Here is a 102,464-nt window from a genome sequence, read left to right on the forward strand (position 1 = left end):
TAGCCGGCGGCGGCGAGAGCCGGGAGCTGGCGGCGCCAGGAGTACCAGGACTCGGGGAAGCCGTGCACGAGCAGGACCAGCGGGCCGGTGCCCTGTTCGACCAGGTGCAGGCGCCCGGCCGGGGTCTCGATGGTGCGGTGGCTGAGTTCGGCGGTCGGCTCGGGCTGCACGGGGTTCTCCTCGGTTCGCGGGCGGAGGCGGGTACCCGTCGATCATGCGGCGCGGCGGCCGCCCGACGCGATCGGCGTTGCCATTCTGGCAAGCTCGCAGGACAGGGCGATGGAACGGTGCGGCTGGAGGGAGCGGGAACGGTGGCAGGCGACGACCTCGACGGCACGCTGGCGGCGATGGGGCCCAGGCTGCGAGCAGCGCGCGAGCAGCACGGCGCCAGCCTCGCCGGCATCAGCTGTGCGACGGGCATCTCGCCGAGCACGCTGTCGCGGATGGAGACCGGCCGGCGCAAGCCCACCCTGGAGGTGGTGCTGCAGCTGGCGAAGGAGTACGGCGTCTCCCTGGACGAGCTGGCCGGTACCGCACCCGCCCCTGTGGCCGAGCCGCGCACCTCGGCGCCGCGGAGCTTCGGCGACGACAAGGCGGTGCTGCCGCTCACCCGGTACGTCGGCGGCTTGCACGCCCACAAGCACGTACTGCCCGCCGTCGAGGATCCGCCCACGCGGCCCCGGCAGGTCTCCCACCAGGGCTACGAGTGGCTGTGCGTTCTGTACGGGCGGCTGTGGCTCGCGCTGGGCAACCAGGATCTCGTCCTGGCCGCCGGGGACGTCGCCGAGTTCGACACCCGCACTCCGCACGGGGTGGCGAACGCCGGCCCCGGCGGGCCGGTCGAGTACCTGATTTTGTTCGGGCCACAGGGCGAACGACTGCGGCCGCGGACCAAGCCGGCCCCCGGTCGCAGGGCCCGGTAGCCCGCAGCCCCCGTGACCGACCCAGACCCGGTGCCGCTCGGCGTCGCGCAGCGGCCGCAGGCCACGAAGCCCCGATCCGCCAGCACCGAAGCAGGAGCCGCGGCCGCAGCCGCGCAGCAGGTGCTCGATGGCGCAGCCCGCCTCGACTCCACCCTCGTGGCCTCCCCGGCGCCCGGTCCCTCTCCGGAATCCCCGTTCCGATCGCCTGATCACCGAAAACGCGGGCAGACGGGCAGGCGGGGCGGAAGGAGGTCCGGAGATGTCCGGAATCCGCGACCTGCTGGGCCGCGCGAAGGACACCGCGACCGCGCTCGGTGAGCGGCGCGCACGGGCACTGGCCCTCCGCGACGCCGAGGAGGCGGCCGAGCGGGAGCGTGCGGTGCGGGTCCGCCTGGACCGGGCCCGCGCTCCGGACCCGGCCCGTGCGGTGCCCTGGGGCATGCGGGTCGCGGCCGAGGTCGCCTGGCGATTCCTGGTGCTCGCCGCCGCCGTGTGGGTGGTCATGCGGGTGATCGGTTCCGTCCGGCTGGTCGCGCTCGCCTTCGTCGCCGCGCTGCTGATCACCGCGCTGCTCCAGCCCACGGTCGCCCGGTTGCACCGCCGAGGCCTGCCCCAGGGGCTCGCCACCGTCGTCACGGCGCTCTGCGGATTCCTCGCCCTCGGCCTGATCGGCTGGTTCGTCGTATGGCAGGTGCTCGACAATCTGGACAGCCTGTCCGAACGCCTCCAGGAAGGCATCGCGGAGCTGAAACGGTGGCTCCTCGACAGCCCGTTCCATGTGACCGAGCAGCAGATCAACGACGTCACCGAGCGCCTGAGCGACGCGATCGGCACCAGCACCAGCGAGATCACCTCGACCGGTCTCCAGGGAGTGACCGTCCTGATCGAGGTCATCACCGGCATGCTCCTGGCGATGTTCGTCACGATCTTCCTGCTGTACGACGGCAGACGAGTCTGGGAATGGACGCTGAGGCTGCTGCCGGTCGCCGTGCGACCCGGAATAGCCGGAGCCGGCCCGCCCGCCTGGCGGACGCTCACCGCATACATCCGCGGAACGCTGATCGTCGCCCTGATCGACGCCGTGTTCATCGGGGTGGGCATCTACTTCCTCGGGGTGCCGCTCGCCGTCCCCATCGCCGTGGTGATCTTCCTGGCCTCGTTCGTGCCGCTGATCGGCGCCATCGCCTCCGGGGCGCTCGCCGTGATCGTCGCGCTGGTGACCCGGGGCGTCTTCACCGCGCTGATGACCCTGCTGGTGGTACTCCTCGTCCAACAGATCGAGGGCCACATCCTGCAACCGTTCATCCTGGGACGGGCCGTCCGGATCCATCCGCTGGCCGTGGCCCTGTCCGTCGCCACCGGCGGGCTGATCGCCGGTATCGGCGGAGCAGTCGTCGCCGTCCCACTGGTGGCCGTCACGAACACTGTGATCGTGCACCTCCGCGCCCACGCGGGCGAGGACGAGGGGCCGGCGCCGGAACCGGTCGCCGACCGGCAGGCCGAGGGAGGGCCGACACAGGACCCGGGAGCGGACCTCGGGCCTCCCTTGGCGCCGGTGGGGCCCGCAGCTCCCGTGGCTCCCCCAGAGTCCGTGAAGCCCGTGGAGCCCGGCTCCCCGGTCGTCGACGAGGAACCCGCCGAGCGAGCCGAGTCCCCGGAGCGACCGCCCGATGCCGTGGGGTAGTCCCGGGTCGGGAACGGGGGGCCGGTACCCGCGCATACCCGGTCCGGGCATGGCCCCCAGCTCATCACCCCCGGCAACACACAGACCGCCGTCCCGCGATCAGCGGCGAGAAGTGCGATGCGGCGATCAAGTCGGGCGCGTGGTCGTCGGCGTCGCAGGCGTGCCGCCAGGCGCCCATATCCCTGTCGTAGGACAGCGGAGGCCGTACGGGAGTCACAACCTGGCGGAGCGGGGCATGCTCAGGGAGAGGACGTCACTCGCATAGAGGTCATCATGATCATCCTCGGAGTGATGGGATCGTCCTCTGGGTGCTGGGCGCCGTGGGGCACACCGTGGGCGGCCGGAGCCACTCTCGGTGAGCCGCGGCGCTCTGCGGCGAAAAACGGCTTGTCCGTCACCACGAAGCGCCGACGGACGCCGGCTGCTCGGGCGCCTGGCCCGGCCCTCCACCCGGGCGCAATGTTCCGGCAGGACACGACTTCGCACGCAGGCGTGAGGAGGCCGAGGGTGTCCGCCGTGCGCCGACGCGGTCCGCGCCTACGCCGCCAAGACCTGCGAGAACGCCGACCGGCTCGCCGCCTTCGGTGGCATCGGGTGGGGCAACGTCGCGCCGACCGCCGGCAACGGGCGTTCTCCTTGGGGAGCCCGATCGCCGTGCAGGGTGGAGTGCGGGTGCTGGATCGGTGCGGGGCGGGGCCCGTCGATCGTCTCCGTGCCGGCTCTGCGGGTGGCCCTGCGCGAGGAGCCCCCGGCCCCGGCCGGTGAGGCCGCGCGGACCCGGCTGGCGCTGGGACCCGTCCGGTCCCGATCGCCCCCGATCACCGCCACTGCAACCGAGACACGGCCCGGACGGGCGCCCATCGAACCAAGATCCGGACCGTTTCCGGACCAGGCCCCGCCAGAGAACCGCACATACTGCCATTTTCCCAGGTCAGTGTGGGTGCAGCTGCTGTACCACCAGGAGACGAAGAACATGCTGGTCTCCTACTCCCCGAAGAAGCTCGGCTTGTTCTAGGAGGACGAAGGACGGGGCCTGACCTGGGCTCTTGCCCGTCAGGCGCCGTTGGCGCGACCCACTCGACACGGGTGTCAATCCTTTCGGTTCCTCCCGCCCCTCTCCCGCTCCAGACCGGCTGCTCCGGACCAGTCGCGGCCCAGGCCCGGCTCTCCGGGCGGGTGGCACGCCCTGGCTGACGCGGTCTCGCGGACTCGGTCGCGGACGGTCGAAGCACACGTCATCTGGCTCGAAGACCGACCGCCAGCGTCAGCTCGAGGACCCGGTGTGGCGATGCGAGATCCGGAAAAAGCTCCCGCAGCTGCGACATCCGGTACCGGACGGTCTGGGGATGGACGAACAACGCCGCCGCCACCTCGTCCCGCCTGCCTTGGTGAAGCAGCCACGCCCGCAACGTCTCCTCCAGCCGCTGTGCGGTCGCGACAGGCAAGGTCCGCAACGGTGCGAGGGCTCGGGCCCGCAGGTCTGCGAACGCGTCCACGTCGGCGCTCAGCACCAGCTCGGGCAGGTGGTCCTCGGTGTCGCGGATATCGGAGGAGAGGGAACGCGCGCGTGCGGCTCGTGCGTACGAGGCGGACGCACGAGTCCATGGCCGGGCCGGGCCGACCACGGCGGTGCGGTCGGTCAGCTGCCGCAAGAGATGTGCCCGGTCGGCATCGGGGACGAGCAGCACACCGAGGGCGTCCGGCACATCGTCGAGGACGAGGGTGCTCGGGTCTAGCGCGCGGTAGGCAGGCCGGGCCTGTGCGGCGGGCAGCAAGACGGCGGTCAGCGAAACCGGAGGCTGCCACCCCGCCCGTTGAACAGAGGCCAGCAGCACATCCGGGCTCGCGCCGGCGAGGAGGTCGCGGGCCAGGTGCTCCAGGTGGCGCTCGTGGTCCCGGCCCCGGGCGGCCAGTTCGTCGGCGTGGCCCGCGGCGCTCGCGGCGGAGAGCTCGTCGATGTAGGCGAAGGTCAGCTCGGCGAACTTGGCGACCTCGGCGGCGGGCAGACCTGCGGGTACGGCACCCGCTGCCAGGCATCGCCAGGCCACGCGGGCGCCGACGCGGTAGGCGCTGAGCAGGGCGTCCATCGAACGCCCGTCGCGCACCTCGCCGCGGCCCAGCTCGTAGGCTGCGTCACCGGCGTCGCCGCCCGTGGCGTTCCCGCTCGCGAGGTCCAGGTAGTGCCCCAGGGCGGTGCGGACCGCTCGGCGGATGGTGACGCCCATGCGGCCCGAAAGGGCGTTGGCGTAGGGAGGGACCTCGTCGATGATCGCCTGGACGACCTCGTCGGCGGTGGTCGTCAGCCCGGCCCGGATGGCGGTGACCGTCGCCTGCTCCAGGACCAGTTCGGTGACCCTCCGGATTGGATGGCTCATGTTTTATTCCCTGCGAACAATCCAGCTGACCAAATTTACGTCTTGCGGTCAGGACTTTACGCCCTGAGGCGCATCAAGCTGGGGTCATGACGAGTACAACCCTCCGCAGTGGGGCGTGGAAACTGCTGGAGATGATCACGACGCCGCTGCTGCCGTCGGACTACCTCGACCTGGTCAGCCCGCTGCGCGCGGGCGCTGACCTGCGTGGGCGCATCGAGGCCGTGCACCCCGAGACGGCTGACGCCGCGACCATCGTGATCAGGCCGGGAAGGGGCTGGCGCGGTCACACGGCCGGTCAGTACGTGCGGATCGGGGTCGACGTCGACGGGAGGCGCCTGTGGCGCGCCTACTCCATCACCTCGCCGACGAACCGCCAGGACGGCCGCGTCACGATCACCGTGAAGGCGATCCCGGACGGCAAGGTCAGCAACCACTTGGTCCGCAGGGCGAAGCCCGGCACGCTGGTCCAGCTCGACCAGCCGGCCGGCGACTTCGTACTGCCGAAGGCCCAGCCCGCCAAGGTGCTCTACCTGACGGCCGGCAGCGGCATCACGCCCGTGATGGGCATGCTGCGTGACATCGACTTCGACGACGTCGTCATGGTCCATTGCGCGCCACGGCCACAAGACGTGATCTTCCGCAAAGAACTGCACGGCCTGGTCGCGGACAAGAAGCTGCGGCTCACCGAGGTGCACACCGACACGGACGGCGTGCTCGACATCGCCCGACTCGACGAACTGGTACCGGACTGGGCCGAGCGCGAGACCTGGGCCTGCGGGCCCGCGGGCCTGCTCGACGCCGCCGAAGGGTTCTGGGGCGAACACGGCGTCGAAGAGCGCCTGCACACCGAACGCTTCCGCCCCGGCATCGTCGTCGCCGGTGACGGCGGCGAGGTCACGTTCAGCACCACCGGCAGGACCGTCGACGCGGACGGCGCCACGCCGTTGCTGGACATCGGCGAGGAGGCCGGCGTGCTCATGCCGTCCGGGTGCCGTATGGGCATCTGCTTCGGCTGCGTCACGCCGCTCAAGGCGGGCGCCGTCCGCGACCTGCGCACCGGCGAGATCACCGAGGCCGAGCCGGGCGTTCTCATCCAGACCTGTGTGTCCGCCGCGGCGGGCCCCTGCGATATCGAACGGTAGGAGCACCTTGACCGCCATCGACCCCACCGCCCACCTGACCGCGGAGCAGATCGAGGAGCTCGGCCGCGAGCTGGACGCGATCCGCGATGAGGTGATCGCCAGCCGGGGCGAGAAGGACGCCGCCTACATCCGGAAGGTCATCTCGGCGCAGCGCAAGCTCGAGCTGGTCAGCAGGGGCGTGCTGCTGTTCTCGTTCTTCCCGCCCGCTTGGCTGATCGGCACCGCCGGGCTGTCCGTGGCGAAGATCATGGACAACATGGAGATCGGCCACAACGTCCTGCACGGCCAGTGGGACTGGATGCGGGACCCGAAGATCCATTCCACCACCTGGGAGTGGGATCACGTCTCGCCGTCCGATCAGTGGAGGCATTCGCACAACGAGCTGCACCACACGTACACCAATGTGATCGGCAAGGACAACGACCTCGGCTACGGCATCATGCGCGTCGACGAGGACCAGAAGTGGCACCCGTTCCACCTCGGCCAGCCGCTGTGGAACTTCATCAACGCCTGCTTCTTCGAGTACGGCATCGCAGCGTACGACCTGGAGCTCGGCAAGAACCTGCACAAGCGGCGCCGCAAGAACCCGGAGTTCCGCGCGCGGGCCAGGGCCGTGGGCCGCAAGATCCGCAAGCAGGTGCTCAAGGACTACGTGATCCACCCACTGCTGTCGGGCCCGTCGTTCCTCACCACGCTCGCCGCCACGTTCACCGCGAACCTGGTCCGCAACATCTGGTCCCACTCGGTGATCATGTGCGGGCACTTCCCCGAAGGCGTGCAGGTCTTCGAGCGCCGGTCGATCAAGGGCGAGACCCGCGGCCAGTGGTACCTGCGCCAGATGATGGGCTCGGCGAACATCAGCGGCAGCAGGGCCATGCACTTCATGACCGGCAACCTGTCGCACCAGATCGAGCACCACCTGTTCCCGGACCTGCCGAGCAACCGGTACGCCGAGGTCGCGGTGAAGGTGCGCGCGCTGTTCGAGAAGTACGAGCTGGAGTACGTCACCGGGCCGCTGCCCAAGCAGGTGTTCTCCGCGTGGCACAAGGTCTTCCGGCTCTCGCTGCCGAACAAGAAGCCCAAGGTCAAAACGCCGGACCGCGAGCAGGAGCTCGTCGCTGCCTGATTCCCGGTAGCGGTTCAGATCTTTCCGCCGTACCGGCGTGGTCTCGTACTCCCCGAACAAGCTCGGCTACTTCTGGAGGCATGAAGGAAGGCGGCGCGATAGTCGGCACCCAGGCAGGTTTGTTGTCACCGGTGCCTGCGCGGGTGCTGCGACCGGCGTGTCCGCCACCGGTCAGGATGGCGCTGACGACGTCTGCCACGTCCACCTCGGTCACCCGGGCGGTGCGCCGGTCCCCGTAAGGCTCACGGACCCGGCCCTCGGCACGGATGGTGTCGGCCCATCCCAAGGTGTTGGCCATCAGGTCGACCGGCCGGATGAACGTCCACTCCAGACCGCTGCGACGCACGACCCGGTCCAAGTCCTGCCCGTTGCCGGGCGACAGGACGGTGATCCGTCGCACGCCCGCCTCGGCGGCCAGTGTCAGGATCTCGCCCCCGGTCCACAGGGGTGCGTGGCAGTGCGCGGACCGTCCGGCCCGAGCGGAGCAACCGCTGGACGATGTGACGGCAGCTCCGGCGGGGCGGGTTCGCGGCCTGCCCTTCGGTCTCGTCACCCGGATTGCGGCCATGACCCGGGTGAATTCCGGTGCGTCCCCCGCCTGGCCCGGAGTGAGGATGTGCGGTCGAGCAGCCGGATGCGGTTTCCTCAAGCAGGCGCTCATGACGGGGCCGAATCAGCCGCACGAGCGCTGGTGCGGGAGGTGCGGGAAGAGTGCCCGCCACTGGTCCTTTTCGACACTGAGCGGGTACCTGCTGCAGAGGCGCTCGTAAAGCGCGTCGGTGTCACGGTCGAGAAGGAAGGTGTACTTGGGCTGTGTGGTCGCGGCGTCCCTCAGCCCAGCCCCTTGTACCAGCATGAATCCGGGCAGTGAGGCGGGCATGGTGACCTCGCTCCGGGGGTCGAGCGTGACTGCCGCCGGGGTACGCCATTCGCCGTCCGGCCCTAAGTCCCATATGCGATACGGCGGATCGCCGCCGCTTATGGTCACAACCTGCTTGCCATCGGGGCTGAACTGCACTTCCTCTATTTCCAGGTCGAAGCGCATCGCCTTGTGCTTCTTCGGGTGCTGAGCGTCGCTCACGTCCCAAACCTGCAGCGATCCGTCCTGCAGAGCTGTGACCAGCCGGTCCCGCCCGGCCGACCAGTACCTGTGGGGCGCGGCAGGCAGGCGCTCCCCCTCCCGGGGGTGGGTGGGGTCGCTGACGTCCCAGAGTTTCGCAGTTTCGGTCGGCTCCTGGACAACGACCAACTCGCTCTCCGGCAGGTGCTCGAAGTCGAAGGTGCCGCTGCCGAGCGTGATCCGCCCTTCCGTCTCGCGGGGGCGGCGTGGGTCACTGAGGTCCCACACCTTCAGGTCGTATCCGTCGGGGTCCCCGGTTCGTTTGTCCGGCGTCAACAGAGTTCTGTCGCCCATGAACCAGGTATCACGGTTGCGCGCGTCCGCGAGAACGGGCATGTCCGACAGTTTCACCGGCCGTCGCACGTCCCGGACGTCCCAGACCTGCGCCGTGGCATGGTCAGGCGAACTGAGCACGAGCAGATTGCCGTCGGACGACACGGCAGGCGTCACGCCGTGTCTTGCGGCGTAGGTGATCTCGCCTCCTTCTTCGGGCGGCCCGTTGTCGTCGTCGAATGTCCAGAAGCGGAAGACGCTTTCGTCTCCGTCGCCGAAGCGGTGCGCCAGCACGATCGGGCGGTCCCTGCCGGGCAGGAACTGCCTCGAGGTCCAAGGGTGCGGAAGCGTGAATAGCCGACGCGGTTCGGCGTCCTTCGTGGTGCGCGCCGGCAACAGGTCCCATACGACCGAGCTTTCCGGGTTCGTGACCTGCGTGAGCAGGAAGCGGCCGTCGGGGCTGACGGGATCCGTGTCGGCTTCGAGGTCCTGCACCACTCCTTCGATTGATTCGTTCGGTTTCGTGGCCGGCCAGATCCGGACCCGTCCCCCGACGTCGCCCACGGCGAGGTGACGGCCGTCCGGGCTGTAGGCCACACTCTGGACGGGTTCGGTCCCCGGCAGGGTTCCGGCGGCGGCTTTCTCGTCGTAGAGGTTCCCCTTTGCCGGCACCGCACGGAGACGGACACCTGCCGTCTTGTAGGGGTCGGCGGCAGCCGCCATCCCGCCGTCGGGGTGGAAGCTCATCGACCTGATGTTCTCGGATCCGTACGGCCACGTGGTCTGCTCTTCTTCCGGGGGCACGGCTGCGAGATGGCCGCCCGCTTCCACCGTCCACCAAGCCGTCTCCGCCCGTGCGCCCGCCGCCAGCAGAAGGTTGCGGCGGGGATGGAAGGCGATGGCCATGACGGTCTTCGGGTTGGCCGTGTCCAGAACGCGCGGACTGGACGGATCCGCGACATCCCACAACTGGACCGTCGCCCTGTCGTTCTCCGCACCGGCATCGCTACCCGTTGCCAGCAGCCCGTCGCTGTTGAATGACAGGGCGACCAGGTCCTCGCGAGCCGTCGTGCGTTCCGCCCGCAACCGTGGCTCCGACGGCTCGGACACGTCCCACAGCCGCAGCTTCCCCGCCGCGCTCCCGGCGGCGAGCGTGCGGCCGTCCGGACTGAACGCTGCCGTGAAGGTTGCGCCTTCGGCGATTGCGTGGCGGGCCAGCCGTTTCGGCTTCGCCGGGTCGGCCACGTCCCACAGGAGGAGTTCCGTTGCGGTCTGCGCCGCCAGCAGCCGCTGTTTCGGATGGAAGGCGATGGCCGCGCTGCTCGTGAGCTCCAGGGCCGTCGCCTCGTAGGGGGTGTTCGCCCTGGAGACGTCCCACAGCGCAACCCGTCCACCCCGCTGGCTCGTCGCCAGCAGCTTCCCGTCACTGCTGAAGGCGACGAAGAGCACGGGCTCACGCTCGTGCGCAGGCAAATCCAGCGGTGTCAGAGTCAGATGGGCGGAGTAGAGGCTCGAACGGGTCGCGGGCGTGTCCGCCAGCCGGTACGCGGCCAGGCTCAGCCGGAGCGCCGTCTGGGGGTCGCGCTCGCGCATCGTGTCGGCCTGCGAGGCCAGCTGGTCGGCCATGAGCACGGTCGCCCGGTTCTCGGCCTCCTGCTGTGCCCCCCGCGCCACCACCGCCAGCACGCTCGCCAGCACCGCCAGCACCGTGACCACCGCGACCGCCGCACGACGCACAGCCCCGCGGCGGCGCTGGGCCCGGTCGGACGCCTGGAGGAAGTCCTGCTCCACCGGCCGGATCGGCAGCGTGCCGCCGCCCTGACCGAGCCGGGCCCGAGCCGCAGCAAGCTGGTCGCCGCGGTACAGGCCACTGTCCGGACGGCCCGCTTCATGCCAGCCCTCGGCCGCCTCGCCCAGCCTCCGGCGCTCCAGCAGTCCGGACCGATCCTCGAGGATCCAGTCCCGCAGCCGCGGCCAGGCGTACAGCAGCGAGTCGTGGCAGAGCTGCGCCTCCCCCTCATCGACAACGACCAGCCGGTCCGCCGCCAACCGGTCGACCAGCGTGGATACCCCGGAGAGGTCCTGCGACGGCACCCGGCGACGCACCGCACGGCCACCACCATCCACCAGCAGCACCATGCGCAGCATCAGTTCACGCAGGGTGCGCTGTCCGGCCGCGTCCAGCGAGTCGTACAGCTCGTCGGCCGTACGCGCGACGGAGCTGCGGATCCCACCGGCGGCCTGATACCCGGCGTAGGTCAGCCGACCACCGTGACGGCGCGCCCAGGTCTGCCGCAGGGCGTGAGCCAGGAACGGGAGCGCCACGGCGTCGCCCTCGACATCACGTTCCTGTCGCAGCTCGCGCAGGACGTGGTCGGCAAGTCCCTCCTCCAGGCTCAGTCCGGCCTGCTCGGCGGGCCGTTCGACAGCGGCGCGCAGTTCCTCGTCGGACATGGCCGCGACGGTGAACTGCCCCTTCCGCACGATCCGGGCGAGACGCGCATCGTTCAGACACTGCCCGTAGAAGTCGGCGCGCAGCCCCAGCACGATCCGGGGGCCTCTGTCGCCCGATGGGCCGGAGATCGCCCGGACGAAGAGCTCGCGCTCCTCCACGTCCTGGCACTGAGTGAAGATCTCCTCCAACTGGTCGACGACCAGAACTTCGGGCCCGCCCGTCCCGAAACGCCCCGATCCCAGCTCGCGTTCCACCTCGGCGAACGGCCTGCTGACGGCCGCCGCCCACGTCTCGGCGAGCGTACGGAACGGTCGCGGCCCCGCACCAGGGACGAGCAGCACCCGCTCAGTGGTCAGGGCCGCCACCAGCCCCGCTCTGAGCAACGAGGACTTGCCGGTACCGGAAGGCCCGACGAGGACGACGGGCCCCGCGTGTTCCCGGCTCCTCACCCGGTCCGCCAGCGACCGGGTCAGCTCCTCCCGCCCGAAGAACAGATGGTGCTGCTCGGGCAGGAAAGGCCTCATGCCCGGATACGGGCACGGCCCCTCGCTCTGTGGCTCGACGGCTTCCGTCTCCGCACCCACCACCCGTCCCGGATTGCGGGCGACGCGCAGGTCGGCGGCCCGTCCCACACCATCCGAGTGGGGGCGCACGGGACCGCCCTGGAACCGTTGGTCGAGGCTCCGGTACAGGTCGAGAAGCGTGAACCAGGCCGGCCCGCCGGCATCGCCCTCGGTCAGCAGCCGCAGCAGCTCGCCGCTGAAGAGCGTGTGCGGTGCTCCCTCGGGGGCGAAGGACGCCGCGTAATGTGTGGCGGAGGTGAGCAGGAAGCTGCCCGCAGGACGGGCGGAGGCGAGCAGCTCGCGGTACGAGTCCTGGGGCACGGGATCCGCGAGCCCCGAGAAGCAGCAGTCCAGGACGACGACCGGACTGGCCGTCGCGTCCCCGAGCCGTTTGCTGATCTGGTCGTACGACACGGCGTGTACGGTGTCGCCGGGCAAGGCGGTACCGGAGGTGGCGAGGTACAGCTGCCTCCCCGGGCCGAGCAGTCCGTGCCCGACGAAGCAGAAGAGCACCACGCCGCCTTCGGAAGCGTCGATGGCGGCCTGCACGGCGGCCAGCACCTCTGTCGGCCCCTCCGGGTCGATGACCTCGGTGACGCGCCCCTCCATGCCGCAGTGCCGACGCAGCACGTCCGCGATGTCCCGCGCGGAGCGGGCGGCGCTGGGCAGGTCAGCGAGCCCCGCAGTCCCCTCGGGGCCGTACCTGCCGGTGCCAACGACGACGGCATGGCAGTTCGCCGCTGCCAGGTCCCCCCGCTCGCCCGGCATCGTCAGACGCTCTCCGCGCCCTCGGCGGCGGCAGGTTGCGTTCGTTGCTGTTGCGGTTGCGGTTGCGGTTCCTGTTGCTGGGGCGTCGCCTGGTGGAGCGCTGCCGCGACCTGCTGCGCAAGGTCCCCGGGATTCTGCGCGGCCCGCCCGTCGATTCCCTCCGACGTGACCGTGACCTGGGTGCCGTCGGGCCGGGTGATGGTCACGGTCTGGTTGACCTTGCGGCTCTGGAGCCAGGCGACGACTGCCGCGGCGACGGCCGCGGTCAGCCCGCCCGGCGCGAGCAGCAACGGCACGATCTCCGTGGCTCCACCGCTCATGCTCCCGGAATCCGGTGCTGCGGGAACCGGCGTACCCACGTGACTGCGCAGCTGCGGATTCCGCCGCAACCACTCCCGCAGATCGTCCGTCTCGGCCGGTCCGCCGGCGTCCAGGGTGATCCTCATGCGCCCTCCGGAAGATGGGTGATGCCCAGACCTCCTGAAGCTAACCGCGTACCGCTGGCGACCACCAGGCCATATCCGTACGGGAGTTGGCCTGAAACAGGACAACTCTGTCACAGACAGCGAGTCGTGATCACCACCGAGCCGGTGAAGCGTCCACATCCAGCACCATGCTCCTGCGATCGTCAGGGGCGCAACCAGATCGGGTTGGTCAGGGCGGCCGGCGGCCCGGGGAGGGGCGGCGCCTGGGGTGGATGCCGGACTTCCGCGCGGACGTAGGCGGTGCGGGCGGGTGTCGTGCGCCATTCGAGGGCCGTCGCCGCGGGCACGGTGAGGGCCAGGCCCTGGTCCGTCACCAGCCGCAGCTCGCAGCCCTCCACACCGGTCACCGACAGCCGTACGAGGACCTCCGTGCCCGGACCGGCCACGGCCAGCGCCTCCCCGATGCCCGCGTGGGCCCCCCTCGGGGTGACCGCGGTGAAGTCCACGGAGACGGCGGAGGATTCGGCGGCGTAGGCCCGTCCGGCGCGCAGCCCCGCCAGTATCGACTCGCGGGACAGGTCGTCGGCCAGGACGACGGTCTGGGGTCCGCCGATGCGGTCCGGGTCGCGGTGGTAGTCGCTGTGCGCCAGAGCGGGCAGCCAGCGGTCACCGTCCGCCCCGCACAAGGTGGCGTCCCAGGAGGCCAGGGACACCTCGTCGTCAGCCGTCCAGGGGCCGTTCCACACTTCCACGGCGTCGGCCTCCCCGAGGCCGAACTTCCAGGCGCAGCCAAGGCAGGTGGCGTGTGGATGGGCGGGTACGACCAGGCCGCCCGCCTGCCGGACGGCGCGGGCGAATCGCGCGAAGCGGCCGTCACGGGCCCGGTAGCGCCAGTCGATGAAGGTGCCCGGGTCCGTGCCCACGGCGAGGACGTGTCCGGTCCGTGTGGTGATCTCCTCGCCGGTGAGGACGAGGAGCCCGCTGTCTGCGGCGCCCGCCCAGGCGGTGTGGGAGCTGTGGGTGTTGTGCTCGGAGGTGTTGACGAAGTCCAGGCCGGCGGCGCGCGCGAGGGCGATGATCTCGGTCGGGGTGCGGCGGCCGTCGGAGTGCACGGAGTGGACGTGACAGTCCCCGCGGTACCACGCCCGGCCGCGGCCCGGAATGCGCTCGGGCGGGTAGGCCACGGGGACGGCGGGTGCCGGTGCGCCGTGGACGAACGTGACGTCGATCTCGTAGGGCAAGCCCTGCGGTGCCACGGTGTAGGGGCCGAGGGCTATCTGCCAGCGGCCGCGCTCCAGCGGTCCCGGCAGATAGCCGGGGGTGGCTTCGTCCGCACGGAGGAAGAACTCGCTGCGGGCACCCCCGGACCAACCGCGGAAGCCGCGGCCCCCGAGCGCGGTGCCCCGTTGGTCGAACAGGCCTATGTCGAGGGCGTTTCCCGGTGTGCCCGGCGGGGTGGGCGGCTTGTCGTAGCGGTAGGAGACGCGCAATTCGCGCACGCCAGAGGGGACGTCCAGCGGCACGTACACGAAGTCCGGTGCGCCGGGCGGGATCGTGCCGCGCAAGGTCGTGGTCGTGATCGTGGTCGGTGCGGATCCCCCGCCCGCGCTGACGGTGGGCGAGGGGGCGGCGACGGCGGTGGCCGAAGCGGCTGCCTGTGCCAGTAGTGCTCGTCTACTGAGGGCCATGGAGCCCAGGATCACGGGAACAAGTGAATCCGACGTGAACACGTGAACGCCCCGGGCCGGAGTGGCTGCGACCCGTGTGGGCGCCCACCGGACCAAGATCCGGATCATTTCCGGACCAGCCCCCGCCCGAGAGCTACTCCCCGAAGAGACGTTGGATTCTTCTAGAGCAGCAACTCGGGTCCCTGGAGGGGCGATTGCCCTCCTCGGGGTGCGGGGCGATTTCAGGCCGTTGCTGGGGGCGTCCGTACCTCCGCATGGGTTGTCGGGGGATTGCGCCACCGAGTCGCTCACCATCGCCGCGGTTTTGCCGTAGGTACGGGTGACCTTCCAGCCCAGCGCGGCTGCGTAGAAGTCGGCGAGCGCCCTGCCGTCGTGGCCCCAGGACGCCGCACGCTTCACGCGCACTGTGCACTGCGTCGCGCTTCTGCTTCTGGGCGGCGGCGATGACGTACCCGTCGGGGTCCGCGAAGTAGAAGAGCTTCTGCCCCCCGTGCTCCATGACGTCCTTCTGGACGGTGACCAGAGGGCGGATGCGCTCGACGTAGGAGCCAAAGTCTTCGACGGCCAGGCAGAACATGCCGAACGCGCCGACGGGGGTGTCCTTGAGGTACGGCAGCCACGCCCGCAAGTGATCGTCGCGGTAGACCATCAGGGCGAACTCGCCCCCGAAGAGGAGGATGCGCCGGTCGCCATCGGGGTCGCCGCCGGCCGGGAGGGCCGTGAAACCGATCTTCTCGCAGAACTCGACGGCAGCCTGAGTGTCGGGAACACCGAGACAGGGAGAGAGGGCCGGCGCCGGGCCGAACCGTGGGCTCTGGTCGCCGCCGCACCCGTCTGGCACCTCGTCGCCTACGACACCGACCACGACGAATGGCGCCTCTTCCGCGTCGACCGCCTCACGTAAGCGACCCCCAACGGCGACCGCGTCGCCCCCGCGAACCGCCAGCCGACGCCGCCACGGTCCGCGCCCGCACCTACTCCCTCCCCGCCCGCATCGTGCAAGTGCGCGACCAAGATACGGACTGTTTCCGGACCACGACGCCAACCGCGTGGCCCTAATGCAGGCAAGCCACATGGGTCGGCGTGGGGACGCAGGCCGGATCCACTGCCTCGCTGCACCGGTCCCGGTCCGCCAGCGTGGCCCGTCGATCGACTGCCGACGCGTCCACGCCGGCCTCCGCCCCGGCTTCCTGCTCAGGGGTAGCAAAGGCTCCGACCGAACCGACTGGCGATTCGTCAGATCTCCGCGCTCCACGGCGCTTGACCACCACGACCTTGATCAACTTTCGCCACAAACCCCAGTCGCGCGTACACATGTCCCGTCGCGAGGCCTCCGTCGACTACGGCGCTCGTGGCCGACCCGGCGGGGCGCCTGCCAAGGCCCGCCCTCGGGCCTTTCGTCGGCACCGGTCGCCCGATCGGTCGCCGACCGGACCAGTGAGGCGAACGGGCCGTCCCGGCCCCCACCGGGCCGGTGGCCGGCTCCGGAACACCGTCCGACCTGCACGGATGTGCCGTGCGTCCGCCGAGGCTTACATGACGCGCGCGGAGGGCTGTCGAGTGACTGTCGGTGCAACGGCAACCTACCTTGTGCGTGCTGCGAAAGCAGGGGCGCATGGGCCTCTTGTCACCCGCCATGAGGCCGTTTTTTCATGCCACTCCAGGAGAGGCTGGGTTCTATGCAGAAGATCCCCTTCCAGATAAATGGCGGCGGCATCGTCGCGCTCCTACCGAACGGCCACGTCGAGTTCCTGTCCAAATCCGCAGAGAAGAGAATTCGCCTACACAACTCGGGAACGCCCACCTCTGTCGACGAGTTGATGGCATACGCGATTTCGGACCCACTTGTGGAACTGGAACGGTTCCACCTTTCTGCGCCGGCGATCGCCTTCGTCGAGACGACGAACCTCTGCAATCTTCGCTGCCGCCACTGCTACGCCGACTCCGCGCTCAAGCGACCCAACGAGATCTCCACCAGGGCCCTCAAGGACCTACTGGACGACTTCGCCGAAATGGGCGTACTCCAGGTTTTCCTGACCGGTGGCGAGATCTTTTCGCATCGTGATGCGGTGGAAATCATCCAGCACGCGCGCACCAAACCCTTCAGCACCCAGGTCTTCACCAACGGCCTGCTGATCACCGAAGAGAAGCTGGCGAAGATCCCGCCCGGCCAGTCGTTCTTCATCAGCTTCGACACCGCAGATCCCGAGCGCACCGTCCGCGGCCGGATGGACTTCCCCAAGCTGCGCAACGCCTTCGAGATGATGCGGAAACACGGGCACGTCTTCCGTACCGCGATCTCCGTCCACCGCAACAACATCCACGACGCGGAGGAAATCTTCGACTGGTGCGCCGACCACGGCTACCCACGCCCGCAGTGGGTGGAGACGCACCCTGTCGGCCGCGCACTGCTCCACCCGGACATCCTGCTCCGCCCGGAGGACGTGGACGAGGTCTTCGAGGTCTTCAAGCGTTGCATGGACCGCTATTCCTCGGACCCGAGCGCCTTGCCTCCCGCAGCGGGTACGCAGGACGGCAGGGCCCCGCGCCGCGCCGCGGACGAGATCCGCGGCGTCGACACCATCCAGTTCTGCCAGCGACTGGAGCATGCCGTCGGCCAGGAGAAATGCGGCCGCTCCGTCGTCTACGTCAACAGCCGCGGCGACGTCTACCCGTGCAGCAACTGCATGTCGGGCCAGCTCTACCGGGCCGGGAACATCACCGAGCGACCCTTCGCGGCCATCTGGGAGAACGGCTTCGACGAATTCCGCGACATCCGATTCGACCAACACACCGTCTGCGGCACATGTCCGGTGGCACGGGAAGGCAACTGGTGCCAGTTCCGCTGCCCGCCGCTGGCCCGCAATCTGACCGGTGACCCCAAGGGCTGCGGCGCCACCGAGTACCTACAGGAGTTCATGCTCCGGTCCGGCCGGTACTGGCGCCGACGCCGCGAGCAGAACATCCGGCTCACACTGTCCCCGCGCTGAAGCGCCCTTTCCGACTCCCGCTTGCCGTCGATGTGAGCGGGTGACCCTATCCGGCGGATCCACGTCCGCCCTTCCCGAGGGAGAAAGCCATGGCCGACGAGCAGAAGAAGATCATCAAAATCCACCTCGAGCCCTCACAGGACGGCGTGACCCTGTGCGCCGTCGGCGCAGCCTCGGCCACCGCGCCGGACGACTGCAGCCGAGTGCTGGAGCAAACCACCATCACAGAGCCCACCGTCATCGAGATCCAGGTCTGATCCGCAAGCCTGTCAGCAGTTTCCGAGTCGGTGAAACCGCTTTCCCGGCCGGCCCGCCCACCGGACGGGCCGGGAAAGCCCCGCCGACGGACATGACCGGCAAGGAGACGAGGTCGCGATGAGCACTGTGACGGCTGCTGGTTCAGAGGAAACCACCGAACTCCGTCCCGGATTGGGGCTTGAGCAGCTGCTCCTGGAGAATCCCGCCCTGCGGATCGACCAGGACGAATACAACATCAATGTGACTGCCAACTACGGTGAGCAGCTGTCGAGTGCTCAGGTGGCACAAGCGATCCAGGAACACCCTGGGGCCGGCCTGCCTGCCCACCTGTACTTCCACGTGCCGCTCTGCGCCTACATCTGCCACTTCTGCAATTACGTGAAGCGGAAGATTCCGCAGGGCGCCGCAAGGGAATCGACGCTCCAGTCCTGGACCGACATACTGCTGGAGGAGTCCTCCCGCAGGCTGGTGCACGCCCCGTGGATCGCCGAGGCCAAGATCGAGTCCGTCTACCTGGGTGGTGGCACCGCCTCGCTGCTCGGCACGGGGCACCTGAGCCGCCTGCTCGACCACGTGCGCGGACATTACAGCCTGTCCGAGGGATGCGAGATCACCCTCGAAGGCAACCCCGACAACTTCCAGCGGAACGAGCTCGCTGAGGCCTGTGCGATCGGTTTCAACCGGTTCAGCGTAGGGGTGCAGTCCCTGCAGAGCGAGGTCAACAGCTTTGCCGGGCGCGGCCACGACGCGGCGATGTCCCTGCACGCCATCGACCGGCTGCGGGCCACCGGCAAGCCGTTCAACGTCGACATGATGTTCGGCCTGCCGTACCAGACCGTCGAGACCGTCACGGACGACATCCGCCGCCTCATTGAGCTCGAGGTGCCCACCATCACCATCTACCGGCTGCGCAACGCCGACCGGGCGAAGATGAACATCGGCAACCGGGCTCTGTGGAACATCGAGGATGTGAAGGCCCGCCTGCACGGGCAGGGACTCTTCCCCGGACTCGTCGAGACCTACCGCATGCGCGAAGCCATCGTGGAGCTCCTGCTCGACGGCGACTACCACCCCAGCCCGTGCGGCTGGTGGAACCGCCCGGGGACGTACCCAGGCGGGAACATCCCCCAGGTCTCGCGGAACAAGTGGCAACGCCACGACACCATGATCGCCTACGGCCCGGGTGCGTACGGCTGGCTCACCGGCGAGGGCGACAGCGTGGTGCAGACCCACAACATCGCCGACATCCCCGAGTACACCCGTCCTCTCCGAGAAGGGACGGGTCTGCCCCTCGCCTCGGGGCGGCGGTTGACGGGCTACCAGGCGATCGGCATGGTGCTCGGCTTCGCGTTCAAGGCGAACCAGCCCATCGACGCCGCGCGGTTCCGGCGGCGGTTCGGCGTCGAGCTCTTCTCCGACGATCCGTTCGCCGGGGCCTTCGCCGAGCTCACCGAGCGGGGGCTGCTGAAGCAGGTAGCCGGGTCCGCGGAGAGCGTCGTACCCACCCTGGACGGAGAGGCTCTGCACGAGGAGATCATCAGCGTCTACTTCCATCAGCGGATCGGCGGCTTCAGCGAAGCGGTGTGCCGTCGGTGATCCGGTGACAGTGCGGCGAGGGGGCGGGAGCAGCTCGGCCTACCGGCTACGGCGCTCCTCCCCCACCGGCCCTGCCAACGCCACCGTCGTGCTCGCAGGGCCCGGCACCGTGTCCGCGTACGACGGCGTGGGCCGCGACGACCTGCTGCTCGCCGGCCTGACGCGCCACCTGGTCTCCGGTGGTGCCCAGGTACTCCAGTGCGACATGCCTGCCCGGCACACGGGCGTCCCCTCGGAGGAGGCGGACGTGGCCGCCCGCGCGGAGCGGCTGGAGCACCTGCTCCGCACGTACGCTCATCCGGCCTCGGGCCCGGTCAGCCTGCTGGGGTTCTCTCTGGGCGGGCACGCCGTGCTGCGGCTGCTCGGCAGCACCCGGTCCCGGCTGGTGGACCGGGCGGTGCTGGTGGGCACCGTGGTGGACGAGAAGACGTTCGTCAACGTGCCGATCACCTCGCTCGACCTCGTCTACGGCAGCCGCGACCTGATCGGCTACCAGGCTGCGGATGCCCCCGCCAATGAGCTCCCGCCCCTCACCTACGGCCCCGACGTGTACGGCAAGTGGTGCGCGAGTCGCCTGATCTGCCGCAACGAGCCGACGATCCGCATCCACGTACTCAAAGGCCTCGGCCACACCCTCCACCCCTGTGTCGCAGGGCCGGTCATGGACCCGGTCCCCTTCCTCGCCGCCCTCACCGGTGCACAGGTGGTCCCCCGACGTCCGAAGCCGCACCGGCCCTCGGCGCCCAGCCGTTCAGGCGGCTGAGGAAAGATCCCCCGAAAGGCGTTCACATGCTCTCCAGCCAGCGATTCGACAAGATCGCCAGCAACTTCGCCACCAGCGAGGTACACCGCTCCAGCCCGACGATCGACGCGCTCCACGAAACGCTGGGCCCGCAGACCGGCCGAGCCCTGTGCGACGTTGCCTGCGGGGCGGGCCATCTCGCGCTCTCCTTCGCCGCTCAGGGGCCGGCCCGTCTGGTCGGCGTCGATCCCGCACCCAGCATGCTGGAGGAGTTCCGTGCACTGGCCGACGACCGCGGAGCGAAGGTCGAGGCAGTGGAGGCCTTCGCCGGAGAACTCCCTTTCCCTGACGGGTCATTCGACCTCGTCATGTCCCGGCTCGCACCCCACCACTTCCCCGACCTGGCAGCGGCGGTGGCCGATATGGCGCGTCTGCTCCGCCCCGGCGGCCAGCTCGCCGTCATCGACCTGGAGGGCCATGAGGACCCGGAGATCGACGCGCTCAACCACGAGCTGGAGATGCTCCACGACCCGACGCACCAGCGCAGCTACACCCTCGACGAGTGGATCCAGTGCCTCTACGACGCCGGGCTGAACGTGCCGGTCGCCCGCGGATCCCAGGCGGAGAGCCCCACCGGGGTTCCGGTCAAGCGGTGGTGCGAGATCGCCTCGTCCGGCACCGAGGCCGAGCAGGCCATCCGCCAGCGGCTCACCGAGGCGCCTCCGGGACACCTGGACGCCCTGGGCATCCGCCGCTCCGGCAGAGAATTCCTCATCCCCGTGCGCACCTGCATGGTGATCGGTGTCAAGCCGCTGGCGGAGACGCGCTGACATGCCGGTGATCACGCTCTACACGCCGGCGCCGAGCCCCGGTGTCGCGGCGTTGCAGGAGGTGTCCGACGCCGTAACCGGACTGCTCGACCTACCTTCCGGGCACTGCTGGATCCTCTGGCAACAGCTGGAGCCCGGCAGTTTCCACCGCCCCGAGTGGGAGAAGGACAGCGACGCCCCGGCCCCCGTCGGGTTCGTGGTCTGTAAGCAGAGCTACACCCGGGCCCAGATCGGCGCGTTGCTGAGGCTTCTCCAAGCGCGCCTCGGCGACTTGCTCGGCGTGGCCGGGGAGGAGATCTACCTGACGGTGCAGCGGGCCACCGCTGGCGAGTTGCTGGTGCGGGGCGAGGTCTGGCAGGGAGACGAAATAGTCGGGACGGAGACGGGGCAGAAGATCAAAGCAGTGACGGACCTCGTCCCGGTCGGGTTCGTGCACAACGATCGTCGCGATCTCACCGACGACAACTGGGGGCCGGTACCCTCGGTGATCAACCTGGACAGCAACCAGTTCACCTCGGACGCCCTGCTCCGCCTCGACAGCTTCTCCCACGTCGAGGTCGTCTTCCACCTCCACCGCGTTCCGGTGTCGAAGATCCAGAGTGGTGCCCGGCACCCGCGCGGCAACGTTGACTGGCCGCTGGTCGGCATCTTCGCCCAGCGCGGCAAGAACCGCCCGAACCGGATCGGGGTCTCCCGTTGCCGGTTGCTGCGGGTGGACGGTCTGGACATCCACGTGGAGGGCCTCGACGCGGTGGACGGCACGCCGGTGCTGGACATCAAGCCCTGCATGACCCAGTTCGCGCCTCGCGGAAAGGTCGTCCAGCCGACCTGGGTGGACGAACTGATGCGCGACTACTACTGAACTGCCCACGGGAAGGCCGACGTGACATGTCGGATGGCGGGTCGAAGCACTCCGACTCGGTATTGGTCATGTTCGTTGGCCCCCTCGCCTTCTGTCGCCCGACGCCCGACGCCAGACGCCAGACGCCAGACGCCAGGAGGACGCTGGCCGACCGGGCCGGATGGTCTTCCACCAGGGCAGCAGCCTGCGATCGACGCGGACCTCGGCACAAATTTCGGCGCGCCCTACCCCGGCGGCGTCGACTCAGCCTCCGGCAAAGACATGACCAACGGCTCTCCCGGGACCAACATCCACACCACCGACCCGGATGACATCGAGGACGACTGCCCGTAGAGACAGACTCCGAGGGCCGTGTCGGCGGGCCGCTCTCTTCGGGCACCCACGCAATTCGCCGGCTGAGTGGGAGAGCGGGCTCCCGAGGACCAAGATCCGGACCGTTCCCGGACCACATCACTGGTCAGAAGCCTCAGGACCATCCCTTCCGCTGGCCAACCATGACGCGTTTCCTGAACAACCAGCAGACGAAGAATGTTTTGGTCAGCTGCTCCCCCAAGAAGCTGGGCCTTTTCTAGAGCCTCAACCCGGCCGCGCTGACCGTCTCCGGCACCGGTACCGCCTGCGACGCGAACCACGCCCTGACCGCCCGTAGAGGCGCACTCGGTGTCGACGTGGTCGACCTCGGCGCCTGCGGGGTCACGAAGGAAGACCAGTTGTCCAAGCTCGCTGTCGAGTACGCGGCGAGGTTGGGCACGGGCAGTACCGAAGCCGCCGTGCAGCTCGAGGGCGTCGAGCTCGCGATCGTGTTCCGCGCCCCGTCCATCAAGGCCCTGTCCGGCTGCCTCACGGCGGACAGCCGTTGCGCGGTGCTGAAGTCGACCGACGACGCCGACACGACCACTCATCACAGCCGCCTGGTGATCAACGGCACCGTCTACGCGCCGATCGCTGCCGTCGACCTGTCGATGAGCCGGGTCAGCTCGCAGGTCGTCACCCGCGGCGTCATCGCCCGGACCATCGCTCTCGGCATCAGCCCGGCCACCGGAAACCTCCGCCCGGTGATCGGAATCCCGCCGGAGCCGGTGCTGTTCACGACCTATCCGGCCGTGATCGCGAAACCGGCTTCGGTCACCGCGATCACCGGGTTCACGCCCCCGGCTCCCGGCGCGCCCGTCGACGTCACGGACGCCACCGTCCCCGGCGGTGGCCAGGCGTCCCTCACGTTCGGCGGCTACGCCCCGCCGGCACCAGCCACGACCGGACCGCTCGACCACGCCGTCCTGCAGGTGGCGCACCACGAGGACGGCGACGTGCAGTCGGTCAAGATGTCGGTGGGCTTCCCCGGCAGCACCTGCACCGGCGTCGACAACGCACTGGACGTGCCGGTCCGTCCCGGCTCCAGCGGCCCGGTGACCGACCAGGTCGACCTGGCACGGTGTGGCCTGACCAAAGCCTCCCAGTTGGCCGGGCTGACCATGGCCCACACCGTCACCGCCGGGAGCGGCGGCGCGACCGAGCACCTCGGCGGCACCCGGATCGACCTGCTGTCCGGGCCGCTCGTCAAGGCCGCCGTGTCCTTCGACGGCCACACCAGCACCGTCAAGCAGTGGACGGTCCTGCCATGAGCAAGCACACCACCTTGGAGACCACCATGCCCGGGCCGAGTTCCGCGATCATCGACCACCTGCTCGGTGAGCTGTGGGAGCGGGGCGGCAGCGACCTCCTGCTCACCACCGGATCGGCGCCGTTCCTCCGCGTCGACGGCACCCTGCGACCGCTCGAGGGGGCCGCGCTGACCGAGCCGGAGGTCGATCGCCTGGTGACCGGGGTGCTGGGCGAGGAACTCACGGAACGGTTCCGCCGGGAGAAGCAGGTCGATTTCGCGTTCAGCTGGGAGGAGAAGGCCAGGCTGCGCGGGAACGCCTTCGTGCAGCGCGGCGCGTCGGCGCTGGCGCTGCGGATCATCCCGTTCGACGTGCCGTCGTCCGACCAGCTCGGGCTCCCCCCGGTCGCCGTCGGGTGGGCGGGCATGCCGCGCGGCTTCGTGCTCGTCACCGGGCCGACCGGGTCGGGGAAGTCGACGAGCCTGGCGGCGCTCCCGACCACGTCAACACGCACCGGTCGGTGCACATCCTCACCATCGAGGACCCGATCGAGTACCTGCACCACCACAAGCGTTCGGCGGTCAACCAGCGCGAGGTCGGCACCGACACCGACTCCATCCCCGCCGCGCTGCGCCCGGCATCGCCGAGACCGGGCACCTGGTGTTCGCCACCCTGCACACCAACGACACGTCGCAGACGCTGGACCGCATCGTCGACGTGTTCCCGGCCGAGCAACAGCCGCAGATCCGGCTGCAGTTGGCGCACACCCTGGTCGGCATCCTCAACCAGACGCTCATCCCCCGGACCGGCGGGGGCCGGGGGCCGCCTTCGAGGTACTGGTGGGCACGTCGGCGATCCGCAACCTGATCCACGAGGGCAAGACCCGCCAGCTCCGCAACATGATCACGACCGGCCACAGTGACGGCATGCAGACTCTCGAGGCCAGCGTCAACGCCCTCGTCGCGGCCGGCATCGCCTACGAGGACGCCGTGCTGCACACGGCCTACCCGGAGGACACCAAGCGGCCCCAGGTCCCGGTCGGCCGCGCCTGACCGTCCGATGGGCGCCCTTCCTTCTCCGCCGCGGCGTCCAGTGGTCCGCATGCGGACCCACCAGGGCATGCCAAAGCCCCTGGGGCCCGACGGGCCCGGCAGGGGCTGATCAACTGCATTCGGCTTCGCCGCGTGAACCGGTACCGGCACGGGGAGCTACGTCACGGGGTTCCCGCTTCAGCCGGAAGCGCCCGGGCCTGCTTCCGCAGGGGCCTCACCGGTCTCCATGGCCGGGATCTCCGTCTCCTGAGCCGGGGTTTCCGTCTCAGTGGCCGGGGTCTCCGTCTTGGGGGTTTCCGTGGTCGGGGTTTCCGTGGTCGGGGCGGGCTTTTCGGGCTTGTGCTCGCAGTACACGGTGCCCTGGTAGAACTTGCAGCCCGGCATGTTCTTGACGTCCTTGATCTTGCCGTGCTTCTTGCCCTTGCCCTGGTCCTTCTTGCCGTGCTTCTTGCCCTTGTGGCCCCGGCTGTCCTTCTTTCCCTTGCTCTCATGACCGCTCTTCGCGTGGTCGACATGACCGGCGACCAGCGTGGCCGCCTCACCGACCTGCGGCGCGGCCGGCGCAGCGAAGGCACTGGTGGGCAGCAGCACGCCTCCCCCGACCATCACGGCCGAGACGGCGAACATCGAAAAACGCTGCTTCCGAGAAGTGCGAGCCATGAGAATTACTCCAGTAAAGGGGGGGTGGGGGGATTCGAAGAACAGTGCCGAAATGTCCGCTTTGTCCTTCTGCTAAAAGACTGACTCCCGGACTTCACGACACTGTCCGCCGACTGTCACAGGCGCGTGACAGGCCCCCCACACCGACGGCGCCACGCCTACGACCCGGCCCGTCCGCGCGCTCCATGGTGTCCCGGCAGCGGATACGTACCTCCGTTTCGTCCGGGTGCATCCGAAGTGGTCGGGGCGGACGCTGGGAGAGGGCCCGGGAGCGGCGACCGAGCCGTCCGTCAGCGAGCACCTCATGGGAAGTGATCGGTATGACACACCGCCCCCGGACACAGCGCCTTGTGATGCTTACGGCCTCCGCGGTCCTGATCGCAGGAGGTGTACCGACTTCCGCCGCCGCGCTGGCCGCCCCCTCCACCGCTGCGCTGCTGCACGTCTCGGCCCCGTCCGCCACGCCCGCCGTGGACTGGGCGGAGACCACCGATCCGCCCAGTGGCATCACCGCAGAGCTTCCCGGGAAGGCCACCGTCCGGAAGGCGACCGTCTCCATCGAAGGCAAGGAGGTCGACGCGCGCGTGTACATCGCGGAGACCCCGGACGGAGCGGTCGGCTTCGCCGTCCACGACATGCCGGGCGACCAGTACCCGCTCAAGGACAACCTCCAGCGCGTCCTCGAGTCGTACATGCAGAACACCGCCGAGCCCCTGACCAGCAGCAACGTGCACAAGACGACGTTCGACGGCCGTCCCGCCCTCGACGCACGCCTGACCTCCGAGACAGAAGACGAGACCCTGACCGGCTTCATCCGCCTCATAGCGGACGACAAGCACCTCGTGCAGGCCCTGGCCCTCGGCCCCGAAGCAAACGAGAAGGCCCTGAAGGCCATGCACGAACGGCTCCTCGCCACCCTCCGCATCCCCTGACCCCGGCCTCGGCGGGGCGCCCGGGGCCGCCCGGGTCGGCGCTCACGCCACGGCCACCCACGTACGGGCCCTGGCGCGGCGACGGAGCTCAACCCGGACCGCCCGGGAGCGGCCCGGGACGGCCCAGAAAGGGTGCGCCTCGATGCGGCACGAGAGGGCGATCAGCCGACGTCGGAGTGTCGTGGTGCCGGTCTGCGCGGACTGGCGGGCCAGGTCGGCGTAGGTGCGCAGCCATGCGGCCTGGAGGTCGATCAGGTCGTCGGGGAAGTGGACGGACGTCATCCATTAATTCAATCAGATGTTCGAATATAGGCGCGAATGGCGGCGCCGGCCCGCAGGGTAGCGGGCGGAGCACACGTGTTGCTGCACTGAGCGCATTAGTTGGCGCCGGCTTTGGCTACGTCGCGTTCTGCCGGTGTGACGCACTGCGTGTCACCGTCGAAGCTTTCGCGCCATACGTAGCCCTGCAGGCAGGTGTCCGGTCCGTAGGCGCCGCCGGCGGGGTCACGGTAGGGGTTATCCCCGCCCTTGCCGCCATCACCCCCACCGCCGCCGAGGATGCCGCTGCCGCCGCGGCCGCCGTCACCGCCGCGGCCGAGGATGCTGCCACCGATGAAGTCGCCGTATTCCTCGCTGTAGATGCCGCCGCTGTCGCGCTGGCCGACGGTACCGCCGTAGTCGACGGTGTCGTCGTTGGGTGCGGGTACGTCGGAGAGGACGCCTGCGACCAGGGGCCGGGCTGCGGGTGCCGTTGCCGCTGAGGCCGGCAGGGCGACGGCGCCGGAGATGAAGGCGGCCGAGGCGAAGGCCAGCAGGTAGCGGGACGTTCGTCGCGCGGTCCGGGCGTGGCGGGGGCGGTGCGTGGTGTGGGACATGAGCGTTCCTCGCAGGTGGGGCCGGTGGAAGGTGCCGTCTTTCGCTCTTCCAGTAGGCGCCAGGCTGACGAGCTGGTCATGTCACAGGAAGCCGTGGCTTGACACCTGCGGGAAGGTTCCGTAGACCCGCCGAGCCCTGCTCGCGGAGGTCGTGCGCAGGGGGGCCGATCTCGGTCGCCCATGGAGCAGGCCGTGTGGGAGTGCCCCCGGGCCGGGGCCCGGGAAGGAGACGGGGCATTCCAGGCCGGCCGGTGTGAGCGTCGAAGTCGGCTGCAGGGTGCTGCGCCACCTCGAACAGGGCCTCCGGGGCGGCACCAGCCAGCTCACGGAGGGCGCCAGGATGGCTGGTGCGCTCGGTCCCCGGGCAGCGGCCCTTGCGCCTGCCCTGCGAGAGGCGCTCAGCGGCACGGACGGCGACACCACGCCCGCGCTGGATACGGACACGGCCCGCGCAGAGGCTCTGTGGCGTGTCACGGGGGACGCGGTCCGGGTGGTTGCCGTTCTGGACCTCACGGCCGTGGCCGAGCCCGGCTCGCTCGACCGTACCTCGCTCGCCGAGGCGCCTTGGAGTCGGCCGAATCGGACGCCGGTCCGACGGGTGCCCGCCACACCCTGGAAGCACTCGGCCCCGACGCATGGACCGGCGACCACGCGCTGACTGCCCGCTCTCGCCGACGACGACGCCCGGGTGGTCCGCTCGGGAGTCGAAGGTCGCGTCATCCGCCAGGACGAGCCCCTCCGAAACCGCGCTCGGATACTCCTCGCCGCCTGCGCCGACCCCGCGCCACCCTGACCTGCCGGCCATCGTCGGCCGCCTCGGCATCCGAACCAGGCCGCGCTAATCGCAGGTGTGGAACGTGCACAAGCGCAGATCGACGACCTCTGGTAGCTGCAGGATCTGCTCCTTGAGCCTGTCCTGGCTCTGCCCCTCCGCGAAGGCGTCGGGTATCCCCACGTCGAGTACGAACTGACCAGTCCTACGCTCATAGACCGAGACCCTCGTGGCGCCGAAGTCTCGCAGCCGTTCCCTGCGCTGATGGAAGTCCCTGTTGAAGTCCCGATCGTGAACCCGGGTGCCGATGTCGAGTGTCGCGTTGAACCACGGTGGCGGTTCGTTGTCCGGGTCCGGGGGCTGGAGGTAGAACGCTGCCACGACCGCCGCAGCCACGATGGGCGCGGTCACCGCCAGCCATGCGCCCGGGCGGTTGCCGGCCCCCGCGAAGGCCGCGACGAGCAGCAACAGGGCCGCCGGAATGAACAGGATCATGCCGATGACGGCGCCGATCATCGCCCAGGCCAGCAGGCCCACCCCGACGACGAGACAAGCCCGGGCGAACAGCTTCGGCTGGTCTCGCATCAAGAGCGGGACTGCGACCGCAGCCGCGCTGATGATGAAGAACGCGGCCAGGTAGGGGCCCATCACGAGCCCGAGGGCCGCCACCACGACCGCCACCACGACCGCCGCCACCGCCCACCCCCATTGCCGGGCAGACACCCTCTGAGATTCCCCCACCACAAGCCCCCCACTTGAACGCGTTCAATTGAACGCGTTCAAGATATGTGCGGCCGGGGCGGCCTGGCAAGGCGCCAAGCGAGGTGACTTCGGGGGCCGTGCCCTGGCTACCCGACGGCAGCACGACCCCTCCGAGGAGCGGCCTGTGGCATGGCCTCGGTTCCAGCGGGCCCCTACTGGTTGGAGTGACCCTGCGGTCTTCGCCGCGAAGACGGCGATCATCCGCGACGGGGCCCGTGTCCCCATGACGCCATAGACCCACGGGTGGCGACCCGAACCTGGCCACCCCACACGCCGATGAGCTGCTGCTCTTGTCTAAATCGAGCGGCCCGGATGCCGCGGGCGCTTGGTTGGCGCCGTTTCCGAGAGCACCGCCACGCGGAAGTCGTCCCGGCATGGACCCTTTGCTGGGGGCGGAGTTCATCGCCTGCTCCGGCGGCGACATGGACGCCTTCGGCAGCGCGGGCCGGCTCGCCGGCGTCGCCGGTCTCGCACCGGTCCCACGGGACTCCGGTCGCATCAGCGGCAACATGCGCCGGCCACACCGCTACCACCGCCGACTCCTGCGCGTCTTCTACCCCTCCGCCCAGATCGCCGCCCGCTTCTGCCCCACCTCGAAGACCTTCTACGACCGCAAGCGCGCCGAAGGCAAGAGCCACAAACAGGCAGTCCCTGCCCTCGCTCGCCGCCGCCTCGACGCTCTGTGGGCGCTCATCCGCGACCAACGCCACTGGACAGCCCGGCCACCGCAACCGGGCTGACCAGCGCCGCATAACGTTGGTTCCGACCCGGTGAAGGTAGGTTGATCACCAATTGGACGGAGGCCGTGGGAAGGAGTTGCTGTGACTGAGATCGAGGTCCCGGGGCCTGAGCCCGACTGGCAGCCGGCTACGTAGCCGCCCTACGACACCGGCAGGAATCCCGCCTACCAGTACAGCGTCTGGGAGCACTCCGCCCCGCTGTTCCAGATGATCGGAGTGCTGGCGCTACCGGTGCGGCCCGTGGCCCAGCGGCTACGTCTGCACGTGGAGCGGTCGTGGGACGGGCTGGACGAACTCGACGTCGTTCTGTTCCGGCTGAAGGGTTTCAGCTTCGCGATCAGCAAGCACGACGGCAATCCGGTCGGCGTCTCGTATGTCTGGCTCACCCAGCCGCACGAGCAAGCCGACAAGGCTCTGGACGCCCTCCTGGAGGTAGTCGGGATCGGGGAGGACGCCGTCGCATTCCGCGGAGACGCTCACGAGGACCCGGCAGAGCGGACCACCACGGCACAGGATGCCGGCTCTCCTGATGAAGTCACTGACGTCACCCTGCCGACCTCCCTGTGGGCAAGGTTCCGGCGTGCCATCGTCAGGACCCGGTAAGCGCCTTCCACGCTTGACCACGGTCATGGGGAATCAGTCACACGCACGGTCGAAGGCGAGCGTGCGGGTGGGGCGGCTCGCGGGCCTGACGGCAGGCGATGCCGCGCGGCCAGAACGGCATCCGCGCCATCGAGGAGGAGTGGGCCGCGTCCCTCCCCGTCCGCATCGCCGGGCGGGTGCGGCAGGAGCCGGCCGAGGTGCTGGACCGGGCGCAGGCGCGGCGCCTGGACCGCTGCGAGCAGCTCGCGCTGGTGGCCGCCCGCGGGGCGTGGGCGGACGCGGGGCGTGGGCGGACGCGGGGCGGACGCAGGTGGATCCGGAGCGGCTCGCCGTGGTCGTCGGCACCGGGACCGGCGGGGCGCTGACCCTGCTCGGGCAGGACGACGTCCTGGAGGCATCCGGCGTGCGCAAGGTCTCCCCGCACACCGTTCCGATGCGGATGGCCAACGGTCCGGCGGCCTGGGTGTCCATCGAGCTCGGCGCGCGCGGCGGCGCGCACACCCCGGTCAGCGCCTGCGCCTCCGGCGGGGAAGCCCTGTCGCTCGCCCTGGACCTGATCCGGCTCGGACGGGCCGACGTGGTGGTGGCCGGCGGTACGGAGGCCTGCGTGCACCCGCTGCCGCTGGCCGGGTTCGCTCAGGCCAAGGCCCACTCGACGCGCAACGACGACCCGGCAGCGGCCTCCCGCCCCTTCGACACCGGCCGCGACGGCTTCGTCATCGGCGAGGGCGCGGGCCTGGTGGTCCTGGAGCGGGCGGAGTTCGCAGCCGCGCGCGGGGCGCGGGTGTACGCGCGGCTGGCGGGGGCGGGGGTGACCTCGGACGCTCACCACGTCACCGCCGCCCACGCGCCGGGACAGGTACGCGCGATATGGACGGCGCTGGCCTCGGCCGGGCTCGCCCCTTCCGACGTCACGCTCGTGCACGCGCATGCGACGTCGACGCAGGCCGGAGACCTGGTGGAGGCGCGGTCGATCGCCGAGGCGGTGGGCACCCACGCCGCGGTGACGGCGACCAGGTCCATGACGGGACACCCGTTCGGGGCGGCGGGCGCGGTGGGGGCCATCGCGGCGGTGCGGGCGGTGTACGAGGGGTGGTCCCGGCGACGCGCAATCTTGAGTCCCCGGACCCGGAGGTCGGCCTGGACGTGGTCGCGGGCGGCCCCCGCCGGATGCCGGTGCCCGCCGCACTGGCGAACGCCTTCGGCTTCGGCGGCCACGACGCCGTCCTGCTCCTCACCTCCGCCTGACCGTATCCCCGACCCGGCCCCGGGCGGCCGGGGTCAGGCCCGGCAGCCCCTTCGTGGTGCAGTGGCTACGAGAACCGCGTCAAGCCCTTCGCGGGCGACCCTCCCTGGCGAGCCGTCCGGCTCCAAGATCATCCCGTGGCGGGTCTCTGGCGTATCCGGGTCATGCCACTCACCCGCCACCCGGGCGTCACCGCCCGCACCGTCACCCTGGTCGTACTCGCGCGGTGGCGAGTCGAGACCGTCTGTCCCTCAACAGCCGTGATCACCCGTTCGGCCGTGCCCACATCGCCCGGCACGCGGGCACGGCCCAGGCTGGGGCCCGTGCGGAGTCCGACGACTTTCGGCGGTTGTCCATGAATGCGAATACGCCAGCTCCCGACGAGCAGGCCGAGACAAGTGCCCCGCGGCCGCCGCCGTGGAAGCGGGTGAGAGTCTGGCTGGTGGGCCTCGTTCTCGCGTCTGTCACCGCGGCCGTATCGAGTCTGGTGACGGATGCTCTCACCGGCGCCGGGCAGTCACTGCGCCGCATCATCTCTGGTGACAACCGCGAGGTCATCATCAAGGACGAGCAGGGGCCGATCCTGGGCGTGCACGTCGAGCAGGGCGACGGGGACGGCTGCAACGCTCCCGGCTGGGTGTACCCGGAATCCCCCGCCGCCCCGATCATGAACAGGCCCCCCGGCACGGGGATCCGCAAAGACGGTAAGACCTGGGACCAGGACCCGCCCGCCTTCGGGGCCGCCCCCGCCGGGCCGGTCACCCTCTACATCAGCGCCCGCGCCAGGGACGAGCGCGCCATCATCATCCACGACATCCGCTTCCGGGTCGTGGAGCGCCGTCCGCCGATCCACGGCACCCGCATCAGCCTGGCCGGAGGCTGCGGCGACAGCCCCACGTACCACGTCGGACGCGTCAATTTCGCTGCCAGGCCGCCCTACTGGGTGCCGGCAGGCGACTTCATGGAAGGTTTCCGCAAGGACGAACTGAAGTTCCCCTACACGGCCACTGAATCCGACCCGGCCACGCTGCTCATCGATGTGACTCCCGGAAACTGCCATTGCGCGTGGAAGGTGGAGCTGCGCTGGACCGACGGAAAGCTGTCGGGCACGACAGTGATCGACGACAACGGAAAGCCGTTCCAGATCACCGACTCCAGCGGCCTGCCCGTCTTCACTTGGCAGGAAGGAAAGCGGGTGCCCGATGACCGCTGGTGACCAACAGGACCGTATGCGCGTGGTCTGCTTCATCGGCGCCCTGGCTGTCCTGGGGGCATTCCTGGGATGGGTTGTCGGCACGTGGCCGCAGGACCGGTGGCCACGCCGCGCACCGTACCCGGCGGTGGTGGTACGCGATGTGGTGGTGATGGTCAACGGGCGATGGGTGGTGCCGACTTCCGCAGAGGAGACAGGCATCCCTCCAGCGCGCGATCCCTGCCTGCCGGCGGTACGCACGTGGCTGCGCCGGCTGGGAGCAGCACCGACCGGCCTGCAGATCAGGTTCTTCCTTGTGTCGGAACGCGCCCAGAGCCTGACGATCAGCGGTGTTCGCGCGCGCCCCCACGCCCACCCTCCGACCGTGACGCGTACCCGGATCAGCGCGGAATGCCCCCGGGAGTACGTCGACGTCAGCGACCACGAATTGCAGTGGCTCGGCGTCGCCCTGGGTGCCCGGGGCGCCACCACCCGTTTCGGGGAGGCCAGCACGACCGACCGTCTGGAACTGGACCTCGGCCGCGGCGACACGCTCGAAATGCGCCTGGTGCTGGATGCCAAGCCGCCGGGTCCGGCGCGGCGCTGGTCCCTGGACCTCGAGTTCACCGTCGACGGCCGGAAGTGGTACCTGCCCATCGCGGGGCCTCCGGGCTCGTTCGTCCTGGCCCCGCCCCTCCCTGAGGGTGCTCCGACCATCCACGTCGGCGAGGGCCTACCAGGCACGACAACATCGCCATGACAGCGGGGATGCCTGCCGGGTCTGGCCGTCATCAGTGGTGATCACCTCGGCGGGCGGCCGCCGGGTAGTGACCGGGCCACCCAGCCGAAGACCGAACAGACCCACAAGCCGAGACCACCGGAAGGAATTGCGCAGTATCGGATTACTGCCTCTTCACCAGTACGGGGGCGGGCGCGGGGGCGAGCCGACCGAGTATGGCACGCGGGTCACCGCCGAGCAGCTGCGCCCACAGCCCGGGGTCGATCTCGGCCCCCTCCCCGCCGACTGACCACAGGGCAGTGACTGTTGGGGCCGGACGCCCCCGACACGGGCGTTGGAGAGGGCTGGTACCTCCTTGCCGGGCGGGAGCCCGCTCCAAGCCCGTACCGCTCAGTCCTCCCAGTCCTCCCAGTCCTCGTCGCCTCCGCCGTGCATGGTGCGCCACCCCTTGAGGTTTTCCAGCGCCTCTCGCGCCAATTGGGCGTACTGCACCGGGCACTCCCACAGCTCGCGGGCCGAGAACTCGGCGGGCACGGGGTGTCGGGGTGATCGTCCGGCGCGTACAGGTGGACCCCGCGCGGTACCGGGACCGCACGGTGGAATCGGCGGAGGACCAGGGGTGCTGCGGATGCTCGCAGGAAACGTCCAGGTCGTTGGTGGCGAGCGCGGCGGCCAGGTCGCGGGCGTACGAGGGCGGCAGACCCCCGTACGTCTGGGCCATGCCCATCCACAGGCACAGGAACAGGCCGATCCGCTCCTCGTCCCGCACCTGCCCGGTGAGCCAACGGCGGGCGGACCACAGGGCGACCGGGCCGGTGTTGTCCTCCCAGCTACGGCTGATCGCCTCCTGCATGGCGACGACGTCGAGGCGGCCGTCGTCCCGGACGAACCGCGGGTCCAGAGGGGAGACGTCAATGCCGCCGAAGAGCTCCCGGTGCGCCTCGTGCAAGCGGTCCAGGGCCTCGTCGGCGAGGTCCGCGAGAAACCCCTCGCAGTCGAACGCCGCCAGCTCCTCCTCGTCGAGACCGTAGTCCTCGGCGAATGCTGCCCGGCCGGCCTCGGTCAGCATGCTCACCCCGGCCTCGACCTGGTACTCCGAGTCCAGGTCCGCGGGGTGGGCGCCGGCCGGGCAGGTGCAGGAGGCCCGGTCCAACTGCGCACGGAGCCCGTCCAGGGCCCGTGTGTACGACGCGAACAAGGACTTGCTGAAGATGCGTGCGGAGACGTACCAGCAGGTGGCGTGCAGGGACCGTCTACCCGGTCCGCTCCCACCGGCCCTCCGGGGTGGCCTCGCGGCCAAGCGCCTCCGTCGTGTCGTCGGCAAGGGCGGCGAGGGTCGATTCGGGATCTGCGCAGGGGTGGTCGCTGACGATCCCGGACAGGTCGGAGATCAGTTCACGGTGGTCGGCAGGCAGCGTGGGCGTCTCTTCCATCACATCCGTAACCGACGATTGCGCAGGTCGGACGGTTCCCCGGCGCGGAACGGTGCCGCGCGCTCCTCGAGAGCGCGCGGCATCAGAGCGGTGCCCTGCGGTGGTCAGCGGCTGTCGCCGAGTTCCTGGTGCATCTGGGGCTGGTCGTCCTGCTCGTGGGTCAGGGCGAACTTCTGGATCTCGTTGAAGCCCTTCGAGGCGATACCGACGTTCTCCTTGTACGGGTTGACGCCGGTGGCCTTCTTCGCACCACCGGCCAGCAGTCCGCCACCGATGCCGCTGATCACGTCGTTGCCGGCGGCGATCGGCTTCGCGGCGGTGTCGAGGACGCTCCGGGGCAGGCCGGCCATGTCGGCGTACTTGTCGGTCAGGGCGTGACGCACCATCGCGACGAACGCGTCGTAGGCGCCCGGCGGGTAGAACTTCTTGTAGAAGTCGATGGCCTGCTTGGCCATGAAGACGCCGTCGTCGGTCTTCTTCCACTCCTTGTCCCGCTGGCTGTTCCAGAGGGCCTCGACCAGGTCGGAGTCCTTGGGCAGCATCCTTGAACAGCCGCGAGGACTGCGACAGGCGCCGGCCCGGGCCGTCGACGCCGCCGAGGCGGCCGGTGGAGCGCAGGGTGAAGGCGCCCGTCGGGGAGAGGTAGGTGCCGATCAGTCCTACGGTGCCCTGGAGCACGGAGACTTCGCCGTGGTGGTGGGCGAAGAAGCTCTCAGCCGCCTTGACGTCGGTCTTGGACCAGTCCGGCGGCGGAGCCGCGGCCTCCTTGAGGAACGTGGCCAGCCGGGGCGGCAGTGCGGACATGTCCATGCCGGGCTTGAGGGTACCGATGGTGCGGAACAGGGAGTTCACACCGTCGATTTCCTTGTTGACGATCAGGTCCGACACGAGCTCGTCGGCCTTCGGGTCACCGACCTTGCTCGCCGCTTCCAGTTCGGCGGCGATCGTCGCAGTCGTCAAAGCCACGGGTGAACCTCTCTCACCGAGGGGATTCGGGCAGCGGCCACCGCACGTACGCGTCGGCTGGCAGCCGGGGCACCGGCCCGGCGATCACGCCGGGCAGCGGCATTTGCTCCCGTCGCCCGCGATGCCTCCAGAACCCCTCGGCGGTGCGGGATCGTTTGCTCCTCACCCAGGTAGCCCAAACGCGCCGCACGTCTCCCTCTTCTGCCCCGGCGGCCGACGACCGGCCGCCGGGGCGGACATGGCTCAGACCAGGGCGTTCTTGTAGAAGATGCTGGAGCGCCGGTCGCCCTCCAGGCCGGTTGCGAAGCCGATGAAGAGGCGGGCCTCGCCGGCGTCGGTGCGGTAGATCGCCAGGCCCTCGGGCTCGCGGTGGTGGAGGGTGGAGCCGGCCTTGGTGAGGACGGGGCCCTGCTTCACGGTGCCCGTGTTGATGTCGACGCTGGTGACGTAGGAGTTGCCGTCGCCCGTGGGGGTGCCGTCGCCGGGGTACGCGTCACCCGTCAGGTAGTACATGTACGAGCCGTAGAGGGTGTAGCCCTGCGGAGTGCCGGAGATCGTCGGCTGCTTGAAGTCGACCAGCGGCGCGCCGAAGCTGCGCGTCTCGAACGCGGAGAGCGGGTACACGGCGATGCGCTTCCCGGCGCTGGTGTGGTAGCGCACGATCATCCGCCGGTAGACCGGGTCGACGGAGCAGGTGTACTCGGTGGCCCCGGAGATCGGCCGGTAGGCGGCCGCGGCGGCCGGCGAGTTCAGGGTGGTGTTTGCGGTGTAGCGGATGGGGGCGAGCGCGGTGCCGTACCCGCTGGTGTTCGCGTCGCACTCGATCCACAGTTCGGTGCCGGAACCGCTCGGCAGCGCGGCGAAGGCGACGCCGTGGCCGAAGCCGTTGAGGTGCATGTACGAGATGTAGTTCCCGTCGAAGTCCATCTTGTTGATGCACAGGTCACCGGCGGACTCGTCGCTTCCACTCCGCTTGGTCGCCACGAACAGGAACTTGTTCTCCCAGTCGAAGGCGAAGCTCTGCTGGACCCGCGCACCGTGCGTGTCCTTGGAGCGGAACAGGTCGTACGACGGCTCCGCGAGATCGAACCGCTTGGTCGCGGTCACATCGGCCGAAGCGGTCTGCGCGCCGGCGCCGAGCCCGAGCACGGCGAGCGAGGCGCCCACGCCGGTGCGTATGAGGCCGCGGCGGGAGAGGGGGTAGCCGGGGGTGCTGTTCATGGGGGGACTCCATTGAGAAGGGGGGAGGGCAGTGCCACGTGATGCCAGCGATCACGGTGGTGGTGTGATCTGTCGGGCCCCGGTGGGCAGTTGGGTGTCCGGCTACCCGGGAACCAGCCCATCACGCGCTCGCCGGTCTCCTGGACTTCGCCGACGGGAGCCGCGTAACCGATGGCGCGTCACGCCGCGCCGCGCAGTGCTCCGTGGGGTCTGATGTACTTCGGTCGATCAGCGTGCTCGGTAGCGTGATCGTCTACTGCATGGAGTGACCATGCGCCCGGCTGGTCCGTACGAGGGATTTCGGCGGAGAGTAAGCGGAGAGTAATGAGGCTGCGATGAGTGAACTGACGAAGCCCGAGATCGAACTTCCGGGGGGTGATGCTCCCGAGGAGCTGACCATCCGGGACCTCGTCGTCGGGGACGGGCCTGAAGCGAAGCCGGGCAGGGTGATCCGGGTTCACTACGTCGGGGTCACCTTCGAGTCCGGAGTGGAGTTCGACGCCTCCTGGGACCGGGGCCAGCCGTTCAAGTTCGCCGTCGGTGGTGGCAGGGTGATCAAGGGCTGGGACCGGGGAATCAGGGGGATGAAGGTCGGCGGTCGGCGCGAGATCATCATCCCCCCGCGCCTCGGCTACCGCGACCAGTCCCCCTCGCCGTTGATCCCGGCGGGTTCCACGCTCGTCTTCGTGGTGGACCTGCTCTCCGTGGTCTGAGGAAGGCCCTCTCCGCCGGAACGAAGGCCTGGCAGCCCTTGCCCGACCGGCCGCGACCAACTACCCAAGCGGGCCCGGCGGTCCGGGGCGGGGGGCCGGGGATTGGGTACGCTCTCGGTTGACTTCGGGGCGCCGGCAGGTGCTGAACCGCCGCAAGCAGAGACGGATCCCATGGGCAGCGCACCTTCCGCCGACTTCTTCCAGCCGCTGAAGCCGGACGACCCGGCCGTCGTGGGCGGCTACCGTCTGGTGGCCGTGCTGGGCGCGGGCGGAATGGGCAAGGTCTACCTCTCCTACACGCCGGGCGGCCGGCCCCTCGCCATCAAGGTGATCCGGCCCGAGTTCAGCGAGGACCCCGAGTTCCGGCGGCGCTTCCAACAGGAGGTGCGGGCCGCGGAACGGGTCCAGGGGCTCTACACCGCACCGGTCATCGACTCGGACACCGAGGGGCCCCGGCCCTGGCTGGCCACGGCCTACGTACCCGGCCCCTCGCTCGCCCACGCCGTCGCCCGGCACGGCGCGCTGCCGGTGCGCAGCGTACTGCTGTTGACCGTCGGGGTCGCCGAGGCGCTGCACGTCATCCACGGCGCGGGCATCGTCCACCGGGACCTGAAGCCCGCGAACGTGCTGCTCGCCGCCGACGGCCCGCGCGTCATCGACTTCGGCATCGCCCGGGCCGCCGACTCCACCGCCCTGACCAGTACCGGCGTCAGCGTCGGCACCCCGGCGTTCATGGCGCCCGAACAGGCCTCGGCCGGCACGGTGACCCCGGCCACCGACGTCTTCGCCCTCGGGCAGATCGCCGCCTTCACCGCGATCGGGGCCTCCGTCTTCGGCGACGGGCCCTCGCACGCGGTGCTCTACCGGATCGTGCACGAGGATCCCGATCTCAGCGCCCTGCCCGAGGAGTTGCGGCCGGTGGTGACCCGCTGCCTCCGTCGCGATCCGGCCGACCGTCCGACCCTGACCGAGGTCATCGCGCTGTGCAACGCGGCCTCGGAGGCCCCGCTGCGCCAGGGCGAGGACTGGCTGCCGCAGGCCGTCGCCGGTTCCCTCACCGAGCGGCTGCGGCTGCCCGCGCCGGCGCCCACCCCACCGCCGCAGCCGCCGACGGCCGCGCCGACTCCGGCTCCGACCCCGGCTCCGACTCCGACTCCGACCGAGGTCTCGCCGCAGTCGCCGGCCCCGGGTATGCCTGCGGCACCCGCCGCCGCGCCCGGGTACACGCCGACCGGTGTGGCCGCTGCGCCGACGCAGGCAGCTCCGGCTCCGGGGGCCGTGCCGCCGGGCTACCCGACGCCGCCCCCGTACGCGCAGGCTTCGTACCCACGGCCGCAGTACAACCAGCCGCAGCACAGCCCACCCCCTTACACGCAGCCCTCGTACGCCCCGGGCCACAGCACACCGGCGCCGTTCCACCCCCAGGGCTTCGTTCCCGGTCCGCCCGCTCCCCCGCGCCCCAAGCGGACGGGGCTGATCGTCATCGGGGCGGTGGCGGCGGCGGTCATCGGGCTCGCGGTCATCGGGTCCCTGCTGCCGGACGGCTCCGGCAAGGAAGGGGGCGACAAGGCGTCGGGCGGCGGCAGCGCCTCGCAGCAGCGGCCCGACCCGCAGCCGGTCTCGTACCAGGGCATCGACGTGCCCCAGAACCACGAGCTGATGTTCGCCGGCAATCCGCCGCGCCCGGCCGAGGAGCCGACCGGCGCCGGGGTGCTCTACGGGCACGCCGACCTCTTCTACTACCGGGACACCCTGTTCGGGGACGAGAAGTTCGGTACCACGAACGGCAAGCTCGTCCTGCTGAACAACTCCGAGAAGGGCTCCCTGGAGACCTGCCGCGCCGTGACCCGCTTCACCGAGAAGATGGGCCTCGACCAGCTCACGGACGGGTCACAGGTCTGCGTGCTGAGCAAGGCCGGCCACATCGCGCTGGCGACCTTCCGCGGCAGGTCGGGCGGAAAGAACGAGACCGCCTTCATCACCGTCGACCTGATGGTCTGGCGCAATGCCGAGGCCGCGGCGAAGAACTGAGGGGCGCCGCCCGACATCCGGGCAGGGCCATCACCTCGCCCGCTTCCGGCCCGCCTTCGACACGTACGAACGGATGCAACCGAATCGGGTCCTCGGCCGGAAGTGGAGGCGAGGGCTGCCCGCGCCACGACCGCACCAGCGGGTGGTCCCTCGATGAATGACGTTCATCGAGACTCACTCAAGCGTCGTGTCGTCGGAAGGACTCGCTTTGAGCATCGCACCGCGCTGGGCCCGCTGGATCGTTCCGCTCGCACTGCTGCTCGTCTGGCTCGGCATCGGCGCGACGCTCGGACCGTACGCGGGGAAGCTGCGGGAGGTCGCCACGAACGACCAGGCGGCGTTCCTGCCGCGGAGCGCCGAGTCGACGCAGGTCCTCGAGGCCCGCAAGGATTTCGAGGGGGCGCAGTCCGTCCCGGCGGTCATCGTGTGGACGGCGCAGGGGGCTGCCCGGGTGAGCGTCGGCCAGCAGGAGGCGGCCACGCGGGCGGTCGGGGACCTCACCGGCCGTCCCGGGATCACCGGCCCGCCGTCGCCGGCCGCCGTCTCCGTCGACGGCCTGGCGATCCAGGCCGTCGTACCGCTCGCGCCCGGCCTGGGCGAGGAGCTGCCGGCGGTCCTGGACGAGGTGCGGCAGGCCGCTCAGGAGGTGCCGGGCACCTCGGTCCGGATCGCGGGCCCGGCGGCCAGCCAGGCGGACCTGTCCGATGCGTTCGCCGGGATCGATGGGTTGCTGGTGGGCGTGGCGCTCGGGGCGGTGCTGCTGATCCTGCTGCTCGTCTACCGCAGCGTGCTGCTGCCCCTGGTGATCATCATCAGCGCGGTGTTCGCACTCGGCCTGGCCTGCGCGGTGGTGTACGCGCTGGCCGATCGCGGCGTCGTCCGGGTGGACGGCCAGGTCCAGGGCATTCTGTCGATCCTGGTGATCGGGGCCGCGACCGACTACGCACTCCTCCTGACAGCGCGTTTCCGGGAGGAGCTCGTCGTACGGGGCGACCGGATGGAGGCGGTACGGGCCGCCGTGCGCCGGTCGGCCGGCGCGGTCACCGCGAGCGCGGCGACCGTGGCGCTGGGGCTGCTGGCCCTGCTGGCGAGCGACCTGACGAACAACCGGGCTCTCGGGCCGGTCGGCGCGATCGGCATCGTCTGCGCGGTGTTGAGCTCCCTGACCTTCCTGCCGGCCGTACTGGTCCTGCTGGGCCGGGCCGCCTACTGGCCCGCAATGCCCGGGCCGGCCGACGCGTCGTCCGAGGGCCACGGCGTGTGGCGCCGTATCGCAGGGGTGATCGACCGGTCACCGCGGCGCGTGTGGATCTCCACGGCCCTCCTGCTCGTGGTCCTGGCGGGGTTCTCCCCCGCCCTGTCGTCCAAGGGCGTGCCACTGGACGAGATCTTCGTCAACGACGCGCCGTCGGTCGGCGCCCAGCAGACCCTTGCCCGGCACTTCCCGGGCGGTTCGGGCAACCCGGTCGTCATCATCACCGACGCCGATCGGCTCGCCGAGGTACGGGCGGCCGCCGAGGGCACGGCGGGTGTTGCGGCGGTCGTCCCCGTCACCGCGAGCGGCCGTCCGGGCCCGGGGGCTCCGCTCGTCGTGGACGGCCGGGTGCGCCTGGACGCCACGCTGGATGCGGCGGCCGACAGCGACGCCGCGAAGGAGACGGTCCGGGGGCTGCGCGAGCGGGTGCGCGCGGTGCCGGGAGCCGACGCGCTGGTCGGGGGCTACACGGCCCAGCAGTTCGACACCCAGCAGACCTCGGCCCGCGACCGCGCCGTGATCGTCCCGGTCGTCCTCGGCATCATCCTGCTGATCCTGGTCGCCCTGCTGCGTTCCCTGCTCGTGCCCGTCCTGCTCGTGGCGACGGTCGCCCTCAACTTCCTGGCGACCCTGGGCGTGTCCGCGCTCGTCTTCGAGCACCTGCTGGGCTTCAGCGGAACGGACGCCTCCGTGCCGCTCTACGGGTTCGTGTTCCTGGTGGCGCTCGGCGTCGACTACAACATCTTCCTGATGTCCCGCGTACGGGAGGAATCCTTCGCCCTGGGCACCCGCGAGGGCGTGTTGCGGGGGCTCGTCACCACGGGCGGGGTCATCACCTCCGCCGGCGTGGTCCTCGCCGCGACCTTCGCCGCGCTGATGGTGATCCCCCTGGCCTTCCTCGTCCAGATCGCCTTCATCGTCGCGTTCGGCGTCCTGCTGGACACCCTCGTCGTGCGTTCCCTGCTGGTACCGGCCCTCGTCATCGACATCGGCCCGCGCGTCTGGTGGCCGAGCACCCTGTCCCGCCCCGCTACCACTCGGCCGAACCCAAGGCAGCGCGCATGAACCTGTCCGGGCCGCGGGTGTCGGCCCCCGGGCGAACGGCGGGCGGGCGGACGGCGGGCGGACGGCGGGACACCCTAGTAGCAGCTCATGCGCGAACCATCGGGTGCCGCCTCGGCGGACCACGAGAACCAGGTCCGGGCTTCCACGCCGAGCAGGGCCCCCGGGTCCGGCTCCACCCCGTAGACCTCGCGGAGCTGTTCGGGTGACTCGAAGGCGAGGGTGATGCTCGGCCGGTCGGCGGATTCGAAACAGAAGACGGCCCTCCGGCCGTCGGGCCCCGTGTCCAGGTCGTCCACTGGACGCCATCCGGCCGCCGGCGCTGCCCGGCCGTAGTACTCCAGCACTTGCTCCCTGGTCCCGCCGTACGCGTACAGCCGCTCGGCGGAGAGCCAGGCGCCCGCGGTGTCGTCGACGCAGGAGGACCCGGCCCACGGACCGCCGCCGACGGGCACGGCCCCCTCCGGCCGCAGCGCCAGCGCGGGCAGCGCGTCGAGCTCGGCCACGGCCGGCCCGGTGCCCTCGCAGGTCTCGAACGGGGAGAGGAGGGAACATCCGCTCAGGCTGGTCCCGACGAGCAGGACCGCCAACAGCACCCGCACGGCAAGCATGTTCATGGCGAGATTATGGCCCCCGCCCGATCATGCGAGTCGCCCGTCCGGGCGAATCGGCGTCGGGTGCGCAGCTGGAGCAGGGCCACGTACAGCAGGCCGAAGGCGGTCCAGGCGAGGTAGAGGCCCGGGAGGCCGAGTCCGGCGTGCACGCCGAGGAGCCGTCGGTCTACGGGCCCGTGTCCTGCCGGGTCGGCGAGGGCTCTGCTCCTCGCCCCCAGGCGTTCAAGCCACGGGCTGCAATGGCCCGGTACGACGTCTCGGCGCTGGTGGCCGGCACGTTGTGCACCAACGGAGTGAGGGCGGATCGGTGCCGGACCAGCTCTGGGTCGTCCAGAAGGGAGACGGCCGCGGCGATGGCCGCCTCCTGGACGGCGGTGTCGGGATCGTGAAGGAAGGCCGACACGGCCCCGAAGAGCGCGGGACGCAGTGCCCGAACCTGCAGATACGCCGGGCTCTCCAGGCGGAGTCCGAACCGTGCCATCGTCGCTTCCGCCTCGTTGCCGACCGTGTTGGCCACGGACCCCAGCCAGTCCAGCAGGGCTGCACGCACCTGCTTCCGGCCTCGGACCGGGCCGGGAAGGCGGGCGGCCGTCGACGGATCCATGAGTGCTGCTGCGACGAACAGTGCTGCGGGCACCGACGCCGGGTGGACCGAGTCCCCTGATGATGAATCGGATCAGTGAGCCGTCGGCATCAGGGAGCGTCACACGACGAGTATGACCGGGCGCCCGGACAGCGCCTCGGTCACACCTGCCGGGCCCGGTCAGGCGATGTCGCCGGTCAGGGCCTCGGTCGATCGGCGGACGGTGTCCGGGTCGATCTGCTGGATCTGTACGACGACCCCGTCCGGGTCGGTGACCCGGATGCTGCGGCCGAAGTTCTCCTCGACGAGCTCGTACGGGTAGCCGCGCTGTTGCAGCCGCTGCGCGACCTCCTCCAGCGGCTCGTCCGTGGCGAAGCCCAGTTCGGTGGTGCCGGACGGCCGTCCCTGCGAGACGGCGCTGGCGTGGACGCCGAGCGCGCCCGCGGCTGCCGTCAGCCGGACCCAGACGGCCGCACCGGGCTCCTGCCGGACAGTGAGCCCCAGCCCTGCGTAGAACTCGCGGGACGCCTCGACGTCGGCCACGTACCTGATGGGAAGGACGGTCAACATGGTCTGCCTCTCTGTTCGGTCGCCATCAGCCTCCCGTCGAGCGCTCCCGTACCCGCTGTACAGTCGCCGCAATGGACACCATCAGACGTTCGGGGGCGACGTCGTGACGCAATCCGTCATGCTCGACGCGCTGGACCGGCGTCTCATCCATGCCCTCCAGATCGACGGGCGGGCCTCGTTCAGCAGGATCGCCACCGTGCTCGGGGTCCCGGAGCGCACCGTCGCGCGCCGCTACCACCGGCTGCGGTCGGCCCTGGTGGTCCGCGTGGTCGGGCTCGTCGACAGCCGACGGATCGGCATGCTCGACTGGTTCGTCCGCATCGACTGCACGCCTGACGCCGCCGACGCGCTCACCACCGCCCTCGCCTTGCGGGACGACACCTCGTGGATCGCCCCGCTCGCCGGCGGAACACGGCTGACGTGCATGGTCCGCACGCCGGTCGCGCCCACCGACGGCGAGCGCCCCTTCTTCGACCATCTGCTCCGAACCCCGGGGGTACGGGACGTGGAGGCGGGCTGCGTGCTGCGCGAGGTCGCCGGCGTCGGCGGCTGGGCAGGCCGGACGAGCGCGCTGGAGGGGGCCGAGCAGGCCGCCCTCCTCGGCCCCCCGCCGGCGCCACCGGGTGACCCGGAAGCGCCCGGCTGGGGCGAGGCGGAGGCGCGGCTCGCGGGCGAACTGGCCCGGGACGGCCGGGCGGACGTGCTGCGGCTGGCCGCCGTCACCGGTTGGTCGGCCTCGACCGTGCGCCGGCGCATCGCAGGGCTGCGGGCCGCGGGGGTGCTCCACTTCGAGGTGAACGTGGACCCGTCCTGCTTCGGCTTCCCCGTGGAGGCACTGCTGTGGCTGGAGGTGGCGCCGGCCGCGCTGGGCGAGGTGACGCAGGCGCTCTCCGGCCACGACTCGGTCGCCTTCGCCGCCGTCACGACGGGCCGGGCAGCGGTCGTCGCCATGGTGCTGTGTCGCGACACCGGCGCCCTGTACGACTACCTGGCCGACGAGTTGGCCGCGCTGCCCGGGATCGGCCGGATGGAGACCGCCCTCATCCAGCGCCGCGCCAAACGGGCGGGGCCGCTCCTCGTACCGGCGATGGCGGAGCGGCTGGAGCGACGCGTTGCGGGACGACAGCTGAGGCGCTGACCCGGCCGACTGGCCGCCCGGGCAACCGCGTTGGGGACGCATCCGACGCGGTAGCGACGGTGAGCGGGAGGACTCCGCCACCCCCGCCGCCCCCTCCGGCTGTCACGAAACGGTCATGATCCGGTCTCATTCCGACATAAAAGGTCGGCAAGGATTCCGCTGGAGAACGTCAGCCCAGCGAAGGATCTACCGATGCTCCGTTCCGGACGCGCCAGGGGCAGAGCCAGGGGCAGAGCCAGGGCCACGGGGCCGCTCGCGTGACCCACCGCAAACCGAAGCCACGGCTGGTGTCGCGCCGTACCGTCATCGCCTGTACCGGCGGTGGACTGATCGCCACCGCTCTCGGCGTCGTCGTCGACGTCCACAGGAGCACCGGGCCCGGCCCGACGGAAACGCAGGACGAGAGCGGGGCGGGGCCACCCGCCGAGCCGACTCCCGAACGGGGGCAGACGTGGATGCCGGAGGTCACGCACAAGCCGCTGACGGTGAACTTCACCCCGGGCGGGATCAGGGAGATGCGGGGTCTGGTCATGCACGTACAGGAGGGCGAGAACTCGCTCCACGATCGCTTCAGCGACCCGGCGGTGGAATGTTCCTCGCACTTCTGGGTCTCGCAGTCCGGCGAGATCGAACAGTACGTCTCCGCGCACGACCGGGCCTGGGCACAGGCCGCCGGCAACCCGTCGTGGCTCTCGGTGGAGACCTCGGGGTTCGCACGTCGGCCGCTCACCGCACAGCAGGTGGCCTCCGTCGCCCGGATCTACGCCTGGGGCATGGCACAGCACAGGTGGCCCCTCGAGTCCGCCTCCACACCGCTGGGCCGGGGGTTCGGCATCCACAGCATGGGCGGCCGGGACTGGGGCGGCCACGCCTGCCCGGGCTCCCTCCGGTCGGCCCAGACGGGGGAGATACTCAGCGCGGTCCGTGAGATGCACCCGCGGTAGGTGTGGAGGGCTCTTCAGGCCGGAGGGGTGACCGCCCGGGCGACCCTCACCGCGTCCGCCGTCGCCCGTACGTCGTGGACGCGGACGGCCCAGGCACCCTGGTGTGCGGCGATGGCTGACAGAGCGACCGTCGCCGCGTCCCGGCGATGGGCCGGAGGGGAAGTCCCGTCCGCGCCCGCCAGGACGTGCCCGAGGAACCGCTTGCGGGAGCCGGCGACCAGTACCGGGCGGCCCAGGCCGCGCAGTTCGGCGAGTCCGGCCACCAGGCCGAGGTCGTGCCGTGCTTCCTTGGCGAAGCCGAGTCCCGGGGCGGCCAGGCCCCCGCTGACGTCGTTGACGAGGACCGCGCCCGCTTCGACCGCCCGCCGGGCGACGGAGGCGCGCACGGTGTCGCGACGGACACCAGGACGCCCTCGGCGGCCAGCCGCCGCACGACTGGGATGACCCGGCGCAACTCCTCGTGCTCGTCGACGCGGGACGCGCCCGGGCGGGTCGATTCGCCGCCGACGTCGACCAGGTCGGCGCCGTCGGCCACCAGGCTCAGGCCGCGTTTGACGGCAGCGGCCGTGGCGAACCAGTGGCCCCCGTCGGAGAACGAGTCCGGGGTCACGTTGACGACGCTCATGACCGCGCAGCGGTCCCGGTCGGGCAGGCCCGCGACGGCGCCCCGTCCGCGCGGGCCCTGCGCAGGAGGTGTGCTCCGATTGCTGCCGGCGCGGTGGGCCGGGGAGCTCATGAAGGCCGGCAGCTCCCGGCTGAGGACCGTGCGCTCCAGGATCCCGCGCGCTGCGGCGACCGGCGCGGAGGGGCGTTCGCCGGCCAAGGCGGTGCACTCCGCGTCGATCAGGCCGAGCAGCGTCTCGACGCACCCCGTCCGGCTGACGGGTGCGAACCAGCTGCCCGGCCGGAGTAGACCGTTTCGCCGGAATGCGAGACCGGTCGTCTACATGCCGGACACCGTGGAACGGGTTGGGCTCAGGCCCGGCGCTTGGCCGCCACCAGGGCGTCCTTGACCTCCTGCACCACCCGGGCGGCGTCGTCGGCGTTGTGCACCACGTCCGTGTGGTTCATGTCGATGACGAGGACCTCGCTGGCCGAGTAGTGCTTGTGCACCCAGTCGTCGTAGCCGGACCACAGCGTCCGGTAGTACTCGACGAGGCTCTCGTCCTGTTCGAAACCGCGGCCCCGCAGCCCGATGCGGTGCAGCACCGTCTCGAAGTCCGCCTTGAGATAGACCATGAGATCGGGTGCCTTGCGGTACGGCAGGCCGTCGATCTCGCGCATCATCTCGTTGAGCAGTCCCTCGTAGACCCGCATCTCGAGGGAGCTGATCCGGCCCAGGTCGTGGTTGACCTTGGCGAAGTACCAGTCCTCGTAGATGGACCGGTCGAGGACGTTGTCGCCCTGCTTGTACGCCTCCTTGATCGAGGCGAAGCGCGTCTGCAGGAAGTAGAGCTGGAGCAGGAAGGGGTAGCGGTTGGCCTGGATCTCTTCGGGGCTCGCCGTGTAGAAGAGCGGAAGGATCGGGTTGTCGTCCACGCTCTCGTAGAAGACTTCGCTGCCGAGCTCCTTGGCGAGCACTTCGGCCACGCTCGTCTTGCCGATCCCGATCATGCCTCCGACGCAGATCACTGCCATTCCTCGCTTCTCCCTGGGGGTCTTCTGTTCGCGGGCGGGCGAGCTGGGCACGCCACACCACTGAGATGCGCGTCGGCGGTCACTCGATTCCCCAAGGTCCGCATGATCAGTGTCATACGACCGCCTTGAAGCATAAATGACGCTTCACCCCACGCCGGCCAGAGCTGGACGTCGTAAGTGGGGCGGCCGTGGGACGTGGTGCGGGTGCACTCATTTGAAAGCTAAACGACATTTATTGCCTATTTTTGCAACCTTGGAGGTCGAGAACGCATCCCAAGAGAAGACCCACCCGTCCTGCCCGCCCGAGGGCAGCCGCCCTGTTCGGAGCAAGTTCGTGCACGAGTACCCGCAGCCGCAGCAGCCCAGGCGATCCCGCAAGAAGGTGTGGATCGGCTCCGCGGTGGCCGTGGCCCTGCTCGCCGGCGCCGGCGCCGGGTTGATCCACTGGAAGACGGACTGGTTCGACGGGAACGGGGAGGCCGTCAGCTACGCGAAACCCCCTGCCGGAGCGGACAAGGACAAGGGCAAGGAGGGCGGCGGAGCACAGGCCTCCGCGCCGAGCGCGGACCCGGACGTGTCCCTCCCCGCCGGCCCGTTCGCCGACTTCAAGCAGACGGTCAAGCTGGACGACGGCACCCGCATATCCAAGGCCCGGGTGAAGGGCGCCAAGTCCGGGTTCGAGGGCAGCGTCTGGGTGTGGACGCCCAAGGAGTACGACCGCCCGGAGTACGCGAAGAGCGCCTTCCCCGTCATGATCGCGCTGCCCGGAGGCAACGGGAACGCCGACAACTACTGGGCGACCATGCCGAAGCTGGGCCTCCAGAAGGCCATCTCCGAGGGCGCCGCAGCCGGCAAGAGCCTCCCGTTCATCCTGGTCATGCCGATCCTCAACCCGGACGCCAAGTACTACTACGACGGCTCCGACATCCCCGGCCAGGCCAAGATGGGCACGTGGATAGGCGAGGACGTACCCGACCTCGCCCGGGCCAACTTCCGTACCTACAAGTCCCGTGACGGCTGGGCCTTCATGGGCAACTCCTCCGGCGCCTTCGTCGGCCTCAAGCAGCTCCTGCAGCGGCCGGACCGCTTCCGGGCCGTCATCGCCAACGGCGGCGAGATCGTCCCCGACTCCCCGCTCTGGAAGGGCCACCAGGCGGAGATGGACGCGAACAACCCGGAGAAGATCGCCCCGAAGCTGATCAACAGCAAGATCCCCGACGTGAACGTGCTCTTCCAGTACGGCACCAAGGAGGGCGGCCGCGACCGGATGGAGAAGTTCCAGCAGCAGTTCGGCAAGGGTCCGATCAAGGTCACGATCCACGAGATCCAGGGCGGCGACCACAACGGCTGGGACTACGTCCGCGGCATGCAGGAAGGCCAACTGGAGCAGCTCAGCAAGCTGATGAAGGGTCCGAAGCCGCAATAGGGCAGATGAGGTAAGCCTCGGAGGCGGCCCGGCCGGGCGGAACCTGCTTGATCCGGGCGCGCGGCGGGTTCGTAGGGTGGTGGCATGCCCGACGAAACCCCCGACACCTCCTCCGGCGGCCCCGAGGCCGCCGAGTCCCCGCTGATCGGCAGCCTGCGCGCGGCCGTCGCCGCAGCGCCCGGCGACGTACCCCTGCGACTGCACCTCGCCGAGCTGTTGCTCGATGCCGGGCACGGCGACGCGGCGGTCGTGGAGGCCGCCTTCGCGCTCAGCCACGCACCCGGGGACGCCCAGGCCCGGGCCCTGATGGCCCGGGCCATGGGCGGGCCGGCGCCGGCGGCGCCCGTCCAGCAGCCGTCAGCGCCCGTCCAGCAGCCTTCGGCGCCGGTCCAGTCGCCGGCGCCTCCCGTTCAGCAGGGCGGCCGATTCGACTGGGCGGCTGCCGAACAGGAGGTCGGGGACGTCGTCCCGCCCCGGTTCATCGCGAAACCCGGGGCGAAGGAGGCCCCGCTGACCGTCGACGGCAGCGGGACGCCGGGGACGCGAGCGCGTACGACGTGGACGCGCCCGACGCGCCCGGCTCGGTACGCCTCGCGGACGTCGGCGGGATGCAGGAGGTCAAGGACCGTCTGGAGGCGGCCTTCCTCGCGCCCATGCGCAATCCGGAACTGAGCAGGCTGTACGGCAAGAGCCTGCGCGGCGGGCTGCTCCTGTACGGGCCGCCCGGCTGCGGCAAGACGTTCATCGCCCGGGCCGTCGCCGGCGAACTCGGCGCGAACTTCATCTCCGTGTCGATCAGCGACGTGCTCGACATGTGGGTCGGCAACTCCGAGCGCAACATGCACGCGGTGTTCGAGACCGCTCGCAGGCAGGCGCCGTGCGTGGTCTTCCTCGACGAGCTGGACGCGCTCGGCGCCAAGCGCAGCCGCACCCAGCACAACGGCATGCGCAACACCGTCAACCAGCTGCTGACCGAACTGGACGGCGTCGGCGACGTCAACGACGGGGTGTTCGTGCTCGCCGCGACCAACGTCCCCTGGGACGTGGACATCGCGCTGCGCCGCCCGGGCCGGCTCGACCGCACCCTGCTCGTGCTGCCGCCCGACGCTCCGGCCCGCGACGCGATCCTCCGCTACCACCTGCGGGAACGCCCCATCGAATCGGTCGACGTGGGCAAGCTCGTCAAGGCCACCGACGGCTTCTCCGGCGCCGACCTCGCGCACGTCTGCGAGAGCGCGGCCGAGTCGGCGCTGCTCGACTCCGCGCGGACCGGCACCATCCGCATGATCAACACGAAGGACCTGCTGGGCGCCGCGAAAGCGATCCGGCCCTCCACCGAGCCGTGGTTCGCGGCGGCCCGCAACGTGGCCATGTTCGCCAACGAAGGCGGCACCTACGACGAGTTGCTCGCCTACCTGAAGAAGGCACGGAAGCTGTGACCGCACTGCACCCGCTCGTCGAGCAGGCGGCGGCCCTGATAGACATCGACCGGATCGACGACGCTCGCGCACTGCTCGCCCGGCGGCTCGCCGAGGACCCGACCGACGCGGCCGCCTGGGTGTCCCTCGCCGACTGCCACCTGGTGGACCAGGAGTACGAGGAGGTCCTGACCGCCACCGGCGAAGCGCTGGCCCTCGCGCCGGAGTATTTCGACGCCCACTACTTGCGCACGTACGCCCTGCGCCGCACCGGTCGGCGGGACGAAGCGCTGGCCGCGGCCCACGAGGTTGTCCGTCTCGGCCCGCAGAGGTGGAGGGGCTTCGCAGCCCTCTCGGAGGCACTGGGCGCGTGGCAGCCGCGCTGGCCCGAGGCGTTCGACGCGGCGGCGACTGCCGTGCGGCTCGGCCCGGACGCGATCGGTGCGCACCGCGCGCTGTGGAAGGCCGCGCTGATGAACGGCCGCTCCGACGTGGTGCGGCAGGCAGTGCTCGAGACCCTGCGCATCGACCCGCAGAACGCCTGGGCGCTCAAGGAGCGGGCCGACCACGCCGCGTGGCAGGCCGCCGCGCCGCCGCTGACCGGCGCGGGAGCCAAACTGCCGGCCGCCGCCGAGGCGTACGCCACGGCGCTCGCCGCCGACCCTCAGGCCCAGGGGCTGCGCAAGGGCCTGGACGGGACGGTGTTCCGGATGCTGCGCGGCACCCGCTGGCTCGCGCTGCTCTGCCTGGTGATCGCGGCCCTCGCCGGACGGATCTTCCCGACCGGCGACGACCCCATGGCGCTGCCCGCGCCGCTCGGCATCCGGCTCTACGCGCTCGCCCTGATGACCGCCGTCTGGGGCCTCGGCGCCTGGCGCCGCTACCGTCGCATGCGTGCCGGAGTCCGGCTGAGCCTGCGCTCGCTGATCCGGCGGGTCGGCTGGGCGCGGCTGATCGTCGGGCAGTCGGTGTGGTGCACGGTCACCGCGGTGGTCGTCGTGACCGTGCCGTGGTCCGAACGGATCGTCCCGCAGGTGCTGTTCTGGGTGGCGCTGGTGCCCACCCTGCTCACCGTGTGGTTCGAGCGCGCGGCGATCCGCACCTGAGCGCGGGACCGGGCCGCCGCGTGGGTGGCGGCGGGCCTGCCGGGGTGTTACGGCGGCGGAGGGTTCTCCGGCGGGTACTCGTGCGGCCCGGGTCGTGGCTCCATCCGGGCCACCATCTCCGCGAGCCGCTCGCAGACCCGTTTGATCTCCTCGTGCGTGCTGTCGCGTTCGGTGATGACGGCCGCGATGAGGAGGGCCGTCAGCGCGGTCGTGCCGTTGAAGGCCTGGAGCGTGACCATGCTGGCGAAGACGTCCTCGCCGACGAACGGGCCCCTGTCGCCGGCGGCGGCCAGGATCGCCAGCGTCGACACGGCGAGGGCGCACGGCGCCGCGCCCGCCAACCGGAAGCGAAAGGCCGCCCAGATCAAGAACGGCGAGACGAGGAAGAGCAGGTTCGAGTCGGGCGTGCGCGTCACCAAGAGCGTCACGAAGACCGTACCGAGCGCCAGCGCCACCACCTCCAGCCACCGGCCGGGCCCGGCCCGCGACGGCCACCGGGCCTTGCGCAGCACGAGCAGGAAGGGGGTGACGACGAGGATTCCCATCGCGTCACCGGTCCACCACACCGACCAGGTCGGCCAGAAATCGCCTGCGTCCAGTGCTCCGGAGAGGACCAGTACGCCGCTGCCGATGGTTGAACTGATCAACATCCCGGCGAGGGCGCCGAGGAAGACCAGCGCCAGGACGTCCCGCAGGCGGTCCAGCTCGATTCTGAACCCGGCTCGGCGCAGCATCAGGCAGGCGCAGACCGGCGCGAGGGTATTGCCCGCGGTGATGGCCAGTACGGAGATCAACGACGGCCCGAGGGACACGTTGACCAGGAACGCGCCCAGTGCGATGCCCGGCCAGACGCGCAGCCCCATCACGAGCAGCGCGGCCAGCGCGACGCCGGTCGGCGGCCACAGCGGGGTGACCTGGTCACGGACCAGCTGATGGAGGAGGCCGACCTGTGCGGCCCCGTAGTAGACGGCGGCGACGGCGAGGATGCGCAGAGCGGCGGACCCGAGACGACCCACCTCTGCGCTGCCCACGACAGCAGTCTGCGCTCAGATCCCGCCACTGGCGACCCCGGCGGCACCCTCGGTCAGGCCGGCTCCTGCGGGCCGTCGTAGCGGACGACGAGGACTGCGGCATCGTCGCGGTGTCCGGTCAGGTCGGCCACTTTGACGACGGCGGAGGCCAGCACGTCGGGATCGGCGTCGAACCCCGCGCGCACCAGTTTGACCACCTCGGCCAGACCGGCCTCCATCGGGTAGTGCGGGCCCTCCACCACTCCGTCGGTGAGCAGCACGAGCACCCCTGCCTCGGTCAGACGCCGGTGGGTCACCGGATACCGCTGCCCCGGCACGATGCCGAGCGGCGGCCCGCCGCGGTCGAGTGCTATGCCGTGACGGCCTCCGGCTGTGGCCCAGACCATCGGGACATGGCCGGCCCTGGAGGCGGTCAGATCGCGGCTGACCGGGTCGAAACGAAGGAAGCAGCACGTCGCGAAGAGGCCGCGCCCCATGGCGATCAGCAGATCGTTGGCGCGGCCGAGCACCTGGCGGGTGTCGCTCGTCGCCTGTGCGAGGGCGCGCAGGCTGGTGCGCACCTGCCCCATGAAGGCGATGGCCTCCACGTCATGGCCCTGCACGTCCCCGACCGTGAGCCCCAGTGACCCGCCTCGGGACGGTGTCCGCGCATCACGGCTCCTGGCTCTCCCAGAGCCTTCTCACCTCACCCTAGCCGCTGCTTCCGCACGCCTCCACAGGGGTGGGCGGGCCACGGCAGTTGGGTACGAGGGCCACGGCGCCGACGGCCGGAGCCGGGTGGGGGGCCGCAGGCCGGCTGACCGCGGCTCACGGTCGCCCCGCCCGGGTCACTCCGCCCGTAGCGCCTGCGCCGTCCGCGTCCGCGCCGCCCACCCGGCCGGCAGCAGCGCGCCCGCCACCGCGATCACCACGCCGGCCAGCGCCAGCGCCCCCAGCAGCACGGGGCCGAACACGTCGACGTCCGCCGGCGGGATCGTGGTGCCGACGGCTCGGCCCGTCTCCGGCATCACCCAGCCGTGCAGGGCCACCCCGAGCGGCACTCCGACGGCCCCCGCGGCGAGGCCGATGGCGCCCACCGACGTGAGGACCTGGACGAGCGTCTGCCGGGGCGTCATGCCCAGCGCCTTGAACACTCCGAGGTCGCGCACGCGGTCCCGGGTGTCCAGCACCACGGTGTTGAGCACCCCCAGGCAGGCCACGGACACCAGCATCACCGTGAGCATCGCGATCAGGGCCTGCATCGCGCGGATCACGCTCGACTTGCCCGGCCCGCCGGCCTCCGCTTGCGCGCCGAGCGGCTCGAGTGCGGCGTTCAGGGCCTCGACGTAGTTCCCCGCGTCCGCCCCGGGCGCGAGCCGCACGCTGAAGTTGCTCGGCAGGTACCGGCTGCCCAGGCCCGCGACCGACGCCGTGTCCGTGCGCAGCGTCATCCCCTGGTCACCGAGATCGAACACCTCCCCGACGATGAGCAGCCGGACGGTGCGCCCCTGCTCCGACAGGACCACGGTGCCGCCCACGTGGACGCCGGTGGCCTGGAGGAAGCGGGTGGCGGCGACCGCCTCGCCCCGGGCGCCGAACCACCGGCCGGACACCATCGTGTGGTCGGCGCCGGGCGCGTCGCCCTCGTACGCCACCAGGGGCGCGCCGCCCTTCAGCCCGGCCACCGACACCTGCGTCCTGGCGGTCCGGTACGAGGACGCGGTCTCCGGCCGGGCGCCGATCGCCTCGGCGACCGCCGCCGGGTCGGCGGGCGCCGGGGGCGCCGTGCCCGCCGGGCCCTCACCCGGCCTGGCCAGCGAACGGACCGTCACATCACCGCCCCGGTCGGGGTCCCCGTCCTGCTGGACCGCGATGAGCGTGCTGCCCAGGCCCACCGCGAAGGTCACCGCGAGCGCGCCGAACGTGACGGCCGCGGCCGTCGTCGCCGAGCGTGCCGGGCGGGCGAACGGGCTCGCCAGGCCGAGGCTCACCGCACGCGGCAGCGGCAGCCGCCCGAGCAGGTTCCGCACCCGGCGCCCGCGCCCACGCCCGCCTCCGGCGGCCCGGCCCATGCCGATCACCTGCGCGGTGCGCAGCCGGGCCGCCCGCAGTGCGGGCACCGAGGCGGTGGCCGCCACCAGCGCCAGGGCACCGGCCGGCACCGCGAGGTCCACCCAGACGGGGATCAGCACCGCCCCGGTCCCGTAGGACTCCGCCACCTCCGCCATCAGCGGTACGGCGAGCCCGTTGCCCAGCGCCACCCCCGCGACGGCACCCGCCGCCGCCGGGATCAGCGCCTGGGCCACGTACGCCCGGCCCACCTGGAGCGGCGTGAAGCCGAGGGACTTCAGGATGCCGATCCGCCGGGTCGCGGCGCCCACCGCGCCGCTCACCACGATGCCGATCACCAGCATCGACATGGCCAGGCCCAGCACCGCGAACGCGGTCACGAAGGGGACGTAGGCCGCCGTGTTCTCCTGGGCGGCCTGCCGTACGTCGAGGTAGGACTGGGCGCCGGTGACGGCGTCCGGCGGCAGCGCCGCGGCGATCCCGTCGCGCACACCCGCGATCGCCGCAGCGGTGCCGGCGTCGGTGAGCCGGTACAGCATCTGGTAGCCCGTCCGTTCCCCGGCGAGGGCGCCGAGTTGCGCGGGCACGACCCACGCGTCCGCGCTCTCGCCCACCGACTCGGCGATGCCGACCACCGTGAGCCCGGTCCCTCCGGTCCCTCCGGTCTCCAGGCGCGTCCCGGGCCGCACCCCGGGCTGCCTCGAACCGGCCTCCAGCACGATCTCGCCGGGCGCGGCGGCCCACCGGCCCTCGACCAGCGCGACGTGGTCCACCTCGCCTCCGGCCGACGGCCGTCCCACGACCGTCAGCGGCGGCGGCTGGAAGCCGGGCGGCATGTCGCCCGTCGGCCGGAAGCGTACGGAGGCCACGCCGAAGGGCCCCGTCGCGGCCGCGGCCCCGGAGAGCCCGGCGGTGTCCGCCACCTGCCCGGCGGTCACCGCGGAACCGTCGAACTGCACCGTGAGGTGCGCCCCCCGCTGCCGGGCGAAGGCCCGGTCGAAGGGCGCCTGGGAGGCGACCAGCAGCCCGAGGGCGAGGACCGACGCGGCGACCGAGATGAGTGCCGTGAGGGCCACCACCGCGGTCTGCGCGCGCCGCCGCCCCACCCCCGCGCGCACCACCCGTCCCAGGGCTCCGCTCCGCCGCCGGCCGGCCACGCGGACCGTCCGTCCACCCGGTTCCCGCATCCCCGGTTCCCGCACCCCCGGCCCGCTCATCGCCGCACCGCCGCGACATCGCGCGCGATGCGCCCGTCGACGAGTTCGATGGTGCGGGTCGCGCACGCTTCGGCCAGCGCCAGGTCGTGCGTGACCAGCACGATCGTCTGCCCGTCGGCGTTCAGCTCGCGCAGCAGCTCTCGTACGTCGGCGCCGGACGCGCTGTCCAGCGCGCCCGTCGGCTCGTCGGCGAGCAGCAGCGGCGGACGGTTCATCAGGGCCCGCGCCACCGCCACGCGCTGCCGCTCGCCGCCCGACAGCCGCCCGGGGAAGGCCCGGGCGTGCCGGTCGATGCCCAGGGAGGCCAGCAGTTCGGCGGCCCGGGCCGCGGCCTCGGCGCGGGGCATGCCGGACAGCTGGGCCGGCAGCAGCACGTTGTCCAGGACGGTGAGGTCGTCCAGGAGGTTGAAGAACTGGAAGACCATGCCGATCCGGGAGCGCCGGTACTTCGCGGAAGCGGTCTCGGTCAGCCCGTCCACCCGCACCCCGTCGACGGTCACGCTGCCCGCGCTCGGCCGGTCCAGCCCCGCGATCAGGTTGAGCAGCGTGGACTTGCCGCTTCCGGAGGAGCCGAGCACGGCGAGCGCCTCTCCTGCCCGCACCCGCAGGGTGAGCCCGGCCAGCACGGCCGGGCCGGCGTCGTACGTCTTGCTCACCTCGCGCACGTCGATGAGGTGGTTCTCGGTCATGGATCCTCCACGGTCGGCAGGTCGTCCGGCAGCGGCCGGATCGCTTCCCGGCCGCCGTCCCGACGCTAGGAGCCGGGGTCCCGGCGCCGCGTCGGCCGCGGTGCGGAGCTTCGGTACCGTGCCGGGACGACGCTCCGCGGCGTCATCCCCGCGATGTACGCCGGGGGTTGAGGGTGCCGGTCCCCACGGCTGATCCGCGGCCGGCCGACCCTGGGCACACTGGTCCGATGAGCACAGGAGACGTCCTCATCCGCCGGGCCCGCGGACTTCGTCCCGCGGGGGCGCCACCGCGGCTGTCGCGCCCGTCGTGGGCGCTCGACGCGGTCATCGCCCTGGTGCTGGCCGTGTACACGGTCATCGGCGACCTCAACCGGTCGTACGTGGAGGTCATCGAGGCGGGGCCCGACGTCGCCGAACCGCCCCCGGTGTGGATACCGTCGCCGCCCGCCGTGCCGCATCCCGTGCCGGCCGTCGAGCACGTGCTGCCTCCCGCGGAGCCCTGGGAGTTCGTGGCCGCCGTACTGACCGCTCTGCCGCTGGTGATGCGCCGCCGGTGCCCGCTGGCCGCCTACTGGGCCGTGATGGGCGCGACGCTGCTGCTGCACCGGGGGGCGGTCGCCGCGGACGCCACCACGGTCACGTTCGCCTCGGGCCTGATCGCGGCGTACAGCGCGGCCGTGTACAGCCCCCACCGGAAGGCCGTGGCAAGCTCCCTGCTCGCGGGAGTCGTGCTGTACGCGGTCTTCCCCCTGGTCCCCGAGGTGGACAAGGGACTGGTTCCCGTCCTCGTCCTGCTCCCGGTCGGCCTCGCCGCGCACGGCGTCCACACCTGGCGGCAGCGGACCCGGACCCTCCAGGAGGAGCAGCGTGCGGCGCTGCGGCGGGCCGTGGACCAGGAGCGGTCGCGGATCGCCCGGGAGCTGCACGACGTGGTCACCCACAACGTGAGCATGATGACCATTCAGGCCGGTGCCGCGCGCAAGGTGCTGGACACCGCCCCCGACCAGGCCAGGGAGGCGCTGCTGGCGGTGGAGGCCGCCGGGCGGTCGGCGATGTCGGAACTGCGGCACGTGATGGGCCTGCTCACGATGACCTCCGACGGCGCCGACCCGGCCGCCGAGGCGGACCTCGCGCCGCAGCCCGGCCTGGACCGGCTGCCGGAACTGGCCGACCGGGTACGCGACAGCGGCGTGCCGGTGGAGCTGACGGTGCGCGGCGCCCCGGCCGAACTCCCGGCGGGCGTGGACCTGGCCGCGTACCGGGTGGTGCAGGAGGCACTGACGAACACGGTCAAGCACGCCACGGGCGCAGGTGTGTCGGTCGTGGTGGAGTACGCGCCCGGAGAGCTGCGGGTGGACGTGACCGACAGCGGCGGCCGCCCCCGGCCCGCGGGTCCGGGCGGCGGTCGCGGCCTGGTGGGCCTGCGCGAACGGCTCGCACTCTACGGCGGTACCCTGCACACGGGCCCCCGCCCCGGCGGGGGTTTCCGAGTCCGCGCCGTCATCCCGGTGGAGGGTCCGTGACCGAGGCACCGCGCGTGGTGATCGTCGACGACCAGGCCCTGGTCCGTACCGGATTCCGGATGATCCTCGCCGCCGACGGCATCGAGGTGGTCGGCGAGGCCGCCGACGGTGACGAGGCGGTCTCCGTGGTGCGGCGCACCCGGCCCGACGTCGTCCTGATGGACATCCGGATGCCCGGCACCGACGGCCTGGAGGCCACGCGCCGCATCCTTCGCAGCGACGGCCCGTCGCCCCGGATCGTCATCCTCACGACCTATGACCTCGACCGGTACGTGTACGCCGCCCTCAGCGCCGGGGCGAGCGGCTTCCTGCTGAAGGACGTCACCCCCGAGCACCTGGCCGCGGCGGTCCGTCTGGTGCGCTCCGGCGACGCCCTGCTGGCCCCAGCCATCACCCGCCGGCTGGTCGAACGCTTCGCCTCCGCCGACGACCGTGCCGCTCCCCTGCACCGGGACCTGTCCACGCTCACCCCGCGCGAACTCCAGTTCCTCGAAGCCCTGGCTCGTGGCCTCAGCAACGCCGAACTGGCCGGGCGGTTCCACGTCAGCGAGGCCACGGCCAAGACCCACGTCGCCCGCATCCTCGCCAAGCTCCGCCTCCGCGACCGCGCCCAGGCAGTGATAGCGGCCTATGAAACGGGGTTGGTCACCCCGGCCGCCCCGGGGAACGACCGGGCCGTGTGAACCGCGGACACCCGGGTGGTCTCAGGACCCGGTCTCGAACTCGGGTGCTGTGAGGCTCTTCAGGCATTCCGTCTTCGGCGCGGCCGGGTCGTCGAAGAACGAGACGGCGATCTCCTGGGCGCACTTCGAGGTGGCGAACACCACGTGCGGCTCGTACGGGACCGTGACGACCTTGGCCTTGGGCAGCGTACGGGCGACGTACGGCCCGTTGTCCGCCCCGGTCTGGGCGTCGAACGCACCCGACAGGGCGAGGGTGGGGATGTCGCCGCGCGTGACGTCCCGGATCGAGGGGTCGGCCGCGGGGACGTTCCAGGCCGCACAGTCCGGGTGGAGGAACGTCAGCAGCGGGGCCTGGGCCTGCACCGAGCGGGGGAACGACGGGAACTCCTTCTGTCCGCCCTGGAGTGCCGCGTCCCTGCTCTCGTACGGGGTCCACTCGCTGCAGAAGACGCCGTAGGAGAGACCGTGCGAAGTCACTCCGATGCCCTTGGGGTTGGTCCTCCAGCCCGCCCACTGCTGGGCGATCGGCTGCGGGTTGCCGTTCGCCAGCTCGTCGATGAAGCGGGGTACGTCTTCCGCCGTGTGGGTGGCGGAGGTCAGCCAGTTCACCAGGGTTCCGCCGTCGATCACGACCTTCACCGGCTTGTCGCTGCCGGGGACCGTGACGGTGGTGGTGACCGGCTTGGCTTCGAGGTCGTTGACGAGCTTCTCGAAGGTGGCCGGCAGGTTCGGATAGCGCTTGTTGCAGGCCGGCTGGTCCGCGCAGGCCTTGAACAGGCCGTCGACGCCCTGCCGGAAGCTGCTCCAGGTCGAGGCCGACCCGGACGTGGACGGCGGCAGTATGCCGTCGAGGCCCACCGAGCGGAGCCCCTCGGGGTGCAGGCGCATGTAGGCCAGTGCCAGATGGGTGCCGTAGGAGATGCCGTACAGGTTCCACTGCTCGACGCCCAGCGCGGTGCGCAGGTCCTCGTAGTCGGCGGCGCTCTGGGTGTCGTTGTAGGCGCTGAGGTCCACCCCGCGGGCCGCCAGCTGGTCACGGCAGGCCTTCGTGGCGTCGACGTGCAGGCGCCCGGTGGACGGAGCGTCGTAGACGAGGCCGACCACGTCTGCGTTGAACTCGTCGACGTTGGGGCAGAGGAGCGCCGGGTCGGCCGAGTACGTACCGCGCTGGGACATGAAGATCACGTCACGGTCGCGGTTCAGGCCGCCGTCGATCGCCATCTTCGCCTCGCCCACGGCGTCGTCGCCGGGTCCGCCCGCGAGCCACACGATGGGATCGGGTTTCGGCTTGCCGTTCGCGGCGGGCACGATCGCGACACCGAGTTCGATCGTCCGGCTGCTTGATGTGGCACGGTTCTCCGGCACGGTGAGCGTTCCGCAGCGGGCCTCGTCGAGGGCCTCGATCGGTTCCGGCGTCTTCGGGCAGGGGCCCGGCTCGAAGCGGGCGTCGCCCACCGTCCGTGCGGTCGTTCCGATGGGCGCTCCGGGGGTGGGGGTGGTGTCGGTGCGGGACTGCGCCTGCGCGGGCGCTGCGAGCAGTCCGGTGACGAGGAGGCCGGCCGCCATGCCGGCCGAGGTGGCCTGGAGTCGTCGTACGGTGCGGCGACGAGGGGGCGCTTCGTGGCGTGTCATCTGGCCTCCCGGTCATTTCGGGACGATCGTGAACGGTCCGGGTTCGAGGTCGTTCACGCACGCGGTGTCGGGCGCGGTCGGGCGGGCGAAGAACGACGCCAGCACGCGCTGTGCGCACGGCGACTGCGGGACCACCCAGTGGCCGATTCCGGGAACCTGTACGGCGGTCGAGCGGGACAGGTTGCGGGACGCGTCCTTCGCCCAGCTCGCTCCGGTCTTCACGTCGAACGTGCCGGAGATGACGAGTGCCGGCACCGAGCTGACCGTGGCCACCCGCTGGACCTCCGTGCGGTCCGGAACGTTCCAGAGCCGGCAGACCGGGTACTCGAACGGAAGTTGCGGTACCTGGGCCAGGACAGTGTCAGGCCACCCGGGGAAGGCCTTCTGCCCCGCCGTCAGCACGTCGGGTTCCGAGTACCCCGGCGCCCACTCGCTGCACACGGTCGAGTTGGTGAGGCCGTGCGCGAACTCGCCGGTCTTCTGGACCGAGCCGGCCGCGCGGGCCTGCGCGAAGCGCTCCGGGTTTCCGCGGCTGAGTTCGTCGAGCGCCGCCGGGAGGTCCTTGGGCCTGGGGTTGAAGGCGATGATCAGGTTCAGCAGTGCGCCCCCGTCGAGGACGGTCTTGACCGGCTTCCCTCCGTCCGGCGGTGTGACGTTCAAGGTCAGGGGCTGTGCCTCCAGCTTGCGCACCTGCTCCGTCAGCAGTTCGGGGAGGTCCGGGTACCGGTCCTTGCAGGCGGGCTGCGCCGCGCACGCTTCGAAGATGTTGTCGATCCCCTCGGCGGCGCTGCTCCATCCCCACGGCAGGGTCACGGTCTGGGGAGGTACGACCGAGTCGATCGCCACCGCGCGGATTCCCTCGGGGTGCAGGCGCAGGTAGGTGAGGGCCAGGTCGCTGCCGTAGGAGTAGCCGTAGACGTTCCACTGGGGGATGTCCAGCGCCTTGCGCAGGTCGGCGAAGTCGGCGGCGTTCTCCGTGCTGTTGTAGGCGCTCAGGTCGGTGCCGTCGGCCGTGAGGCGGCCCCGGCAGTCCTTCACCGCCTTCAGCAGGAGCTGTTCCGCCTGCGGTGAGTCGTAGCCCAGGCCCACGGCCTGCTCGTTGAAGCGGTCGATCTCCGGGCAGGCGAGGTTCGGCTGGTCGTAGAGGTTGCCGCGCTGGGCCATGACGATCAGCTCGCGGTCCTTGTTCAGGCCGGAGTCGACGAGGAAGGGGATGTCGTCGAACGTGTCGGCTCCGGGGCCGCCCGCCATGAACACCACGGGCTCCTGTGCCGGCTTCGCCGGGTTGACGGCCGGAATGCGCGCCACGGCCAGCTTGATGGTCCGGCCGTCGGGGCGGGAGCGGTTCTCGGGGACCTCGAGGTGGCCGCACCGTGCGCTGCCGAGCGCTTCGATCGGCTCGGGCGGCTTCGGGCAGGGGCCGGGGACGAACCGGGACGGGGTTGCGGGAGCCACCCGACCGCCGGACGGGGCGGGCGGTGACGTGGCACCGCCCGGTGCGGGGCCGAACGCCGTCAGGCAGACCAGAGCGGTCGCGGCGGTCGCCGCGTGGATGCTGTGCTTGGGCATGTGGTCTCGTTCCTCTGCCGGCGTCGGCAGGCTGCCCCGCCGGGCCGGGCCGCGGCGGTTGGGACGGAACGCTCGCATTCGACGCTACTGGGTGGACCGTACGTGCGCACGCGGAGCGATCAGCGGCCCGTGGCGCCTCGGAGAGCGGTCCCGTCCGGGCGAGCAGACAATGAGCATGAGTGGCACCGAGGCGACTCCTTCCAGCGGGCCCGGACCGGGCCCGCGTTCCGAGACGCACCGGGCCCGCCCCGGAGCAGCGAGGGACTGACAGGTGATGGCGGACGAGAGAGCCGAACGCATCGCGGATTTCATCGGACCGCTCCGGGTGGAGCCGGGGTCCGAGGTACGCCTGGACCGGGACTTCGATCCCCGCTACAAGGCCGGTCTGAAGAAGCGGGACGGGGTCGAGCTGCTGCGGACCGGGGTGTCCCTGCTGGCCGAGTACCAGGAGCGGCTGGCCGCCCAGGACACGTACGGCGTCCTGCTCTGTCTGCAGGCGCTCGACGCCGGGGGCAAGGACGGGACGATCCGCCACGTGATGAGCGGCGTCAATCCCCAGGGGGTACGGGTCAGCAGCTTCAAGGTGCCGTCCGCGGAGGAACTGGACCACGACTACCTGTGGCGGTACGCCCGGCGGCTGCCCGCGCGCGGCGAGATCGCCATCTTCAACCGCTCGCACTACGAGGAGGTCCTCGTCGTGCGGGTCCACCCCGACAACCTGGTCCGGCAGAGGCTGCCGGAGACGGCGTCCGGGCCGGAGCTGTGGGACCGACGCTACCGGGAGATCAACCGCTGGGAGCACTACCTCACGGACAACGGGTTCAAGGTGGTGAAGGTCTTCCTCAACCTGTCCAAGGAGGAGCAGCGCGCCCGCTTCCTGAAGCGGATCGACCGGCCGGAGAAGAACTGGAAGTTCTCCGCGGCCGATGTCCGGGAGCGGCGCCGGTGGGACGACTACCAGCACGCCTTCTCCGCGATGCTGTCGGCCACGAGTACGAAGTGGGCGCCGTGGTACGTCGTGCCGGCGGACCGGAAGTGGTTCGCCCGGATCTGCGCGGCGGCGGTCCTCGCCCACACGCTGATGGACATCGATCCCCAGTTCCCCGATGTGGGGGAAGAGGCGCGCAAGGCGCTGCTCGTCACCAAACGGGAGCTGGAGCGGGAGGCCCCCGCCGGGGCCCCGGCCGATCCGTACGCCGCCTCCCGGCGGCCGGGGAGGAAGAAGCGCGGCTAGCGGTGGCAGGACTCCCCGGGCCCCGGCGCCCGAGCGGCGTGGACGCGTCCGCGGCCACGGATCGGAGGCAGGACGATGACGGTGCGGGCGGAATCTGCGGGAGAGCGGCCCCGGGCTCCGGGCGACGGTTGGTACACGCGCGCTCCGGAGGCGGTCGTGGCCGCGTTCGACGTCGATCCGGCGGTCGGCCTCTCCACTGCGCGGGCCGCGGAACTCCTGGCCGCGCACGGGCCGAACGCGCTGCCCGAGGAGAAGCGGACTCCGACCTGGCGCCGGTTCCTCGCGCAGTACCGCAGCTACATGCAGATCGTCCTGCTGGCCGCGGCGGTCGTCTCGCTGCTCATCAGGGAGTGGACCACCGCGATCCTGCTGATCGTGCTGACCCTGCTGAACGCGGTGGTGGGCCTGCGCCAGGAGGGCAAGGCCGAGAGCGCGATGAACGCACTGCAGTCGATGATGAAGGCGACGGCCCGGGTCCGCAGGGACGGGACGGAGGCGGAGATCCCCGCCGAACAGCTCGTCGTCGGCGACATCGTGCTCATCGCGGCCGGGGACCAGGTGGGGGCGGACGGGCGCATCATCGAGGCCAGTGCCCTGCAGATCGACGAGTCGGCACTCACCGGCGAGAGCGTTCCCGCCGGGAAGGACTCCGGCACGCTGACGGGCGCCCTGCCGGCGCCCGGCGACCAGACCAACATGGCGTTCATGAACACTCCGGTCACCCACGGCAGCGGCGTACTCGTCGTCACCGCGACCGGCGCCGGCACCGAACTCGGCAAGATCTCCGGGATGCTGTCGGCCACGGAGAAGGAAGTGCCGCCGCTCACCAGGGAGCTCAACACCCTGACCCTGTGGATCACGGCCGCCGCGGGCTTGACCATGATCGTGATGTTCGCCCTGGGGCGGCAGCGGGACCAGGCCTGGGACGTGCTGTTCGTCAGCGCGGTCTCGCTGGCCATCGCCGCCATCCCGGAGGCCCTGCCGACCGTGACCCAGGCGATCCTGTCCGTCGGCAGCCTCAACCTGGCGAAGCGCAACGCCATCGTCAAGGAACTGCCGTCGGTCGAGACCCTGGCGTTCACGTCGGCGATCAACTCGGACAAGACCGGCACCCTCACGATGAACCAGATGACCGCCGTCGAAGTGCTGAGTCCCACCGACCGGTACACCGTCTCGGGCACGGGGTACGGGCTCGAAGGGAAGGTCCACCATGCCGCGGGCGCCTCCGCGGGCATCGAGGACGCGATCCTGCCGTACGTGGTGGCCAGCGACGCGAAGCTGGTGGACGGCGAGGTGGTGGGCGATCCCACCGAGGGTGCGCTGCTGGTGCTCGCGCACAAGGCCGGGCTGGACGTCGAAGCCACCCGGGAGGGCCTGCCGCGGCTCGCCACGCTGCCGTTCGACCCCGAGTACAAGCTGATGGCCACCTTCAACGCGGCCCTCGACGCCTCCGGACGACAGGTCGTGCGGTGTTTCGTCAAAGGGGCGGTCCCGGCGGTCGTGGCACGGGCCGCCACCGCGCTGTCGGCGGGCGCGACCGTCCCGTGGGACGAGGAACTGGCGGCGCGCGCCGAGGCGCAGACCGAGCGGATGGGCGGCGAGGGACGCCGGGTCATGGCCGCCGCCACCCGGGATCTGGACCCGGCCGGCTTCGATCCGGAAGGCGACCTGCTCGCGTACGTCACGGAGCTGCGGATGAGCAGCCTCGTCGGCATGGTCGACCCGCCCCGCGAGGAGGCCAAGGCTGCCGTGGCCGGCGCCCAGGCGGGGCACATCCGGGTCCGCATGGTGACCGGTGACGACGTCACCACCGGTGCGGCGATCGCCCGGCAGCTCGGCATCCCCGGCGAGGCGGTCCTCGGCGCCGATTTCGCCGCCATGAGCGAGGAGGAACAGCTCGCCCGGATCGACGGCATCGGGGTGGTGGGGCGGGTCGCGCCGGAACACAAGGTGCTGCTCGCCGACACGCTCAAGAAGAAGGGCGACGTCGTGGCGATGACCGGGGACGGCGTCAACGACGCGCCGGCCATCAAGGCCGCGGACATCGGCATCGCGATGGGCAGCGGCACGGACGTGGCGAAGAACGCCGGCCGCATGGTCCTCTCCGACGACAACTTCGCCACCATCGTCTACGCGGTGGAGCAGGGTCGGCGGATCTACGACAACCTCACCAAGTACATCCGGTTCGTCCTGCTCCTGCTGGTCACCTTCGTGCTGACCTTCCTCGGTGCCACGGTCTTCAACATCGCCGCCGGTGAGCCCTTCACCCCACCGCAGGTGCTGTGGATCCACTTCGTGGTCAACGCGTCCTTCGGCTTCGCGCTGGGCTTCGACCGGGAAAGCCCCGGGCTGATGCGGCGCAGGCCGCGGCCGCGTGGGGAGTCGGTGCTCACCCGGCGCGTCCTGGTCACGGTCGGGCTGGGCGGACTGGCGATCACCATCGTGCTGCTCGGGCTGATCACGCTCGGCGAGGCCCACTTCGACAGCGTCGAGACCGGTCAGTCGATCGCGTTCACCGCGTTCGCGCTGTGTCTGATCGTGGCCGCGTTCGAGTGCCGCAGCGAGACGGACTCGGTGCTGACTCCGTCCACCTTCGACAGCAAGCAGATGAACTGGGTGGCGCTGGCACAGTTCGTGCTGGCGGTGCTGGTGACCCAGATGGACGGCTTCCAGCGTCTCCTGGGGACGACGGAGATCAATGCCCGTCAGTTCGGCTGGGCGGTGCTCGCCGCCCTCGTACTCCTGGTCCTGTGGGAGCTGGGCAAGCTCGTGGCCCGCCGGTCCCGAGGCACGTGATGGGAGAGCGGTCCGCGCCGACCTGGTACGGGAACCGCAAGCTCCTCTCCCGGGTGCGGGCCGTGCCCGGGATCCGTGCGGCCGCGTCCTACCGGCGGGAGTGGCTGGTCAAGGACCTGGTGGCGGGAGTCGTCCTGACCACGCTGCTGGTGCCGCAGGGCATGGCGTACGCCGAGTTGGCGGGCCTGCCGCCCATCACCGGCCTGTACACGACGGTCCTCTGCCTGCTCGGCTACGCGGTGTGCGGGCCGTCCCGGATCCTGGTGCTGGGCCCGGATTCCTCGCTGGGGCCGATGATCGCCGCCACCGTGCTGCCCCTGGTGGCGGCCGGCGGGGATCCCGACCGGGCCGTCGCGCTGGCGTCGTTGCTCGCGCTGATGGTCGCGGCCGTCATGATCCTGGCCTCAGTGGCGAAGCTCGGCTTCATCGCCGATCTGATCTCCAAACCGACGATGATCGGCTACATGAACGGGCTGGCGCTGACCATCCTCATCGGTCAGCTGCCCAAGCTGTTCGGCTTCAAGGTCGAGGCGGACAACCTGATCGGCGAGTGCACCGGCTTCCTGCGGGGCCTCGCCGACGGGGCGGCGGTGCCGGCCGCCGCCGCGGTCGGCATCGGTGGGATCGTCGTCATCCTGGTGCTGCAGCGCTTCCTGCCGAAGGTCCCCGCGGTGCTCGTGATGGTGGTCCTGGCGATCGCCGCGGCCACCGTCCTCGACCTGGGCGCGCACGGCGTCGGACTGGTCGGGGAACTGCCCGAGGGCTTCCCGCCGTTCACGATCCCCGACGTGCGCCCCGCCGACCTGCCGCTGCTGCTCGGTGGTGCGCTGGGCATCGCCCTGGTGTCGCTGGCCGACACGATCTCCAACGCCTCGGCCTTCGCGGCCCGTACGGGGCAGGAGGTCCGCGGCAACCAGGAGATGGCGGGCATCGGTGTGGCCAACCTGGCCGCCGGTTTCTTCCAGGGCTTCCCCGTCAGCACGAGCGGATCCCGTACGGCGGTGGCGGAGCGCGCGGGGGCCAGGACCCAGCTCACCGGGGTCGTCGGAGCGGCGCTGATCATCCTGATGCTCGTACTGGTTCCGGGCCTGTTCCGCAACCTCCCCCAGCCGGCCCTGGCCGCCGTGGTCATCACGGCCTCGCTGTCCCTGGCCGAAGTCCCCGGGTCCGTGCGGCTGTGGCGGCAGAGCCGTACGGAGTTCCTGCTGTGCTGCGCGGCCTTCGTCGGCGTGGCCCTGCTGGGCGTGCTGCCCGGGATCGGCATCGCGGTGGCCCTGTCCGTCCTCAACGTCTTCCGGCGCGCCTGGTGGCCCTACCGCACCGTGCTCGGGCGGGTGCACGACCTGGAGGGCTACCACGACGTCCGCTCCTACCCGCAGGCCCGGCAGCTGCCCGGCCTGGTGATCTACCGGTTCGACGCCCCCCTCTTCTTCGCCAACGCCAAGACGTTCCGCGACGAGGTCAGGCGGCTGGCAGGAGCCGACCCGCGGCCGACCTGGATCCTGGTCGCGGCGGAACCGATGACCGACGTGGACACCACCGCCGCCGACGTTCTGGAGGAGCTCGACGAGGCCCTCAACGCGGACCACGTGCACCTGGTGTTCGCCGAGCTGAAGGACCCGGTGCGACGGAAGATCGAGCGGTACGAGCTCACCCGCACCATCGACCCCGATCACTTCTTCCCCACCGTCGAGGCCGCCGTCGCGGCCTTCCGCCGGCTCACCGGAGCCGAGTGGACGCCGGTCCCCCCGGCCGATCCGCCCGTCGGGCCCGAGGCCGGATCCGCGGGTCCCGCGCCCGGCGACGAGCGGTGACCGCCCTGCGGGCGGGAGAGACCCCGCAGCCGTCGGTCAAGCGGTCTCGTGTCCGGCGGCGACCCGCCCCATCGTCAGCGCCAGACGCCGCACCCGGCGCCAGTCCATCGGCGGGGCAACGTGCGGCACGCCGGGCCGGTGCCGGGGGACGCGCACGCGCAGCGCGCCGGGGGCGAGACGGCAGCGCACCGGAGTGGGCAGCGTCAGGGCCTCGCCGTCGACTCCGACCGGGATGACGGGAGCGTCGGCGTCGACGACGACCTCCCGGGCGGTGGCCTCGGTCAGCCCGCGGCCCTGCCCGCCGCGCAACAGGAGCTCCGTCGCTTCGGCGGCGTTGCCGACCCCGACGCACAGCACCCCCAGCAGACCGGAGTCCAGGCGCCCGCGGCGTCCCAGTCCGGCCGAGTCTCCCCTCTCGTAGGGGTTGTTGCTCACCAGCACGGCTTGGGGGCCGTCCTTGGTCAACGAACCGGCACGGACCCTCAGGCGCGCGCCGCTGTGGTGGGTCAGCAGGTCGGGCAGCATCTCCAGGATGGTGCGGGCCTTGTCGTCGCGATAGGCGGGACTCTGCACGACTTCCGCGTACACGCCGAAGGAGGCGTTGTTGATGAAGACGCGTTCCTCGCTCCGGCCCGCGGGCTCTCCCCTAGGCCCTCCCGCATGGAGGTAGCCGATGTCGATGCGCAGTTCGACGCCGTCGGTCAGTGCCTCCAGGCAGGTGGAGGGATCCTGGCGGTCCAGGCCCAGGTCCATGGCGAAGTGGTTGCGGGTGCCCGCGCTGATCACCATGAACGGAAGGTCGTGCTCCGCGGCGATACCGGCGACCAGGGCCTGTGTGCCGTCGCCGCCCGCGACGCCGAGCAGGTCGGCGCCGCCCCGGACGGCGCTCCGCGCCAGCTCGGCCACGTCCTGATGCCGGGCCGGGTCCAGTACGACGACCTCGGCGCCCAGGGCCCTGGCGCGCTCCGCGAGCTGGAACTTCTCGACCTTTCCGCCACCCGAGCGCGGGTTCATGATCAGGAACGGCCGCTCGGCGCGGCCGACGGAGCGCTCCGGCATGCCGCGCGGGCTGTCTTCGACCAGCGCGGCCCTGCCCGCGGAAACGGCCAGTGCCCACAGGCCGAGCGAGAGCAGCACCACCCACAGCAGCCCGGCGGCCGCGTACAGGATCAGGACACCGAGCGGCGCGGCGACCACCAGGAGCACGGCCAGCACCCTGATCCAGCCCGTGTGGGTGAGCATCCACCAGCCACCGGCCGCCGTGAGCACCAGGCCCGCCCACCCCACGCCCATGAGCACGAGGCTGCCGAGCCCGGCGAAGACCACCAGCACCACAACCGCCGCCACGCCGGCCGCCAAGGCCAGACGCGCGGCCCAGCGCCTGCTCATGGGGCAACCTCCCACCGCTCCGCCGGCTGCCGGCCGGGAATCTCGGTGCCTGCGTACCCGGTGGGCCGACTTCCCGTGGACATGGACGTCCGCAGGCCTCCACTTCAGGCTAGGGGCGGCCACCCTCCGCAGCATGTCCACCGGGTACGGGGGTGCCCTCGCGCAGATCGGGGTGGGCGGCCGCGGCCTTCTCGTACCAGCGGCCGTACCGCTCGGCCAGGGGAACGGACGAGAGGCCGTGCAGGAGGACGCTGAGGCCGACGGTGATCGCGACCACCCGCCCCACCAGGTCCACCCCCGGAACGTGTTCCTCCACGACGAGCAGCGCCAGCACCACCGAGGCGAGACCGCGTGGCCCGAACCAGCCGATGTACGCCACCGTGTGGGGCCGCAGTCCGCTCCCGGCCAGCGCGAGGACCACCGGCAGCATCCTGACGACGGTGAGGCTCAGCACCGCGTAGAGACAGATCCGCCAGCTCAGGTGCTCCAGTGTGGGCCCGAGCAGCACCGCCCCGAAGACGAGGAGGCTGATCGCCGCCAGGAGGCCGCCGAGGGTCTCGGTGAACTCGGCCGTGCGCTCGGCGTCCCCCGGCCCGTCGTCGGCCGGGAAGTGGCGCAGGACGAAACCGCAGGCGAAGCCGGCCACCCAGGCCGCGATGAACCCGCTGCCGTCCGTCACGACGGCGAGCTCGTACGCCGCCGCCGCGACGGCCAGCGGATAGACCTGCCACCACTCCCGCGCGACCCACCCCCGGGCCCGGGCCCCCTGCAGCAGCCGGCCGCCCAGCCACCCGATCAGCAGGCCGAGGGCGGTGCTCAGCACCAGGGCGCGCCAGAAGACTCCCGCGACGCCCTCCTGCGCGTAGTGGGTACCGGGGATGGCCGCGAGGAAGAGGATGAAGAAGGGCAGCACCATGCCGTCGTTCAAGCCGCTTTCGACGTTCAGTCCGTCCCGTACGAGCGCCGGTACCCGCGGGTGGGACATCGCGGTCTTCCCGAGGGCGGCGTCGGTCGGGGCGAGGATGGCACCCACCAGTGCGAGCTCCCACATCGTCAGCCCCGGCAGCAGCGGCCACGCGAGGAGCCAGCCCGCGCCGATGCTCAGGGGCAGTCCGATGCCCAGCAGGCGCCCGGGCACGAAGCCGCCGGTCCGGAGGTCCCGTCTGCGCACCGACAGGGCATCGGTGAACAGCACGAGCGTCAGCGTGGCTTCGAGGAGCGCCACGATCGGCGCGGCCTCCTGCTCCAGATTGACGATGTCCAGCACGGCCGGCCCGAGGAGAATGCCGGCGCCGACGAACACGATCGCCGACGACAAGGGCGTGGAGGACAGCCGCCGCGAGCCCAGCGCGTACGCGGCCGTGACGGCCGCCACCGCCGCAACGGTCCAGGCGCCACCGCTCATGACCAGCCCTCCCGATCCACCCGCCGCACCACGCGTGACCTCGTTCCTACAGGTCGACGGAGCGTGACGGACCGACGTCGGCAAGGACACGCCGCGTGGCGCCGCCCGGGACCGGATGGCACGACCGGCCGGGCCTTGCGAGGATTGCCCTGGAGGAGACCCATGAGCCACGACCCGCCGGTTCCACCACCGGAGGGGCCGGCACCGCGCACGGCGGACGGCGGAGTGGAGGAACCCGGCGGCACCGCCCCGGCCGCCGCCGAACCTTCCCCCGGCCCCGGGATGCGCCGCCGGCTGCTCCACTTCACGCTGCCCGGCTGCTGGGGCGCGCTCGTCCTGGCGTGCCTGTCCTTCACACCGTCGCTGCTTCCCCGCGGCGGGATCCTCCAAGGGCTGATCTGCGGCATCACCGCGGCCATCGGATACGGGCTCGGCGTGACCGCGGCGTACGTGTGGCGCGCCTTCGCCGACCGGGACGCCCGGACCGCCTCGCGCAGGTCGTGGCTCGTGCTGCTCGTCAGCGCGATCGTCCTGTTCGGTCTCGCGTTCGGGCTCGGCCAGTACTGGCAGCACGAGATCCGCACCCTGATGGGGGTCACCGACTACAACGTCGTCACCGCCGTCGCCTGCCCCTTCGTCGCCGCCCTCGTCTTCTGGCTCCTGCTGCTGGCCGGGCGGGGGCTCCGGCGCCTGTACCACTGGGCCGCCGACCTGCTCGGGCGCTGGATCGGCCCGCGGGCGGCGCGGGTGGTCGGCTGGGTGCTGATCGCGGGTCTGGCGTGGTCCGCCTTCTCCGGTCTCCTGCTGGGCGGGTTCGTGAACGCGGCCAACGAGGCGTTCTCGGTGCGCGACACGGAGACGCCGGAAGGCGTCCACCAGCCCACCTCGACGTTGCGCTCGGGCGGGCCCGGCTCTCTCGTGCCGTGGGACTCGCTGGGCAGGCAGGGCCGCGCCTTCACCGGCAGCGGTCCGTCGGCCGGGGACATCGGCGCCTTCGCCCACCGCCCGGCGCAGGAGCCCGTACGGGCGTACGCCGGGCTGACGACCTCCGAGGACACGGAGACCAGGGCGGCCCGGGCCGTCGCGGACCTCGAACGGGCGGGCGGCTTCGAGCGCGAGAACCTGCTCGTGATGACCACGACGGGCAGCGGCTGGGTCGACCCCGCCGCCGTGGACTCGTTCGAGTACCTCGGCAACGGCGACTCGGCGACCGTGGCGATGCAGTACTCGTACCTGCCGTCGTGGCTCTCGTACCTGGTCGATCAGTCCAAGGCGCGCGCGGCCGGCCGCGAACTCTTCGACGCGGTCTACGACACCTGGTCGAAGCTGCCCCAGGACCAGCGCCCGCGGCTGTTCGTGGCGGGTGAGAGCCTGGGGTCGTTCGGCGGTGAGACGGCCTTCAGCGGGGAGTACGACCTGCGCAACCGCACCGCCGGCACCCTGTTCGCCGGCCCGCCCAACTTCAACACGCTGTTCCGCGAGTTCAGCGATCAGCGCGACGCGGGGAGTCCCGAGATCGAGCCCGTCTACAAGGACGGGCGGACCGTCCGGTTCACCGACGACCCGGCCACCGGGATGCCTCCCCAGGACAGGCCGTGGGACGGCACGCGGGTGCTCTACCTCATGCACCCGTCCGATCCGATCGTGTGGTGGAGCCCCGGGCTGGCCTTCTCCGAACCCGACTGGATCGGCGAGGCGCCCGGTTCGGACGTGCTCGAAGGGATGTTCTGGATGCCGCTCGTGACCTTCTGGCAGGTCACCGCCGACCTGCCGTTCTCCACGGGCGTTCCGGACGGTCACGGCCACACGTACAAGGCCGCGTACGTCGACGGCTGGAACGCCGTCATGCGGCCCGCCGGATTCACCGCGCAGGACCTGGACCGGCTGAGGGACATCATCTGGCCGGAGCGCTGAGCCGTCGGCCGTCGGCTGCTCAGCGCAGCAGGAACCCGACGAGGTAGCCGAGTGCGTTGACCGCCCAGTGCAGGCCCATGGGAGCGAGCAGACTGCCGCTGCGGCGCCGCAGCTCGCAGAAGAGGACCCCCGCCGCCCCCGTGAACAGCACGGCCGCCGCGACCGCCAAAGCGGCGCCGAGGCCGGAGTCACCGAAGACCGTGGTCAGGGCGGGTTTCGCCGTCGCCAGCTGCAGGGACGGCAGCACGTGCCACAGGCCGAACAACAGGCTCGACACGGCGGTCGCCCACGCCGCCCCGCGGTCGCGGCACACCAGACCGTAGAGGACGCCGCGGAAGGCGATCTCCTCCACCAGGACGGTGCCGACGGGGACCAGCAGGAAGACGCGCAGCAGCAGCTCGCTGCCGGTCATCCCGGCGTACCGCCGGTCCTCGAACAGCGCCCTGGTGGCCGGCAGCAGGGCCGCGGCGAGGTAGACGACGGCGACCAGGCCGATCAGGGCCAGCGCCCAACGGGCACCACGGGCGAGTGTGCCGGGCGCCAGGCCCGCGTCCCCCAGGGTGCCGCCGGCCCAGAAGAGCACGCCGAGCAGGACGGCGCTGACCACGACGGCCGTCACCAGGCCGGACGGGCCGGTCCAGTGGTGCACGGCCAGGTTGGCGGCGACGAGGACGGCGACCGTGAGTCCCACGGCCGGCCAGGTACCGATTCGTCTCCGGCGTCGGCTCCGCGGCATGGAACTCACGGTACGGCGCCCCCGCACCCGGCGCCGCCGTACGTCAGCGCTCCAGGACGATCACCTCGTACCCGGCGCCGACGACGAGCTCGCCGCTGGAGGCGAAGGAGACGGCACTGGGATCGACGGGCAGGTGGATCTCGTGCAGGAGCGTGCCGTTGCCCAGGTCCCAGATGCCCAGGGAGTAGTAGTCGGCGGTGACGGCCACCGGCAGCCCGTCCAGCAGGCCGATCTCCACATCGGAGACCCAGGCGTCACCGAGGCGGTGCCGTAGCTGCCGGGTCCGCAGATCCCACAGCTGGGCGCCGCCGTGTGCGGTGGCCGCCAAGACCACGGGGTTGCGTCCGTCGGTGCCGCACACCATGGCGTTGACCTGGTCGGTGAGGCCCCCGAAGTCACCCACCCGGCTCCGATCGGTGAGGTCCCAGAGTTCGGTCCGCCGGTCGGCTTCCCGGAGCGAGTCCATCCCCGCGATCACGGCCAGAGGCCGCCCGTCCACGAGAGCCCAGGCCAAGGCGCCCAGGTACCCGGGCGCCTCGAATGTTCCGCTGATCTCCAGGGTTTTCAGGTTCCAGATCCTCGCAAAGGCTTTGTCCGGGCCTTCATGGACGAGCAGGGCGACCGGATCGCCCCCGAGGTGTCCGCACACCAGGGGTGTCGAGTAGCTGGCCTTGGTTCTTCCGGTCTCCAATCCGTCCGCGAGATTCCACACCCGGACGGTTTCGTCCTGCCCGACGGTGACGGCGACCGGTGTGCCGGAGACCGTCGCGCAGGACACTCTTTCCACCCAGTTGGTGTGGCCTTCGAAGCGTTGCAACTCTCTTCCGGAGGCCAGATCCCACACTCGTGCCGTGTGGTCGTGGCTCGCCGAGACCGCTACGGCGGCGCCGTTCAGCACGGTGCACGTGACGGCCGGCACCTGGCTGGAATGGCCGGGTGGCTCGACCTCCTCGGCTTGCTCCTCCAGCCTCCACAGGCGGACGGATCCGCCGCTGCTGGCGCTGGCGGCCGCGGGTCGGCCGTCCACACTCGTGATCACGATGGAATGCACCCACTGCGGATGACCGTTCAGCCGGGCGAGCAACCGGCCGTCTGGCCGTTCCCTCAGCTCCATCGAGCCGTCCCCGTAGCCCACCACCATGACCGCCCGGCCGTCGAGTTCCGTGAAAGCGATGGCCGTGATCCAGCCGTGCCCGACGCGGCAGGAGGAGACGACGGTGTCCGTGGCCGCGTCGCGGAACTGAAGCTCGCCGTCGCGGTAGCCGATCGACACCAACTCGCGGCCGTCTTGGGCGAGGCTCGCCACCGCCCGGCAGTCAGTGGAGTCGTGGAGGAGGTCACACTCCCCGGTCTCCAGGTTCCACCGCCGCAGCGGACCGGAAGGCGAGGCGACCAGCGCGGTGGCCGCCTCCTGCCTCTCCAGGCAGAGGACCGATAGGTCGTACCTTCCGTGCCCGGACCGCCCCGGAAGGATCCCGCGGACCTCGCCGGACACCAGCTCCCGGGTCCAGGCCGACCCGTCCGGGGCACAGCCGACGATCAACACCTCGCCGTGGACCCGGGTGCAGGCCAGGCCCGCCACGACGGTCTTCAACTCATTCCGGTCGGCCCTGCGGGCGGCCTCTGCCTCGGTCTGCACCACGAACCTGCGGAGTTCGGTGCTGCGTGCGAGGTCCCAGACGCGCACCGTTCCGTCGTTGGACGCGGTGACGACGAGCATGACACCGTCCACCTCGATGCAGTCCATCGCCGTCACCGCCCCGGTGTGCCCGTTCAGGGTGGCCACGCAGCTCTGCTGCGCCGGATCCCAAATCTGCACCGGCCCCTGGCGCTGCGCGCTCAGCACCACCGGCATGCCCTGCAGCTCCGTCGCGACGAGTGGATAGCCTGACCAGGAGCTCAGTTCCCCCCGGAACAGGCTGCTCGTCTGGGATCCGGTCGCCCACCGCGGTGCCCACTCCAGCCGCCGCCCCAGCCTGCTCCGGTGCTCCTCCAGCCGGTACCGGGCCGAGTCCACCGCCATCACCTGGGCGCGGTGGCGGACGCACTGGCCGCGGTAGCGGTGGGCCGAGGTCCGGTACATCGTGCGGACGCGCTGCGCGTCGGCGCCCCGTACGCCGTCCATCGCGGCCAGCAGCCCGTCCGGGTCCGCGTGCACCAGGAACCACGGGTCCCGCAGCAGGCGTTCGAGGTCCCCCGAGGCCGCCGCGTGGCCCGCCAGGTGGGCGTGGACGTACGGGTGCGCGCGCTCCCAGTCCGGGCCGTCGCCGTCGGTGCGCGGCGGCACCGAGGCGATCAGCTCGGCCGTCATCCGCCGCTGGTCCTCGCGGCTGCGCCGCGGATCGCGCAGGTGCTCCGCCAGCGCCTCGTGGTAGAGCCGGAAGACCGACCGGTCCTCGCCGGCCGGCACCTCCACCACGTACGCCCCCGCCTGCCGCCACAGCCAGTCCACGTCGTCGTTGGTGCACTTCTCGCCCGACAGCGCCCCCGCGAGCGGGGCCCACAGCGAATCCCACGGCAGGCCGGAGCCCTCCGCGTACGCCAGGGGCCGCAGCAGCCGCCGCACCCGGTCCTCGTTCTCCCCGTACCGGGCGAGGTAGGCGTCGAAGGCCTGCCCGACCTCCGAGGGCAGCTCCTCCTCCCAGCCCGGGCGGGACGGGTCGGGGTTCAAGTCCCCGTGCAGCAAGGCCCGTACGGTCATCCGCGCGACGAGGAAGGAGCGGCCCGCCCGCCGGGCCACCGCGGCGGCCACGGCCTCACGGTCCTCCTCCGCCAGCCCGCCGGGCATCCCGGCCAGCGTGTGCCGCGCGTACTGCTCGATGTCGTCGCGGCCGGTGTACGCGTCGGTGTCCAGGTCGACGACCTCGACGGCCCGGCCCAGCTCGGGGATCATCGTCCGCCGGGTGCCGACCAGCAGGCGCAGGTTGTGCAGGACGGACATCGGCCGGAGCAACTCGCGGGCGATGCGCTGCGGTTCCCGCCCGCCGACGCCCGTGCCCGCCTCCTCCAGCGCGTCGATCAGCACGGTCCGCAGGGGGCCCTCGTACTCGGCGAGCCGGGCCAGCAGCTGCGGCGGGCTGTCCGCCTCCACGTCCAGCGCGGCGGCCAGCCGGGCGGTGAGCCGTTCCAGGGTGGTGCCGTGCGCGTGGACGGAGAGCGTCACCGCACCGGGCGGCGGCAGCAGGTGCGCGGGGGCCTCCGGGTGGTCCGGGCGGGCCAGTGCGAGCAGCCGGCCCAGGACGGCCGACTTGCCGGACCCGGGATCCCCGGTCACCACCCGGGCCCGGGCGTCGTGGACGGGATCGCGCAGCCAGCCCGCCAGCGTGGCCAGGGCCTGCCGGCGCCCGGTGAACCAGTCGCCCTGCTCGCTCGCGTACTCCACCCCGCGGCCCCGCGGACCGAAGTGCGCGGTCCACTCCCGCTGCGACTCCACGTCCATCGCCTCGTCGGGCAGGCCGGGCCGGTACTTCGGATTGGGCAGGAACGGTGGGACCGCGTGTCCGGACACCACGTGATAGCTGGCGCGCTGTTCCGGTCGGTGCTCCCGGAAATGGCCGTTGACCTGGCCGGTCACCGTGGGGATGTCCAGGTACGGCTGCCGCATCCCGGCGGTGCCCGCGCGCACCGCGGCCTCCAGGGCGGTGACGAAGGCGTGGTCGTACGCGAGCTCGCGGGAGCGGGCCGAGGCCATCAGCCACAGCCCGTCGGCTCCCGGGGGCCGGTAGTCCACCAGCTGGCCGGTGACGTTGGCGATCTCGGCCGCGCCCAGTTCGGCGTAACAGGTGTCGAGCAGCAGCAGGACGTGCCCGACCCGGGTGTCGGCCAGCAGGTCCGCGAGTTCGCGCGAGGCGAGGGTGGTGCTCATCCGGTCGTGGCGGCTGGTGCGGCAGGTCAGCCGGTGGGAACGGTCGTCCCGCAGGCCGTGCCCCGCGTAGTACACGACGAGCACGTCCTCCTTGCAGCGCTCGTCCGCCTTGAGCCAGTCCTCCAGACCGGTGCGCACCTGCTGGGCATCGGGGGCGCCGGCGAGCTCCGGGAGGATCTCCGCGTACCCGAGGGAGGAGAAGAGGGCCTTGACCCGGCTCAGGTCCTCGGGCACGCCGGGCAGGTCTTCGAGGTGCGGGTCGGCGGTGAACGTGCCGGTGCCGAAGGCGAAGACGTACCGGTTGAGTCCGTCGGAGGCCGGACCGTCCGGTGCGTCCGGTGGCGGTGCGGGGGCGCCCGGGTGCGGGCCGGGTGTCACCGGGCCAGCCCGGCGGCGATCGCCGTCCCGGTCTCCACCGCCGTCAGATAGGCGCGCATGCTGTGCATCTCGGAGCCGTTGTCCACGGGCAGGTCCCGGACCTCCGGCCCGAACCGGGACGCGAGTTCGCGGACGAGGGCGACCGCGTCACCGCGGTCGGCCAGGTTGGTCCACTCCTTGACGGGGGCCGGCCAGACCCCCGTGCCGTCCTGCCGCGGTGCGGGCTGCAGGCGGTCGTAGACCAGCCCGGCCAGGCCCAGCGGGGAGCCGAGGGTGACCAAGGACAGCGGCGGCCGGTCGGGTCCGAGCGCGCACAGCGCCTCGTACGCGACCACCGAGCCGAGCGAGTGGCCCACGACCACGCGGGTCTCGGGCGTGATCAGCTCCGCGGCCCGGGCCCGTACGGCGGCCCGCAGTTCGGGCTCGGTGAAGTAGCGGCGCACCTGTTTGAGGTCCGAGATGAGCAGCCGGTCGGAGACGGCACCGAAGAAGCGGGTGCGGGTGAGGGCGTCCAGGGCGCGGCGGACCCGGTCCACGGCGAGGGGGCGGGAGGCGAGCCGGCCGACGGCGCCACGGGGGGCGGGGGCGGGGCCCGTGGTGTGCGGACCGGCCGCGCCGGGGCCCGTACCGGACGGACCGACGCCGTCCGGTCCGGGGATGCGGGGGTCCAGCCGGACGGCCTCCCGCCACCAGGCCTCCAGCAGCTCGGTCTCGAAGCCCGGTTCCACGTCCTCGGCCCGGTAGTACGGCTCGCCGCGCGTGCCGGGCTGCCGGTAGAGGTCCCCGTATCCGGCGCAGGCGATGTCGCCGTCCGCGAGTCGTCCGAGCGTGGGATCGCGGCGCAGCGCCAGTCCGACGCCGCCGCGCAGCGCGGGCTCCACCTCCGCCAACAGGGTCTCGGCGGTGTCGAGTTGCCGCCCCACCCCGTGCACCACGACGACCCGGCTCATGGTCCCCCTCATGCCCGTCCTGCACTTCTGTCGCGAGCATAGTGGGGGCGGGTGCCCGGGGCGGGCCGTTCCCTTCGGCCGGCCCCGTGGTCAGAAGGCCGAGTGGGCGAACCAGTGGGCGAGCAGGTCCTGGTCGCCGAGCAGCTTGAAGGTGTCGCTGCGGTGGTCCAGGCGGCCGTAGAGGGCCAACAGGAGGTCGGTGGCGGCCCCTTGGACCGTGGCGTCCGCCGCGTGGGGCTCGGCCCGGTCGGCCACGAGGGCGAAGCCGTCGGTGCGGAGGGCGACCAGCCAGTCGCCGTTGCCGTCCGTGCTGCTGAAGCGAACGGTCCGGTCGGGGGCGCGCAGTTGGGCGGTCAGCGGCGCGAAGGAGGAGGCGAACGGCAGGTTGGTGAGGAACTCGTCGATGCCGTCGACGGCCAGTGCGCGGTCGACGTGCGGGGAGAGTCCGAGCGCCCGTTGGGCGTCGACCCGGTGGACGAGGGTCTCGAAGAGCATGCGCCGGACCCAGAACCGGGCGTGCTGGTCGACCCCCCAGGCCCACATCGGTGCGTCCAGGTCGGTCGCGGCGAACACCTCGGCGGCCTCCCCCGCGCTCGCGGCCAGCCAGTCCGGGAGGGCGTCGGGGTGCTCCGGGAGGCGCAGGTCGACCTCGCGGCTGGTCGGCGGTTGCTGGATGCGGCGGCGGAGCAGCTCGGTGAACCAGCGGTGCACGCTGCCGACGTGCCGGGTGAGGTCCTCCAGCGTCCAGCCGGGGCAGGTCTGCACCGGGGTGGAGAGGTCGGCCGCCCTGACGGCGGCTACGAATCCGGCGGTCTCGGCTGCGACGGCCGCGGCGTGCTGGGCGGGGTTCATGTCGGTGCCCTTCCCCTGATGGTCCCACCGCGGGGCGGCAGGATGCTTAAGGAAGTAGATGGTTTATGTCTTTAAGTAATATGCGACGGTAATGCGCGATCGTTGACCATGTCAACTTTCTCTGCGGTCGGCGGTGCGCGGCCCGTCAGCGGAGTTGGCGGTGGACCAGGGTGTGGAAGAGGCCCGTCGTGTCGGCGAGCAGCTCGGCGGGCGGGCCCTGCTGGACGATGCGGCCCTCCGACATGGCGATCACACGGTCGGCGTCCATGATCGTGGAGAGCCGGTGGGCGATCACGATGCGGGTGGCGCGCAGGGCGCGGGTGGATTCGATGACCACGCGCTGGGCCTCGTTGTCCAGGGCGCTGGTGGCCTCGTCGAAGAACAGGATGCGCGGCTTGCGGATGAGGGCCTGGGCGATCATCAGCCGTTGACGCTGGCCGCCCGAGACGGTGCCGCCACCGTCGGACAGCATGGTGTGCATGCCCATCGGCATGGCCTTGATGTCCTCCGCCAGGCCCGCCATCGCGGCGGCCTCCCACGCCTCCTCCGGTGAGAACGTCCCGGCGCCGCAAATGCAGTCGAGGATCGAGCCGGTGAAGGGCTGGGCGTTCTGCAGGACGACACCGCACTGGCGGCGCACGGCCGCCTGGTCGAGCGCCGCCAGGTCCTGGCCGTCGTACAGCACGCTGCCGGAGACGGGTTTGTCGAAGCCGATGAGCAGGCGGAGCAGGGTGGATTTGCCGCAGCCGCTGGCCCCGACGACGGCGACGAACTCGCCCGGCCGTACGCGGAAGTCGACGTCGTCGAGCACGAGCGGGCCGTCGTCGGCATAGCGGTAGGACAGGTTCTTGGCCTCGATGGCGCCGGTCAGCTCGCCGGGCCGGGTGCTGGAGCGGACCACCTCGGGGATCTCCCGCAGGACCGGCTTGATCTGCTCGAACATCGGCAGGACGGCGGCGGCCGAAATGAGCGCGCCCGTCAGCTGCGTGACCGAGGACAGCAGCATCGTCAGCGCGGTGCTGAAGGTGAGGAACTCGCTGGCGGACATGGCCCCGCGGGCCGGTCCGGCCAGCAGCACGAACATCACCAGCGTGCACAGCGGCAGGTAGACGGCGCCCAGGACCGTGATGACGTTCTGGATCCGTCCGATGCGCTGCTGCAGCTCGCGGGTACGGGCGAACTCGCGTGCCCAGGCCGCGTACGCGAAGGACTCGGCCGCGGCAACGCGGAGCTTGGGCAGGCCGCGCAGGGTCTGGAAGGCCTGGTTGTTGAGCTGGTGGCCGAGTTTGATCAGCCGGCGCTGGTAGCGCAGCTGCCACAGGCCCAGGCCCAGGAAGACCGCCGCGATGACGACCAGCATGGCGAGCGCCGCCATGGCCAGCGGCACGCTGTAGACGAGCAGCAGCACGAGGTTCATCGTGCCGACCGCGCCCGCCTGTACGCAGACCGGGCCGATGCCGGACAGTACGCGGCGGATGGCGCTGATCCCCATGGCCGCGCCGGCCAGTTCGCCGGTGGAGCGGCCGGCGAAGAACTTCGTCGGCAGCCGCAGCAGCCTGTCCCACACCGCCGGCTGCAGGGTGGCCTCGATACGGCCCTCCATGCGCAGGAGCGAGGTGTTCTGCAGGAGCATGAAGACGGCCGAGACGATGCCGGTCGCGATCAGTGCCAGCCCGGTCTGGACGATGAGGCCGTTCTCGCCCTGCGGAACGTACCGGCCGAGGACCCGGCCGGTCGCGATCGGCACCAGTGCGCCGAGGACCACCGCGACCAGCCCGCCCAGGAGCAGGCTGCGCAGCTCCGGGAAGGTGCCGCGCACGCTGAACCGGAGCAGCGCCGGCAGGCCCACCCGTCCGTCGGGCAGGGGGCGGTACAGCATGACCGCGCGCGGTTCGAAGGCGGTCTCGTTGCTCCCGGCGACGCGCTCGCGCGTGCCGGTGGCGGGGTCGACCGCCTCGTAGCCGCCGCGCCGCCACAGCAGGGCAACGGGCGTGCCGTCCTTCTCGCGACGGCCCACGAGCGGGCCGCTGTTCTCCCGCCACCAGCGCCCGCCGAGCCCGACCTCGCGGGTACGGATCCGCGAGGCGAGCGCGATCCGTTCGACGGGGTCCGTCTGCCCGGTCGCGGGGCCCCTGACCTCGCCCGGTTCGGACAGGGTGATGCGGGCCGCGTCGGCGACCAGGCGGCACACGGCGAAGGTCGCGTCGGCGCTCCCGCTCCGGTGGGGATGCCGGCCGGAGCGGACGATGGACGCCAGCAGCGTCCGGTCCGCCTGGGTGCGGGCTGCCCGGCCGGCCTCGATGCCCGCCGCCGTGCGGTCCTCGTGCGCGCGCTCCTGCTGTTCGATCCAGCCGTCCAGGGCGTACAGCAGCCGGTGCTGCTGGTCGACCATGCCCTGCCACATCGCCGCGTCGACGAGGAGGGTGCCGACCGCCTCCGCCTCGTACACGGCGCCGTACTGGACGCTGCCGGGGGTGATCTGCATCCACAGGATGTCGTCGTCGGCGCCGCCGTGGCCGATGGTGGCACTGCCGTCCAGCGGTGCCTGGTAGAGCACGCGCAGGCCACGGCCGATGCCGCGCGCGAAGGCGTCCTCGAGGGGGCTCGGCAGTCCTGGGGCGGGGGCGCCGTAGTGCCCTTGACCGGCGTACCACGGTCCGCCGTGGAACTGACCGCCGTGGAACTGGTCGCCGTGGAACTGGTCGCCGTACTCCGGGCGGTACAGCTCCCGCAGGTCGATCCGGCGCAGCAGGCACCCCTGCAGGGGCCGGCCGACCAGGGTGTGGTCGGGTCCCTCGGCCGGGCCCAGCAGCAGGGTGCCCGGCTCCAGGCGGCCCAGGAAGTGCCAGTGGCCGGCCTGCGCGGCGTCGACGGCGAACAGGTCCAGCTCGCCCTGCACGACGAGCCACAGGACGAGCGGGCCCTCCAGGGACAGGCTGCGCAGGCCCGTGCAGTCGACGGGCGAGCCCAGGGCGCCCAGGGCCGCGACGACCGGGTCCGGGGTCCCGCCCGGCCCGCCGGACGGGGCGGCGGGGACGGCGGTGCCGGCCGTGCCGGCGGTGGCGTGGTGCGCGTGCGTCACCTCAGTGCTCCTTGACCAGTGCGGCGTACGGCCCCTGCGCCGCGACCAGGTGCTCGTGCCGCCCGCGTTCCACGACCGTGCCCCGGTCGAGTACGACGATCTCGTCGCTGTCGCGCACCGTGCTCAGCCGGTGGGCGATGACCACACAGGCACAGCCGCGCCGGCGCAGGTTGTCGATGATGACCTGCTCGGTCACCGCGTCCAGGGCGCTGGTCACCTCGTCGAGGACCATGACGCTGGGGCGGCGCACCAGCGCCCGTGCGATCTCCAGCCGCTGGCGCTGGCCGCCGGAGAAGTTGCGGCCGTCCTGCTCGACGCGGCTGTGGATGCCGCCGGGGCGGCGGGCGACCACGTCGTACACGGCGGCGTCCTCGAGCGCCGCGATGACGGCCTCGTCGGCAAGGGTGGGGTCCCACAGCGTGACGTTGTCGCGGATGGTGCCTTCGAAGAGGAAGACGTCCTGGTCGACGAAGGAGACGGAAGCGGCCAGCGCCCCGCGCGGGATGTCCTCCAGGCGCATCCCGTCGATGCGGATGGCCCCCTCCCAGGGGGTGTAGAGGCCGGAGATCAGCCGGGAGACGGTGGACTTGCCGCTGCCGGAGCCGCCGACGAGCGCGACCTGCTGACCGGGGCCGACCGAGAGCGAGAAGCCTTTGAGCAGCGGCTGGTCGAGGGGGCTGTAGCCGAAGGTGACGTGGTCCAGCTCCACCTGGCCCTTGAGGCGGCGGGTGCCGGCGGCGGGCTCGCGCCGCGCGTGGACCGGTGCGACGGGGAAGTTCTCGACGTCCTTGAGCCGGGCGACGTCGGCCGCGAAGTCCTGGATCCGGCCGGCGACGCCGCCCAGCCGGGAGATCGGCGCGGTGAAGCTGGTCACCAGGGCCTGGAAGGCGACGAGCAGACCCACGGTGAGGTGCCCCTCCACCGCCCGCAGGCCGCCGATCATCAGGATCAGCGCGCTGTTGAACGCCGCCAGCGTGGGCGCCACGATCGCCAGCCACGCGCTGGGCACGCCGAGCCGCTGCTGTACGTCGAGGGTGACGGCGTGCTGTCCGGCCCAGCGGCGGAAGAAGCCGTTCTCGCCGCCCGTGGCCTTCATCGTCTCGATGAGCTGGAGACCGCTGTACGAGGTGTTGGTGAGCCGGGCGCTCTCGGCGCGCAGCTTCTGGGTACCGGTGGCCCTCAGCCGGATCACGATCCGCATCGCCAGCACGTTGAGCAGTGCCACGGCCACGCCGACGAGGGTGAGCTGCGGATCGTACGTCCACAGCAGGACCGCGTAGAGCACGACCACCACGGCGTCCACGCCCGCTGCGGCCAGGTCGCGGGCGAGGGTCTCGGCGACCGCGTCGTTGGACTGCAGGCGCTGGACCAGGTCGGCCGGGTTGCGCTGGGAGTAGAAGGCGACCGGGAGTCTGAGGAGGTGCCGGAAGAAGCGGGCGCTGCCGAGGGTCGAGGAGATGATGCGCCCGCGCAGCAGGTTGGCCTGCTGCAGCGCGGTGAGGGTCGCGGTGAGGACGAGGGCGACGGCCATCGAGGCGAACAGCACGCCCAGCAGGGACGTCTGCTCCCCGATGAGGAACATGTCGATGTACGTACGGCTCAGGGCCGGCACGGACGCGCCGACGGCGACCAGGAGCAGGCTGGAGAGCACGGCGGCGGCCATGGTGCCCGAAGTGCCGCGCAGGCGGGCCGGCATGGCGCCCAGGACGCCCGGCTTGCGGCCGCCGCGGCGGAAGCCCTCACCGGGCTCGAAGGTGAGGACGACACCGGTGAAGCTGGTGTCGAACTCGTCCATGGGGACGAACCGGCGGCCCTTGCCGGGGTCGTTGACGTACACGCCCCTGCGGCCGAGCCGGCGGCTCATGCCGTCGTAGACGACGTAGTGGTTGAACTCCCAGAAGAGGACGGCCGGGCCGCGCACCTCGGCGAGCGCGGCCAGGTCCATCTGCATGCCCTTGGCCTTCAGCCCGTAACCGCGGGCGGCCTTGAGGAGGTTGCTGGCGCGGGAGCCGTCGCGGGAGACGCCGCAGGCGATGCGCAGTTCTTCGAGGGGGACGAAGCGGCCGTGGTGGCCGAGCACCATGGCCAGGGCGGCGGCGCCGCACTCCACCGCCTCCATCTGCAGCACGGTGGGGGTGCGTACGGGGCGGGGCGCCTTGCCCCTGGGCGCCCAGGGGGCCGTACGGGCGGACGCGGACCTGCGGCGCGAGCCGCCCCCCTTGGGCTCGGGGCGGTGGCGCCGGCGTCCGGCGGGAGGGAGCTGCGGGCCCTGCGGCGCTGTCCCGGTCTGGGGGGACGCCTGCGAGGACGCCTGCGAGGAGGTCTGCGGCGCGGTCATGGCAGCAGCCAGTCGACGGGGCGCCGTGCGGCGAGGTGGACGGCGCCGGTGACCGGCGTCCGCGAGTCGACGGCGTACGGGGGCCCGTCCGCGGAGGACCACCGGTAGCCGGATTCGGTGGCCGGGGAGCGCTCCAGCTGTACGAGGACGGCGACCGGGTTGCCGTGGCCGGAGAACTGCTCGGCGAGCCCGCTGTCGCCGAGGAAGCCGCCGATCTGCGCCGGCGTCTGGGGCGCACGGCCGACCGCCTTGACGCGGCCGCGCAGCATGCCGAACTGCTGCTGCGGGACGGACTGGACGCTCAGGTCGACCCGGGCGCCCACGGGGATCGCCGAGCCGCTGCCGCCCGGCACGTACAGGACGGCCACGAGCGGATCGTCCGGATCCTTCACGCGTTCCACGGTCGCCACGTCCGCGCCCGTGGCGACGACCGAACCCACCTTGGCCACCAGGGTCGTCAGCCGGCCGGCGGTCACCACGCGCACGGGGCGGTCCCCCTGCTCCGTACGGACGTTGAGCAGGGGCGCGCCGGCGGCCACCAGTTGACCCTCCTCGGCGAGGACTCCGGTCACCTGCCCCGCGACCGGGGTCTGCAGCACGTAACTGCCCTCGGCCCGGGTGAGGATGCCGGGGGCGCTCAGCTTGGAGGACACGGTGCCCGTGAAGGCCCAGAAGCCCGCGGCGGCCATGACGACGACCGTGACGGCCAGGACGAGCCGCCCCTGCGGGCGGGCAAAGCGAACGGGCAGGTCGAGTTCTTCGGGCGATTGCAGCTTGGAAAGAGCCTTTTGGCGAAACTGCACGGATCATTCCTTCCACTGCATTTGCGTCCCGGCGGGCGGGCAGCCAGGAACCCCGGAGCCGTGGGGGACGCTCCGGGGTTCATGGGGATTTCCCGATCAGAGACCGGCGCGACCGGTGTTCACCGAAACGCCGGTGATGCCCGTGACGAGACCGGGGACGTGGGAGACGATGCCCTGCGCGGCCTGGACGGTGTGGAGGGAGCCCACGAGGCCCACGACGCCGCTGACATCGCTGGTCACGGCACCGGCCAGGCCGCCGGACACGCTGATGATGCCGCCGGAGACGGCGTCCAGCTCGGTGTCGTCGATCTCACGGGTCTCGATGTCGTTACGCATGACGCGCACCTTTCATTGGGGGAGGAATTCACCACTGCGGCGGCCGGACGGCCCGAAACCCGGGCGTCATTCCCGGCTGCCGCAATGGGCACGATGAAAGCACGCGAACGGGCTGCCCATCCAATCCCGTTGACCCCCCATCACGAACGGAAGCCCACCTCGGATGACCGGCGTGCAGCTTGATTCACTGAATGGTGACGGCTTCTTCACAGGATCGAGTAACAGATATGAGCCGTCCGCTGCTTACACGGAACCAAACAGGACAAGCTCCCATCAATCTGATGGGGCATATCCGCCATACCGCCGGGTGAAGGAGGCCGGCGGGAGCGATCGCGGACACGGTGTGCAGGTTTCCGGAAGGCGCGCGGGGTGACGGGCCCGTGACACCCGGTGTGCACGGACGGGGAGTTCCAGCACGCCACGTCCACCTTCACGCTCGCGCTTCGATCAGGAACCGGTGGTCGTGCACCGTGAATCCGCCCGCGCTCCCGATGTGCCGGTCGAGCCGGCGGAGCGCGGGCTCGTGCGCGGACGGCTCGAAGCCGGGGAACTGCCAGGGGATCGCGCGCAGCTGGAAGACCACCGCTCCGATGTCGCGAAAGGTGTAGGAGCCCATCTCCTCGCGCGCCGTGGTCACGCGCAGCCCCGCGCCTTCCAGTGCCCGTACGGCGACGTCCAGGGTCCAGCCGTCGGGATCGGCCGGCGAGGGGATGCAGACGGCCTCGTTCAGTTCCAGCTGGTTCCGGCTGCCCACCTGCTGGGTGAGGAGCCGGCCGCCCGGCGCGAGCGCGGCGCGGATGCCCACCGCGTCCAGCAGTCCGTGCCGGTTGAGGATCAGGTCGAAGGGCCCGGAGGGCAGGTCCAGCCCCGACGCCCGGTGGACCTCCACCCCCAGCGGGGAGAGGCGCTGCCGGGCCAGGGGGAGGTTGGGCGCCCAGTTCTCGGTGGCCGCGCAGGCGGGCGGCAGCGGGGCGAGCGAGGCGAGGAACTCGCCGCCGCCGGTGTCGATGTCCAGGAGGCTCCGTGCGTGGGAGAGCCGGGCGCGGGCGAGCCGCTCGTAGTCCCAGGAGGGGCCTTCGCCGTCCACCCGGCCCTTCAGCCAGCTGAAGTCCCATCCCGTCAGGCCGGCCCGCAGGGCTTCCTCGACGCGGGTCTCGTAGTCGTGGGCCATGGGAGAAACCTCCGGGTGAGGGGCTGGCGCGGGGCTCGGCAGGGTGCTAAACAGATCCACCAGAGATGGTTACACGTGTAACAACAAATGTCTGCGCCTTTTCAGGAGCTCCGGAGCGTCCATGTGCACCCCACCCGAGCCGATGCCGCTGCCGTTCTCCTGGGCCGCGCAGGAACGGCACCTCGTCGGCCTGCTCTCGGCCCTGGTCCGGCTGGACACCTCGAACCCGCCGGGCCGCGAGATCGCCGTGGCCCGCCACCTCTCCCGGGAGCTGTCCCCCCTGGGCATCACGCACACCGTGCTGGAGTCCGCACCGGGCCGGGCCAACCTCGTCGCCCGGCTTCCGGGGTCGGGACAGGAACCGCCGCTCATGCTGCTGGGCCACGCGGACGTGGTCGGCGCCCAGCCCGACCAGTGGAGCCGGCCCCCCTTCTCCGGCGAGGTGGCCGACGGCCGCGTGTGGGGGCGGGGGGCGCTGGACATGAAGGGCCAGGTCGCCGCCAGCCTGCTGGTGATGCAGCTGATCGCCGCGCACCGGATACCACTGCGCCGCGATCTGCTGCTGGTGGTCACCGCCGACGAGGAGGCCGGCAGCCGGCTGGGGGCGTACTGGCTGTGGGAGAACCACCGCGGTCTCGTCGAGGCCGAGTTCGCGTTCAACGAAGGCGGCGGGCAGCGTTTCCTGACGCCCGGCGGCCCCGTCTACACCGTCCAGGTGGCCGAGAAGGGCAGCGCCCGGATGCGGATCACCGCGCGCGGTCCGGGCGGCCACGCCTCCGTCCCGCGCTCGGAGGCGGCGGTCTTCACGCTCGCCGAGGCCCTGCTCCGGCTGCGCGCCTTCGCGCCGCCGTCCGTGCTGCATCCGGCCGCGCACCGCATGCTGAGCACGCTGGCAGAGCTGCACCCGGGTACGGGCGCACAGGCGATCGAGCGTCTGCTGGAGGCCCCCACCTGGGCGGGAGCGAACAGCCTGCCCATCGATCCGGTCCTGCGCGAGTTCGTGGTCACCGGGCTGCACAACACCGCCGCTCCGACACTGCTGTCCGCGGGACACCGGCAGAACGTGGTGCCCGTCGAGGCGAGCGTGGTGCTGGACGGCCGCCTGCTGCCCGGACAGCGGCCCGAGGACTGGGTGACGGAGGTCCGCAAGGCGGTCGGGGACCGGGTCGAGGTGTCGCTGCTGCACGGCAGGGAGAGCCGCGCCGTCCACGATGACCCGGCGCTCCTGCGGGTCCTGGGCGACACGGTCGCGGCCCACGAAGCGGGGGCGCGGGTGCTTCCGTACATCAATCCGGCCTCGACGGACGCCCGCGCCTTCCCCGACACCAAGGTGGTCGGCTTCTTCCCCTCCGCGAGTGACGCGGACGTCATGCGGCTCATCCACGCGCCGGACGAGCACGCCCGGATCACCGACCTGATGTTCGGCGGGAAATGCCTGCTGGACGCGGTCCTCAGACTCTCCACGTGAAAGGAACCACCCCATGGGTGTTGTCATCGAGACCCTGACCGGCAAGGTCGAGGGCACGGCCGAGGACGGGCTGTCGGTCTTCAAGGGCATTCCCTACGCCCTCCCCCCGGAAGGACCCCTCAGGTTCCGGGCGCCGGCCCCGGTCCCCGCCTGGGAAGGGGTCCGGCCGGCCACGTCCTTCGGCGCCGTACCTCCGCAGTTGCCGCTGGTCCCCGGCATGCCCCCGGCGTGGCGGCCGGAGGACGGCCTGGACTGTCTCAGCGTGAACGTCTGGACCCCGGGAGGAGCCGGTGACCGGCTGCCGGTCATGGTGTGGATCTACGGCGGCGGGTGGAAGACGGGCCACTGCGCCGATCCCCTGCACGACGGAGAGGTACTGGCCCGCGGCGGCGTCGTGCTCGTGACGTTCAACTACCGCGTCGGCTTCGAGGGATTCGGCCACGTGCCGGGCGCCCCCGCCAACCGGGGCTTCCTCGATCAGGCCGCCGCCCTCCTCTGGATACGCGAGAACGTCGCGGCCTTCGGCGGCGATCCGGACAACGTGACGGTCTTCGGCGAGTCCGGTGGAGGTGCGTCCGTCGCCGCGCTGATGTCGGCGCCCGCCGCGCGCGGACTGTTCCGGCGCGCCATCGTCCAGAGCATGGCCGGGCGGTTCCTGCCCGAGGAGGAGGCCCGGCGGATCGCCGCGCTGATCGGGGAGGCGGCCGGTGTGGGTCCCGAGAGCCTCGCCTCCCTGCCTCCCGAGGCCCTGCTGGCCGTGCAGGACGCGCCCCTGCCGGCGATGCGGGCGAACCCGTCGGCCTGGACGACTCCCGAGGCGATCACAGCGTTCTCGCCCGTCATCGACGGCGTCACCGTCGTGGACGAGCCGTGGCGCGCCCTGCGCTCGGGGTGCGCACGCGACGTGGACCTCGTCACGGGCTACACGCACGACGAGTTCACGCTGTTCGCCATGGAGCGCGGCCTCGTCAAGATCAAGGCCTCGGCGATGGTGAAGGCCGTGCCCATGATGCTCGCGGCGGCCCGTGCGGGATTCCGCGAGCGGGCGTCGCGCAAGCCGGCGGGCCCCTCGGCGAAGATCCGCGACCTCGACCTCGGTGTCGTCGCCGAGGAGTTGGGACTGGGGCGCGGGGCGGCCGCCGCGTACCGCGCCGCCCACCCTGGCCTGAACGATCCACAGCTGTACGTCGCGATGTACTCCGACGCCCTGTTCCGGATGCCCTCGACGTGGCTGGCACAGGCCCACGCCGAAGCGGGCGGCCGGGCCTGGCTCTACGACTTCACCTGGAGCAGCCCGGCCTTCGGCGGGGCCCTGGGCGCCTGCCACACCATGGACATCCCGGCGACGTTCGGCCACGCGCGCGGGCCCCTGGCGGCCTTCCTCTTCGGCGGCAAGGCCCCGTCCCCGGAGTTCACCCGCCTGTCCGAGCGCCTTCGCGCCTCGTGGATCTCCTTCGCCGCCACGGGGGATCCCGGATGGGCTCCTTTCACGCGGGAACAGCCGATGACGCGCATCTGGGACGTCGAGCCGTCGGTCGTCGAGGATCCGCTGCGGGCGTCCGGCCGGATCTGGCACGAGAAGTCCGGGCTCTGACCGCCCCGTCACCGATCCCTCCTCAACTCGAGTCCCCCGCCCGTCTCCCCCGCACGGCCGTGACCCGGCCGCCGCACCGGGGGGCGTATCCGCGGCACCACCGTCATGGAAGGAAGCACCGCATGGCTCTTGCTCAGGACCGCACCCGCCCGCCCGTCGTGAACACCCGCTCGGGCCCGATCCGGGGCGTCGTCGAAGACGGCCTCGCCGTGTTCAAGGGCGTGCCCTACGCCGCGCCGCCCGTCGGATCGCTCAGGTGGCTCCCCGCTCAGCCGCATCCGGGGTGGAGCGGGGTCCTCGACGCCTCCTCGTACGGGCCCGGCGCCCCGCAAGCCGTGCGCGAGGGCGACCCCGTACTCGGCAGCCACGGCCTCCCGCCCTTCGACGAGGACTGCCTGACGCTGAACGTGTGGACGCCCGGCGCGGACGACGCGCGCCGGCCGGTCCTGGTCTGGATCCACGGTGGCGCCTTCCTGTCCGGGTCCGGCGCGATGCCCAACTACTCGGGCGAGACCTTCGCGCGCAACGGCGACCTGGTGGTGGTGAACCTCAACTACCGGCTCGGCCCGCTCGGCCTGCTCTACTTCGAGTCGGACGACGGCGCCGAGCACGGCAACCTCTGGCTCACCGACCAACTCGCCGCACTGCAGTGGGTCCAGGACAACATCGCCGCTTTCGGCGGGGACCCGGACCAGGTCACCGTCGCCGGACAGTCCGCCGGCGCCCTGTCCACCGCGGCGCTCGCGGGCCACGGGGGCGGCGGTCGTCCCTTCCGGCGTGCCGTCCTGCAGAGCGTCCCGCTCGGGATGCCGCTGGCCACACCCGCCGCGGCCCTCGCCCGCACCGCCGCCTATCTCGAGATCGCCGGCGCGAAGGACGTCGACGAACTGCGCACCGCACCGTGGCCGTCGCTGGTCGAGGCCACCGCCGGTCTTCTCGGGGACACCACCGAGTGGGGGCACTGGACCGTGCCGTTCCTGCCGGTTCTGGACGGCTCCACGGCGCGGCGGCAACCCGTCGAGAACCTGCTCGACGGTCCGGGCGCCGACATCGACGTCCTGATCGGCTGGACCAGGGAGGAGTCGGCCTTCAGCTTCGCGCTCGGCGAGGCGTACGCGTCGGCGACCAAGGAGCAGGTGCTCGGCCGGGCGCGGGACACCTTCGGCGACGGCGCGGCCGAGGCCTACGCGGCGTACGAGGCCGCCCGCCCGGGCGCGCGTCCCGTGGACGTCCTCATCGACCTGAGCACCGACGAACTGTTCAGGAAGCCCACCCTGGCGTTCGCGGAGGCGCGGGCGGCACGGGGCCGGCCGGTATGGGCGTACGAGTTCGCCTTCCCGACCCCCGCGCACGACGGCCGCCTGGGGGCCCCGCACTGCCTGGACCTGCCCTTCGTGTTCGACAACTTCGGCGCCTGGTCGCACGCCCCGTTCGTGGCGGGAATGGACACCAGGATCAGGGACGGCCTCGCCAGGACCGTGCACCGGGCGTGGATCTCGTTCATACGCACCGGCGACCCCAACCACCCCGCCCTGCCGCGCTGGGACCGGTACGACCTGCGGTCCCGCACCACCCTGCGCTTCGACACCGTCACCACGGCCGTCTCCCACATCACGCCGCACTGAAGGAGGAACTGGCGGAGGAGCTGACGCAGGAAGCTAGCCGAGCGACCCGTCGATGGGCTGCTCCGTCCAGATGGTCTTGCCCCTGCTGGTGAACCGGCAGCCCCACCGGTCGGTGAGCTGGGCGACGAGGAACAGGCCGCGCCCGCCCTCGTCCGTCTCCCGCGCACGGCGCAGGCGCGGCTGCGTACTGCTGGGGTCGGAGACCTCGCACACGAGCACCCGGTCGCGGATCAGCCGGAGCCCGACCGGGCCGCCCGCGTAGCGGATCGCGTTCGTGACGAGTTCGCTGACGACGAGCTCCGTCACGAAGCCCAGTTCGTCCAACTGCCAGCCCGACAGCTGGCCCATCACCAGCTCACGGGCGTGCGCGACGAGGGACAGGTCGGCTTCGAGTTCCCACTCGGCGACCTGGTCGGCGGAGAGGGCGCGGGTGCGGGCGAGCAGCAGGGCGACGTCGTCGGCGGGCTCCTGGGGCAGCACCTTGTCGAACACGCTCTGGCTGACCTCGCCCAGGGGCCGGCTCGATCCGGCGCCGGCGAGGGAGCCCCGCAGTCTCTCCATGCCCTCCTCGATGTCGCCGCCGCGGCGCGCCACGAGTCCGTCGGTGAAGAACGCCATCGTGCTGCCCGGTGGTACGCCGAACTCGGTCACTTCGAAGGGCATTCCGCCGACGCCCAGCGGCGGTCCCGGCGCCATGCCCAGGAAGAACGGCTCCTCCCCCGGTGGCAGCAGGGCGGGCGGCGGATGTCCCGCGGTGGCGGCGACGCATCGACGCGTCACCGGGTCGTATACGGCGTACAGGCACGTCGCTCCGAGCACCGCGGGCTCCGCGCGGGACGTGCCGTTCATCTGCTCGCTGGAGAAACCGAGCACCAGGTCGTCGAGGTGCGTGAGCAGCTCGCCCGGATCCAGATCGAGGTCGGCCAGGGTCTGCACCGCGGTCCGCAGGCGTGCCATGGCCGCGGTGGCTTCGAGGCCGTGGCCGACGACGTCCCCGACGACGAACGCGACGCGCAGCGACGGCAGGGGGATCACGTCGAACCAGTCCCCGCCGACCCCGACGCCGCCGCACGCCGGCTGGTAGACCCCCGCCGTGTCCGCGGCCGCCGTGTTCACGAGGGAGTGCGGCAGCAGGCTGCGCTGCAGGGCCACCACCGACCGGTGCTCCTTGGTGAAGCGGCGCGCGTTGTCCACGCCGAGCGCGGCCCTGGAGGCCACGTCCTGCAGGAGCACCGCGTCCTCCTCGCCGTAGGCGGACGGCAACTGGCTGCGCCAGACCGTGACGCAGCCGAGGATCAGACCCCGTGCGTACAGCGGCACCGCCACGGAGGAGTGCGCCCCGCTCGGGACGAACAGGCGCAGGGTCTCGGGGTCCACCCCGAGCGCCGCGCGGAGCACGTCGACGTCGGACACCAGCACCGGCCGTCCCGCCATGAGCGGGCGCATCACCTCCGTGTCCGGTACGGGAGGCAGTGCCTCGCCGACCGGCAGGAGGTCCTCCGCGGACACCCCGGGGCTCTGTGCGGCGGCGGTCCGGCGCAGGCGGACCTCACCGCTGGTGTCGAGCGGCAGCGGCTCGTCGCCGACCAGCACCGGCTCGGCGAGGTCCACGGTCGCCAGGTCGGCGAAGTCGGGGACCAGCAGGTTCACGAGGACCTGGGCCATGTCCGTCACGTCCAGGGAGGCCCCGATGCTCTCGGCGGCCGTGTGGGACAGCCTCTTGCGGCGTCGCTCCGAGTCGGGCTGGACCGCCTCCGCCGCGGTGTCCTGCGGGCTGACCAGGACCAGCCACTGGGCCTCGGCGTCGCGATCGCCCGGAGTGCGCGCGGCGAGGCGGACGACCGTACAGACCAGAGGGACGTTTCGGCCCGCGGCGTCGCCGGCGGGGATGGTCACCGTGCGCCCGACCGGTCCCGCCTCCGCTCCGGCGCGCGGCAGCAGCCCCAGCAAGGGAGCACAGGGCTGGCCCGGTGAGCAGTCCAGCAGCGTCGCAGCCCGTTCCGAACGGGCGACGACCACGCCTGCGTCGTCCAGTACGACGGCTGCCGTTTCGCCCACGGGCACCGCGGCCGGCCTCCGGCCACGCCGCTCCGGTTCACGCATGTCGCCTCCACGCACCGTGACCTTCAGTATCGTCCCGGAGGGAGGACCCGGCGACCGCGACGCCCGGTGGCCGGCTGAGCACACGCCGTGATCGGGGCAGTGGCAGGCCGGCGGCCGCGTGGCGCCGGCCTGCCACCGGGGGCCTACGGCACCGGCTGCTGCTGGGTGACGCAGTGGATGCCGCCGCCGCCGGCCCCGAGGCGGTCGATGTTGAGGCGTTCGACGACGCGGCCGGGGAAGAGGCGGGTCAGTGTGGCGCGCGCCGCGGCGTCGGCCTGGGTGTCGCCGAACTGACCGCTGATCACCGCGCCGTTGCACACGTAGTAGTTGGCGTAGGAGGCGAGGAAGTCCGGGTTGGTGGAGCGGATCTTGTAGTAGTCGGGGCCCTGGAGCTTCTCGACGGTCATCCGGGCGCCGTCCGCGGTCGTGGCTCCGGACAGGATCTGGTACTGCTGGCGCGCGTCCTTGGCGTAGACGTCGTTGTCCGAGGCCAGTGGCATCTGGACCAGGGCCTTCCCGGGGGCGAGGAAGCGGGAGGTCGCGTCGACGTGGTCGTCGGTGATGTCCTGGCCGACCACGCCGTCGAACCAGATCACCTTGGACGCGCCGTAGGCGGTGCGCAGCGCGGCCTCGATCTGGCTCTGCGACATGTTGGGGTTGCGGTTGCGGTTCACCAGGCTGCTGCGGGTGGCCATCAGCGTGCCCGCGCCGTCCTGTTCCACCGCGCCGCCCTCGCCCACCAGGCCGGCTGCGGTGAAGGGGACGCCGAGGTAGGCGGCGACCCGGCCGGCGACCAGGGCGTCCTTGGAGTGGGCCTGCTTCCTTCCCCAGCCGTTGAAGTTCAGGCCGACCGCGTCCAGCCCGCCGGCCCCGTCCGTGCGGAAGACGGGTCCGCTGTCGCGCATCCAGCAGTCGTCGACGGGGATGGTGGTGACGACGGTGACGGTGGAGCCGCACAGGGAACGGGCCTTGGCGGCGCTGCCCGAGTTGGCGCAGATGTAGACCGGCTCGTACTTGGCGATGGTCCGGGCGATGAGCGCGATGTCCGACTGGACGCCGCCGAGCGTGTTGCCCCAGATGGAGGTGGAGTCCGGCCAGGCCATCCAGGTGCGGGTGTGGCGGACGTCCTCGATCGGTACCCGGAACGCGCCCGCGGCGGCGGGGCGGGCCGCCGCCCCCGCCCGTCCCTCGGTGACCGCGAGGGCGGCGGCCGCGGCCGTGAGTCCCGCCGCCGCCAGGAATCTGCGCCGGTCCAGGTCCGCGCCGGGCGGGTTGGCTGAGTGATCGTTCATGAGGGGCTCCTTGGGGATTCAACTTCCCGCGCCGACTGCGGGGTTGACCGGAAAGCTAAAACTGGCCAAGCGCTCGGTCAATAGTTTGCACGAGGTCATTCCGGTGGATCACGGAAAGCCGCAGGTGGCGGTGCGCGGGCTCGTTAGAGTGACGCCATGGCCGCTTCCGCGAAGGACTCCCCGAACCCGTCCGCCCCTCCTGCCCGCGCGGGGCGCCCCAGGGTCTCGGCGAAGGGCGAGCAGACCCGGGCACGACTGATCGCCGCCGCGCGGACCCTGCTGGCGGGCGGGCTGAGCGAACGGTTCACCACCCGCAACGTGGCGGCCCTGTCCGGCGTTTCACACGGGATGTGCCACTACCACTTCCAGGACCGGACCGACCTCGTCCTGGCGGTCATCGCGGACATCCGCCCCGAGTGGATCCTCCCCCTGGAGGAGGCGGTCGCCGCTCCGGGGCCGTTCGCGGAGCGCGCCGAGCGGGTCGTCGAGCTGCTGGGCCGGCCCGAGGGCGCGGAACTCTCCCACCTCCACTCGGCGTTGCACTGGCACGCCCTGAACGACGCCCGGGTCCGGGAGTGCCTGGAGGCGGAGTTCCGGCGCTGGCGCGGCTGTTTCGTCACCCTGTTCCAGGTCCTGGCCGAGGAACGGGACGGTGACGTCGACCCGCGCCTGCTGGGCGAAGCGGTGGCCGCCGCGGTGGACGGCCTGGCCGCGGCGGAGTCCCTGGGCTCCGAGGTCGACTCCGGTCCGGTGCTGCGCACCCTGATCCGTACGCTCGCCGCCGGTACCTGATCCGGGGCCCCGGAGCACCCGCGGCCGTGCCCGGCACGCGGCACGCGGCGCCTGCCGCCCGGCGCCCGCTACAGCGCCCGCCGGGCCGCCGCGATCGCCGCCGGATCCCAGCCGGGCCGGGGCACGGACTCCAGCAGCAGCCGGGTGTACGGATGCCCCGGCGCGGCGAGCACCTCCTGCGTGCCGCCCTGTTCGACCACGGCCCCGTGCCGCATCACGACGATCTCGTCGGTCACGCACCGCACGACCCCGAGGTCGTGGGTGATGAAGAGGAACGCGATCCCGGTCTGCTCCCTGACGTCGGCCAGCAGGTTGAGGATCTGCGCCTGCACGGAGACGTCGAGCGCGGCGACGGCCTCGTCCAGGACGAGGACGGCCGGTTCGACGGCGAGGGCCCTGGCGATGGCGACGCGCTGGCGCTGGCCGCCGGACAGACGGCGCGGCAGGGCGTCGGCGGCCCGGGTGCCCAGGCCCACCTGGTCGAGCAGTTCGCGTACCCGCTGCGCGTGGTCACGGCCGGGGAAGTGCAGGCTCAGGGTCTCCCGCAGGGCCGCCTCGACACTGGTGCGCGGGTCGAGGGAGAGGTACGGGTCCTGGAAGACCATCTGGATCTCGCGGGCCCTGGCGAGGCGCGCGGCCCGGCCCCGGGGGTGCCCGGCCCGGGACCGGCCGCGGACCAGGACCTCTCCCCCGTCGGCGCGCTCCAGGCCGACGACGATGCGGGCGGTGGTCGTCTTGCCGGATCCGGACTCGCCGACGATGCCCAGCGATCCGCCTTCGGGGAGGGCGAAGGACACGTCGTCCACCGCCCGGACGGCCCCGAAGGAACGGCTCAGGCCCTTTACCTCCAGTACGTTCTCAGGCATCGACGGCGCTCCCTTCGAGCAGGTCGCTGTGGTGGCAGGCGGCCCGGTGGTCCGGCCGGTCCGGGGCCGCGGAGGGCAGAGGGGCCTGCTCGTCGCAGACCTCCGTGGCGAGCGGACAGCGGGCTGCGAAGGCGCAGCCGTGCAGTGGCTCCCGCAGGTCCGGCGGCTGGCCCTCGATGGCGGCGAGCCTTCCCCGGGGGCCCTCCATCCGCGGGGTGGAGGCGAGGAGGGCTGCCGTGTACGGGTGCCGGGGGCGGGTGAAGAGGACCTCGGCCGGGCCGGACTCCGCGATCCGGCCGGCGTACATGACGTAGACGCGGTCGCTGATGGCGGCGGCGAGGTCGAGGTCGTGGGTGACGAACAGCAGCCCTGTGCCGAAGCGTTCGCGGAGCGTGGTCAGGAGGGCGATGACCTCGGCCTGGCTGCTGACGTCCAGGGCGGTGGTGGGCTCGTCGGCCAGCAGGAGCACGGGGTCCCCCATCAGGGCCGCCGCGATCACGACGCGCTGGAGCATGCCGCCGGAGACCTGGCCGGGGTACTTGCGCAGGAGGGAGTCGTCCAGGCCGACGGCCCGCAGGAGTTCCACCGCCCGGGTGGTGGCTTCCGTGCGGCTCATGGCCCCGGTGAGGGTGACGCTCTCGGTGAGGAAGTCGCCGATGCGGCGCAGCGGGTTGACCGCGGCGCGCGGGTCCTGGAAGACCATGGCGACCGTGCCGGCCCGTACGCCGCGCAGGCGGTCGGTGTCCATCGCGAGCACGTCCTGGCCGTCGACCCGGACCGTGCCTTCGACGACGGCGCCGGGCGGCAGCAGGCGCAGTGCGCTGCGGGAGGTGAGGGTCTTGCCGGATCCGGACTCGCCGACGAGGGCGACGGTCTCGCCTGCGGCGACGGTGAGGTCGACGCCGTCGAGGACGGGACGGGCGGTGCCGGGCAGGGTGATCCGCAGCCCTCGGATGTCGAGCGTGTCGGCCGGTCGCGCCGGCCGGGTCCCGCGCGTCGGTCCCGTCTGTTCCATCTGTGTCATGGGGTTCTCCTGGCTACCCGGTCGGCCCACCGCTCGCCCACCACGTTGAAGGCGACCACGGTCAGCACGATGAAGACGCAGGGCAGGATCGCGGACAGCGGGTAGCCGTGCTGGATGGCGGTCTGCCCGTCGAAGACCATGCGGCCCCAGTCGGGGGTGAGGGCCGGAACTCCGAGCCCGAGGAACGACAGTCCGGCGAGGTCCATCAGGGCGTAGCCGAAGTTGATGGTGGACTGGGCGAGGACGACGGGCGCGATGTTCGGCAGGACGTGGCGCAGGCAGATCTGCACGGCCGAGTGGCCCTGGACCTGGTAGGCGCTCACGTACGGGCGGGTGCGCTCGGCGAGCACGAGGGAGCGGGTGAGGCGGCTGACGTAGGGCAGGTAGGCGACGGCGAGGGCGATGACGGGGGCGAGCAGGCCCTCTCCGTAGACGGAGATGATCAGGATGGCCAGCAGCATGCCGGGGAAGGCGAAGACCAGCTCCGTGCTGCGGGACAGGACGGAGTCGAGCCAGCCGCCCCGCCAGGCGGCGGCCATGCCGATGGCGATGCCCGCCACGGTGGAGAAGGCGACGACGCCCAGCGGGCCGAGGAGGGAGGTGCGCGCGCCCAGCAGCAGCCGGGAGAGGGTGTCGCGGCCGGCGGCGTCCACGCCGAGCGGGTGTGCGGCGGAGGGTCCGGCGAGGGCGTTGCCTAGGTCGACGGCGTTGGGGTCCTGGGGCACCACCCAGGGCGCGAGCAGTGCGGCGAGGACGACGAGGGCGACGAGGCCCAGGCAGAGGAGGTGGAGCGGGGAACCGGTGGCCCGGATCCGGGAGAGACCGGGGCGGCGGACGAGGACGGCGCTCATGTGGCGGCTCCCCTCGTTCCGAGGGTGACCCGGGGGTCGACCAGGGGCAGCAGCAGGTCCACGAGCAGGTTCACGATCATGAAGAGGGCGACGATGATCAGGGAGATCGCCTGGACGGTCGGGAAGTCCTTGGTGGTGGTGGACAGTTCGAGGAGCTGGCCGATGCCACCGATGCTGAAGGCGGTCTCGACCAGGATGGTGCACACCAGGAGGGTGGAGACGATCAGTCCGCCGGTGGTCAGCACGGTCCCGAGGGAGTTGCGGAAGACGTGGCGGCGGATGACCTGGCGTTCGGGGACCCCTCGGCTGCGGGCGACGGTGACGTGCTCGCTGTCGAGGGCTTCGAGCATGGCGGAGCGGGTGACGCGGGCGAGCATGCCGATCAGGTAGAGCGCGAGGGCGACCGCGGGGAGCGCGAGGTGCCAGAGCATGTCCGCGAAGCCCTCGCCGGCGCCGCTGCTGGGGAACCACCCCAGCTGGACGGCGAACAGTCCCTGGAGCAGGACGGCCGCGACGAAGGACGGGGTGCCGACGGCGAACGTCGTGGTGACCAGGATCGCGGAGTCGGTGGCCCCGCCCCGGACGGCGGCGATCCGGCCCAGCAGCAGGCCGACCGCCACGACCACGATGAGAGCCATGGTGATCAGCAGCAGTGTCACGGGAAGCCGGTCCGCCAGGAGGCGCGAGACATCGGTGCGGTAGGTGATCGAGCGCCCGAAGTCGCCTTGGAGCACGTCCCCGAGCCAGCGGAACCAGCGGGTGAGGAAGGGGTCGTCCAGGTGGTACTGGGCGTTGATCGAGGCGAGGGCCTCCGGGGAGGCCGACCGGCCGGCGAGCAGGAAGCTCGCCGGGTTGCCCGGCGCCGCGTACATGGCGCCGAAGACCACGAACGACGCGGCGAGGAGGGTGGCGGCCATTTCCGCCACCCGTCGTACGGCGAAACGGGCGAAGCTCACTGTGCGGCCCCCACGTCGGCGGCCCACGGGTAGTACATGTACGAGATCGTGGTGGGCGCTCCGGTGATGCGCTTGCCCTGGAACAGCGCGGTCGGCCACTCGGCCACGGGGATCCACAGCAGTTGCTCGGAGGCGTGGCGCTGGAGTTTCGCCGTGATCTCCATCCGCTGCTGGACCGGGTAGACGGCGGCGGCCTGGTCGACGAGCTGGTCGTACTGGGGGTCGCTGTAGCCGGCGAAGTTCATGTAGGCGCCGGTCTTGAAGTTCGTCAGGAGGTCGAGCGGGTCGGTGATCGAGTCGTAGTAGGTGAGCGGGAACATGTCGATGCCCTCGCGCGCCTGGGGGTCCGTGAAGAGTGCGGTGAAGGCGTTGGGGGCGATGGTCTTCAGCCGGATGTCCAGGCCGATCTGCGTACCGGCCGCCTGGACCGCGGTGGCGAGGAGGGAGACGTCCTGGCCTATGGAACTGGTGGCCATGGTCAGGGTCTTGCCGGTGGCCCCGGCCTCCTGGATCAGGGCCTTGGCCTTGTCGATGTCCTGGCCGGTGGGCGGCAGTCCGTCCAGGGCGTTCTTCAGGGTGTTCTCGGGTGCGGCGGCCCAGGCCGCGCGGGTGGTGAGGGAGTTGGTGACGGTGCCCGCGCCCCCGAGTCCGGCCTTGACGAATCCGGTGCGGTCGAGCGCCAGGGACAGTGCCCGGCGGACGCGGACGTCACCGAGGGGGCCCTCCATGTTGGTGACGTTGACGTTGACCGTGCTCAGGCCCTCGCCGAAGTAGAGGGTGCCCGTGCCGCTGCCGCGCAGGCGGACGTAGCTCTCGGTGGGGATCAGGTAGCCGCCGTCGACCTCCCCGCTGAGCATGGCGTTGGTGCGGGCGGACGGGTCGGTCAGTACGCGGAAGACGGCCTTCTTCGACTTGGCCTTGGTGCCCCAGTAGCCGTCGAAGCGGTTGAGTTCGACCGACTGGCCCTTGTTCCACGTGCCGAGTTCGAAGGGGCCGGTGCAGGCGAGCCCGCCGGTGGTGCCGTAGTCCTTGCCCGCCGCCTCGACGCCGGCCTTGGAAGCCACCACTCCGGCGGCGGTCGCCATGTACTGCGGGAACTGGGAGTCGGGCTTCTTGAGCTTGACGGTGACCTGGAGCGGGCCGCTCTTGGTGACGGCGGAGACGTTCTGGAAGACCTGGGCCCAGGCGGCGGCGTTGTCGGGGTCCATCTGCCGGCCGAGGCTGAAGACCACGTCGTCGGCGGTCATCTCCTTGCCGTCGTGGAAGCGCACGCCGGGGCGCAGGTCGTAGACCCAGGTGGTGGGGTCGGGGTTGGAGGCCTTCTGGGCGAGCCCGGGCTCGGTGGTGAGCGCCGGGGTCCAGCGCATCAGGCTCTCGCACACGTTGGACAGGATGGTGTTCTGCGGGTAGTCGAACGCCACCGTGTAGTCGAGGGTCGGCGGTTCGGCGTAGACGGCCCAGTTGAAGGAGTCGATCTCGCCGCGGGCCGGGGGCGTGGAGGCGGAGAGGCGGACGTCGGTGACCTCGCCGGCGTCGCCCTTGGGCGGACCGGCACAGGCCGCGAGCAGGGCGAGGGAGGTCAGGACGGCGCTGGTGAGGACCGCGTTGCGGCGGCGGTGGTGGGGGCGTCTTGCCGTGCGGGGTGGGGAGGTGGTCATCGTCGCGCTCTCTTTTCCGTGAGGGATGCGGGGGAGGAGCGAGCGGACCGCCGGGTAGCCCCGGGCCGGTCCGCCTGGAACGGCAGGTGTCCGGGTCAGCCGGCGGCGTTCCCGCCGGTGCGTGCGGCGGGGATCTGCTGGGTGATGCAGTGGACTCCGCCGCCGCCGAACGCGATGGCGAGCGCCCGTACGCCGACGACCTTGCGGCCGGGGTGGGCGGAGGCGATGACGGCGAGGGCGTCCTCGTCCTGGGCCAGCCCGGCCACCGGGACGACGACGCCGCCGTTGGCCACGTAGTAGTTCAGGTAGGACACCTCGATCTCGCCGTCGGCGAGATCGGCGAAGGCCGTCTGCGGAACGTCGATGATCTCCAGTCGGCGGCCCCGGGCGTCGGTGGCGGCTTCGAGCACGGCGCGGTTGGCGCGCATCCGGGCGTAGTCCGGGTGGTTGGGGTTGTCGGGCAGGGAGACGACGACCGTGCCAGGCGCGGCGAAGGCGCAGACGCCGTCGACGTGGCCGTCGGTCTCGGTGTCGAGCAGGCCGCCGTACGGCAGCCAGATGACCTTGGTGACGCCGAGCCGGGACTTCAGCTCGGCCTCGATCTCGTCGCGGCTCCTGCCGGGGTTCCGGTTGGGGTGCAGCAGGCACTGCTCGGTGGTGATCAGGGTGCCTTCGCCGTCGACGGTGATCGCGCCGCCTTCGAGGATCATGTCGGAGGCGATGCGGTCGATGCCGAGGTGCTCCAGCAGCAGGGCGCTGACCCGGTCGTCGGAGTCGAACGGGTGGTGCTTGCCGCCCCAGGCGTTGAAGCGGAAGTCCACGCCGGCGCGGTTGCCGTCGGCGTCGAGGACGAAGAGCGGGGCGGAGTCGCGGAACCAGGAGTCGTCGAGCGGCATCTCGATGACGGTGATGCCGGCGGTGTCCTGGCCGCAGTGGGCGCGGGCGTCCTCGCCGTGGCCGGGCGGGGCGACCATCGTCACGGGCTCGAAGGCCGCGATGGCGCGGGCGACGTTGGCGTACTCCTCCTTCACGTCGGCCAGCACGCTTCCCCACAGGTCCTCGCGGGTGGGCCAGGCCATCAGGCAGCCCTCGTGCTCGGACCACTCGGCGGGCATACGGAATTCGGACATCGACTGTCTCATTTCTTTCGCTGGGAGTCTGTCACCCGACTGAAAATTCAGTCAAGAGTCGATTCGTACGAGAGGGATCGGCGGGAGGGATCGGGCGGGCGGGAGTGCGGGAGTGCGGGAGGCGCCGTCAGAGGAAGTAGAGGCGGTTGAGCGAGACCTGCTGCGCCGGCTCGGACCGCAGGGGTTCCCCGTCGAGCGTGACGAGCCCGGTGCGGGGGTCGACGTCGACCTCCCCCAGGCGGGTGTTGCCGACCATGTCCTTCGGGCCGATGCCCCGGGTCCCCCGCACGGCGACCCGGCGGCGCCGGGTGCCCAGGGTGTCGTACGGGGCCCCGAAGGAGCCGGACTCGGCCGCGGCACGGCTGACGAACGCCACGGAGAGGTCCGCGGGTGCGGCGCCGTGGGCTCCGAACAGCGGGCCCAGGACGAGCGGCTCACAGCAGTCGGTGGCGGCGTTGGGGTCGCCGGTGACCCCGTACGCGGGGAAGCCCGACTTGAGGACGAGCTGGGGTTTGGCGCCGAAGAACTGCGGGCGCC

78 protein-coding genes and 5 pseudogenes are annotated in these 102,464 nt (G+C 71.6%); 38 read left to right on the plus strand and 45 right to left on the minus strand.

Annotation, left to right across the window (positions count from 1 at the left end; translation table 11 throughout):
- On the minus strand, positions 1-170 hold a 170-nt coding region (locus tag ACIPYQ_RS37535; protein WP_401258846.1), incomplete at its 3' end, for an alpha/beta fold hydrolase.
- A 141-nt stretch (positions 171-311) separates the two neighbouring features.
- On the opposite strand from ACIPYQ_RS37535, the gene ACIPYQ_RS37540 reads away from it, so the two are divergent.
- Together ACIPYQ_RS37540 and ACIPYQ_RS37545 are read left to right on the plus strand one after the other, a co-directional pair.
- Positions 312-923, plus strand: coding sequence for a helix-turn-helix domain-containing protein (locus ACIPYQ_RS37540; protein ID WP_401258741.1), 612 nt, complete (start codon positions 312-314; stop codon positions 921-923).
- Between the two features lie 259 nt (positions 924-1,182).
- Entirely contained in the window at positions 1,183-2,607 is a 1,425-nt protein-coding gene (locus ACIPYQ_RS37545) for an AI-2E family transporter (RefSeq protein WP_401258743.1), read from the plus strand.
- A 1,235-nt stretch (positions 2,608-3,842) separates the two neighbouring features.
- Here the strand turns inward: ACIPYQ_RS37545 and ACIPYQ_RS37550 are convergent.
- On the minus strand, positions 3,843-4,982 hold the full coding sequence (locus tag ACIPYQ_RS37550; RefSeq protein WP_401258744.1) for a helix-turn-helix domain-containing protein: 1,140 nt from the start codon (positions 4,980-4,982) through the stop codon (positions 3,843-3,845).
- A gap of 86 nt (positions 4,983-5,068) precedes the next feature.
- Here ACIPYQ_RS37550 and ACIPYQ_RS37555 point away from each other — a divergent pair, with 86 nt between their 5' ends.
- Positions 5,069-6,124: a ferredoxin reductase gene (locus ACIPYQ_RS37555; RefSeq protein WP_401258746.1), complete on the plus strand. Its 1,056-nt coding sequence runs from the start codon at positions 5,069-5,071 to the stop codon at positions 6,122-6,124.
- A 7-nt stretch (positions 6,125-6,131) separates the two neighbouring features.
- Positions 6,132-7,250 (plus strand): fatty acid desaturase family protein, encoded by a 1,119-nt coding sequence (locus tag ACIPYQ_RS37560; protein WP_401258747.1) that lies wholly within the window; start codon positions 6,132-6,134, stop codon positions 7,248-7,250.
- Positions 7,251-7,923: 673 nt separating this feature from the next.
- Here ACIPYQ_RS37560 and ACIPYQ_RS37565 read toward each other — a convergent pair.
- From ACIPYQ_RS37565 to ACIPYQ_RS37580, 4 genes are all read right to left on the minus strand, one after another.
- Positions 7,924-12,429: a hypothetical protein gene (locus tag ACIPYQ_RS37565; RefSeq protein WP_401258748.1), complete on the minus strand. Its 4,506-nt coding sequence runs from the start codon at positions 12,427-12,429 to the stop codon at positions 7,924-7,926.
- Positions 12,430-12,431: 2 nt separating this feature from the next.
- Complete coding sequence (locus ACIPYQ_RS37570; RefSeq protein ID WP_401258750.1) at positions 12,432-12,875, minus strand: hypothetical protein; 444 nt, start codon at positions 12,873-12,875, stop codon at positions 12,432-12,434.
- A 182-nt stretch (positions 12,876-13,057) separates the two neighbouring features.
- Positions 13,058-14,542: a CehA/McbA family metallohydrolase gene (locus tag ACIPYQ_RS37575; RefSeq protein WP_401258751.1), complete on the minus strand. Its 1,485-nt coding sequence runs from the start codon at positions 14,540-14,542 to the stop codon at positions 13,058-13,060.
- A gap of 133 nt (positions 14,543-14,675) precedes the next feature.
- The gene (locus tag ACIPYQ_RS37580; RefSeq protein WP_401258847.1) at positions 14,676-15,383 is read right to left on the minus strand and encodes a VOC family protein; all 708 of its coding nucleotides are present in this window, start codon (positions 15,381-15,383) and stop codon (positions 14,676-14,678) included.
- Here ACIPYQ_RS37580 and ACIPYQ_RS37585 point away from each other — a divergent pair.
- The 9 genes from ACIPYQ_RS37585 (at position 15,357) to ACIPYQ_RS37625 (ending at position 24,473) form a co-directional block, all read left to right on the plus strand.
- Entirely contained in the window at positions 15,357-15,446 is a 90-nt protein-coding gene (locus ACIPYQ_RS37585; RefSeq protein WP_401258848.1) for a WYL domain-containing protein, read from the plus strand. The two genes, ACIPYQ_RS37580 and ACIPYQ_RS37585, sit on opposite strands and share 27 nt — an antisense overlap.
- A 775-nt stretch (positions 15,447-16,221) precedes the next feature.
- On the plus strand, positions 16,222-17,532 hold the full coding sequence (locus ACIPYQ_RS37590) for a radical SAM/SPASM domain-containing protein (RefSeq protein ID WP_401258752.1): 1,311 nt from the start codon (positions 16,222-16,224) through the stop codon (positions 17,530-17,532).
- Between the two features lie 89 nt (positions 17,533-17,621).
- On the plus strand, positions 17,622-17,789 hold the full coding sequence (locus tag ACIPYQ_RS37595) for a hypothetical protein (RefSeq protein WP_401258754.1): 168 nt from the start codon (positions 17,622-17,624) through the stop codon (positions 17,787-17,789).
- Between the two features lie 118 nt (positions 17,790-17,907).
- A complete protein-coding gene (locus ACIPYQ_RS37600) occupies positions 17,908-19,386 on the plus strand; it encodes a coproporphyrinogen-III oxidase family protein (protein ID WP_401258755.1) in 1,479 nt (492 codons plus the stop codon).
- A gap of 88 nt (positions 19,387-19,474) precedes the next feature.
- The gene (locus ACIPYQ_RS37605; protein WP_401258756.1) at positions 19,475-20,149 is read left to right on the plus strand and encodes a hypothetical protein; all 675 of its coding nucleotides are present in this window, start codon (positions 19,475-19,477) and stop codon (positions 20,147-20,149) included.
- 26 nt (positions 20,150-20,175) lie between these two features.
- Positions 20,176-20,958: a class I SAM-dependent methyltransferase gene (locus tag ACIPYQ_RS37610; RefSeq protein WP_401258757.1), complete on the plus strand. Its 783-nt coding sequence runs from the start codon at positions 20,176-20,178 to the stop codon at positions 20,956-20,958.
- A 1-nt stretch (position 20,959) separates the two neighbouring features.
- The gene (locus tag ACIPYQ_RS37615; RefSeq protein WP_401258758.1) at positions 20,960-21,820 is read left to right on the plus strand and encodes an SAM-dependent methyltransferase; all 861 of its coding nucleotides are present in this window, start codon (positions 20,960-20,962) and stop codon (positions 21,818-21,820) included.
- Between the two features lie 710 nt (positions 21,821-22,530).
- Positions 22,531-23,442, plus strand: a complete 912-nt coding sequence (locus ACIPYQ_RS37620; RefSeq protein ID WP_401258759.1) for a hypothetical protein — start codon at positions 22,531-22,533, stop codon at positions 23,440-23,442.
- On the plus strand, positions 23,439-24,473 hold the full coding sequence (locus ACIPYQ_RS37625) for a type IV pili twitching motility protein PilT (RefSeq protein ID WP_401258760.1): 1,035 nt from the start codon (positions 23,439-23,441) through the stop codon (positions 24,471-24,473). Before ACIPYQ_RS37620 ends, ACIPYQ_RS37625 begins: the two co-directional genes overlap by 4 nt.
- A gap of 177 nt (positions 24,474-24,650) precedes the next feature.
- Here ACIPYQ_RS37625 and ACIPYQ_RS37630 read toward each other — a convergent pair whose 3' ends face one another.
- Positions 24,651-25,133, minus strand: a complete 483-nt coding sequence (locus ACIPYQ_RS37630; RefSeq protein WP_401258761.1) for a hypothetical protein — start codon at positions 25,131-25,133, stop codon at positions 24,651-24,653.
- 353 nt (positions 25,134-25,486) lie between these two features.
- Between ACIPYQ_RS37630 and ACIPYQ_RS37635 the strand changes: the two genes are divergently transcribed.
- Positions 25,487-26,065 (plus strand): hypothetical protein, encoded by a 579-nt coding sequence (locus ACIPYQ_RS37635; RefSeq protein ID WP_401258762.1) that lies wholly within the window; start codon positions 25,487-25,489, stop codon positions 26,063-26,065.
- 42 nt (positions 26,066-26,107) lie between these two features.
- Here ACIPYQ_RS37635 and ACIPYQ_RS37640 read toward each other — a convergent pair whose 3' ends face one another.
- The 3 genes from ACIPYQ_RS37640 to ACIPYQ_RS37650 all read right to left on the minus strand — a co-directional run bounded on the left by ACIPYQ_RS37640 (position 26,108) and on the right by ACIPYQ_RS37650 (position 28,408).
- The gene (locus ACIPYQ_RS37640) at positions 26,108-26,347 is read right to left on the minus strand and encodes a hypothetical protein (protein ID WP_401258763.1); all 240 of its coding nucleotides are present in this window, start codon (positions 26,345-26,347) and stop codon (positions 26,108-26,110) included.
- 95 nt (positions 26,348-26,442) lie between these two features.
- Positions 26,443-26,940, minus strand: coding sequence for a hypothetical protein (locus tag ACIPYQ_RS37645; RefSeq protein WP_401258764.1), 498 nt, complete (start codon positions 26,938-26,940; stop codon positions 26,443-26,445).
- Positions 26,941-27,778: 838 nt separating this feature from the next.
- Positions 27,779-28,408, minus strand: coding sequence for a hypothetical protein (locus ACIPYQ_RS37650; protein ID WP_401258765.1), 630 nt, complete (start codon positions 28,406-28,408; stop codon positions 27,779-27,781).
- Positions 28,409-28,810: 402 nt separating this feature from the next.
- Here ACIPYQ_RS37650 and ACIPYQ_RS37655 point away from each other — a divergent pair.
- From ACIPYQ_RS37655 to ACIPYQ_RS37680, 6 genes and pseudogenes are all read left to right on the plus strand, one after another.
- Positions 28,811-29,214: pseudogene (locus ACIPYQ_RS37655) on the plus strand (transposase); the annotation flags it as partial.
- A gap of 207 nt (positions 29,215-29,421) precedes the next feature.
- Positions 29,422-29,817: a hypothetical protein gene (locus ACIPYQ_RS37660; protein WP_401258767.1), complete on the plus strand. Its 396-nt coding sequence runs from the start codon at positions 29,422-29,424 to the stop codon at positions 29,815-29,817.
- Positions 29,818-29,915: 98 nt separating this feature from the next.
- Positions 29,916-30,182 carry a hypothetical protein gene (locus tag ACIPYQ_RS37665; RefSeq protein WP_401258769.1) on the plus strand — a complete coding sequence of 89 codons (267 nt, stop codon included), beginning with the start codon at positions 29,916-29,918 and terminating at the stop codon, positions 30,180-30,182.
- A complete protein-coding gene (locus ACIPYQ_RS37670; protein WP_401258771.1) occupies positions 30,128-31,327 on the plus strand; it encodes a beta-ketoacyl synthase N-terminal-like domain-containing protein in 1,200 nt (399 codons plus the stop codon). Before ACIPYQ_RS37665 ends, ACIPYQ_RS37670 begins: the two co-directional genes overlap by 55 nt.
- A 91-nt stretch (positions 31,328-31,418) precedes the next feature.
- Positions 31,419-32,279 (plus strand): hypothetical protein, encoded by an 861-nt coding sequence (locus ACIPYQ_RS37675; protein WP_401258772.1) that lies wholly within the window; start codon positions 31,419-31,421, stop codon positions 32,277-32,279.
- Complete coding sequence (locus ACIPYQ_RS37680; RefSeq protein WP_401258774.1) at positions 32,266-33,015, plus strand: hypothetical protein; 750 nt, start codon at positions 32,266-32,268, stop codon at positions 33,013-33,015. Before ACIPYQ_RS37675 ends, ACIPYQ_RS37680 begins: the two co-directional genes overlap by 14 nt.
- Positions 33,016-33,157: 142 nt before the next feature.
- On the opposite strand, the gene ACIPYQ_RS37685 is transcribed toward ACIPYQ_RS37680, so the two are convergent.
- From ACIPYQ_RS37685 to ACIPYQ_RS37700, 4 genes are all read right to left on the minus strand, one after another.
- Positions 33,158-34,192: a hypothetical protein gene (locus tag ACIPYQ_RS37685; protein ID WP_401258775.1), complete on the minus strand. Its 1,035-nt coding sequence runs from the start codon at positions 34,190-34,192 to the stop codon at positions 33,158-33,160.
- 55 nt (positions 34,193-34,247) lie between these two features.
- Positions 34,248-34,427, minus strand: a complete 180-nt coding sequence (locus tag ACIPYQ_RS37690) for a hypothetical protein (RefSeq protein ID WP_401258777.1) — start codon at positions 34,425-34,427, stop codon at positions 34,248-34,250.
- A 104-nt stretch (positions 34,428-34,531) separates the two neighbouring features.
- Positions 34,532-34,969: a hypothetical protein gene (locus tag ACIPYQ_RS37695; protein ID WP_401258779.1), complete on the minus strand. Its 438-nt coding sequence runs from the start codon at positions 34,967-34,969 to the stop codon at positions 34,532-34,534.
- A 667-nt stretch (positions 34,970-35,636) separates the two neighbouring features.
- On the minus strand, positions 35,637-36,614 hold the full coding sequence (locus tag ACIPYQ_RS37700) for a teichoic acid biosynthesis protein C (RefSeq protein WP_401258781.1): 978 nt from the start codon (positions 36,612-36,614) through the stop codon (positions 35,637-35,639).
- A 335-nt stretch (positions 36,615-36,949) separates the two neighbouring features.
- Between ACIPYQ_RS37700 and ACIPYQ_RS37705 the strand changes: the two genes are divergently transcribed.
- The 3 genes from ACIPYQ_RS37705 (at position 36,950) to ACIPYQ_RS37715 (ending at position 41,678) form a co-directional block, all read left to right on the plus strand.
- Positions 36,950-37,327: an FKBP-type peptidyl-prolyl cis-trans isomerase gene (locus ACIPYQ_RS37705; RefSeq protein WP_401258783.1), complete on the plus strand. Its 378-nt coding sequence runs from the start codon at positions 36,950-36,952 to the stop codon at positions 37,325-37,327.
- Between the two features lie 171 nt (positions 37,328-37,498).
- Positions 37,499-39,358: a serine/threonine-protein kinase gene (locus ACIPYQ_RS37710; protein WP_401258784.1), complete on the plus strand. Its 1,860-nt coding sequence runs from the start codon at positions 37,499-37,501 to the stop codon at positions 39,356-39,358.
- Positions 39,359-39,566: 208 nt separating this feature from the next.
- Positions 39,567-41,678 (plus strand): MMPL family transporter, encoded by a 2,112-nt coding sequence (locus ACIPYQ_RS37715; protein ID WP_401258786.1) that lies wholly within the window; start codon positions 39,567-39,569, stop codon positions 41,676-41,678.
- 74 nt (positions 41,679-41,752) lie between these two features.
- Here the strand turns inward: ACIPYQ_RS37715 and ACIPYQ_RS37720 are convergent, their stop codons facing one another.
- The 3 genes from ACIPYQ_RS37720 to ACIPYQ_RS37730 form a co-directional block, all read right to left on the minus strand.
- Positions 41,753-42,292 carry a hypothetical protein gene (locus ACIPYQ_RS37720; RefSeq protein WP_401258788.1) on the minus strand — a complete coding sequence of 180 codons (540 nt, stop codon included), beginning with the start codon at positions 42,290-42,292 and terminating at the stop codon, positions 41,753-41,755.
- 163 nt (positions 42,293-42,455) lie between these two features.
- Positions 42,456-42,926 carry a hypothetical protein gene (locus ACIPYQ_RS37725; RefSeq protein WP_401258789.1) on the minus strand — a complete coding sequence of 157 codons (471 nt, stop codon included), beginning with the start codon at positions 42,924-42,926 and terminating at the stop codon, positions 42,456-42,458.
- Positions 42,927-43,052: 126 nt separating this feature from the next.
- The gene (locus ACIPYQ_RS37730; protein ID WP_401258790.1) at positions 43,053-43,442 is read right to left on the minus strand and encodes a VOC family protein; all 390 of its coding nucleotides are present in this window, start codon (positions 43,440-43,442) and stop codon (positions 43,053-43,055) included.
- Between the two features lie 103 nt (positions 43,443-43,545).
- On the opposite strand from ACIPYQ_RS37730, the gene ACIPYQ_RS37735 reads away from it, so the two are divergent.
- Positions 43,546-44,580: an Lrp/AsnC family transcriptional regulator gene (locus tag ACIPYQ_RS37735; RefSeq protein ID WP_401258792.1), complete on the plus strand. Its 1,035-nt coding sequence runs from the start codon at positions 43,546-43,548 to the stop codon at positions 44,578-44,580.
- Between the two features lie 257 nt (positions 44,581-44,837).
- Positions 44,838-45,524, plus strand: a complete 687-nt coding sequence (locus ACIPYQ_RS37740; protein WP_401258794.1) for an N-acetylmuramoyl-L-alanine amidase — start codon at positions 44,838-44,840, stop codon at positions 45,522-45,524.
- A gap of 14 nt (positions 45,525-45,538) precedes the next feature.
- Here ACIPYQ_RS37740 and ACIPYQ_RS37745 read toward each other — a convergent pair.
- Together ACIPYQ_RS37745 and ACIPYQ_RS37750 are read right to left on the minus strand one after the other, a co-directional pair.
- A pseudogene (locus ACIPYQ_RS37745) lies at positions 45,539-46,149 on the minus strand (dihydropteroate synthase).
- A gap of 350 nt (positions 46,150-46,499) precedes the next feature.
- Complete coding sequence (locus ACIPYQ_RS37750) at positions 46,500-47,162, minus strand: deoxynucleoside kinase (RefSeq protein WP_401258795.1); 663 nt, start codon at positions 47,160-47,162, stop codon at positions 46,500-46,502.
- 334 nt (positions 47,163-47,496) lie between these two features.
- On the opposite strand from ACIPYQ_RS37750, the gene ACIPYQ_RS37755 reads away from it, so the two are divergent.
- The 3 genes and pseudogenes from ACIPYQ_RS37755 (at position 47,497) to ACIPYQ_RS37765 (ending at position 51,112) form a co-directional block, all read left to right on the plus strand.
- The gene (locus ACIPYQ_RS37755) at positions 47,497-48,588 is read left to right on the plus strand and encodes an alpha/beta hydrolase (RefSeq protein ID WP_401258797.1); all 1,092 of its coding nucleotides are present in this window, start codon (positions 47,497-47,499) and stop codon (positions 48,586-48,588) included.
- A gap of 84 nt (positions 48,589-48,672) precedes the next feature.
- Positions 48,673-50,027, plus strand: a pseudogene (locus ACIPYQ_RS37760) (AAA family ATPase).
- Positions 50,024-51,112, plus strand: a complete 1,089-nt coding sequence (locus ACIPYQ_RS37765) for a tetratricopeptide repeat protein (RefSeq protein ID WP_401258798.1) — start codon at positions 50,024-50,026, stop codon at positions 51,110-51,112. Before ACIPYQ_RS37760 ends, ACIPYQ_RS37765 begins: the two are co-directional and overlap by 4 nt.
- 47 nt (positions 51,113-51,159) lie before the next feature.
- On the opposite strand, the gene ACIPYQ_RS37770 is transcribed toward ACIPYQ_RS37765, so the two are convergent.
- The 4 genes and pseudogenes from ACIPYQ_RS37770 to ACIPYQ_RS37785 all read right to left on the minus strand — a co-directional run bounded on the left by ACIPYQ_RS37770 (position 51,160) and on the right by ACIPYQ_RS37785 (position 56,098).
- Positions 51,160-52,143: an MASE1 domain-containing protein gene (locus ACIPYQ_RS37770; RefSeq protein WP_401258800.1), complete on the minus strand. Its 984-nt coding sequence runs from the start codon at positions 52,141-52,143 to the stop codon at positions 51,160-51,162.
- Positions 52,144-52,196: 53 nt separating this feature from the next.
- Positions 52,197-52,772, minus strand: a pseudogene (locus ACIPYQ_RS37775) (PP2C family protein-serine/threonine phosphatase); the annotation flags it as partial.
- A gap of 198 nt (positions 52,773-52,970) precedes the next feature.
- Positions 52,971-55,379 carry an FtsX-like permease family protein gene (locus ACIPYQ_RS37780; protein ID WP_401258801.1) on the minus strand — a complete coding sequence of 803 codons (2,409 nt, stop codon included), beginning with the start codon at positions 55,377-55,379 and terminating at the stop codon, positions 52,971-52,973.
- A 26-nt stretch (positions 55,380-55,405) separates the two neighbouring features.
- Complete coding sequence (locus ACIPYQ_RS37785; protein ID WP_401258802.1) at positions 55,406-56,098, minus strand: ABC transporter ATP-binding protein; 693 nt, start codon at positions 56,096-56,098, stop codon at positions 55,406-55,408.
- A gap of 227 nt (positions 56,099-56,325) precedes the next feature.
- Between ACIPYQ_RS37785 and ACIPYQ_RS37790 the strand changes: the two genes are divergently transcribed.
- Together ACIPYQ_RS37790 and ACIPYQ_RS37795 are read left to right on the plus strand one after the other, a co-directional pair.
- Positions 56,326-57,621: a sensor histidine kinase gene (locus ACIPYQ_RS37790; protein WP_401258804.1), complete on the plus strand. Its 1,296-nt coding sequence runs from the start codon at positions 56,326-56,328 to the stop codon at positions 57,619-57,621.
- The gene (locus ACIPYQ_RS37795; protein ID WP_401258805.1) at positions 57,618-58,304 is read left to right on the plus strand and encodes a response regulator; all 687 of its coding nucleotides are present in this window, start codon (positions 57,618-57,620) and stop codon (positions 58,302-58,304) included. Before ACIPYQ_RS37790 ends, ACIPYQ_RS37795 begins: the two co-directional genes overlap by 4 nt.
- A gap of 21 nt (positions 58,305-58,325) precedes the next feature.
- On the opposite strand, the gene ACIPYQ_RS37800 is transcribed toward ACIPYQ_RS37795, so the two are convergent.
- Together ACIPYQ_RS37800 and ACIPYQ_RS37805 are read right to left on the minus strand one after the other, a co-directional pair.
- Positions 58,326-59,936, minus strand: coding sequence for an alpha/beta fold hydrolase (locus ACIPYQ_RS37800; RefSeq protein WP_401258806.1), 1,611 nt, complete (start codon positions 59,934-59,936; stop codon positions 58,326-58,328).
- A gap of 12 nt (positions 59,937-59,948) precedes the next feature.
- Positions 59,949-61,505, minus strand: a complete 1,557-nt coding sequence (locus ACIPYQ_RS37805) for an alpha/beta fold hydrolase (RefSeq protein ID WP_401258808.1) — start codon at positions 61,503-61,505, stop codon at positions 59,949-59,951.
- Positions 61,506-61,779: 274 nt separating this feature from the next.
- Between ACIPYQ_RS37805 and ACIPYQ_RS37810 the strand changes: the two genes are divergently transcribed.
- From ACIPYQ_RS37810 to ACIPYQ_RS37820, 3 genes are all read left to right on the plus strand, one after another.
- Positions 61,780-62,739, plus strand: a complete 960-nt coding sequence (locus ACIPYQ_RS37810) for a polyphosphate kinase 2 family protein (protein ID WP_401258810.1) — start codon at positions 61,780-61,782, stop codon at positions 62,737-62,739.
- A 75-nt stretch (positions 62,740-62,814) separates the two neighbouring features.
- Complete coding sequence (locus tag ACIPYQ_RS37815) at positions 62,815-65,535, plus strand: cation-translocating P-type ATPase (protein WP_401258811.1); 2,721 nt, start codon at positions 62,815-62,817, stop codon at positions 65,533-65,535.
- Positions 65,535-67,349 (plus strand): SulP family inorganic anion transporter, encoded by a 1,815-nt coding sequence (locus tag ACIPYQ_RS37820; RefSeq protein WP_401258813.1) that lies wholly within the window; start codon positions 65,535-65,537, stop codon positions 67,347-67,349. The genes ACIPYQ_RS37815 and ACIPYQ_RS37820 overlap by 1 nt, the downstream gene beginning before the upstream one ends.
- A 36-nt stretch (positions 67,350-67,385) precedes the next feature.
- On the opposite strand, the gene ACIPYQ_RS37825 is transcribed toward ACIPYQ_RS37820, so the two are convergent.
- Complete coding sequence (locus ACIPYQ_RS37825) at positions 67,386-68,738, minus strand: diacylglycerol/lipid kinase family protein (protein ID WP_401258815.1); 1,353 nt, start codon at positions 68,736-68,738, stop codon at positions 67,386-67,388.
- Between the two features lie 109 nt (positions 68,739-68,847).
- Positions 68,848-70,143 carry a cation:proton antiporter gene (locus ACIPYQ_RS37830; protein ID WP_401258817.1) on the minus strand — a complete coding sequence of 432 codons (1,296 nt, stop codon included), beginning with the start codon at positions 70,141-70,143 and terminating at the stop codon, positions 68,848-68,850.
- A 162-nt stretch (positions 70,144-70,305) separates the two neighbouring features.
- Between ACIPYQ_RS37830 and ACIPYQ_RS37835 the strand changes: the two genes are divergently transcribed.
- Positions 70,306-72,057 (plus strand): alpha/beta hydrolase, encoded by a 1,752-nt coding sequence (locus ACIPYQ_RS37835; RefSeq protein WP_401258819.1) that lies wholly within the window; start codon positions 70,306-70,308, stop codon positions 72,055-72,057.
- A 19-nt stretch (positions 72,058-72,076) separates the two neighbouring features.
- On the opposite strand, the gene ACIPYQ_RS37840 is transcribed toward ACIPYQ_RS37835, so the two are convergent.
- From ACIPYQ_RS37840 to ACIPYQ_RS37880, 9 genes are all read right to left on the minus strand, one after another.
- Positions 72,077-72,748, minus strand: coding sequence for a lysostaphin resistance A-like protein (locus ACIPYQ_RS37840; protein ID WP_401258820.1), 672 nt, complete (start codon positions 72,746-72,748; stop codon positions 72,077-72,079).
- 88 nt (positions 72,749-72,836) lie between these two features.
- Entirely contained in the window at positions 72,837-77,036 is a 4,200-nt protein-coding gene (locus ACIPYQ_RS37845; protein ID WP_401258821.1) for a caspase family protein, read from the minus strand.
- Positions 77,033-77,986: an antibiotic ABC transporter ATP-binding protein gene (locus ACIPYQ_RS37850; protein ID WP_401258823.1), complete on the minus strand. Its 954-nt coding sequence runs from the start codon at positions 77,984-77,986 to the stop codon at positions 77,033-77,035. The genes ACIPYQ_RS37845 and ACIPYQ_RS37850 overlap by 4 nt, the downstream gene beginning before the upstream one ends.
- Positions 77,987-78,076: 90 nt before the next feature.
- Positions 78,077-78,838, minus strand: coding sequence for a maleylpyruvate isomerase family mycothiol-dependent enzyme (locus ACIPYQ_RS37855; protein WP_401258824.1), 762 nt, complete (start codon positions 78,836-78,838; stop codon positions 78,077-78,079).
- Positions 78,839-78,983: 145 nt separating this feature from the next.
- Positions 78,984-81,818, minus strand: coding sequence for an NHLP bacteriocin export ABC transporter permease/ATPase subunit (locus ACIPYQ_RS37860; RefSeq protein ID WP_401258849.1), 2,835 nt, complete (start codon positions 81,816-81,818; stop codon positions 78,984-78,986).
- A gap of 103 nt (positions 81,819-81,921) precedes the next feature.
- Positions 81,922-84,258 carry an NHLP family bacteriocin export ABC transporter peptidase/permease/ATPase subunit gene (locus ACIPYQ_RS37865; protein ID WP_401258826.1) on the minus strand — a complete coding sequence of 779 codons (2,337 nt, stop codon included), beginning with the start codon at positions 84,256-84,258 and terminating at the stop codon, positions 81,922-81,924.
- Entirely contained in the window at positions 84,255-85,061 is an 807-nt protein-coding gene (locus ACIPYQ_RS37870; RefSeq protein ID WP_401258827.1) for a hypothetical protein, read from the minus strand. The genes ACIPYQ_RS37865 and ACIPYQ_RS37870 overlap by 4 nt, the downstream gene beginning before the upstream one ends.
- Positions 85,062-85,157: 96 nt before the next feature.
- Entirely contained in the window at positions 85,158-85,397 is a 240-nt protein-coding gene (locus ACIPYQ_RS37875; protein WP_361769543.1) for a hypothetical protein, read from the minus strand.
- A 430-nt stretch (positions 85,398-85,827) separates the two neighbouring features.
- Entirely contained in the window at positions 85,828-86,568 is a 741-nt protein-coding gene (locus ACIPYQ_RS37880; RefSeq protein ID WP_401258828.1) for a class I SAM-dependent methyltransferase, read from the minus strand.
- A gap of 121 nt (positions 86,569-86,689) precedes the next feature.
- Between ACIPYQ_RS37880 and ACIPYQ_RS37885 the strand changes: the two genes are divergently transcribed.
- The 3 genes from ACIPYQ_RS37885 (at position 86,690) to ACIPYQ_RS37895 (ending at position 91,255) form a co-directional block, all read left to right on the plus strand.
- Positions 86,690-88,036: a M20/M25/M40 family metallo-hydrolase gene (locus tag ACIPYQ_RS37885; protein WP_401258829.1), complete on the plus strand. Its 1,347-nt coding sequence runs from the start codon at positions 86,690-86,692 to the stop codon at positions 88,034-88,036.
- 13 nt (positions 88,037-88,049) lie between these two features.
- Positions 88,050-89,630, plus strand: coding sequence for a carboxylesterase/lipase family protein (locus ACIPYQ_RS37890; RefSeq protein WP_401258830.1), 1,581 nt, complete (start codon positions 88,050-88,052; stop codon positions 89,628-89,630).
- A gap of 122 nt (positions 89,631-89,752) precedes the next feature.
- On the plus strand, positions 89,753-91,255 hold the full coding sequence (locus ACIPYQ_RS37895) for a carboxylesterase/lipase family protein (protein WP_401258832.1): 1,503 nt from the start codon (positions 89,753-89,755) through the stop codon (positions 91,253-91,255).
- Between the two features lie 33 nt (positions 91,256-91,288).
- On the opposite strand, the gene ACIPYQ_RS37900 is transcribed toward ACIPYQ_RS37895, so the two are convergent.
- Both ACIPYQ_RS37900 and ACIPYQ_RS37905 read right to left on the minus strand, forming a co-directional pair.
- Positions 91,289-93,358: a SpoIIE family protein phosphatase gene (locus ACIPYQ_RS37900; protein WP_401258833.1), complete on the minus strand. Its 2,070-nt coding sequence runs from the start codon at positions 93,356-93,358 to the stop codon at positions 91,289-91,291.
- A 143-nt stretch (positions 93,359-93,501) separates the two neighbouring features.
- Positions 93,502-94,650: an agmatine/peptidylarginine deiminase gene (locus tag ACIPYQ_RS37905; protein ID WP_401258835.1), complete on the minus strand. Its 1,149-nt coding sequence runs from the start codon at positions 94,648-94,650 to the stop codon at positions 93,502-93,504.
- 156 nt (positions 94,651-94,806) lie between these two features.
- Here ACIPYQ_RS37905 and ACIPYQ_RS37910 point away from each other — a divergent pair, with 156 nt between their 5' ends.
- Positions 94,807-95,442: a TetR/AcrR family transcriptional regulator gene (locus tag ACIPYQ_RS37910; RefSeq protein ID WP_361769530.1), complete on the plus strand. Its 636-nt coding sequence runs from the start codon at positions 94,807-94,809 to the stop codon at positions 95,440-95,442.
- A 68-nt stretch (positions 95,443-95,510) separates the two neighbouring features.
- On the opposite strand, the gene ACIPYQ_RS37915 is transcribed toward ACIPYQ_RS37910, so the two are convergent.
- The 7 genes and pseudogenes from ACIPYQ_RS37915 to ACIPYQ_RS37945 form a co-directional block, all read right to left on the minus strand.
- Positions 95,511-96,308, minus strand: coding sequence for an ABC transporter ATP-binding protein (locus ACIPYQ_RS37915; RefSeq protein WP_401258837.1), 798 nt, complete (start codon positions 96,306-96,308; stop codon positions 95,511-95,513).
- Positions 96,301-97,323 carry an ABC transporter ATP-binding protein gene (locus ACIPYQ_RS37920; RefSeq protein ID WP_401258850.1) on the minus strand — a complete coding sequence of 341 codons (1,023 nt, stop codon included), beginning with the start codon at positions 97,321-97,323 and terminating at the stop codon, positions 96,301-96,303. Before ACIPYQ_RS37920 ends, ACIPYQ_RS37915 begins: the two co-directional genes overlap by 8 nt.
- Positions 97,324-97,328: 5 nt before the next feature.
- Complete coding sequence (locus ACIPYQ_RS37925) at positions 97,329-98,183, minus strand: ABC transporter permease (protein WP_401258839.1); 855 nt, start codon at positions 98,181-98,183, stop codon at positions 97,329-97,331.
- Positions 98,180-99,139, minus strand: a complete 960-nt coding sequence (locus ACIPYQ_RS37930; RefSeq protein WP_401258841.1) for an ABC transporter permease — start codon at positions 99,137-99,139, stop codon at positions 98,180-98,182. The genes ACIPYQ_RS37925 and ACIPYQ_RS37930 overlap by 4 nt, the downstream gene beginning before the upstream one ends.
- Complete coding sequence (locus ACIPYQ_RS37935; RefSeq protein WP_401258842.1) at positions 99,136-100,797, minus strand: ABC transporter substrate-binding protein; 1,662 nt, start codon at positions 100,795-100,797, stop codon at positions 99,136-99,138. Before ACIPYQ_RS37935 ends, ACIPYQ_RS37930 begins: the two co-directional genes overlap by 4 nt.
- 95 nt (positions 100,798-100,892) lie before the next feature.
- On the minus strand, positions 100,893-101,927 hold the full coding sequence (locus ACIPYQ_RS37940) for an agmatine/peptidylarginine deiminase (RefSeq protein ID WP_401258844.1): 1,035 nt from the start codon (positions 101,925-101,927) through the stop codon (positions 100,893-100,895).
- A 127-nt stretch (positions 101,928-102,054) separates the two neighbouring features.
- A pseudogene (locus ACIPYQ_RS37945) lies at positions 102,055-102,464 on the minus strand (urease subunit alpha); the annotation flags it as partial.

The sequence above is a fragment of the Streptomyces sp. NPDC090045 genome, from assembly GCF_044747975.1.
Taxonomy (GTDB): Bacteria; Actinomycetota; Actinomycetes; order Streptomycetales; family Streptomycetaceae; genus Streptomyces.

Excerpts from the sequence above, each read along its gene's own strand:
- ACIPYQ_RS37545 (WP_401258743.1), top strand. The coding sequence starts at position 1,183 with ATGTCCGGAATCCGCGACCTGCTGGGCCGCGCGAAGGACACCGCGACC.
- ACIPYQ_RS37550 (WP_401258744.1), bottom strand. The coding sequence starts at position 4,982 with ATGAGCCATCCAATCCGGAGGGTCACCGAACTGGTCCTGGAGCAGGCG.
- ACIPYQ_RS37555 (WP_401258746.1), top strand. The coding sequence starts at position 5,069 with ATGACGAGTACAACCCTCCGCAGTGGGGCGTGGAAACTGCTGGAGATG.
- ACIPYQ_RS37565 (WP_401258748.1), bottom strand. The coding sequence starts at position 12,429 with ATGCCGGGCGAGCGGGGGGACCTGGCAGCGGCGAACTGCCATGCCGTC.
- ACIPYQ_RS37570 (WP_401258750.1), bottom strand. The coding sequence starts at position 12,875 with ATGAGGATCACCCTGGACGCCGGCGGACCGGCCGAGACGGACGATCTG.
- ACIPYQ_RS37575 (WP_401258751.1), bottom strand. The coding sequence starts at position 14,542 with ATGGCCCTCAGTAGACGAGCACTACTGGCACAGGCAGCCGCTTCGGCC.
- ACIPYQ_RS37590 (WP_401258752.1), top strand. The coding sequence starts at position 16,222 with ATGCAGAAGATCCCCTTCCAGATAAATGGCGGCGGCATCGTCGCGCTC.
- ACIPYQ_RS37595 (WP_401258754.1), top strand. The coding sequence starts at position 17,622 with ATGGCCGACGAGCAGAAGAAGATCATCAAAATCCACCTCGAGCCCTCA.
- ACIPYQ_RS37600 (WP_401258755.1), top strand. The coding sequence starts at position 17,908 with ATGAGCACTGTGACGGCTGCTGGTTCAGAGGAAACCACCGAACTCCGT.
- ACIPYQ_RS37610 (WP_401258757.1), top strand. The coding sequence starts at position 20,176 with ATGCTCTCCAGCCAGCGATTCGACAAGATCGCCAGCAACTTCGCCACC.
- ACIPYQ_RS37615 (WP_401258758.1), top strand. The coding sequence starts at position 20,960 with ATGCCGGTGATCACGCTCTACACGCCGGCGCCGAGCCCCGGTGTCGCG.
- ACIPYQ_RS37625 (WP_401258760.1), top strand. The coding sequence starts at position 23,439 with ATGAGCAAGCACACCACCTTGGAGACCACCATGCCCGGGCCGAGTTCC.
- ACIPYQ_RS37630 (WP_401258761.1), bottom strand. The coding sequence starts at position 25,133 with ATGGCTCGCACTTCTCGGAAGCAGCGTTTTTCGATGTTCGCCGTCTCG.
- ACIPYQ_RS37635 (WP_401258762.1), top strand. The coding sequence starts at position 25,487 with ATGCTTACGGCCTCCGCGGTCCTGATCGCAGGAGGTGTACCGACTTCC.
- ACIPYQ_RS37640 (WP_401258763.1), bottom strand. The coding sequence starts at position 26,347 with ATGACGTCCGTCCACTTCCCCGACGACCTGATCGACCTCCAGGCCGCA.
- ACIPYQ_RS37645 (WP_401258764.1), bottom strand. The coding sequence starts at position 26,940 with ATGTCCCACACCACGCACCGCCCCCGCCACGCCCGGACCGCGCGACGA.
- ACIPYQ_RS37660 (WP_401258767.1), top strand. The coding sequence starts at position 29,422 with ATGATCGGAGTGCTGGCGCTACCGGTGCGGCCCGTGGCCCAGCGGCTA.
- ACIPYQ_RS37665 (WP_401258769.1), top strand. The coding sequence starts at position 29,916 with ATGCCGCGCGGCCAGAACGGCATCCGCGCCATCGAGGAGGAGTGGGCC.
- ACIPYQ_RS37675 (WP_401258772.1), top strand. The coding sequence starts at position 31,419 with ATGAATGCGAATACGCCAGCTCCCGACGAGCAGGCCGAGACAAGTGCC.
- ACIPYQ_RS37680 (WP_401258774.1), top strand. The coding sequence starts at position 32,266 with ATGACCGCTGGTGACCAACAGGACCGTATGCGCGTGGTCTGCTTCATC.
- ACIPYQ_RS37690 (WP_401258777.1), bottom strand. The coding sequence starts at position 34,427 with ATGGAAGAGACGCCCACGCTGCCTGCCGACCACCGTGAACTGATCTCC.
- ACIPYQ_RS37695 (WP_401258779.1), bottom strand. The coding sequence starts at position 34,969 with ATGCTGCCCAAGGACTCCGACCTGGTCGAGGCCCTCTGGAACAGCCAG.
- ACIPYQ_RS37700 (WP_401258781.1), bottom strand. The coding sequence starts at position 36,614 with ATGAACAGCACCCCCGGCTACCCCCTCTCCCGCCGCGGCCTCATACGC.
- ACIPYQ_RS37705 (WP_401258783.1), top strand. The coding sequence starts at position 36,950 with ATGAGTGAACTGACGAAGCCCGAGATCGAACTTCCGGGGGGTGATGCT.
- ACIPYQ_RS37710 (WP_401258784.1), top strand. The coding sequence starts at position 37,499 with ATGGGCAGCGCACCTTCCGCCGACTTCTTCCAGCCGCTGAAGCCGGAC.
- ACIPYQ_RS37720 (WP_401258788.1), bottom strand. The coding sequence starts at position 42,292 with ATGAACATGCTTGCCGTGCGGGTGCTGTTGGCGGTCCTGCTCGTCGGG.
- ACIPYQ_RS37730 (WP_401258790.1), bottom strand. The coding sequence starts at position 43,442 with ATGTTGACCGTCCTTCCCATCAGGTACGTGGCCGACGTCGAGGCGTCC.
- ACIPYQ_RS37750 (WP_401258795.1), bottom strand. The coding sequence starts at position 47,162 with ATGGCAGTGATCTGCGTCGGAGGCATGATCGGGATCGGCAAGACGAGC.
- ACIPYQ_RS37780 (WP_401258801.1), bottom strand. The coding sequence starts at position 55,379 with ATGCGGGAACCGGGTGGACGGACGGTCCGCGTGGCCGGCCGGCGGCGG.
- ACIPYQ_RS37785 (WP_401258802.1), bottom strand. The coding sequence starts at position 56,098 with ATGACCGAGAACCACCTCATCGACGTGCGCGAGGTGAGCAAGACGTAC.
- ACIPYQ_RS37790 (WP_401258804.1), top strand. The coding sequence starts at position 56,326 with ATGAGCACAGGAGACGTCCTCATCCGCCGGGCCCGCGGACTTCGTCCC.
- ACIPYQ_RS37800 (WP_401258806.1), bottom strand. The coding sequence starts at position 59,936 with ATGACACGCCACGAAGCGCCCCCTCGTCGCCGCACCGTACGACGACTC.
- ACIPYQ_RS37805 (WP_401258808.1), bottom strand. The coding sequence starts at position 61,505 with ATGCCCAAGCACAGCATCCACGCGGCGACCGCCGCGACCGCTCTGGTC.
- ACIPYQ_RS37810 (WP_401258810.1), top strand. The coding sequence starts at position 61,780 with ATGGCGGACGAGAGAGCCGAACGCATCGCGGATTTCATCGGACCGCTC.
- ACIPYQ_RS37815 (WP_401258811.1), top strand. The coding sequence starts at position 62,815 with ATGACGGTGCGGGCGGAATCTGCGGGAGAGCGGCCCCGGGCTCCGGGC.
- ACIPYQ_RS37820 (WP_401258813.1), top strand. The coding sequence starts at position 65,535 with ATGGGAGAGCGGTCCGCGCCGACCTGGTACGGGAACCGCAAGCTCCTC.
- ACIPYQ_RS37825 (WP_401258815.1), bottom strand. The coding sequence starts at position 68,738 with ATGAGCAGGCGCTGGGCCGCGCGTCTGGCCTTGGCGGCCGGCGTGGCG.
- ACIPYQ_RS37830 (WP_401258817.1), bottom strand. The coding sequence starts at position 70,143 with ATGAGCGGTGGCGCCTGGACCGTTGCGGCGGTGGCGGCCGTCACGGCC.
- ACIPYQ_RS37835 (WP_401258819.1), top strand. The coding sequence starts at position 70,306 with ATGAGCCACGACCCGCCGGTTCCACCACCGGAGGGGCCGGCACCGCGC.
- ACIPYQ_RS37850 (WP_401258823.1), bottom strand. The coding sequence starts at position 77,986 with ATGAGCCGGGTCGTCGTGGTGCACGGGGTGGGGCGGCAACTCGACACC.
- ACIPYQ_RS37855 (WP_401258824.1), bottom strand. The coding sequence starts at position 78,838 with ATGAACCCCGCCCAGCACGCCGCGGCCGTCGCAGCCGAGACCGCCGGA.
- ACIPYQ_RS37865 (WP_401258826.1), bottom strand. The coding sequence starts at position 84,258 with ATGACCGCGCCGCAGACCTCCTCGCAGGCGTCCTCGCAGGCGTCCCCC.
- ACIPYQ_RS37875 (WP_361769543.1), bottom strand. The coding sequence starts at position 85,397 with ATGCGTAACGACATCGAGACCCGTGAGATCGACGACACCGAGCTGGAC.
- ACIPYQ_RS37880 (WP_401258828.1), bottom strand. The coding sequence starts at position 86,568 with ATGGCCCACGACTACGAGACCCGCGTCGAGGAAGCCCTGCGGGCCGGC.
- ACIPYQ_RS37885 (WP_401258829.1), top strand. The coding sequence starts at position 86,690 with ATGTGCACCCCACCCGAGCCGATGCCGCTGCCGTTCTCCTGGGCCGCG.
- ACIPYQ_RS37890 (WP_401258830.1), top strand. The coding sequence starts at position 88,050 with ATGGGTGTTGTCATCGAGACCCTGACCGGCAAGGTCGAGGGCACGGCC.
- ACIPYQ_RS37895 (WP_401258832.1), top strand. The coding sequence starts at position 89,753 with ATGGCTCTTGCTCAGGACCGCACCCGCCCGCCCGTCGTGAACACCCGC.
- ACIPYQ_RS37900 (WP_401258833.1), bottom strand. The coding sequence starts at position 93,358 with ATGCGTGAACCGGAGCGGCGTGGCCGGAGGCCGGCCGCGGTGCCCGTG.
- ACIPYQ_RS37905 (WP_401258835.1), bottom strand. The coding sequence starts at position 94,650 with ATGAACGATCACTCAGCCAACCCGCCCGGCGCGGACCTGGACCGGCGC.
- ACIPYQ_RS37910 (WP_361769530.1), top strand. The coding sequence starts at position 94,807 with ATGGCCGCTTCCGCGAAGGACTCCCCGAACCCGTCCGCCCCTCCTGCC.
- ACIPYQ_RS37915 (WP_401258837.1), bottom strand. The coding sequence starts at position 96,308 with ATGCCTGAGAACGTACTGGAGGTAAAGGGCCTGAGCCGTTCCTTCGGG.
- ACIPYQ_RS37920 (WP_401258850.1), bottom strand. The coding sequence starts at position 97,323 with ATGGAACAGACGGGACCGACGCGCGGGACCCGGCCGGCGCGACCGGCC.
- ACIPYQ_RS37925 (WP_401258839.1), bottom strand. The coding sequence starts at position 98,183 with ATGAGCGCCGTCCTCGTCCGCCGCCCCGGTCTCTCCCGGATCCGGGCC.
- ACIPYQ_RS37935 (WP_401258842.1), bottom strand. The coding sequence starts at position 100,797 with ATGACCACCTCCCCACCCCGCACGGCAAGACGCCCCCACCACCGCCGC.
- ACIPYQ_RS37940 (WP_401258844.1), bottom strand. The coding sequence starts at position 101,927 with ATGTCCGAATTCCGTATGCCCGCCGAGTGGTCCGAGCACGAGGGCTGC.